Source organism: Burkholderia sp. Bp8992 (assembly GCF_003853705.1).
Lineage (GTDB): Bacteria > Pseudomonadota > Gammaproteobacteria > Burkholderiales > Burkholderiaceae > Burkholderia.
This window is the reverse complement of record NZ_QTQI01000014.1, coordinates 1-112,000: the sequence shown is the minus strand read 5'-3', so window position 1 is coordinate 112,000 and position 112,000 is coordinate 1. Positions and strand designations below refer to the sequence as shown.

General features: G+C 68.2%; 104 protein-coding genes and 1 riboswitch (1 of these 105 cut by a window edge). Of the genes, 48 read left to right on the top strand and 56 right to left on the bottom strand.

The window, feature by feature from the left end; translation table 11 throughout:
- Positions 1–193: the final stretch of a DEAD/DEAH box helicase gene (locus DIE03_RS21135; RefSeq protein ID WP_124453688.1), read on the top strand. It extends 1,265 nt beyond the left edge of the window; 193 of the gene's 1,458 nt are visible here — the last part of the coding sequence; its start codon lies beyond the left edge, outside the window; the stop codon is at positions 191–193.
- Here DIE03_RS21135 and DIE03_RS21130 read toward each other — a convergent pair.
- The 3 genes from DIE03_RS21130 to DIE03_RS21120 all read right to left on the bottom strand — a co-directional run bounded on the left by DIE03_RS21130 (position 187) and on the right by DIE03_RS21120 (position 3,558).
- Positions 187–693 (bottom strand): hypothetical protein, encoded by a 507-nt coding sequence (locus tag DIE03_RS21130; protein ID WP_124453686.1) that lies wholly within the window; start codon positions 691–693, stop codon positions 187–189. The genes DIE03_RS21135 and DIE03_RS21130 overlap by 7 nt on opposite strands.
- Positions 694–763: 70 nt before the next feature.
- A complete protein-coding gene (locus tag DIE03_RS21125; RefSeq protein ID WP_034189104.1) occupies positions 764–1,591 on the bottom strand; it encodes a ferritin-like domain-containing protein in 828 nt (275 codons plus the stop codon).
- A gap of 326 nt (positions 1,592–1,917) precedes the next feature.
- Positions 1,918–3,558, bottom strand: coding sequence for a gamma-glutamyltransferase family protein (locus DIE03_RS21120; RefSeq protein ID WP_124453684.1), 1,641 nt, complete (start codon positions 3,556–3,558; stop codon positions 1,918–1,920).
- A 211-nt stretch (positions 3,559–3,769) separates the two neighbouring features.
- Here DIE03_RS21120 and DIE03_RS21115 point away from each other — a divergent pair, with 211 nt between their 5' ends.
- Both DIE03_RS21115 and DIE03_RS21110 read left to right on the top strand, forming a co-directional pair.
- Positions 3,770–4,549 carry a DeoR/GlpR family DNA-binding transcription regulator gene (locus DIE03_RS21115; RefSeq protein WP_006493999.1) on the top strand — a complete coding sequence of 260 codons (780 nt, stop codon included), beginning with the start codon at positions 3,770–3,772 and terminating at the stop codon, positions 4,547–4,549.
- 301 nt (positions 4,550–4,850) lie between these two features.
- Positions 4,851–5,048, top strand: coding sequence for a hypothetical protein (locus DIE03_RS21110; RefSeq protein ID WP_166963486.1), 198 nt, complete (start codon positions 4,851–4,853; stop codon positions 5,046–5,048).
- 88 nt (positions 5,049–5,136) lie between these two features.
- On the opposite strand, the gene DIE03_RS21105 is transcribed toward DIE03_RS21110, so the two are convergent.
- Entirely contained in the window at positions 5,137–5,505 is a 369-nt protein-coding gene (locus tag DIE03_RS21105; protein WP_124453680.1) for a hypothetical protein, read from the bottom strand.
- A gap of 162 nt (positions 5,506–5,667) precedes the next feature.
- On the opposite strand from DIE03_RS21105, the gene glpD reads away from it, so the two are divergent.
- The 3 genes from glpD to DIE03_RS21090 all read left to right on the top strand — a co-directional run bounded on the left by glpD (position 5,668) and on the right by DIE03_RS21090 (position 9,596).
- Positions 5,668–7,191: a glycerol-3-phosphate dehydrogenase gene (glpD, locus tag DIE03_RS21100; protein ID WP_124453678.1), complete on the top strand. Its 1,524-nt coding sequence runs from the start codon at positions 5,668–5,670 to the stop codon at positions 7,189–7,191.
- Positions 7,192–7,296: 105 nt separating this feature from the next.
- Complete coding sequence (glpK, locus tag DIE03_RS21095; RefSeq protein ID WP_124453676.1) at positions 7,297–8,799, top strand: glycerol kinase GlpK; 1,503 nt, start codon at positions 7,297–7,299, stop codon at positions 8,797–8,799.
- Between the two features lie 80 nt (positions 8,800–8,879).
- Positions 8,880–9,596, top strand: a complete 717-nt coding sequence (locus DIE03_RS21090; protein ID WP_124453674.1) for an MIP/aquaporin family protein — start codon at positions 8,880–8,882, stop codon at positions 9,594–9,596.
- 69 nt (positions 9,597–9,665) lie between these two features.
- Here DIE03_RS21090 and DIE03_RS21085 read toward each other — a convergent pair whose 3' ends face one another.
- From DIE03_RS21085 to DIE03_RS21075, 3 genes are read right to left on the bottom strand one after another with little or no spacing between them, the layout of a single operon-like run.
- Complete coding sequence (locus DIE03_RS21085) at positions 9,666–10,916, bottom strand: NAD(P)/FAD-dependent oxidoreductase (protein ID WP_124453672.1); 1,251 nt, start codon at positions 10,914–10,916, stop codon at positions 9,666–9,668.
- Positions 10,917–10,920: 4 nt separating this feature from the next.
- Complete coding sequence (locus tag DIE03_RS21080) at positions 10,921–11,229, bottom strand: non-heme iron oxygenase ferredoxin subunit (protein WP_124453670.1); 309 nt, start codon at positions 11,227–11,229, stop codon at positions 10,921–10,923.
- Between the two features lie 36 nt (positions 11,230–11,265).
- The gene (locus tag DIE03_RS21075; RefSeq protein ID WP_124453668.1) at positions 11,266–12,348 is read right to left on the bottom strand and encodes a fatty acid desaturase family protein; all 1,083 of its coding nucleotides are present in this window, start codon (positions 12,346–12,348) and stop codon (positions 11,266–11,268) included.
- A 174-nt stretch (positions 12,349–12,522) separates the two neighbouring features.
- Between DIE03_RS21075 and DIE03_RS21070 the strand changes: the two genes are divergently transcribed.
- The 5 genes from DIE03_RS21070 (at position 12,523) to DIE03_RS21050 (ending at position 17,527) form a co-directional block, all read left to right on the top strand.
- The gene (locus tag DIE03_RS21070; protein WP_124453666.1) at positions 12,523–13,587 is read left to right on the top strand and encodes a LacI family DNA-binding transcriptional regulator; all 1,065 of its coding nucleotides are present in this window, start codon (positions 12,523–12,525) and stop codon (positions 13,585–13,587) included.
- A gap of 144 nt (positions 13,588–13,731) precedes the next feature.
- Positions 13,732–14,733, top strand: coding sequence for a xylose isomerase (locus DIE03_RS21065; RefSeq protein ID WP_124453664.1), 1,002 nt, complete (start codon positions 13,732–13,734; stop codon positions 14,731–14,733).
- 37 nt (positions 14,734–14,770) lie between these two features.
- Positions 14,771–15,598 carry a TIM barrel protein gene (locus DIE03_RS21060; RefSeq protein ID WP_124453662.1) on the top strand — a complete coding sequence of 276 codons (828 nt, stop codon included), beginning with the start codon at positions 14,771–14,773 and terminating at the stop codon, positions 15,596–15,598.
- A gap of 67 nt (positions 15,599–15,665) precedes the next feature.
- Complete coding sequence (gene iolG, locus DIE03_RS21055) at positions 15,666–16,652, top strand: inositol 2-dehydrogenase (protein ID WP_124453660.1); 987 nt, start codon at positions 15,666–15,668, stop codon at positions 16,650–16,652.
- A 188-nt stretch (positions 16,653–16,840) separates the two neighbouring features.
- On the top strand, positions 16,841–17,527 hold the full coding sequence (locus DIE03_RS21050; protein WP_124453658.1) for an HAD family hydrolase: 687 nt from the start codon (positions 16,841–16,843) through the stop codon (positions 17,525–17,527).
- A gap of 70 nt (positions 17,528–17,597) precedes the next feature.
- On the opposite strand, the gene ribB is transcribed toward DIE03_RS21050, so the two are convergent.
- The 3 genes from ribB to DIE03_RS21035 all read right to left on the bottom strand — a co-directional run bounded on the left by ribB (position 17,598) and on the right by DIE03_RS21035 (position 20,841).
- Entirely contained in the window at positions 17,598–18,308 is a 711-nt protein-coding gene (ribB, locus tag DIE03_RS21045; protein WP_124453656.1) for a 3,4-dihydroxy-2-butanone-4-phosphate synthase, read from the bottom strand.
- 118 nt (positions 18,309–18,426) lie between these two features.
- Positions 18,427–18,575, bottom strand: a riboswitch (FMN riboswitch).
- A gap of 186 nt (positions 18,576–18,761) precedes the next feature.
- A complete protein-coding gene (locus DIE03_RS21040) occupies positions 18,762–19,448 on the bottom strand; it encodes a helix-turn-helix domain-containing protein (RefSeq protein ID WP_124453654.1) in 687 nt (228 codons plus the stop codon).
- Positions 19,449–19,665: 217 nt separating this feature from the next.
- Complete coding sequence (locus tag DIE03_RS21035) at positions 19,666–20,841, bottom strand: MFS transporter (protein ID WP_124453652.1); 1,176 nt, start codon at positions 20,839–20,841, stop codon at positions 19,666–19,668.
- Positions 20,842–20,988: 147 nt separating this feature from the next.
- Between DIE03_RS21035 and DIE03_RS21030 the strand changes: the two genes are divergently transcribed.
- The 8 genes from DIE03_RS21030 to lnt all read left to right on the top strand — a co-directional run bounded on the left by DIE03_RS21030 (position 20,989) and on the right by lnt (position 29,327).
- On the top strand, positions 20,989–21,921 hold the full coding sequence (locus DIE03_RS21030; RefSeq protein ID WP_124453650.1) for a LysR family transcriptional regulator: 933 nt from the start codon (positions 20,989–20,991) through the stop codon (positions 21,919–21,921).
- A gap of 213 nt (positions 21,922–22,134) precedes the next feature.
- The gene (miaB, locus tag DIE03_RS21025; RefSeq protein WP_124453648.1) at positions 22,135–23,508 is read left to right on the top strand and encodes a tRNA (N6-isopentenyl adenosine(37)-C2)-methylthiotransferase MiaB; all 1,374 of its coding nucleotides are present in this window, start codon (positions 22,135–22,137) and stop codon (positions 23,506–23,508) included.
- A 29-nt stretch (positions 23,509–23,537) separates the two neighbouring features.
- Complete coding sequence (locus DIE03_RS21020) at positions 23,538–24,584, top strand: PhoH family protein (protein WP_124453646.1); 1,047 nt, start codon at positions 23,538–23,540, stop codon at positions 24,582–24,584.
- A gap of 134 nt (positions 24,585–24,718) precedes the next feature.
- Positions 24,719–25,495: an rRNA maturation RNase YbeY gene (gene ybeY, locus DIE03_RS21015; protein WP_124453644.1), complete on the top strand. Its 777-nt coding sequence runs from the start codon at positions 24,719–24,721 to the stop codon at positions 25,493–25,495.
- Between the two features lie 12 nt (positions 25,496–25,507).
- Positions 25,508–26,140 (top strand): gamma-glutamylcyclotransferase, encoded by a 633-nt coding sequence (locus tag DIE03_RS21010; protein ID WP_124453642.1) that lies wholly within the window; start codon positions 25,508–25,510, stop codon positions 26,138–26,140.
- 79 nt (positions 26,141–26,219) lie between these two features.
- Complete coding sequence (locus tag DIE03_RS38350) at positions 26,220–26,369, top strand: hypothetical protein (RefSeq protein WP_185658189.1); 150 nt, start codon at positions 26,220–26,222, stop codon at positions 26,367–26,369.
- 317 nt (positions 26,370–26,686) lie between these two features.
- On the top strand, positions 26,687–27,574 hold the full coding sequence (locus DIE03_RS21005; RefSeq protein ID WP_124453640.1) for an HlyC/CorC family transporter: 888 nt from the start codon (positions 26,687–26,689) through the stop codon (positions 27,572–27,574).
- A gap of 52 nt (positions 27,575–27,626) precedes the next feature.
- The gene (gene lnt / locus DIE03_RS21000; protein WP_124453637.1) at positions 27,627–29,327 is read left to right on the top strand and encodes an apolipoprotein N-acyltransferase; all 1,701 of its coding nucleotides are present in this window, start codon (positions 27,627–27,629) and stop codon (positions 29,325–29,327) included.
- A gap of 65 nt (positions 29,328–29,392) precedes the next feature.
- Here the strand turns inward: lnt and DIE03_RS20995 are convergent, their stop codons facing one another.
- The gene (locus DIE03_RS20995) at positions 29,393–31,048 is read right to left on the bottom strand and encodes a hypothetical protein (protein WP_124453635.1); all 1,656 of its coding nucleotides are present in this window, start codon (positions 31,046–31,048) and stop codon (positions 29,393–29,395) included.
- A 321-nt stretch (positions 31,049–31,369) separates the two neighbouring features.
- Between DIE03_RS20995 and glyQ the strand changes: the two genes are divergently transcribed.
- From glyQ to DIE03_RS20970, 5 genes are read left to right on the top strand one after another with little or no spacing between them, the layout of a single operon-like run.
- Positions 31,370–32,374, top strand: coding sequence for a glycine--tRNA ligase subunit alpha (glyQ, locus tag DIE03_RS20990; protein WP_006477868.1), 1,005 nt, complete (start codon positions 31,370–31,372; stop codon positions 32,372–32,374).
- 22 nt (positions 32,375–32,396) lie between these two features.
- Positions 32,397–34,496 carry a glycine--tRNA ligase subunit beta gene (gene glyS, locus DIE03_RS20985; RefSeq protein ID WP_124453633.1) on the top strand — a complete coding sequence of 700 codons (2,100 nt, stop codon included), beginning with the start codon at positions 32,397–32,399 and terminating at the stop codon, positions 34,494–34,496.
- A 10-nt stretch (positions 34,497–34,506) separates the two neighbouring features.
- Positions 34,507–35,070 (top strand): D-glycero-beta-D-manno-heptose 1,7-bisphosphate 7-phosphatase, encoded by a 564-nt coding sequence (gene gmhB / locus DIE03_RS20980; RefSeq protein ID WP_124453631.1) that lies wholly within the window; start codon positions 34,507–34,509, stop codon positions 35,068–35,070.
- Between the two features lie 43 nt (positions 35,071–35,113).
- A complete protein-coding gene (locus tag DIE03_RS20975) occupies positions 35,114–35,878 on the top strand; it encodes a 1-acyl-sn-glycerol-3-phosphate acyltransferase (protein WP_124453629.1) in 765 nt (254 codons plus the stop codon).
- A 45-nt stretch (positions 35,879–35,923) separates the two neighbouring features.
- Complete coding sequence (locus DIE03_RS20970) at positions 35,924–36,811, top strand: M48 family metallopeptidase (RefSeq protein ID WP_124453627.1); 888 nt, start codon at positions 35,924–35,926, stop codon at positions 36,809–36,811.
- 108 nt (positions 36,812–36,919) lie between these two features.
- Here DIE03_RS20970 and gloA read toward each other — a convergent pair whose 3' ends face one another.
- Positions 36,920–37,303, bottom strand: a complete 384-nt coding sequence (gene gloA / locus DIE03_RS20965; RefSeq protein WP_124453625.1) for a lactoylglutathione lyase — start codon at positions 37,301–37,303, stop codon at positions 36,920–36,922.
- Positions 37,304–37,665: 362 nt separating this feature from the next.
- Between gloA and DIE03_RS20960 the strand changes: the two genes are divergently transcribed.
- Positions 37,666–38,601 carry a DMT family transporter gene (locus tag DIE03_RS20960; protein ID WP_124453623.1) on the top strand — a complete coding sequence of 312 codons (936 nt, stop codon included), beginning with the start codon at positions 37,666–37,668 and terminating at the stop codon, positions 38,599–38,601.
- Between the two features lie 91 nt (positions 38,602–38,692).
- On the opposite strand, the gene rsmA is transcribed toward DIE03_RS20960, so the two are convergent.
- The 4 genes from rsmA to DIE03_RS20940 are packed head-to-tail and all read right to left on the bottom strand — an operon-like array spanning position 38,693 to position 44,341.
- Positions 38,693–39,520, bottom strand: coding sequence for a 16S rRNA (adenine(1518)-N(6)/adenine(1519)-N(6))-dimethyltransferase RsmA (gene rsmA / locus DIE03_RS20955; RefSeq protein WP_124453622.1), 828 nt, complete (start codon positions 39,518–39,520; stop codon positions 38,693–38,695).
- Positions 39,521–39,569: 49 nt separating this feature from the next.
- Entirely contained in the window at positions 39,570–40,559 is a 990-nt protein-coding gene (pdxA, locus tag DIE03_RS20950; RefSeq protein ID WP_124453620.1) for a 4-hydroxythreonine-4-phosphate dehydrogenase PdxA, read from the bottom strand.
- Between the two features lie 11 nt (positions 40,560–40,570).
- Entirely contained in the window at positions 40,571–41,929 is a 1,359-nt protein-coding gene (locus tag DIE03_RS20945) for a peptidylprolyl isomerase (RefSeq protein WP_124453618.1), read from the bottom strand.
- Positions 41,930–41,980: 51 nt separating this feature from the next.
- Positions 41,981–44,341: an LPS-assembly protein LptD gene (locus DIE03_RS20940; protein WP_124453616.1), complete on the bottom strand. Its 2,361-nt coding sequence runs from the start codon at positions 44,339–44,341 to the stop codon at positions 41,981–41,983.
- A 223-nt stretch (positions 44,342–44,564) separates the two neighbouring features.
- Between DIE03_RS20940 and DIE03_RS20935 the strand changes: the two genes are divergently transcribed.
- Positions 44,565–45,614 carry an aminoglycoside phosphotransferase family protein gene (locus DIE03_RS20935; RefSeq protein WP_124453614.1) on the top strand — a complete coding sequence of 350 codons (1,050 nt, stop codon included), beginning with the start codon at positions 44,565–44,567 and terminating at the stop codon, positions 45,612–45,614.
- Between the two features lie 32 nt (positions 45,615–45,646).
- Complete coding sequence (gene murU, locus DIE03_RS20930) at positions 45,647–46,366, top strand: N-acetylmuramate alpha-1-phosphate uridylyltransferase MurU (RefSeq protein ID WP_124453613.1); 720 nt, start codon at positions 45,647–45,649, stop codon at positions 46,364–46,366.
- 172 nt (positions 46,367–46,538) lie between these two features.
- Here the strand turns inward: murU and DIE03_RS20925 are convergent, their stop codons facing one another.
- Positions 46,539–48,410 carry an ABC transporter ATP-binding protein/permease gene (locus DIE03_RS20925; RefSeq protein WP_124453612.1) on the bottom strand — a complete coding sequence of 624 codons (1,872 nt, stop codon included), beginning with the start codon at positions 48,408–48,410 and terminating at the stop codon, positions 46,539–46,541.
- A 174-nt stretch (positions 48,411–48,584) separates the two neighbouring features.
- Between DIE03_RS20925 and DIE03_RS20915 the strand changes: the two genes are divergently transcribed.
- Positions 48,585–48,980 (top strand): acyl-CoA thioesterase, encoded by a 396-nt coding sequence (locus tag DIE03_RS20915; protein WP_034208354.1) that lies wholly within the window; start codon positions 48,585–48,587, stop codon positions 48,978–48,980.
- Positions 48,981–49,023: 43 nt separating this feature from the next.
- Here the strand turns inward: DIE03_RS20915 and DIE03_RS20910 are convergent, their stop codons facing one another.
- Complete coding sequence (locus tag DIE03_RS20910; RefSeq protein ID WP_124453609.1) at positions 49,024–49,506, bottom strand: nitrate reductase associated protein; 483 nt, start codon at positions 49,504–49,506, stop codon at positions 49,024–49,026.
- A 114-nt stretch (positions 49,507–49,620) separates the two neighbouring features.
- Between DIE03_RS20910 and fdhD the strand changes: the two genes are divergently transcribed.
- Positions 49,621–50,475 (top strand): formate dehydrogenase accessory sulfurtransferase FdhD, encoded by an 855-nt coding sequence (gene fdhD, locus DIE03_RS20905; RefSeq protein ID WP_124453607.1) that lies wholly within the window; start codon positions 49,621–49,623, stop codon positions 50,473–50,475.
- A 51-nt stretch (positions 50,476–50,526) separates the two neighbouring features.
- Here fdhD and DIE03_RS20900 read toward each other — a convergent pair whose 3' ends face one another.
- From DIE03_RS20900 to DIE03_RS20815, 18 genes are all read right to left on the bottom strand, one after another.
- Positions 50,527–51,294 (bottom strand): enoyl-CoA hydratase, encoded by a 768-nt coding sequence (locus DIE03_RS20900; RefSeq protein WP_124453605.1) that lies wholly within the window; start codon positions 51,292–51,294, stop codon positions 50,527–50,529.
- A 92-nt stretch (positions 51,295–51,386) separates the two neighbouring features.
- Positions 51,387–52,586 carry an acetyl-CoA C-acyltransferase gene (locus DIE03_RS20895; RefSeq protein ID WP_124453603.1) on the bottom strand — a complete coding sequence of 400 codons (1,200 nt, stop codon included), beginning with the start codon at positions 52,584–52,586 and terminating at the stop codon, positions 51,387–51,389.
- Positions 52,587–52,613: 27 nt separating this feature from the next.
- Positions 52,614–55,049, bottom strand: coding sequence for a 3-hydroxyacyl-CoA dehydrogenase/enoyl-CoA hydratase family protein (locus tag DIE03_RS20890; protein WP_124453601.1), 2,436 nt, complete (start codon positions 55,047–55,049; stop codon positions 52,614–52,616).
- A 112-nt stretch (positions 55,050–55,161) separates the two neighbouring features.
- Positions 55,162–56,949, bottom strand: a complete 1,788-nt coding sequence (locus DIE03_RS20885; protein ID WP_124453599.1) for an acyl-CoA dehydrogenase C-terminal domain-containing protein — start codon at positions 56,947–56,949, stop codon at positions 55,162–55,164.
- A 58-nt stretch (positions 56,950–57,007) separates the two neighbouring features.
- The gene (locus DIE03_RS20880) at positions 57,008–57,607 is read right to left on the bottom strand and encodes a TetR/AcrR family transcriptional regulator (protein ID WP_006751498.1); all 600 of its coding nucleotides are present in this window, start codon (positions 57,605–57,607) and stop codon (positions 57,008–57,010) included.
- 200 nt (positions 57,608–57,807) lie between these two features.
- Entirely contained in the window at positions 57,808–59,082 is a 1,275-nt protein-coding gene (clsB, locus tag DIE03_RS20875) for a cardiolipin synthase ClsB (RefSeq protein ID WP_124453597.1), read from the bottom strand.
- Entirely contained in the window at positions 59,079–59,573 is a 495-nt protein-coding gene (nudB, locus tag DIE03_RS20870) for a dihydroneopterin triphosphate diphosphatase (protein ID WP_124453595.1), read from the bottom strand. The genes clsB and nudB overlap by 4 nt, the downstream gene beginning before the upstream one ends.
- A gap of 159 nt (positions 59,574–59,732) precedes the next feature.
- On the bottom strand, positions 59,733–61,535 hold the full coding sequence (gene aspS, locus DIE03_RS20865; protein ID WP_014896081.1) for an aspartate--tRNA ligase: 1,803 nt from the start codon (positions 61,533–61,535) through the stop codon (positions 59,733–59,735).
- A 67-nt stretch (positions 61,536–61,602) separates the two neighbouring features.
- The gene (locus tag DIE03_RS20860) at positions 61,603–62,253 is read right to left on the bottom strand and encodes a DUF502 domain-containing protein (RefSeq protein ID WP_059465763.1); all 651 of its coding nucleotides are present in this window, start codon (positions 62,251–62,253) and stop codon (positions 61,603–61,605) included.
- A 61-nt stretch (positions 62,254–62,314) separates the two neighbouring features.
- On the bottom strand, positions 62,315–62,662 hold the full coding sequence (locus DIE03_RS20855) for an FmdB family zinc ribbon protein (protein WP_124453591.1): 348 nt from the start codon (positions 62,660–62,662) through the stop codon (positions 62,315–62,317).
- 96 nt (positions 62,663–62,758) lie between these two features.
- Positions 62,759–63,385 (bottom strand): SAM-dependent methyltransferase, encoded by a 627-nt coding sequence (locus tag DIE03_RS20850; RefSeq protein ID WP_124453589.1) that lies wholly within the window; start codon positions 63,383–63,385, stop codon positions 62,759–62,761.
- Between the two features lie 16 nt (positions 63,386–63,401).
- Positions 63,402–64,979, bottom strand: a complete 1,578-nt coding sequence (ubiB, locus tag DIE03_RS20845) for a ubiquinone biosynthesis regulatory protein kinase UbiB (RefSeq protein WP_124453587.1) — start codon at positions 64,977–64,979, stop codon at positions 63,402–63,404.
- A 12-nt stretch (positions 64,980–64,991) separates the two neighbouring features.
- Positions 64,992–65,618 (bottom strand): SCP2 domain-containing protein, encoded by a 627-nt coding sequence (locus DIE03_RS20840; protein WP_124453585.1) that lies wholly within the window; start codon positions 65,616–65,618, stop codon positions 64,992–64,994.
- 163 nt (positions 65,619–65,781) lie between these two features.
- Positions 65,782–66,813: a Tim44 domain-containing protein gene (locus DIE03_RS20835; RefSeq protein WP_124453583.1), complete on the bottom strand. Its 1,032-nt coding sequence runs from the start codon at positions 66,811–66,813 to the stop codon at positions 65,782–65,784.
- A 41-nt stretch (positions 66,814–66,854) separates the two neighbouring features.
- Positions 66,855–67,586 carry a bifunctional demethylmenaquinone methyltransferase/2-methoxy-6-polyprenyl-1,4-benzoquinol methylase UbiE gene (gene ubiE, locus DIE03_RS20830; RefSeq protein ID WP_124453581.1) on the bottom strand — a complete coding sequence of 244 codons (732 nt, stop codon included), beginning with the start codon at positions 67,584–67,586 and terminating at the stop codon, positions 66,855–66,857.
- Between the two features lie 52 nt (positions 67,587–67,638).
- Positions 67,639–68,052 carry a gamma-butyrobetaine hydroxylase-like domain-containing protein gene (locus tag DIE03_RS20825; RefSeq protein WP_124453579.1) on the bottom strand — a complete coding sequence of 138 codons (414 nt, stop codon included), beginning with the start codon at positions 68,050–68,052 and terminating at the stop codon, positions 67,639–67,641.
- Entirely contained in the window at positions 68,049–68,492 is a 444-nt protein-coding gene (locus DIE03_RS20820; protein ID WP_124453577.1) for an HIT family protein, read from the bottom strand. Before DIE03_RS20820 ends, DIE03_RS20825 begins: the two co-directional genes overlap by 4 nt.
- An 85-nt stretch (positions 68,493–68,577) precedes the next feature.
- Positions 68,578–72,603 carry a DUF3683 domain-containing protein gene (locus tag DIE03_RS20815; protein WP_124453575.1) on the bottom strand — a complete coding sequence of 1,342 codons (4,026 nt, stop codon included), beginning with the start codon at positions 72,601–72,603 and terminating at the stop codon, positions 68,578–68,580.
- Between the two features lie 577 nt (positions 72,604–73,180).
- Here DIE03_RS20815 and ilvA point away from each other — a divergent pair.
- The gene (ilvA, locus tag DIE03_RS20805) at positions 73,181–74,704 is read left to right on the top strand and encodes a threonine ammonia-lyase, biosynthetic (protein WP_124453573.1); all 1,524 of its coding nucleotides are present in this window, start codon (positions 73,181–73,183) and stop codon (positions 74,702–74,704) included.
- Between the two features lie 12 nt (positions 74,705–74,716).
- Positions 74,717–75,547 carry an NADPH-dependent 7-cyano-7-deazaguanine reductase QueF gene (gene queF / locus DIE03_RS20800; RefSeq protein ID WP_124453568.1) on the top strand — a complete coding sequence of 277 codons (831 nt, stop codon included), beginning with the start codon at positions 74,717–74,719 and terminating at the stop codon, positions 75,545–75,547.
- Between the two features lie 63 nt (positions 75,548–75,610).
- Here queF and DIE03_RS20795 read toward each other — a convergent pair whose 3' ends face one another.
- The 5 genes from DIE03_RS20795 to DIE03_RS20775 all read right to left on the bottom strand — a co-directional run bounded on the left by DIE03_RS20795 (position 75,611) and on the right by DIE03_RS20775 (position 79,642).
- Entirely contained in the window at positions 75,611–76,048 is a 438-nt protein-coding gene (locus tag DIE03_RS20795; protein ID WP_124453566.1) for a hypothetical protein, read from the bottom strand.
- A 77-nt stretch (positions 76,049–76,125) separates the two neighbouring features.
- On the bottom strand, positions 76,126–76,479 hold the full coding sequence (locus DIE03_RS20790; RefSeq protein WP_124453564.1) for a DUF1493 family protein: 354 nt from the start codon (positions 76,477–76,479) through the stop codon (positions 76,126–76,128).
- 275 nt (positions 76,480–76,754) lie between these two features.
- Positions 76,755–77,141, bottom strand: a complete 387-nt coding sequence (locus DIE03_RS20785) for a RidA family protein (protein ID WP_124453562.1) — start codon at positions 77,139–77,141, stop codon at positions 76,755–76,757.
- Between the two features lie 78 nt (positions 77,142–77,219).
- A complete protein-coding gene (locus DIE03_RS20780) occupies positions 77,220–78,701 on the bottom strand; it encodes an amidohydrolase family protein (RefSeq protein ID WP_124453559.1) in 1,482 nt (493 codons plus the stop codon).
- A gap of 2 nt (positions 78,702–78,703) precedes the next feature.
- Positions 78,704–79,642 carry a MurR/RpiR family transcriptional regulator gene (locus DIE03_RS20775; RefSeq protein WP_124453557.1) on the bottom strand — a complete coding sequence of 313 codons (939 nt, stop codon included), beginning with the start codon at positions 79,640–79,642 and terminating at the stop codon, positions 78,704–78,706.
- A 119-nt stretch (positions 79,643–79,761) separates the two neighbouring features.
- Between DIE03_RS20775 and DIE03_RS20770 the strand changes: the two genes are divergently transcribed.
- A complete protein-coding gene (locus DIE03_RS20770; protein ID WP_124453555.1) occupies positions 79,762–81,042 on the top strand; it encodes an amino acid deaminase in 1,281 nt (426 codons plus the stop codon).
- Positions 81,043–81,196: 154 nt separating this feature from the next.
- A complete protein-coding gene (locus tag DIE03_RS20765) occupies positions 81,197–81,778 on the top strand; it encodes a DJ-1/PfpI family protein (protein WP_006487930.1) in 582 nt (193 codons plus the stop codon).
- A gap of 70 nt (positions 81,779–81,848) precedes the next feature.
- Here the strand turns inward: DIE03_RS20765 and DIE03_RS20760 are convergent, their stop codons facing one another.
- Positions 81,849–82,295: a MarR family winged helix-turn-helix transcriptional regulator gene (locus DIE03_RS20760; RefSeq protein WP_124453553.1), complete on the bottom strand. Its 447-nt coding sequence runs from the start codon at positions 82,293–82,295 to the stop codon at positions 81,849–81,851.
- Positions 82,296–82,346: 51 nt separating this feature from the next.
- Complete coding sequence (locus DIE03_RS20755) at positions 82,347–83,942, bottom strand: MDR family MFS transporter (protein WP_124453551.1); 1,596 nt, start codon at positions 83,940–83,942, stop codon at positions 82,347–82,349.
- Between the two features lie 106 nt (positions 83,943–84,048).
- On the opposite strand from DIE03_RS20755, the gene DIE03_RS20750 reads away from it, so the two are divergent.
- Positions 84,049–84,891, top strand: a complete 843-nt coding sequence (locus DIE03_RS20750) for an EcsC family protein (protein WP_124453549.1) — start codon at positions 84,049–84,051, stop codon at positions 84,889–84,891.
- Here DIE03_RS20750 and DIE03_RS20745 read toward each other — a convergent pair.
- The 5 genes from DIE03_RS20745 to DIE03_RS20725 all read right to left on the bottom strand — a co-directional run bounded on the left by DIE03_RS20745 (position 84,861) and on the right by DIE03_RS20725 (position 90,414).
- Entirely contained in the window at positions 84,861–85,823 is a 963-nt protein-coding gene (locus DIE03_RS20745; protein ID WP_124453547.1) for an alpha/beta hydrolase, read from the bottom strand. The genes DIE03_RS20750 and DIE03_RS20745 overlap by 31 nt on opposite strands.
- 89 nt (positions 85,824–85,912) lie before the next feature.
- Complete coding sequence (locus DIE03_RS20740) at positions 85,913–86,347, bottom strand: CHRD domain-containing protein (protein WP_124453545.1); 435 nt, start codon at positions 86,345–86,347, stop codon at positions 85,913–85,915.
- A 302-nt stretch (positions 86,348–86,649) separates the two neighbouring features.
- The gene (locus tag DIE03_RS20735) at positions 86,650–87,423 is read right to left on the bottom strand and encodes a class II aldolase/adducin family protein (RefSeq protein ID WP_124453543.1); all 774 of its coding nucleotides are present in this window, start codon (positions 87,421–87,423) and stop codon (positions 86,650–86,652) included.
- A gap of 437 nt (positions 87,424–87,860) precedes the next feature.
- Positions 87,861–89,483: a phospholipase D family protein gene (locus DIE03_RS20730; RefSeq protein ID WP_124453541.1), complete on the bottom strand. Its 1,623-nt coding sequence runs from the start codon at positions 89,481–89,483 to the stop codon at positions 87,861–87,863.
- A gap of 214 nt (positions 89,484–89,697) precedes the next feature.
- The gene (locus DIE03_RS20725; RefSeq protein ID WP_124453539.1) at positions 89,698–90,414 is read right to left on the bottom strand and encodes a FadR/GntR family transcriptional regulator; all 717 of its coding nucleotides are present in this window, start codon (positions 90,412–90,414) and stop codon (positions 89,698–89,700) included.
- Positions 90,415–90,541: 127 nt separating this feature from the next.
- Here DIE03_RS20725 and DIE03_RS20720 point away from each other — a divergent pair, with 127 nt between their 5' ends.
- The 4 genes from DIE03_RS20720 to DIE03_RS20705 are packed head-to-tail and all read left to right on the top strand — an operon-like array spanning position 90,542 to position 95,260.
- On the top strand, positions 90,542–91,342 hold the full coding sequence (locus DIE03_RS20720) for a (Fe-S)-binding protein (protein ID WP_124453536.1): 801 nt from the start codon (positions 90,542–90,544) through the stop codon (positions 91,340–91,342).
- Positions 91,339–92,067 carry an LUD domain-containing protein gene (locus DIE03_RS20715; protein ID WP_124453535.1) on the top strand — a complete coding sequence of 243 codons (729 nt, stop codon included), beginning with the start codon at positions 91,339–91,341 and terminating at the stop codon, positions 92,065–92,067. The genes DIE03_RS20720 and DIE03_RS20715 overlap by 4 nt, the downstream gene beginning before the upstream one ends.
- Positions 92,064–93,509 carry a LutB/LldF family L-lactate oxidation iron-sulfur protein gene (locus DIE03_RS20710; protein WP_124453533.1) on the top strand — a complete coding sequence of 482 codons (1,446 nt, stop codon included), beginning with the start codon at positions 92,064–92,066 and terminating at the stop codon, positions 93,507–93,509. Before DIE03_RS20715 ends, DIE03_RS20710 begins: the two co-directional genes overlap by 4 nt.
- A gap of 50 nt (positions 93,510–93,559) precedes the next feature.
- Positions 93,560–95,260, top strand: a complete 1,701-nt coding sequence (locus DIE03_RS20705; RefSeq protein WP_124453531.1) for a lactate permease LctP family transporter — start codon at positions 93,560–93,562, stop codon at positions 95,258–95,260.
- 115 nt (positions 95,261–95,375) lie between these two features.
- Here DIE03_RS20705 and DIE03_RS20700 read toward each other — a convergent pair whose 3' ends face one another.
- From DIE03_RS20700 to DIE03_RS20680, 5 genes are all read right to left on the bottom strand, one after another.
- On the bottom strand, positions 95,376–96,137 hold the full coding sequence (locus DIE03_RS20700; RefSeq protein ID WP_124453529.1) for a M48 family metalloprotease: 762 nt from the start codon (positions 96,135–96,137) through the stop codon (positions 95,376–95,378).
- A 202-nt stretch (positions 96,138–96,339) separates the two neighbouring features.
- Positions 96,340–97,122, bottom strand: a complete 783-nt coding sequence (locus DIE03_RS20695; protein WP_124453527.1) for a glycosyltransferase family 2 protein — start codon at positions 97,120–97,122, stop codon at positions 96,340–96,342.
- A 131-nt stretch (positions 97,123–97,253) separates the two neighbouring features.
- Positions 97,254–98,468, bottom strand: a complete 1,215-nt coding sequence (locus tag DIE03_RS20690; protein WP_124453525.1) for an endoribonuclease L-PSP — start codon at positions 98,466–98,468, stop codon at positions 97,254–97,256.
- Positions 98,469–98,554: 86 nt separating this feature from the next.
- Positions 98,555–99,271 (bottom strand): 3-oxoacyl-ACP reductase FabG, encoded by a 717-nt coding sequence (fabG, locus tag DIE03_RS20685; protein WP_124453523.1) that lies wholly within the window; start codon positions 99,269–99,271, stop codon positions 98,555–98,557.
- A gap of 95 nt (positions 99,272–99,366) precedes the next feature.
- Positions 99,367–99,651: a phosphopantetheine-binding protein gene (locus tag DIE03_RS20680; protein WP_124453521.1), complete on the bottom strand. Its 285-nt coding sequence runs from the start codon at positions 99,649–99,651 to the stop codon at positions 99,367–99,369.
- Between the two features lie 548 nt (positions 99,652–100,199).
- Here DIE03_RS20680 and DIE03_RS20670 point away from each other — a divergent pair.
- The 10 genes from DIE03_RS20670 to DIE03_RS20625 all read left to right on the top strand — a co-directional run bounded on the left by DIE03_RS20670 (position 100,200) and on the right by DIE03_RS20625 (position 110,542).
- Positions 100,200–100,853, top strand: coding sequence for a hypothetical protein (locus DIE03_RS20670; protein WP_124453517.1), 654 nt, complete (start codon positions 100,200–100,202; stop codon positions 100,851–100,853).
- A gap of 65 nt (positions 100,854–100,918) precedes the next feature.
- The gene (locus DIE03_RS20665; protein WP_124453515.1) at positions 100,919–102,661 is read left to right on the top strand and encodes an acyl-CoA synthetase family protein; all 1,743 of its coding nucleotides are present in this window, start codon (positions 100,919–100,921) and stop codon (positions 102,659–102,661) included.
- A complete protein-coding gene (locus DIE03_RS20660) occupies positions 102,658–103,635 on the top strand; it encodes an acyl-CoA synthetase (RefSeq protein ID WP_124453514.1) in 978 nt (325 codons plus the stop codon). Before DIE03_RS20665 ends, DIE03_RS20660 begins: the two co-directional genes overlap by 4 nt.
- The gene (locus DIE03_RS20655; protein ID WP_124453512.1) at positions 103,632–104,267 is read left to right on the top strand and encodes an outer membrane lipoprotein carrier protein LolA; all 636 of its coding nucleotides are present in this window, start codon (positions 103,632–103,634) and stop codon (positions 104,265–104,267) included. The genes DIE03_RS20660 and DIE03_RS20655 overlap by 4 nt, the downstream gene beginning before the upstream one ends.
- Positions 104,267–106,732, top strand: coding sequence for an MMPL family transporter (locus tag DIE03_RS20650; RefSeq protein ID WP_124453510.1), 2,466 nt, complete (start codon positions 104,267–104,269; stop codon positions 106,730–106,732). The genes DIE03_RS20655 and DIE03_RS20650 overlap by 1 nt, the downstream gene beginning before the upstream one ends.
- Positions 106,729–107,622 (top strand): polysaccharide deacetylase family protein, encoded by an 894-nt coding sequence (locus tag DIE03_RS20645; protein ID WP_124453508.1) that lies wholly within the window; start codon positions 106,729–106,731, stop codon positions 107,620–107,622. The genes DIE03_RS20650 and DIE03_RS20645 overlap by 4 nt, the downstream gene beginning before the upstream one ends.
- Positions 107,623–107,685: 63 nt before the next feature.
- Positions 107,686–108,897 (top strand): beta-ketoacyl-[acyl-carrier-protein] synthase family protein, encoded by a 1,212-nt coding sequence (locus DIE03_RS20640; RefSeq protein ID WP_124453506.1) that lies wholly within the window; start codon positions 107,686–107,688, stop codon positions 108,895–108,897.
- A gap of 8 nt (positions 108,898–108,905) precedes the next feature.
- Positions 108,906–109,721, top strand: coding sequence for a beta-ketoacyl synthase chain length factor (locus DIE03_RS20635; protein WP_124453504.1), 816 nt, complete (start codon positions 108,906–108,908; stop codon positions 109,719–109,721).
- Positions 109,718–110,224: a hotdog family protein gene (locus tag DIE03_RS20630; RefSeq protein ID WP_124453502.1), complete on the top strand. Its 507-nt coding sequence runs from the start codon at positions 109,718–109,720 to the stop codon at positions 110,222–110,224. Before DIE03_RS20635 ends, DIE03_RS20630 begins: the two co-directional genes overlap by 4 nt.
- 27 nt (positions 110,225–110,251) lie before the next feature.
- A complete protein-coding gene (locus tag DIE03_RS20625; protein ID WP_124453500.1) occupies positions 110,252–110,542 on the top strand; it encodes a hypothetical protein in 291 nt (96 codons plus the stop codon).
- 50 nt (positions 110,543–110,592) lie between these two features.
- Here the strand turns inward: DIE03_RS20625 and DIE03_RS20620 are convergent, their stop codons facing one another.
- The 3 genes from DIE03_RS20620 to DIE03_RS20610 all read right to left on the bottom strand — a co-directional run.
- Positions 110,593–110,826, bottom strand: coding sequence for a hypothetical protein (locus DIE03_RS20620; protein WP_124453498.1), 234 nt, complete (start codon positions 110,824–110,826; stop codon positions 110,593–110,595).
- Positions 110,827–110,935: 109 nt separating this feature from the next.
- Positions 110,936–111,679: an acetoacetyl-CoA reductase gene (gene phbB / locus DIE03_RS20615; protein ID WP_124453496.1), complete on the bottom strand. Its 744-nt coding sequence runs from the start codon at positions 111,677–111,679 to the stop codon at positions 110,936–110,938.
- 216 nt (positions 111,680–111,895) lie between these two features.
- Positions 111,896–112,000 (bottom strand): hypothetical protein (locus tag DIE03_RS20610; protein ID WP_148092904.1); only part of this gene is annotated, 105 nt, incomplete at its 5' end.

Here is a 112,000-nt window from a genome sequence, read left to right as displayed (position 1 = left end):
ACGCGAAGGCAACGCGCAACCGAAGGCCTCGCAGCAGAAGGCTGCGAAGCCGCGCACGCAAGGCGGTGCCGGTGCCGGCGGCAATGGCGGCGGACGTCCGGCGGGCGGCGGCAACAGCGCTCGCCCGGCGAACGGCAATGCCGCGCACCCGAACCGCAATCGTTCGTCGCGCAGCGGCCAGCGCGGTCACTGAAGCCGCGCGGCGGCGTGCCGCAGGTGCTCGACCTGGCGTTGCCAGCGTGCGAGCACCGCGGCGCGATCCCCTTCCAGCGTGAACGTGACACCCGTCGCGAGACGCGCATAGCCGACCCGCTGCGCATCGCCCTGCGCAATCGTCGCTGCGAATCCGGCGAGGCCGCCGAAGTCTCCTTCGAGCGGCGTCATCCGCAATTGCGCCTGAAGGAACGCGCCGTCCGCGACGAGCGTCAACGCGGCCGTGCGCCGTTGCGCGAGCGCGCGCGCCGCGCGCGACTGCGGCCATAGCGCGATCAGCAACGTATGCGCATCGCGCGCATAGATCTCGCCGACACCGAGCAGCGTCGTGCGCAGCTGGCCGTCGTCGGTCGCGACGATCAGCGAGGCGGCGATGTCGGCATGGCGCTCGAGCGCGGTGCCGTCGAACAGCGCGACGACGGCTGGCGGCCACGCGTCGAACGTCCATTGTTCGAGTGCGTGGCGATGGGTATCGGTCATGATGGCGTGGCCCTGGTGCGGATCGGATGAAGATGCACCAGCATACGCGCGACGGGCCGTGCCGACGCGATCAGCGCAGGAAAACGTGCCGCGTGATCTTCGTGAGCGGATAGTGGACGCCCGGCTGGATCTTCGCGGGCAGATCGAGCGGCTTGAGCAGCATCTTCACGCACATGTCGGCCGACAGGTTGCGCCGAACGAGCGAATTGATGCGCGCCGCGCGTTCGCGGTTGTATTGATTGTCGCCGACGCGATCGGGATAGCGGATCGCGAACACGTGGCGCAGCGCGATCTCGGAATCCTCGTTCTTGATTTCCATCACGCGGCGCGCCAGCGCGCCGAGCACCGCGAGCCGGCCGTTGCCTTCGACCTGGTTGTACTTCTTGAAGAACTTGAAGAAGTGCTTGTAGTGACGCACTTCGTCGGTGCGGATGTTGTCGGTGATTTCCTTCAGCACGGGCTCGTCCGAGCATTCGTTGATCGCGCGATACAGCGTGGCCGTGCCCGTCTCGACGACGCAGCGCGCGACCATCTCGAGCGCGCGCGTCTTCTCGAACGCCTCGACCGAGCAGGTCTTCGAATACTCGGCGAAGAAATTCGCGAACGCGGTATCCCAGTCGAACTCGGGCCACACGTGCGCGATGTATGCCTTCAGCGCGCGGCCGTGCTGCAATTCTTCGTGCTCCCATGCATTGTTGAGCCATGCGGAGACTTCCGGATCGTCATTGAAGAACGTGCTCAGATTGCTCGTATAGAGATCCGAGCCGCTTTCGATGAACGACGACGCGCACAGCAACAGCAACAGATCCTCGTTCGCGGCGGCACGCTGACGATCGATCCGGTTCAGGTCGATGTCCTCGATACGCCACGGCATGACATGCGTCGTTTTAGTGTCCATGGTGGTGCGCTCCCAGTCGTCGCGCGGGGGCCGGCTCATGCCTTCGGCACGGGCGCCAGTCTTCCCGCAGGCGGCGTTTTACGTCGTTTATAGTGAATTGGTCCGGCCGAACCATCCAGCCATCTTAGCCGGACTTTGGTGTTCGTGCTCCAGAGCACTGACCATACCCGACAGGCGCAGTTCCACGGCGTCTGTTGCCGTTCGTTAGACGAGTCCTTCAAACCGCCTGCACCGGCTCGACGGCAAGTATCGCGCCAAACGAAACGGGCGGCCGAACGGCCGCCCGTGAAACGCACGAACTGCAAGCGAAAGCCGGAAGCGATCCGTCAGAAACCGGCCGCCAGGCCATCGCGCCGGCTGTCGCTCGCGGCCACGTAGCCGCGCTCGCGATCGTCGCGGTCGAGACGCCAGATGAACTGCCCCGAGCCGAAATCCATGTAAGGATCGTCGATCGACTTGATCGTATGGCCGCGTGCGGCCAGCGCGTCGACGGTCGCGCGATTCATCGTCGATTCGACGTCGAGCGTGAAGTCGCGGTTGACCTTCCAGCGCGGCGCATCGCATGCGGCCTGCGGCTGCTGTCCATGGCCGAGCATCCGCACGACGGTCTGCAGATGGCCTTGCGGCTGCATGTCGCCGCCCATCACGCCGAAGCTCATCACGGCCTCGGTGCGGCCGTCGACCTCTTCGGTGACGAACGCCGGGATGATCGTGTGGAACGGCCGCTTGCCGCCCGCGACGACGTTCGGCGACGCCGGATCCATCGAGAAGCCGTGCCCGCGGTTCTGCAGCGCAATGCCGGTACCCGGCACGACGAGCCCCGAGCCGAAGCCCATGTAGTTCGACTGGATAAAGCTCACCATCATGCCGCGCTCGTCGGCGGCCGACAGGTAGATCGTGCCGCCCGAGTGCGGCCGGCCCGCGCCGAAGTGCGTCGCGCGCGCGCGATCGATCAGCTTCGCGCGTTCGGCGAGATACGCATCGTCGAGCATCTGCTCGGGCGTGACGTCCATCGCGCGCGGATCGGCGACGTAACGATAGACATCGGCGAACGCGAGCTTCATCGCCTCGATCTGCAGATGCTGCGAGTCGGCCGAATCGAGCGGCCAGTCGGTCACGCCCGCATGCTCGGCGATCCCGAGCGCGATCAGCGCGGCGATGCCCTGCCCGTTCGGCGGGATCTCGTGAATCGTGTGGCGGCCGAAGCGCTTGCCGATCGGCTCGACCCATTCCGGCCGGTACGCACGCAGGTCGGCTTCGGTCAGCGCGCCGCCGCCTTCGCGCGAGAACGCAGCGACGCGCTCGGCGAGCGCGCCTTCGTAGAACGCACGCGCACCGTCCTTCGCGAGCGTGCGCAGCGTCTGCGCATGACCGGGCAGGCACACGCGCTCGCCGACGAGCGGCGCACGGCCGCGCGGCATGAAGGTGTCCGCGAAGCCCGGCAGGCCCTGCAGTTCGGGCACGGCCGCCGCCCACTTGTGCGCGACGATCGGCGGCACCGCATAGCCGCGCTCCGCGATCTCGATCGCCGGCTCGAGCAGATCCGCGAACGGCAGCGAACCGAACTTCGCGTGCAGCGCCTCCCAGCCCGCGATCACGCCCGGCACGGTCACGGTATCCCAGCCGCGCGTCGGCTTGTTCGCGATGCCGTGCGCGTTCTCGCCGTGACGCTTGCGGAAATAGTCGACGTTCCATGCGGCCGGCGCAACGCCCGACGCATTCAGCCCGGACAGCCGCTCGCCGTCCCACACGAGCGCGAACGCATCGCCGCCGAGCCCGCACGACACGGGTTCGACGACGGTGATCGCAGCGGCGGCAGCCAGCGCCGCGTCGACCGCGTTGCCGCCTTTCCACAGCATCCGCAGCCCGGCCTGCGCGGCCAGCGGGTGCGACGTCGATACGACGTTGCGCGCGAACACCGGAATGCGGGTCGTCGGATACGGGTTGTGCCAGTTGAAGCCAGTCATCGATGCCACCTCGTCGAAAGCCGAATGAACGCGCCCGCGAGCGCGGGCAATCCGCCATTGCAGCGCGATCGGCGGAATCGCACAAATTCATTTGTCACATGAATCCATGCACTTTCTACATGAATCGTACGCCGCCGTGCCGGCGAGGCCCGCCGAATGGCGTTGCCGCCCTTACAATACCCGCTCCGTCTCACGACCCGACCATCGAGCCATGACCCGAGATCCCCGCCTCACCCTCAACGCGCGCCAGCAGGAATTGCTCGAATGGGTGCAGCGCGACGGCTTCGTGACCGTCGACGATCTCGCCGCGCACTTCGCGGTGACGCCACAGACGATCCGCCGCGACGTGAACTGGCTCGCCGATCTGAACCTGCTGCGCCGCTACCACGGCGGCGCGAGCCTGCCGACCAGCTCGGAGAACGTGTCGTATACCGCGCGCCAGCGGATGTTCCACGACGAGAAGCGGCGGATCGCGGCGCTCGCGGCGTCGCACATCCCCGACCAGGCGTCGCTGTTCATCAACCTCGGCACGACGACAGAGGAAGTTGCACGCGCGCTGAACCGCCATCACGGGCTGCACGTGATCACGAACAACCTGAACGTCGCGTCGATGATGAGCGGCTACCCCGACTGCGAGGTGCTGATCACGGGCGGCATCGTGCGGCCGTGGGACAAGGGCATCGTCGGCGAGCTCGCGATCGACTTCATCCGCCAGTTCAAGGTCGACTACGCGATCATCGGCACGTCGGCGATCGAGGCCGACGGCACGCTGCGCGACTTCGACACGCGCGAGGTGCGCGTGGCCGAGGCGATCATGCAGCACGCGCGCACGGTCTATCTCGTCACCGACCATTCGAAGGTCGGCCGCCCCGCGCTGGTGCGCCAGGGCCACCTGAGCCAGGTACACGCGCTCTTCACCGACAAGCCGCTGCCGCCCGAGATGGCCGACACGGTGGCCGCCGCCGGCACCCAGGTGTACGTCGCGGAATAACGGTTGCCATGCTGCACCGCACCTGAAACTTCAAGTGAAATCAAGAAGTTGGCGCCGCGCGCGGACCGCTTGCGGTGCATGTTCCTGTCAAACGGAAAATTAACGGGGCACGATTTGTCGTTGCCGGCGCGCTCGACTAGACTCCAGTTCCCCGGCCCGTTCGCCCGATCCGCCTGTGCCAGGGCGTGTGCGAACCGCAGGGCCGGCGAAGACAGCTTCCCCCCAAGCCATACCCCGCGGGGTATCGCGCGCCGGCGTCCGCGCCGGCCGCGCGGGCAGTCCGATTGCCATGGAGAGAACGATGCTGAGTCCGCATGAATTCGCCACGCTATTGCTTGTGAAGGACGCGCCTGATCAGCGCGACATGGATCGGGATGAACTGGACATCCTGCTCGAACAACAGCTCGTTCGCCTGGAAGGGCTCGGCTCGGGGCGCAAGTACTGCGTGACCGAGAGCGGCGACGCCGCGCTGCGATCCATCAAGTACCGCTATTCGTGAAATTCCGCCGTTCCTGACCTGACCGCGCGGCCGGATGCCCGGCCACGCGGTCGCTTCTGCTTGTCCCGCCCGTTCACCGCAGCCGGCGTCAACCGCCGCGCAGCGTCGGATCGACCGCCGCCCGCCAGCTGATGGCCTGCGCGCGCGCCCCGTTGAAATACGCAATCCAGCCGGCGCGCGCCGCCGCGTCAGGCGCCACATAGTGGGTCGAAAGTTCGTTTACGAACGCACAATAGTTCGCTTCGGTCAGCCCGCGATACCGTTTCGCCACATAGGCGTCGTACAGCGTCGAGTAGACCGGCTGCGCGTCCGCGCCCCAGTCGCGCGCCGTGCCGCCGCACGACGTCTGCAGGTCGACGAACGACGGCGCCCGCCAGTTGCCGGCGAGCGGCGGCATGCCCGCGCTGCACCCCGCCAGAAGGACGGCACCCACGCCGGCCCACATCCCAATACGCATGATTCACCTCGCGAAACGGTCGATTCCGCCAGTATCGTCCGGGATCGCGCCGCACGCTACTGGCCCCGCTTTTTCGAACTTTACTTTTTCGATTTCGTTCGTTAAATTTCGAATTCGAACATTTCGTGTTCACCCCATTTCAACAGACGATAAGGACAGCAGGTGACCCAACCGAATCGCTACGATCTGCTCGTCGTCGGCGGCGGCATCAACGGCGCGGGCATCGCGCGCGATGCGGCCGGCCGCGGCCTGTCGGTCATGCTCTGCGAGCAGGACGACCTCGCGTCGCACACGTCGTCGTCCAGCACGAAGCTGATTCACGGCGGCCTGCGTTACCTCGAGTACAACGAGTTCGGACTGGTGCGCAAGGCGCTGCAGGAGCGCGAGACGCTGCTGCGCGCGGCACCGCACATCATGTGGCCGCTGCGCTTCGTGATGCCGCACATGCCGAACCTCCGTCCGGCCTGGCTGATCCGCATCGGCCTGTTCCTCTACGATCACCTCGCGAAACGCGAACTGCTGCCCGGCTCGCGCGGCATCGACATGCGCCGCCATGCGGCCGGCGCACCGCTGATCGACTCGATCAAGCGCGGCTTCGTCTATTCGGACGGCTGGGTCGACGACGCGCGCCTCGTCGTGCTGAACGCGATGGATGCGAAGGAGCGCGGCGCCGAGATCCTGACGCGCACGAAGCTCGTCTCCGCCGAACGCCGCGGCGACGAATGGGAAGCGCGGCTGCAGCAGGCCGACGGTTCGATCCGCGTCGTGCACGCGCGCGCGATCGCGAACGCGGCCGGCCCGTGGGTCGGCGAAGTCCTGCACGGTGCGCTCGGCCGCGGCGCGCAGCACAGCGTGCGGCTCGTGAAGGGCAGCCACATCATCACGCGCCGCCTGTTCGATCACGATCACGCGTACATCTTCCAGAACCCGGACAAGCGGATCATCTTCGCGATTCCGTACGAACACGACTTCACGCTGATCGGCACGACCGACGTCGAATACACGAACGATCCCGCGAAAGTCGCGATCGATCGCGACGAGACGCAGTACCTGTGCGATTCGATCAACCGCTATTTCAAGCGCAAGATCTCGCCGGCCGACGTGCACTGGACCTACTCGGGCGTGCGCCCGCTGCTCGAAGACGAGAACGCGGCGAACGCGTCGGCCGTCACGCGCGACTACCGCCTCGAGCTCGACGACGGCGCGGGCGCCCCGCTGCTGTCGGTGTTCGGCGGCAAGATCACGACGTTCCGCAAGCTCGCGGAAGAAGCCGGCGACATGCTGTGCCGCGCGCTCGGCCGCGACGCGAAGACCTGGACGGCCGGCGTCGCGCTGCCGGGCGGCGACATCGCGAACGCGAAGTTCGACGTGTTCGCCAGCGCGTTCGCGCAACGCCACCCGTGGCTGCCCGCCGCGCTCGCGCGCCGCTATGCACGTGCGTACGGCACGCGCGCGGAGCGCGTGGTCGACGGCGCCGCGTCGCTCGCCGACCTCGGCACCGAAATCGCGCCGGGCATCTACGACGCCGAACTGCGCTACCTGCGCGACGCCGAATGGGCGACCTGCGCGCAGGACGTGCTGTGGCGCCGCTCGAAGCTCGGCCTGCACGTCACGCCGGGCACGCTCGATGCGGTGACGGCCGCGGTCGACGCATGGTTCGCCGCCGCGCACGCGCCGCACGCATGACCCGAATGCAGTTGCAGTTGCCTGACCGACGTTGATTCACCGACGCGCCGCCCCACATGCGGCGCGCATCACAACTACGCCAATTCACGGATGGAGATGAGAGACATGCAGGACCAGTACATCCTCGCGCTTGACCAGGGCACCACGAGTTCCCGCGCGATGCTGTTCGATCGCCAGGGCAATATCGTATCGATCGCCCAGAAGGAATTCGAACAGATCTACCCGCAACCCGGCTGGGTCGAGCACGACCCTCAGGAAATCTGGTCGACGCAAGCCGGCGTCGCCGCCGAAGCCGTCACGCGCACGGGCCTGAACGGCACGTCGATCGCCGCGATCGGCATCACGAACCAGCGCGAGACGACCATCGTCTGGGATCGCGAGACGGGCCAGCCCGTCTACAACGCGATCGTCTGGCAGGATCGCCGCACGGCCGACTTCTGCGACTCGCTGAAGAAGCAGGGTCTCGAAGCGAAGGTACGCGCGAAGACTGGCCTGCCGATCGACTCGTACTTCTCCGGGACCAAGATCCGCTGGATCCTCGACAACGTGCCGGGCGCACGCGAGAAGGCCAGGCAGGGCAAGCTCGCGTTCGGCACCGTCGACAGCTGGCTCGTGTGGAACTTCACGAAGCACGAACTGCACGTGACCGACGTGACGAACGCATCGCGCACGATGCTGTTCAACATCCACACGCGCGAATGGGACAACGAGCTGCTCGAACTGCTCGACATCCCGCGCAGCATGCTGCCGGAAGTGAAGGCCTCGTCGGAAATCTACGGCCACACGAAGACCACCGTGTTCGCGTCGAAGATCCCGCTCGCGGGCATCGCCGGCGACCAGCACGCGGCGCTGTTCGGCCAGATGTGCACGACGTCGGGCATGGTGAAGAACACCTACGGCACCGGCTGCTTTCTGATGATGAACACCGGCGACAAGCCGATCGAGTCGAAGAACAACCTCGTCACGACGATCGCCTGGCAGATCGGCGACGACGTGCAGTACGCGCTCGAAGGCAGCATCTTCATCGCGGGCGCGGTCGTGCAATGGCTGCGTGACGGCGTCGGCATCATCAAGACGGCCGCCGAGATCGAAGCGCTCGCCGCGACCGTGCCGCACACCGACGGCGTCTACCTCGTGCCCGCGTTCGCCGGCCTCGGCGCACCGCACTGGAACGCACGGGCGCGCGGCTCGGTGTTCGGCGTCACGCGCGGCACGACCTCCGCGCACCTCGCACGCGCGGCGCTCGATGCGATCGCGTACCAGTCGCTCGACGTGCTGGCCGCGATGGAAGCCGATTCGGGCATCAGCATCGGCGAGCTGCGCGTGGACGGCGGCGCGAGCGCGAACAACCTGCTGATGCAGTTCCAGGCCGACCTGCTCGGCGTCGACGCGGTGCGTCCGCAGATCACCGAGACGACCGCGCTCGGCGCGGCCTACCTCGCGGGCCTCGCGATCGGCTACTGGAAGAACCTCGACGAAGTGCGCGACCAGTGGCAGCTCGATCGCCGCTTCGCACCGTCGATGCCGAAGGAGCAGGTCGAGCAGCGCATGGCCGGCTGGCAGCGTGCGGTGCGCGCGGCGAAGGCGTGGGCCGACGACGCCCAGTAATCCTCAGGCATCCCAACGAAATACAACAACACCGGCGGACCGCGCAACGCGCGAGTCCGCCGCGACCTACGAGAGACAACATGTCACCTTATATTGCAGAATTCATCGGCACGGCGATCCTCGTGCTGCTCGGCAACGGCGCGGTCGCAAACGTGCTGCTTGCAAAGACCAAGGGCAAAGGCGCGGACCTGATCGTGATCGTGATGGGCTGGGCGATGGCCGTGTTCGTCGCCGTGTACGTGACCGCGTCGTTCAGCGGCGCGCACCTGAACCCGATCGTCACGATCAGTCTCGCGCTCGCGGGCAAGTTCGCGTGGTCGAAAGTCGGCGGCTACGTCCTTGCGCAGATGCTCGGCGGGATGGCGGGCGCGCTGCTCGTGTGGCTCGCGTATCGCCAGCATTTCGCGAAGGAAGCCGACGCCGACCTGAAGCTCGCCGTGTTCTGCACGGCGCCGGCGATCCGCAGCGTCACGCACAACGTGCTGACCGAAGCGATCTGCACGTTCGTGCTGATCCTCGGCGTGCTGTACCTCGCGTCGCCGCAGGTCGGCCTCGGCGCACTCGACGCGCTGCCTGTCGGCCTGCTCGTGCTCGGCATCGGCATCTCGCTCGGCGGCCCGACCGGCTATGCGATGAGCCCCGCGCGCGACCTGTCGCCGCGCATCATGCACGCGCTGCTGCCGATCCCCGGCAAGCGCGACAGCGACTGGCGCTATGCATGGGTGCCCGTCGTCGGCCCGCTGCTCGGCGGCGCCGCCGCAGCCGGCCTCTATCTGCACTTGCATTCCACGATCTGATCGCGGTTTGAACGACGCGCGCGGCGTCCGGCGCCGCGCGCTTCATTTCCCCTCCTCGCTTCCCTTCCGCTATCGGCCGCTCTCAGCCGCCACCAGCGATTTCAGCTTCACGTCGACGTCCGCGACAGCAGCCGGCGTCACGTCGATCCCGCGCTCGACCAGCATTCTCGCCACGCGCATTTCCTTGACGAATCCCGATGTACGGCCGAAGCCGCTTGCAGCGACGAGCCGCGCGCCTGCATCGAAATGGAAATGGATTTCCGCATCGTCGTCGAGCACGCGCGCAACCGACCGCTCGCCGAGCGCCGGCTCCCCGGCCACCTGCAACTGCGCGTCGTATTGATCGGACCAGAACCACGGCGTGTCGCGATACGGTTCGCCGGCGCCGAGCATGTTGCGGGCGGCGACGCGTGCCTGCGTCTCGGCGCCGTGCCACGTCTCCTGCCGAACCGGCCGCCCCGACAAGACGCTCGGAAACACCGCGACATCGCCGGCCGCGTAAATGCCTTCCGCCGACGTCTCGAGCTGCGCGTTCACGATGATCCCGCGCTCGACTGCGAGGCCTGCAGCGCGCGCCAGTTCGTCGGCCGGTTCGATGCCGACGCCGGCGACGACCGCATCGGCGATCAGCGTGTCGCCGTCGTCGAGCACGACAGCCAGCGCACCGCCTGACGTCCGCTCGATCGCAACGGGTTTCCGGTTCATGCGGATCGTCACGCCCTGTGCTTCGTGCAACGCGCGCACGCGTGTCGCGATCGCCTCCGGCACCGCGCGGCCGAGCAGCCGCGGCGCCGCGTCGAGCACCGTCACGCGGCACCCAAGCATGCGCGCCGACGCCGCCACTTCGAGACCGATGAAGCCGCCGCCGATCAGCACGATCCGCGCGTCGGGCACGAGCCGCGCGCCGAGTGCCGCCGCATCGTCGAGCGTGCGCAATGCGAATACGCCGTCGAGCATCGCGCCCGGAATCGCAAGACGGCGCGCGCGGCCGCCGGTCGCGAGCAGCAGCGCGTCCCAGGCGAACACCCGCCCGCCGGATACGCTCACTTCGCGTGCATGCGGATCGATGCGCTCGACGGTTCCGACGACCGGCTCGATGCCGTCCGCCATCCACGCGTCAGGATCGCGCAATCGGCATTGCGCCGCACTGCGCTTGCCCGTCAGCACGCCCTTCGACAACGGCGGCCGTTCGTACGGCAGGTGTGCCTCCGCGCCGATCAGCACGATGCGCCCGCGCCAGCCGGACGCGCGCAGCGCCTGCGCCGCGCGGCCGCCCGCATGGCCGGCACCGACAATCGCCATCACCCGGTCGTTGGTCATCGCGTCACACCTCGATCAGGATGCGACCGTCTTCGATCTTCGCGCGGTACGTGCGCAGCTTCTCGCACGCGGGCGGCGACAGCGGCCGGCCGTCGCGCACGTCGAAGCGCCCGTTGTGCTTCGGGCACTCGATCACGTGATCCATCACGAACCCGTCCGCGAGATGCACCTGCTCGTGCGTGCACAGGCCGTCGCTCGCATAGACCTCGCCGTCGATCCGGTAGATCGCGAACGTGCGGCCGTCGTGGTCGAAGCGTGCGACGTCTTCATCGTCGATGTCGTCGAGCGCGCCGGTGTCGATCCATTGCGTCATGTTGCGTGTCTCCTTGGTTGGCGGATTCGATGGCGGTCATGCCCGCGCCGCATCCGGCACGGGCCGCACGACGTAGTCGGACGGGTCGCGCGTCTGCCGGACCAGCGCCGGCACGATCTCCGCGTAGGCGGCGAGCGTGCTGCGGTACGGCGGCGGCATGTCGGCCTTCACGGCGTCGTGCAATTTGGGCAACGCATGGAACGGCACCATCGGGAACATGTGGTGCTCGACGTGATAGTTCATGTTCCAGTACAGGAAGCGGAACACCGGATTCATCATCACGGTGCGGCAGTTGCGCCGGTGATCGAGCACGTTCTCAGGCATGCCCGCATGCTGCGTCAGGCCGAAGTACAGGTACAGCCACGCGCCGTAGAGGCTCGGCAGCCCGATGTAGAGCAGCGGCAGGATCGTGCGCCAGTAAAGCGACGCCCCGATCACGAGCGCGTACATCGCGAGATGGATGCGCGACTCGCGCACGACCTTCCGCCACTCCGATTCGGGCACGTAGGTACGCTCCTCGTCGTCGAGCCGGCCGGTGATCGACACCGCGATCATCTTGCGCAGCTCGCCGGCCACATGCTTCAGCGCGACGACGTTCAGCGCGAGCGCAAGCCAGTCGGTCGGCTTCGGCGCGGCGATTTCCGGATCGCGCCCGACGACCAGCGTATCGGTGTGATGACGTGCATGGCTCCAGCGCCATGCGGTCGCGCGGCGGAACACCTGGAACGACGCGACCTGGTACAGCACGTCGTTCATCCAGCGTGTACGGAACGCGGTGCCGTGCCCGCATTCGTGCCAGCGCGAGTCGGCCGGGCTGCAGTAAAGCGTGCCGTACACGAAGAACGCGGGGATCGCCCACGCCGAATGCGCACGCCACGCCAGCCACGCGAGCCCGCCGCTGATCGCGATCGCCGCGTACCAGATCAGCGTGTCGCGGATCGCACGCGCATCGCCGCGCTGCATCAGCTGCTTCATCAGCGGCCGCGGCACCGCGCACCGGTACCACGCGGCGTTGACGAGCCCGGCCGCTTGCGCGCGCTCGCCGGCACCGCCGGTCATTCTGTATTCCTGACGGCGTGCCGCCGTGCGGTCACGCACCGGGTGGTCGGGTTGAGCCACGTCTGTCTCCCTGGATTCTTGTGCGAGGAAAGCGCAACGAGCGCTTCGCCATGGAATCAAAATTAGGCCCGCGGCCTCCGCTGCTCAATCGAAACGTTGACGAAATTTCGCCATCGCTTTAGCGTGTCCGGCAACGCCACGCGATCGATGGCGACCTCAACGATGGAGACGACCATGGCAGGTGAATCCGGGCCGCGCTGGCGCAAGCGCACTGCGCGCTTCGACGAGATCGCGGCGCTCGCGGGCGTCAGCACGACCACCGTCGACCGCGTGCTGAACGAGCGCGGCAGCGTGTCCGCGCAGGCGCGCGAGCGCGTGGTGGCGGCCGCACGGCAGCTCGGCGTGCCGCGGCAACTGCCCGACACGCGACACGGGCTGATCCACGTCGACGTGCTGCTGCCGGACACCGACGCGCCGTTCTTCCGGCGGCTCCAGCAGGCGCTGCAGCGCTCGCTGCAAATGCTCGACCGGCGCGTGGTCGTGCACCGGACGATCCTGCCCGCCGCGGATGACGAACGCGCCGCCGCGCAGATCGAACGGCCCGCGTACCGGCGCGCGGCGCTGATCGTCACCGCGCGCGACACGGCCCGCGTGCGCGACGCACTGGCCGGCGCGATCGCGCGCGGCGAGACCGTCGTCACGATGGTCACCGACATCGGCGGCATCGATCGCGCGCACTTCGCCGGCATCGACAACTACCGCGCCGGACGCACGGCCGGCTACTACATCGGCCGCCTCGCGGCGCGCCCCGGCCGCGCGCTGCTGCTCGGCGGGCGCATGGGCTACCGCGCACACGCCGACCGGATGGCCGGCTGCCGCGACCAGCTCGCCGACGCGTTCGCCGCGATCCGCTGCGACGACGAGCCGGTCGAAACACTCGACCAGGACGACCGCTGCTACCGCGCGGTGACGAAGGCGCTGCAGGCGCACGACGACGTGGTCGCGATCTACAACAGCGGCGCAGGCTCGGCCGGCATCGAAGCGGCGCTGCGCAAGGCCGGCGCCATCGGGCGCGTCGTGTGGATCGGCCATGAGATGATCGACCAGCACCGCACCTTCATCGAAGCCGGCGCGATGGATCTCGCAATCGACCAGGACCCGGACGGCCAGGCGATTTCCGCGCTGCAGCACGTGCTGCATGCGTGCGGGATCGTCGAACAGCCGCCGCCGGGCGACCCGGTCGAGTTCCGCGTGTTCTGCCCGGCGAACGTGAGAACGAGCACGTACCTGCAGCCCTGAATCCCGCCGTGTAACGCGCGGCGTGCGCCTGGCGAAAAAATCGACCGCCGCATGGGCGATTTTTCGCCAACGCCGGGCATGCAGCCTGTGCCGCTCATCCGTACATTGGACAGCCATCCGCAGGACATCCATGGACAGGAGACGATGGCTGAACCGATCCTCATCGGCGTGAACCTCGACGGCGTGCTCGAACACGAAGGCCTGCCGCCGCCCACGCCCGCCGAACGCTTTCGGATGATCGCCGGCGCCGGCGTGTTCGACTACGTCGAACAGAACCCGGTGCGCGGCGAAGACCTGTCGCCGTACTTCGCGCTGGTCGAACGCCACGCGCTGCCGATTCGCGTGATCGGCGGCATCTGGTGCGCGGGTCGCGACGAAGCGCACGTCGCCGAGATCGTCGACGCGGGCGCGCGCTTCGGCAGCACGGTGCTCAACTGCCAGTTGTTCGCGCATCACGCGGACGGCCACCCGCTGTCGGACCGCGAAGTCGCCGATTTCTACCTGCGTACCTATGAACGCGGCGAGCCGGTCGGATGCCTGCCGAGCCTCGAAGTGCACGTCGACATGTGGAGCGAGGATTTCGCGCGCGTGGCGCGCGTCGCGCAGCACGTCGAGCAGGCCGGCGCACCGTTCCGGATCACGCTCGATCATTCGCACCTGCTGTTCAAGATCAGCAATCGCACCGAACTCGACGCATCGGGCCTGCGCGAACCAGCCGACGGCGGACGCGCGCTGCTCGACCCGGCTTCGCCCGCTGCCTTCTACACCGACTGGATCGCGCGCGGCTGGGTCCGGCATGCGCATGCGCGCAGCGTCGCGCCGAACAATCCCGACAATCGCTGGATGCGCCGCGCGGACGGCCGGCCCGGGCGCGGCATCCAGTACCCGTTCGTCGCGCCTGCGCCGGGCGCCTATCACGGCGAATGGCACGCGGCATCGCTCGACACGTGGAAAGCCGCACTGCGCCAGTTGCTGCATGCGCAGGTTCACACGCAGCCGACGCCGCTCGAACAGATCAGTTGCGAGTTCATCCCGTTTCCCGACTACGGCGGTGGCGCCCGCTATTCGATCTTCGACAACAACGTCGCGTGTGCGCACTGGCTGCGCGACACATGGCAGGCACTCGCCGCGCGCACCGGCACCTGATTCGAACCCACCCCACTCGAGCCCCAAGGACAGAACGATGACGCAAGCCTTCCACTTTTCGCTGAACCGGATCAGCGCGCCGCGCTTGCCGCTCGACCGCTACGTCGCGATGTGCCGGCGCCTCGGCGTCGACACGATCGAGATCCGCAACGATCTCGACGGCGTCGAGATCGCCGACGGTACGCCGGCCACCGCCGTACGCGCGACGGCCGAAGCCGGTGACGTGACGATCCTGACGATCAACGCGCTGCAGCGCTTCGAGCAATGGAACGCCGAGCGCGCGGACGAGGCGACCGCGCTGGCCGACTACGCGGCGCAGTGCGGCGCGCGTGCGCTGGTGCTGTGCCCGACCAACAGCCGCGGCGACACACGCAACGCGGACGCGCGCCACACGGATCTCGTAAAGGCATTGAAGGCGCTGAAGCCGATCCTCGAAGCACGCAACCTGCTCGGCTTCATCGAGCCGCTCGGCTTCGAGGAATGCGCGCTGCGCCGCAAGTCGGATGCGGTGAAAGGCATCTACGACGCAGCGGGCGAACAGGTCTTCCGGCTCGTGCACGACACGTTCCACCACCACCTGTCCGGCGAGGACATCTTCTTCCCGAACCTGACGGGCCTCGTGCACATCTCGGGCGTCGAGGAACACGACCTGCCGGTCGACCGGATGCGCGACGGCCACCGCGTGCTGGTCGGCCGCGCCGACCGCCTCGGCAACCTCCGGCAACTGCGCGAACTGCTTGCACGCGGCTACCGCGGCGCGTTTTCGTTCGAACCGTTCGCGAGCGAGATCGCCGAGGCCAGCGACATCGAAGACCGGCTGCGGGCGAGCATCGACTACGTGCGCGGTGAACTGGCGGATCACTGATACATCACCAGGACACGCTGCCGGCACACGCGGCGTGCCGACAAAACCCAATCAACAGGAGAACGGAATGATCGAATTCGCCTTGTTCGGCGCGGGCAGGATCGGCAAGATCCACGCGGCGAATCTCGCGCGCCATCCGGGCGCGAAGCTCAGGTACGTGATCGACCGGCATGCGCCGTCGGCCGAGGCGCTCGCGCACGCGCACGGCGCGCAGGTCGCCGACCTCGAGCGCGCACTCGGCGACGCGTCGGTGCAGGCCGTCGTGATCGCGTCGAGCACCGACACGCACGCGGACCTGATCGTCGCGGCCGCGAACGCGGGCAAGGCCGTGTTCTGCGAGAAGCCGGTCGACCTGACCGTCGAACGCGCGCGCGCATGCGCGGACGTCGTGCGGCGCACCGGCGTGACCTGCATGATCGGCTTCCAGCGCCGCTTCGACCCGACGTTCGCGGCGCTGAAGGCACGCGTCGAGCGCGGCGAAATCGGTGCGCCGGAAATGCTGGTCGTCACGAGCCGCGACCCGGGCGCGCCGCCGGCCGACTATCTCCGCAGCTCGGGCGGCATCTTCAAGGACATGCTGATCCACGACTTCGACGTGTTCCGCTGGATCCTCGGCGACGAGGCGCAGACGCTGCACGCGACCGGCAGTTGCCTGACCGACCCGGCCGTGCACGAAGCGGGCGACATCGATTCGACCGCCGTGACGATCCGCACGCAGCGCGGGATGCTGTGCCAGATCAACACGTCGCGACGCGCGGCCTACGGCTACGACCAGCGCTTCGAGCTGCTCGGCAGCCACGGGATGCTGCAGGCCGGCAACGTGCGGCCTACCGAGGTGAGCGCATGGCTCGCCGGCGGCATCGCGACCGACGTGCCGGAGCCGTTCTTCCTCGAGCGCTACCGGCATGCATACGCGGCCGAGATCGCGCACTTCGTCGACGCGCTGCGCGACGGCACGCCGGTCAGGACGACGATCGACGACGGGCTCGCCGCGCTCGAGCTGGCCGAAGCCGCGATGACGTCGTGGAAAACGGGGCGCGTGATCGCGCTGTGACGCGACAAACGGCGGCGGCCCGGTCACCCGGGCGGCCGCCATCGGGCGATCGGTGCCTCGGCGGCACGACATGTGGCACCCGCACGCCCGTATCGGGCAAATTTGCCGAAACGCCACGCGGCGCGCGCGCGAAAGCACGTATGATGGCGAATTGATCGGCGTCGCCGGTCTACCGCATTTTCATCACCATGCTCGATCACCTCATCTGCGACTGCGACGGCGTGCTCGTCGACAGCGAAGTCATTGCCGACCGCGTGCTGCTTGAAACGCTGTCCGCCACGTTCCCGAACCTCGATTTCGAAGCCGCCGCGAAGTCGGCATTCGGCCAGCAGACGTCGCGCTTCCTCACCGGCATCGAATCCCGCTTCGGGATCGAGATGCCCGCGAACTTCATCGAGACCATCGAGCACAACATCGAGGTCGCGCTCGCGCAATCGCTCGCGCCGATCTCCGGCGTGCGCGACGCGCTGCTGAAGGTCACGCTGCCGGCGGCCGTGGTGTCGAACAGCCGGCTCATGCGCGTGCGCAATTCGCTGAAGCGCGCGTCGCTCACGGAGATTTTCGGCGAGCGCGTGTTCAGTTCCGAGCAGGTGGCGCGGCCGAAACCCTACCCCGACGTCTACCTGCACGCGGCGCAGACGCTCGGTGTCGTGCCGGAGCGCTGCATCGTCGTCGAGGACAGCGTATCGGGGTTGAATGCCGCACGGGCGGCCGGGATGAAGACGATCGCGTTCGTCGGCGCGAGCCACATCCCCGACAACTACGCGGACGCGCTGCGCGCGATGGGCATCACGCGGATCATGCGCAAGATGGACGAACTGCCGGCGCTCGTCGAAGCCGGCATGCGCGGCGAATTCGGCGACGTGCAGTCCTGATGTTCATGCCGGCCGGATCGGGTCGATCCGGCCCGCGACGGGTGCACGAACGCACCCGCCTTCCCGTCGCTCAGGCCGGTTCGCAGCAGCGTTCGCGCGCGGCCGCCAGCGCCTCGCGGAATTCGACGAGCTCCGCGATCGTCAGCATCGGCAGCCCGTGGCGTTGCGCGAAACGCTCGACGTCGTCGCCGCGCGTCATCGTGCCGTCCGGATTCATCAGCTCGCACAGCACGCCGGCCGGCTTCAGGCCCGCGAGGATCGACAGGTCGACCGTCCCTTCGGTGTGACCGCGGCGCGCGAGCACGCCGCCCGGTTGCGCACGCAGCGGAAACACGTGGCCGGGGCGCACGATGTCGTGCGGCTTCGCACCTTCCGCGATCGCTGCCCGGATCGTCGTCACGCGATCGGCCGCCGACACACCGGTATGCACGCCTTCGCGCGCTTCGATCGACACCGTGAACGCGGTGCCGTTGCGGCTTTCGTTGGTCTGTACCATCGGCGGCAGTTCGAGCGCGCGCACGGTGTCGTCGGTCAGGCACAGGCATACGATGCCGCTGCACTCGCGGATCAGCAGCGCCATCGTCTCGGGCGTGATGCGCTCGGCGGCGACGATCAGGTCGGCTTCGTTCTCGCGGTCGTGGTCATCCTGCAGCACGACCGCACGGCCTGCGCGCATGGCGTCGAGCGCAGCGGCGATGCGCGGCGGCACCGGTTCGGAATCCAGCAGCGGGAGATCGGCAAAGGCGTCGGCGGGCACCGACGAAACGGACATCAAGGACATGTGAAACGCTCCTCGCAAATTCGATTTGGGCGAAAAACGTTTCAGGGCATTGCAAACAGACAGAACGGCAACCCGCTTCGCGTGCATCGCGAAGCGGCCCTGACGGACATGACTATCTACACATCTTCTCTCATCCGGACTATGACCGTCGGCTCTGGCATTCGACCAGATCTGCTGACCCCGCGCGGATGCGCGGGCGCTCGCGGGCTCGCCGGCTTACGCCGACCTACCGCCGGTGGGGAATTTCACCCCGCCCTGAAGACGCACTGATTGCCGGACGGGAACACCCCGTCAGCGGCGGGCCAAGCATACAACAGCTGTGCACGAAGCGCAGCGCACCACACCTGAAACCTTACTGACGACTCGGTCAAACGGCATCGTCCGAACGGCCGACCGCCCGACGGCGCTTCCACGCGACAACGGGAAGGCGGCCGTTCGGTCGCGCCGGCACGGTCAATGAGCCGCGTGCGCCGCGTCGGGCACGAGCCAGCGCGGCGGCACCTCGGGGCTCACCGTCACGCGGAACGCGCGCGCTTCGCTGTCGCCGGGGTTGCGCAGGCTGTACGGCTGGTCGGCATCGAACACGATCGCGTCGCCGGTCGCGAGCAACTGGCGGCGGTCGTGCACGCTGACTTCGAGCGTGCCTTCGCTGACGACGAGGTTGATCGTCGTGCCGGGCGCACGGCGCGCGCCGGGCTCCGTATGCAGCGGCGCGATCCGCAGTTCGTGGAATTCGGCCGCGGCCGGCTCGCCTTCCGGATACAGCGCGCGCGCCGAGAAACGGCCGTTCGAGCTGACGACGCGCGATGCGCGTTCGGCCGCCAGGTGCTCGAAGCCGTTCACCGCATGGCGGCGCAGGAACGCAGCGACCGACACCTTCAGCGCGGCGGCGATCTTGCAGAGCACCTTGATCGACGGCACGCTGCGCGCCGATTCGATCTGCGCGAGCATCGCGCGCGACACGCCGGACAGCCGCGCGAGCGCATCGAGCGACAGCTGCCGCTCGGCGCGCAAGCGCGCGAGGTTCACGCCGACGACCTGCTCGAGGACGTCGAGCGATGCGGACGCGCCGCGCAGGTCGGCCGCATTGCCGGACTCGAAGGAAGACACGTCGCGCACGAGCGCCAGGGATGAAGACATAGCATTGCCTCCGGGCCGCCGCGCGGCCCTGCATAGGGGGTAAGCCGGGATCGGAATCGCGTTGCGCCAGCCTTGGCGCGTATCGAGACGCTATCACCCGGTCTTGCAAGGGCAAACGAAGTTATCTTCACACCGTTATCAGCATCGCGGAGGAATACGTTTCTCGCGAACCTTTTCCTGCCGCTATGGCGTCGCCGTCAGCGCGCCGCGGCGACGCTCACTGCGCCGCCGGTGCCGCGCCGCGTGCCGGGCCGCGCGCGTCGAGCCGCATCGCGAGCCACGTGACGACGAGCGCCGCGAACGTCACCGCGACGGCGACCCAGGGCAGCGCGTCGAGCGCGAAGCCGTGTTCCAGCGCAAGGCCGCCGAGCCACGCGCCGCCCGCGTTGCCGACGTTGAACGCGCCGATGTTCAGCGTCGACGCGAGATGCGGCGCGCTCGCGGCCTTCTCGACCACGCGCGCCTGCAGCGGCGGCACCGTCGCGAACGCGGCGATCCCCCACACGAAAACGGTGACGGCGGCCGCGACCGGCAGGTGGCTCGTCTTCGCGAACACGGCCATCACGGCCATCAGCGCGACGAGGATCGCGATCAGCGACGGCATCAGCGCACGGTCGGCGAGCTTGCCGCCGAGCGTGTTGCCGATCGTCAGCCCCGCGCCGAACAGCACGAGGATCAGCGCGACCGCACGCGGCGAGTAGCCCGACACGGTCTCCAGAATCGGTGCGATGTACGTGAACACGACGAACACGCCGCCGAAGCCGAGCACCGTCATCAGCAACGCGAGCCACACCTGCGGCTCCTTCAGCACGCGCACTTCGTGGCCGAGGCCCACCGGCCCGCTGTCGTGGCGGTTCGGCACCAGCGCGGCCACGCCGCCGAGCGCCAGCACGCCGAGCGCGGCGACGATCCAGAACGACGCGCGCCAGCCGAGCAGCTGGCCGACGAACGTGCCGAACGGCACGCCGAGCACGTTCGACAGCGTGAGCCCGGTGAACATCAGCGCGATCGCGCTCGCGCGCTTGTCGGCCGGCACGAGCGACGCGGCGACCACCGCGCCGATCCCGAAGAATGAACCGTGCGCGAACGACGTGACGACGCGCGCGACCATCAGCATCGCGTAGCCGGACGCGGTCGCGCACAGCACGTTGCCGACGATGAAGATCGCCATCAGCAGCTGCAGCGCGGCCTTGCGCGGCATGCGGCTCGTCAGCACCGCGAGCAGCGGCGCGCCGACCGCGACGCCGAGCGCATAGCCGGTGACGAGCAGGCCGGCCGACGGCAGCGACACGGCGAGGTCGTGCGCGACTTCGGGCAACAGGCCCATGATGATGAATTCGGTGGTGCCGATGGCGAAGGCGCTGATCGCGAGCGCCAGTAACGGAATGGGCATGACGTTCTCCGGAAGGCGGCGGCCGCGGCGCCCGGTCGGTGCCGCACCGCACAAGAAAGCGGGATGTGCGCGCATTGTCCCGAAGACGCCTATATTTGATAATTGGCGTGGCATTTGAACCATTTTCAAATATTTCTGGAAAATCGCATGGACCGACTGGGCGATATCCGGCTGTTCGTCGAAGCCGCGGAGCTGGGCAGCCTGACGGCCGCCGGGCGCAAGCTGAACCTCACGCCGGCCGCCGCGAGCGCGCGCCTCGCGAAGCTCGAGGCGAAGATCGCGACGCGGCTGTTCGAACGCTCGACGCGGCAGTTGCGGCTCACCGACGAGGGCAAGCTGTACCTGAACTGCTGCCGCCAGGCGCTGCAGGCGCTCGACGACGCGGATGCGATGCTGCAGGAAGGCCGCAATGTCGTGAGCGGCAAGGTGCGGCTGTCGTCGACGTCCGATTTCGGCCGCCACCAGTTGCTCGACTGGCTCCACGAATTCACGACGCTGCATCCGGGCGTCACGTTCTCGCTGACGGCGTCCGATTCGTCGTCGAACCTGTGGCAGGACGAGATCGACCTCGCGATCCGCTTCGCCGCGCCGCCCGACGGCGCGCTGATCGCGCGCCGGCTCGCGACCAACCGGCGTGTGCTGTGCGCGGCGCCGTCGTTCGTCGAGCGCCACGGCACGCCGGCCGATCCGTATGATCTGGCCCGCTTTCCATGCAACGTGATCACGATCGCGTCCGGCCCGATGAACACGTGGCATTTCACGCGCGGCGACGAGGTGCAGATCCACACGGTGCCGGTGTCGACCGCGTTCGAGACCAACGATGGCGGCCTCACGCGCGAATGGACGCTGCGCGGCCACGGCATCGCGCTGAAGTCGCTGTGGGACATTGCCGACGACGTCCGCGCGGGCCGGCTGCGCGTGCTGCTGCCCGACTGGCGGCACCAGGACGCGCCGCTGCACGCGATCTATCACAGCAAGCGCTACATGGCGCCGCGCGTACGCGTGCTGCTCGACTTTCTCGCCGAACGCTTCGCGCACGAGGAAGCCGCGCTCGACGACCTGCTGAACGCGTGCCGCTGACCGTGGGCACACTGCCATCGAGGGGTCGGAACCCGTCACCCGGCGTCGCGCGGCCGCAACCGGCCGCCCGTCCGGCGCGGCGCGAAAAGCTATAATGGAAGGCTTTCCCGACGGCCTTTCTGCTCGCTGCGCGCCTTTCGCGTGCAGCGCACGGCCGTCCCGATTCACCCTTGACGACGCCCCCAGGTCAACCACTGCGAACGGCGAATCCCCATGACCAAGAAAGTTTACGTAAAGACCTTCGGCTGCCAGATGAACGAGTACGACTCGGACAAGATGGTGGACGTGCTCAATGCCTCCGAAGGCCTCGAAAAGACCGACACGCCGGAAGACGCGGACATCATCCTGTTCAACACGTGCTCGGTGCGTGAAAAGGCGCAGGAGAAGGTGTTCTCCGATCTCGGCCGCGTGCGCGAGCTGAAGGAAGCGAAGCCCGGCCTGCTGATCGGCGTCGGCGGCTGCGTCGCGAGCCAGGAAGGCGCGTCGATCGTGTCGCGAGCCCCGTACGTCGACCTCGTGTTCGGCCCGCAAACCCTGCACCGCCTGCCGCAGATGATCGACGCCCGCCGCGAGAGCGGCCGCGCGCAGGTCGACATCTCGTTCCCGGAAATCGAGAAGTTCGACCACCTGCCGCCCGCGCGCGTCGAGGGGCCGAGCGCGTTCGTGTCGATCATGGAAGGCTGCTCGAAGTACTGCAGCTACTGCGTGGTGCCGTACACGCGCGGCGATGAAGTGTCGCGCCCGCTCGACGACGTGCTGACCGAAGTGGCCGGCCTCGCCGACCAGGGCGTGCGCGAAGTCACGCTGCTCGGCCAGAACGTGAACGCCTACCGCGGCGCGCTGGCGGCCGGCTCGTCCGAGATCGCCGATTTCGCGACGCTGATCGAATATGTCGCCGACATCCCCGGCATCGAGCGGATCCGCTATACGACCTCGCACCCGAAGGAATTCACGCAGCGCCTGATCGACACCTACGCGAAGGTGCCGAAGCTCGTGAGCCACCTGCACCTGCCGGTCCAGCACGGCTCCGACCGCATCCTGATGGCGATGAAGCGCGGCTACACGGTGCTCGAGTACAAGTCGGTGATCCGCAAGCTGCGCGCGATCCGCCCGGACCTGTCGCTGTCGACCGACATGATCGTCGGCTTCCCCGGCGAGACCGAGGAGGATTTCGACAAGATGATGGCGCTGGTGCACGAGATGGGCTACGACACGAGCTTCTCGTTCATCTACAGCCCGCGCCCCGGCACGCCGGCCGCGAACCTGCACGACGACACGCCGCGTGAGGTGAAGCTCAAACGCCTGCAACATCTGCAGGCGACCATCGAGGAGAACGTCGCGCGCATCAGCCAGTCGATGGTCGGGAAGGTCGAGCGGATCCTCGTCGAGGGCCCGTCGCGCAAGGACCCGAACGAACTCGCGGGCCGCACCGAGAACAACCGGGTCGTGAATTTCCCGGCGCCGCTCGCGTCGCACCCGCGCCTGATCGGCCAGATGATCGACGTGAAGATCAACCATGCGTACCCGCATTCGCTGCGCGGCGAGCTCGTGCTCGTCAGCGACGACGCGAGCGCGGCCACCCACTGATTGACGCTCAACAGGAGCCCGACGCTACTTTGAAGACCGTCCAAGCACTGGAATTCACCGCCCCGCGCGACGACAACGCGCGCCTCGCCAACCTCTGCGGCCCGCTCGACGAGAACCTGCGGCAGATCGAACAGGCACTCGACGTCACGCTCGCGCGGCGCGGCCACCGGATCACGATTCGCGGGCGCGGCGCCAAGCTCGCGCTCGCCGCGCTCGAAAACTTCTACAACCGTGCGCGCGATCCGCTGTCGGTCGACGACATCCAGCTCGCGCTGGTCGAGGTGCGCCACACGACCGGCAACGGCCGCCAGGACACGATCGACGTGCGCTTTCGCGGCGACCCCGACCATCCGTTCGACGAGCCCGTCGTGCAGCTCGACGCCAGCGAGCCGGATGAAGAACCCGCGCCGAAGCTGTACACGCGGCGCGCCGACCTGCGCGGCCGCACGCCCGCGCAGCGCGAGTACCTGAAGCAGATCCTGCAGCACGACGTGACGTTCGGCATCGGGCCGGCCGGCACCGGCAAGACCTATCTCGCGGTCGCGTGCGCAGTCGACGCGCTCGAGCGCGACCAGGTCAAGCGGATCGTGCTGACGCGCCCGGCCGTCGAGGCCGGCGAGCGGCTCGGCTTCCTGCCGGGCGATCTCGCGCAGAAGGTCGACCCGTACCTGCGCCCGCTGTACGACGCGCTGTACGACCTGCTCGGCTTCGACAAGACCGCGAAGATGTTCGAGCGCCAGATGATCGAGATCGCGCCGCTCGCGTACATGCGCGGCCGCACGCTGAACCATGCGTTCATCATCCTCGACGAGGCGCAGAACACGACGCCCGAGCAGATGAAGATGTTCCTCACGCGGATCGGCTTCGGCTCGAAGGCCGTCGTGACCGGCGACACGAGCCAGGTCGACCTGCCGCGCGGCCACAAGAGCGGCCTTGTCGAGGCGCAGCAGGTGCTCGGCGGCGTGCGCGGCATCGCGCTCACGCGCTTCACGAGCGCGGACGTCGTGCGCCACCCGCTCGTCGCGCGCATCGTCGAGGCGTACGACGAGTTCCACGCGCAGCATCAGGACGGCTGACGGCGGCGCCTGCGCGCCCAGGGCTGCCGGCCCGGCCCGCCACACGGCGCGCCGGGCTTTTTTTCGCCCGTTCGAATTCGGGTGGGATCGGCCGTTTGGTGTATCCTCAACGCGTCCCAATCGCCGTACGCGTCATGAAATCCTCCCGCTCCCGCAAGTCCGGTCGCGCCCCGTCCGCCGCGCCCGAATCCCCCCGCCTTTCGCTGTTCGACGCGAAGGGCAAGGCCCGGACCGTCAACGCACAAGGGCTGCGGATCGACTTTCCGGACGGCCGCAGCCTGATGTTCGACCTGTCGGGCAGCTCCGGTGACGCGGCCGTCGCGATCGTCGCGCAGCACAACGACCCGGCGATGCGCGCGAAGCTCGCGCTGCAGCCCGAGCACTACGACAGCGTGACGCTGCACGTGGGCGCGGAACTCGCGCCGCGCGAAGACGACGTCGACGACGAACCGCGCGCGCTGGAGCTCGACCTGTCCGTGCAGTACGGCGACGAGATCACGAGCGACATCCGCAAGACGCTGCCCAAGCGCAAGCTGATCGCCGAATGGATCGAGCCGGCGCTGTTCGCGAGCGCGCAGCTCACCGTGCGCTTCGTCGGCGAAGACGAAGGCCGCACGCTGAACGCCGGCTACCGCCACAAGGACTACCCGACCAACGTGCTGACCTTCGCGTACGACGCGGCGCCCGACGGCACCGTGATCGGCGACCTCGTGCTGTGCTGCCCGGTCGTCGAGAAGGAAGCGCACGAACAGGGCAAGCCGCTCACGGCCCACTACGCGCACCTGCTGGTGCACGGCGCGCTGCACGCGCAGGGCTACGACCATGAGACGAGCGACGAGGACGCGGCCGAAATGGAAGCGCTCGAAGTCGACATCCTCGCGAAGCTGGGCTTCCCGAACCCGTACCAGTAAGCGTTCAGTACGATGCGCAACGCCGCGATGCTCCCGCCCGCCTACCCGCCCGCGATCGGCGACGGGCGACTGCTGACGGAAGACGAGCTCGCGGCCTCGCTCGCGCACACGATGCGCGACTGGGACGGCCGGCAGGACCTCTGGCTGTTCGGCTATGGCTCGCTGATCTGGAACCCCGGCCTGCCGACCGTCGCCGCCGTGCGCGGCAAGGTGCATGGCTACCACCGCGGCCTCTACCTGTGGTCGCGCGTGAACCGCGGCACGCCCGAACGCCCGGGCCTCGTGCTCGCGCTCGATCGCGGCGGCTCGTGCTCCGGCATCGCGTTCCGGCTGTCGGGCCCGACCGCTCAGCCGCACCTCGAGACGCTGTGGAAGCGCGAGATGCCGATGGGGTCGTACCGGCCCGCCTGGCTGCCGTGCACGCTCGAGACCGGCGAACGCGTGAACGCGCTCGCTTTCGTGATGCGCCGCGACGTACCGACCTATACGGGCAAGCTGTCCGACCCGGTCGTGAAGGAAGTGTTCAGCTGTGCGGCCGGCCGCTACGGCACGACGCTCGACTACGTGAGCCGCACCGTCGATGCGCTGCGTGCGAGCGGCATTCCCGATCGCGCGCTCGAAGGGCTGCTCGCGCGATGCAAGTGACGCGACCCGACGCCCGGCTTGCCGCCACGCGGTCCCGCGCGGCCAGCGCCGCCCGCGCTTTCGAACGAGGTTCCCGCCGATGAACCCGGCATGCCGGTCGCGTTGCAGGATTGCCGCGCTGCTCGTCGCCGCGAGCGTCGCGCTGTCCGGCTGCGGCATCCTCGGCTGCGGCGGCGCCGCGACCAACGGTGCGGCCGCCGGCGGCTGCTCGGCCGGCATGCGCTTCTGAGCCCCTTCCAGGCCCGGGTTCACACGCAATCGCGTGCGGCAGATTGCCGCCGACACCGACCGGCCGGCCGGTCGTTTCCCCGTGTCGCGCCGTCCCGCGCCGCCCGCAGCCGATTTTTGCCGCTGCTGCGCCATCGCCCTTTTCTGGGATAGGATGGACCCGAGGACGAAGTCGCGCCCGGCGCGGCCGTCCACGAGCGGGGCCCGCGTGCCGCCCGCCCCGGCCAGACGGCCGGGGTGACACGGTCGCGTCGTGCCCTTGGTGTATCCTTGCCTACTCCGTGACAGCGCGCTCCGGCATGACCCGGGCGCACCACCATGAACGATTCGTATCCCAGTCGTAAGCCAACCGACAAACCGCAAGAAAAGCGCTCGCTGCTCGAGCGCCTGACCGACTTCATCTCGCCCGAGCCCGAATCCCGCGGCGAGCTGCTGGAAATCCTCCAGGACGCCCACGAACGCAACCTGATCGACGCCGACTCGCTGTCGATGATCGAAGGCGTGTTCCAGGTATCCGATCTGTGTGCGCGCGACATCATGGTGCCGCGCGCGCAGATGGACGCGATCAACATCGCCGACAAGCCCGAGGATTTCATCCCGTTCGTCCTCGAGAAGGCGCACTCGCGCTACCCCGTGTACGAGGAGAACCGCGACAACGTCATCGGCGTGCTGCTCGCGAAGGATCTGCTGCGTTTTTACGCCGAGGAAGAATTCGACGTGCGCGGGATGCTGCGCCCGGCCGTATTCATCCCGGAATCGAAGCGCCTGAACGTGCTGCTGCACGACTTCCGCGTGAACCGCAACCACCTGGCGATCGTCGTCGACGAATACGGCGGCGTGGCGGGCCTGATCACGATCGAGGACGTGCTCGAACAGATCGTCGGCGACATCGAGGACGAATACGACTTCGACGAGGAAGCCGGCAACATCATCTCGGGGCCCGACGGCCGCTTCCGCGTGCGCGCGCTCACCGAGATCGAACAGTTCAACGACGCGTTCGGCACCGATTTCCCCGACGACGAAGTCGACACGATCGGCGGCCTGATCACCCATCATTTCGGACGCGTGCCGCACCGCGGCGAGAAGCTGCAGCTCGGCAACCTCGTGTTCGAGATCCAGCGCGGCGATGCGCGCCAGGTGCATGTGCTGCTGGTGCGCCGCAACCCGCTCGCCAGCCGTCGCGCCGAAACCTCGCACGAAGACTGACCGCTCCGCGCCAGCCGCGTTTCCTTCAACCGCTCGCCCACTTCCGCTTCACATGGACGATCCGATCCCGTCCCGCCCGGCTGGCGGCCTCCTCGCGCCGGCGCCCGGCCGCGCGCTGCCGCGCTGGCACTACCCGGCCGCGCTGCTCGCCGGCGCGGCCAATACGCTCAGCTTCGCACCGACGCCGCACGGCGGCTGGCTGCAACTCGTCGTATTCGTCTGGTTTTTCGCGCAGCTGACGCGCACGTCGAGCTGGCGCGGCGCCGCGCTCACCGGCGGCGCATTCGGCTTCGGCAATTTCATCAGCGGCGTCTGGTGGCTCTACATCAGCATGCACGTGTACGGCGAGATGGCCGCGCCGCTCGCGGGCGGCGCGCTCGTGCTGTTCTCGCTGTACCTGTCGCTGTACCCGGCGTTCTCGGCCGGGCTGTGGTCGTTCTGCGCGGGCCATGCGTGGCATCGCCGCACGCCCGATCCGCGCCCGTTCGCGCCGACCTGGCACGGCGCGTTCGCGTTCGCGAGCGCGTGGGCCCTCGGCGAATGGCTGCGCGGCACGCTGTTCACCGGCTTTCCATGGCTCGCGAGCGGCTATCCGCAGGTCGACGGCCCGTTCGCGGGCTTCGCGCCGGTGGTCGGCGTGTACGGGATCGCATGGGTGCTCGCGCTGTTCGCCGCGCTGGTCGTGCAGGCGCTCGTCGCCGCGCGCCCGTCGCCCGCGCGCGACAACGGCGCCGGCAATCCCGGCGGCAACGCACGCGTGCGCATCGCCGCGCCGGCCGGCGTGGCGGTCGCGCTGATCGCGGCCGGCCTCGGGCTGTCGCAGGTCACGTGGACCGTGCCCGCGAACGCACCGCTCACCGTGCGGCTGCTGCAGGGCAACGTGAAGCAGGACATCAAGTTCGAGCAGGAAGGCATCGACGCGGCGATCAAGATGTACCAGCAGATGATCGTCGAGAAGCCGGCCGACCTGATCGTCACGCCGGAGACCGCGATCGCGGTGATGATCCAGGAGCTGCCCGAGCCGTTCGCCGTCGCGATCCGCAAGTTCAGCGACACGACGGGGTCGGCCGTGCTGTTCGGCGCGGTCGGCGCATCGGTGACCGAGGACGGCCACTACGTCGACTATACGAACAGCCTGTACGGCGTGACGCCGAACTCGCGCGACATCTATCACTACGACAAGCACCACCTCGTGCCCTTCGGCGAATTCATCCCGTGGGGCTTCCGCTGGTTCGTCGACCTGATGAAGATGCCGCTCGGCGACTTCGCGCGCGGCGCGCCCGTGCAGAAGCCGTTCCTCGTGCACAACCAGCCGGTGATGGCCGATATCTGCTACGAGGACTTGTTCGGCGAGGAAATCGCCGCGACGATCCGCGACAACCCGCAGCCGCCCGGCGTGCTCGTCAACGTGACGAACCTCGCGTGGTTCGGCGACACGATCGCGCTCGACCAGCACCTGCAGATCGCGCGGATGCGCTCGCTCGAGACGGGCCGGCCGATGCTGCGCTCGACCAACACGGGGATGACGGCCGCGATCGATGCGCACGGGCGCGTGCTCGGCCAGCTGAAGCCGTTCACGATCGGCTCGCTCGACGTACGGATCGAAGGCACGAGCGGCTTCACGCCTTACGTGACGAGCGGCAACAACATCGTGCTCGCGGTGTCGCTGGTGCTGCTCGCGTTCGGCTTCACGTTCGGGCCGGGGCTGCGCCGGCGCAACGGCCGGAACAACGGCGACGACCGGCCCGAATGACGCAAACGGCCGCCGCTGCGCGCGGTGGCCGCGCGGTGGCCGATGACCGCGAACCGGCCGGCCGCTCAGGCCTGCCGGGCCGGTTGATCCAGTCGATCCGGCTGCGCGGCGAGGTTCCGCAGGTCGCGACTCACCGCCTCCATCACGGGCTCCCACATGCCGAACGTCGGCTGCCGGTACAGCGTCGCGGTCGGATACCACGGGCTGTCCGTGCGTTCGAGCATCCACGGCCAATGCGGATTCACGTCGAGCAGCACCCAGGTGCGCGCGCCGAGCGCGCCCGCCAGGTGCGCGACCGACGTGCATACGGTAATCACGAGATCCAGCGCGCCGATGAAGGCGGCCGTATCGTCGAAGCTCGTCAGTTCCGCCGTGAAATCCTCGACCGCGAACCCGGCCGCGCGCGCCGCGGCGACGTCCGCCTGCGCGCCCGGCTGCAGCGAATGGAACGCGACGCCGTCGATCCCGCGGAACGCGTCGGCATAGCGCTCGAGCCCGACGCGCCGGAACGGGTTGCGCTGATGGCCCGCGCTGCCCGTCCACACGAGCCCGACCTTCAGCCGGCGATCGCCCGCGAGCCGCGCGCGCCACGCATCGCGTGCACCGGCGTCGGCCTGCAGGTACGGCACCGACGACGCGAGCGTCGACGCTTCCATGCCGAGCATCAGCGGCAGGCCGATCAGCGGCACCTCGTAATCGAAGGCCGGCAGCACGTCGACACCGCCGCCCGCGCTGAAGGCGTCCGCGTGCGCGCCGAGGCTGCGCTGCATCAGCGTGCCGACCTGCGGGAACGTATTCCACGCGAGCCGGCCGCCTTCGCGATGCACGCGCTCGGCGAGCGGCGCGACGAAGCGGCAGAACTGCAGCACGTCGCCGAGCCCCTGCTCGCCCCACACCAGCAGCGTCTTGCCGGCGAGCGGCTCGCCCTGCCAGCGCGGGCCCGGCAGCGCCGGCCGGCGGCCGCGCAGTTCGCCGGCGCCATCCCAGCGTGCCTCGTGGCCGCGCCAGCCGGCCGCATGGTTGCCGCGCACGAGCTGGATGATCGCGAGGTTGAACCGGAACGACGCGTCGTCGGGCGCCAGCTCGCACGCGCGCGTCGCGTAGCGTTCGGCATCGTCCCAGCGCTGCGCCTCCTTCATCGCCATCGCGACGTTGTTCATCGCGAGCGCGTTGTCGGGTGCGAGGTCGGCGAGCCGCGCGGCGCACGCGAGCGCGTCGTCGAGATCGTGTGTCGCGATCCGCGCGACCACGAGGTTGATCCACGCCTGCACGTCCCGCGGATCGTGCTTCACGGCCGCTTCGAGCAGCGCGATCTCCTCCGCGCGGTCGCCGCCCGACAGCCGCAGCGCGATCGCGAGGTTGTTGCGCAGCGACGGCCGGCCGGCATCGATCGCCAGCGCCGCGCAATACGGCGCGACGGCATCCGCGTGGCGATCGGCCATCTGCAGCACATAGCCGTGATTGAAGTACGTGCCCGCGCCCGGCTGCGCCCGCGCCGCGCATTCGGCCAGCGCGAGCGCGTCGGCCATGCGCTGCCGCGCGACGAGTGTCGTCGTGAGCTGCGCGAGCGCATCGGCATCGACCGCGTGCAGATGGGCGGCGGCGGCGAGCCACAGATCGTGCGCGGCATGCTCGCCGCGCGCCCGCGCGTCGGCGGCCTGCCCGAGCAACGCGAGGAACGGCGGGAGCAGCGGAATGAGGAGGTCGGTCGGGTCGTCCATGCAGTCGGCGTCGGCGAGTGGTGACGCGGCACGCGTGACGCGCGCCGCAATATGCGCATCTTAACGCCCGCGCGCAGCGGCATGGCACGCGCGTCGCGAGCGGCCCATGGACGGGCCGACGGGCCGCGCCGGCCGCTCATGCGCGCCTTTCGGAAGCGGGCCGGCGGCGCCTTCGCCCGCGTTCCGGCCGCATCCGGTCGCCGATCCGGTAAAATTACGCGTTTCAGCACACTAACAAGCCGCGCCGCCGCGCGAGCCGACCCTCCGGGCCCCGCCCGGAGCGCCGCCCGCAACGGAGCGCCAGCGCCACGAAGGCTCTTCATGCTTACGTTTCAGCAAATCATCCTGACGCTGCAGTCCTACTGGGACAAGCAGGGTTGCGCCCTGCTCCAGCCCATCGACATGGAAGTCGGCGCGGGCACGTCGCACGTTCACACGTTCCTGCGCGCGGTCGGCCCCGAGCCGTGGCGCGCCGCGTACGTGCAGCCGTCGCGCCGTCCGAAGGACGGCCGCTACGGCGAGAACCCGAACCGCCTGCAGCACTACTACCAGTACCAGGTCGTGCTCAAGCCGGCACCGGAAAACATCCTCGACCTGTACCTCGGCTCGCTCGAGGCGCTCGGCTTCGACCTGAAGCAGAACGACGTGCGTTTCGTCGAGGACGACTGGGAAAACCCGACGCTCGGCGCGTGGGGCCTCGGCTGGGAAGTGTGGCTGAACGGGATGGAAGTCACGCAGTTCACGTATTTCCAGGAAGTCGGCGGCCTCGAATGCAAGCCGGTGCTCGGCGAGATCACGTACGGCCTCGAGCGCCTCGCGATGTACCTGCAGAAGGTCGAGAACGTGTACGACCTCGTGTGGACCGAGTGGGAAGAGCAAGGCCCGAACGGCCCCGAGCTGCGCCGCCTGTCGTATGGCGACGTGTACCACCAGAACGAGGTCGAGCAGTCGACCTACAACTTCGAGCACGCGAACGTCGACCTGCTGTTCACGTTCTTCAACAGCTACGAAGCGGAAGCGAAGAAGATGATCGACGCGCAGCTCGCACTGCCCGCGTACGAACTCGTGCTGAAGGCCGGCCACACGTTCAACCTGCTCGACGCGCGCGGCGCGATCTCGGTCACCGAGCGTGCGGCGTACATCGGCCGCATCCGCGCGCTGTCGCGTCTCGTCGCGCAGGCTTACTACGACTCGCGCGAGAAGCTCGGCTTCCCGATGCTCGGCAACCCGCCGGGCGTGCCGGGCCTCACCACCGACGCCCAGGACGCCGCGCAGCCGGCATGGGCGCCGCCGCTCAAGGTCGAACGCAAGATCGATCAGGACTGACGAGACGAGATTCAATCCAACCATGACGCACAATCATCCCGCCCCCCTGCTCGTCGAACTGCTGACCGAAGAGCTGCCGCCGAAGGCCCTCGCGCGCCTCGGCGACGCATTCGCCGAAGGTCTCGCGCAACGCCTCGCCGCGCGCGACCTCGTCGAAGGCGAACTCGTGTTCGAACGCTACGCGACGCCGCGCCGCCTCGCCGTCGTCGTGCAGAACGTGCGCGCCGTCGCGCCTGAAAAGCAGGTTCGCGAAAAGGTCCTGCCGGTGTCGGTCGCCCTCGACGCCGAAGGCAAGCCGACGGCCCCGCTTGCGAAAAAGCTCGCGGCGCTCGGCCACCCGAACCTGTCGATCGCCGATCTCGAGCGCGCGCAGGACGGCAAGGCCGAAGCCTTCTTCATCAACTACTCGGCGGCCGGCGCCACGCTCGCCGACGGCCTGCAGGCCGCGCTCGACGAAGCGCTCGCGAAACTGCCGATCCCGAAGTTCATGACGTACCAGCGCCCGGACGGCTCCGACGTGAAGTTCGTGCGCCCGGTGCACCGCCTGACGGTGCTGCACGACGACCGCGTCGTGCCCGTCACCGCGTTCGGCGTCGATGCCGGCGACACCACGCTCGGCCACCGCTTCCTGTCCGACGGCCTGGTCGCGATCCAGCATGCGCGCGCGTACGCCGACACGCTGCGCGACAAGGGCCGCGTGATCGCGCACTTCGCCGATCGCCGCGAGACGATCCGCACGCAACTGAACGAACACGCGAACGGCGACACGGTCGTGATGCCCGAATCGCTGCTCGACGAAGTGACGTCGCTGGTCGAATGGCCGGTCGTCTACCCGTGCCGCTTCGAGGACGAATTCCTGCAGGTTCCGCAGGAATGCCTGATCCTCACGATGCAGACGAACCAGAAGTATTTCGCGCTGACCGACGTCGCCGGCAAGCTGCGCTCGCGCTTCCTGATCGTGTCGAACATCGAGACGAAGACGCCGGGCGAGATCATCGAGGGCAACGAGCGCGTCGTGCGTCCGCGCCTCGCCGATGCGAAGTTCTTCTTCGAGCAGGACAAGAAGAAGCCGCTCGCCGACCGCGTGCCGCAGCTGGCGAACGTCGTCTATCACAACAAGCTGGGTTCGGCGCTCGCCCGCGTCGAGCGCCTCGAGGCGCTGGCCGGCGAGATCGCCCCGGCGATCGGCGCCGACACCGCGCACGCGAAGCGCGCCGCGCGCCTCGCGAAGGCCGACCTGCTGACCGACATGGTCGGCGAGTTCCCGGAACTGCAGGGCACGATGGGCACGTACTACGCGCGCCACGACGGCGAAGCCGACGATGTCGCGCTCGCATGCGCCGAGCACTACCAGCCGCGCTTCTCCGGCGATGCGCTGCCGACCACGCCCGTGTCGACCGCCGTCGCGCTGGCCGACAAGCTCGAGACGATCGTCGGCATCTGGGGCATCGGCCTCGCGCCGACCGGCGAGAAGGATCCGTTCGCGCTGCGCCGCCACGCGCTCGGCGTGTTGCGCCTGCTGCTCGAGAAGCAGTTGCCGCTCGATCTCGTGTCGCTGCTGCGCACGGCCTACGCGCGCTTCGAAGGCGTGCCGGGCGTCGCCGAGTCGACCGATGCGATCTTCGCGTTCTTCATGGATCGCCTGCGCGGCCTGCTGCGCGAGCGCGGCTATTCGGCCGGTGAAATCGACGCGGTGCTGAGCCTGAACCCGACGCGCGTCGACGATCTCGTCGCGCGCCTCGACGCGGTGCGCGAATTCACGCGCCTCGCGGAAGCCGAAGCGCTCGCGGCCGCGAACAAGCGGATCTCGAACATCCTGAAGAAGTCGGAAGGCGGCGCGAACGGCGCGGTGCAGCCGACGCTGCTCGTCGAGGCCGCCGAGAAGGCGCTGCACGAACAGCTCGCGGCCGTGACGCCGCACGTGCAGTCGCAGCTCGAGGCGCGTGCGTACACGGGCGCGCTGTCGGCGCTCGCCGCGCTGCGCGCGCCGGTCGACACGTTCTTCAACGACGTAATGGTCAACGCGGAAGATCCGGCGCTGCGCGCCAACCGTCTTGCACTGCTGTCCGCGCTGCACCAGCAGATGAACTGCGTCGCCGACATCTCGAAGCTCGCCGCATAAGGGCCGCACGATGCCGATCAGCCCCAACCGAAAGCTCGTCGTCCTCGACCGGGACGGCGTGATCAACGTCGATTCGGATGCGTTCATCAAGACGCCCGACGAATGGATCGCGCTGCCCGGCGCCCTCGAGGCGATCGCCCGGCTCAACCACGCGGGTTATCGCGTGGTCGTCGCGACCAACCAGTCCGGCATCGGTCGCGGGCTGTTCGACATGGCCACGTTGAACGAGATGCACCTGAAGATGCATCGCGCGGCGGCCGCCGTCGGCGCACGTATCGACGCGGTGTTCTTCTGCCCGCACACGGCCGAGGATCACTGCGACTGCCGCAAGCCGAAACCCGGCATGATGCAGATGATCGCCGAGCGCTTCGAGATCGATCCCGATCACACGCCGGTCGTCGGCGATTCGCTGCGCGACCTGCAGGCCGGCGTCGCGGTCGGCTTCCAGCCGCACCTCGTGCTGACCGGCAAGGGCAAGAAGACGCTCGCCGCGGGCAATCTGCCGCCCGGCACGAAAGTCCACGACGACCTGCGCGCGTTTGCGCTCGACTTCCTTTCACACGAACACGAGTGATGCGGCTGCCGCGCGCATCCTCCCTAACGCCAGACTCACGCCGATGCGCTTCGTCCGCTCCCTGCTGCTGCTGATCTACTTCATCCTGTACACGGTGCCGTACGCCACCGCGTGCTTCATCGCGTTCCCGTTCATGCGCCCCGACGCGCGCTACTGGATGGCGGCCGGCTGGTGCAAGTCGACCCTGTGGGTCGTGCGCTGGCTGAACGGAATCCGCTACCGGATCGAAGGGATGGAAAACCTGCCCGACGGCCCGGCCGTGCTGCTGTCGAAGCACCAGTCGGCATGGGAGACGCTCGCGTTCCCGGCGCTGATGCCGAAGCCGCTCTGCTACGTGTTCAAGCGCGAACTGCTGTACGTGCCGTTCTTCGGCTGGGCGCTCGGGCTGCTGCATATGGTCAACATCAACCGCAAGGAAGGCAAGAACGCGTTCAATTCGGTGATCCGCCAGGGCAAGAAGCGCCTGTCGGAAGGCGCGTGGATGATCATGTTCCCCGAAGGCACGCGCACGCCGGTCGGCAAGCAGGGCAAGTACAAGACGGGCGGCGCGCGCTTCGCGATCGAAACCGGCACGCCGGTCGTGCCGATCGCGCACAATGCAGGTCGGGTGTGGCCGCGCAACTCGTTCACGAAATTCCCCGGCGTCGTCACCGTGTCGATCGGCAAGCCGATCCCCAGCGACGGGCTGACGCCCGATGTATTGAACTCGCAGGTCGAAGCATGGATCGAAGCGGAAATGCGCCGCATCGATCCCGATTCCTATCGCCAGGCGGGCAATGCCGGCACGCGCGATGCCGCGCGAGCCTGAGCCCCCGGATTGCAGCCGTTGCGTACGACAAAAAGAAGCGAACTGATGAAACAGCGTCCGCGGCCACGGCCTGCCGTCGTGGCCCTCGATCATCGCCAGATGGATCTGCCGCTCTTCGACGGGCCGGCCGCCGCACCGTCGGCGCCCGCCACGCCGCCGGCGCCGCCTGAAGCCTCGCCCACCATTCCGCCCGTTCCGGGCCCGGCACCCGACCGCTCACGCGTGCGCACGTTCGCGCTCGACAGCCGCGTGCTCGAATACCGGCTGAAACGTTCGGCACGCCGTACGATCGGCTTCACGATCGACGGCAGCGGGCTGTCGATCACCGCGCCGCGCTGGGTCACGCTCGCCGACATCGAAGCGGCGATCTCCGAGAAGCAACGCTGGATCTTCGCGAAGCTCGCGGAGTGGAAGACGCGCACCGAGCAGCGCGCGCTGCCGCAGATCGACTGGCGCGACGGCGCGCAGCTGCCGTATCTCGGCAAGACGGTGACGATCGCGCTCGGCGCGGGTGCCGTCGCGTTCGACGCCGATGCGCTGCGGCTGTCGCTGCCGCTGCCCGTGCAGGCCGACATGCAGCAGATCAAGGATCGCGTGCAGGGCTGGCTGCAGGGCGAAGCGAAGCGCATCTTCGGCGAGCGCCTGCCGGTCTACGCGGAAAAGCTCGGCGTCACGTATTCGATGTATGCGCTGTCGTCGGCCGCGACACGCTGGGGCAGCTGCTCGAGCGACGGCAAGATCCGCCTGAACTGGCGGCTGATCCATTTCCCGATGTCGATCATCGACTACGTCGTCGCGCACGAGTTGTCGCACCTGCGCGAGATGAATCACAGCCCGGCCTTCTGGCAGACCGTCGAATCGATCTTCCCCGAGTTCCGCGAAGCGCGGCACACGCTCAAGCATCACCCGCCCGAGCTGCTGCCGTCGCTTTGACACCGCCCACGCGGCGGCGCTGCCCATCAAAAAGGGCGATGCGGGTCACCCCGCATCGCCCTTTTTGCCGCCGCGCGCCTCGCGCTCCGCGGCCCGTTCATCCGGCGCTTACTTCTTCTGGATGAACTCGATCTTGTAGCCGTCCGGATCCTCGACGAAGGCGATCACGGTCGTGCCGTGCTTCATCGGGCCCGCTTCGCGCGTGACCTTGCCGCCTTGCGCCTTGATCTTCTCGCAGGCCGCGTACGCATCCTCGACCGCCACGGCCAGATGGCCGAAGCCGTTGCCGAGATCGTAGGACGGCGTATCCCAGTTATGGGTCAGCTCGATCACGGTGCCGGTGCTCTCGTCTTCGTAGCCGACGAACGCGAGCGTGAACTTGCCTTCCGGATAATCCTCGCGACGCAGCAGCTTCATGCCGAGCAATTCGGTGTAGAACTTGATCGAGCGGTCGAGATCGCCGACTCGCAGCATCGTATGCAGCAAACGCATGTGTTGTACTCCTGTGGGGACTTTCCTGAACCGGAAACTCTACCAGAGTCAGGTGAAACTCGCCGGGGGCGCCCAGCCGGGGCGCTTGGCCGGGGGCGCGGCCGATACCGCGCATCGGGGTGACCGGTGCGAACACGCTCGCAGCGGCGGAAAACAGCACGATCCGGGCCGCCCGGCTACCGCGCCGATCGGGTAACATCCTTCGATCTCGCACCAAAAACGGGCATGCGCCGCACCGCCCGAATGCGACCGCCCACCCTTCCCTGAAGCCACACTGCCGTGCGAAACCGCCGATTCGAGCGCGCCGGACACGCTGTCCGCCCAACCCTGCCGCCGCCGTACCGATCAAGCGAGGTGCGCCGATGACCACGCTCGCCGCCGCCCCCATGCGCCGCGCGCTCGACCTGCGCGCCGCCGGCCTGATGCTGCTGCTGTGCGCGATCTGGGGCTTCCAGCAAGTCGCGATCAAGAGCACGAACGCCGCGATCGCGCCGATGTTCCAGGCCGGGCTGCGCTCGGTGATCGCCGCGGGGTTGCTGTGGGGCTGGGCCCGCACGCGCGGCACGCCGCTGTTCCAGGCCGACGGCACGTTCGGCGCGGGCCTCGCGGCCGGTGCGCTGTTCGCCGGCGAATTCATCTGCGTGTTCTTCGGGCTCACGCTGACGAGCGCGTCGCACATGGCGATCTTCCTGTACACGGCGCCCTGCTTCACCGCGCTCGGCCTGCACCTGTTCGCACCGGGCGAGCGGCTGCAGCGCACGCAGTGGGCCGGCGTCGGTCTCGCCTTCGCCGGCATCGCGCTCGCGTTCGCGGACGGCTTCCTGAAGCCGCGTGCACCCGGCGCATCGGTACTGGCCGGGCTGGCCGGCGACGCGCTCGGGATTCTCGGCGGCGCGATGTGGGCCGCGACGACGGTCGTCGTGCGCTCGACGGCGCTCGCGCGGGCGAGCGCGAGCAAGACGCTGTTCTATCAGCTCGCGGTGTCGGCGGTCGTGCTGGTCGCGCTCGCCGCGCTGTTCGGGCAAGTGTCGTTCGCGCAGGTGACACCGATCGCCGTGGCGAGTCTCGCGTATCAATCGGTGATCGTCGCGTTCGTCAGCTACCTGTCGTGGTTCTGGCTGCTGACGCGCTACAGCGCGTCGCGATTGTCGGTCTTCACGTTCCTGTCGCCGCTGTTCGGCGTTGCGTTCGGCGTACTGCTGCTCGGCGAATCCGTCGGCTGGCGCTTCATGTCCGCGGCTGCGCTCGTGCTGACCGGCATCGCACTCGTCAACGCGCCGCCGCGCAGGCGGGCGTAAGCGGCCACCGGCAAGAAACACGCGTGCAACAAAAAAGCTGCCCGTCGGGCAGCCCTTTCACCACATCCGGTCCGGCTTCGCGTGCCGCGCGTTACCCGGCCTTGCGTACCGCCGCAAGCGCCTGCGCGACGCCGACGTATTCCGCCACGCTCACGTCCTCGGCACGGCGCGCGAGATCGAAGCCGAGCCCGTCGAAATCGATCGTCTCGCGATAGTCGCCGAGCGTGTTGCGCAGCATCTTGCGGCGCTGCGAGAACGCGGCGGTGACGATTTCGCCGAGCAGCACGGGATCGACGTCCGGCAGTTCGTGCGGCTCGTACGGAATCATCCGGACGATCGCCGAATCGACCTTCGGCGGCGGCTGGAACGATTCCGGCGGCACGTCGAGCATCTTTTCCATCACGTAGCGGTACTGCAGCATCACCGACAGCCGCGAGAACGCCTTCGTGCCGGGCTCCGCGACCATCCGTTCGACGACTTCGTTCTGCAGCATGAAATGCTGGTCGATCACCGCATCGGCGAACGTCATCAGGTGAAACAGCAGCGGGCTGGAAATGTTGTACGGCAGGTTGCCGACGATCCGCAGCGACGGCTTGTCGCCGGGCGCCGCGAGCGAACGGAAGTCGAACGCGAGCGCGTCGCCGGCGTGCAATTCGAGCAGCGCGCCGAAGCGCTGCTGCAGGCGGCCGATCAGGTCGCGGTCGAGCTCGACCGCGTGCAGCGGCGCCTCGGGCGTCGCGAGGCGCTCGATCAGCGGCCCGGTCAGCGCGCCGAGCCCGGGGCCGATCTCGACCATGCGCTGGCCGCGCGCCGGGCCGATCGTCGACACGATCGAATCGATCACGCCGTGATCGACGAGGAAGTTCTGCCCGAAGCGCTTGCGCGCGAAGTGGCCTTGGTGCTGTCTGCTGTTCGACATCGACTGTGTAAAACGAAAAATACGACGAAAGAGGTGAGACCGCGCGGCGTCAGGCCGCGCGGCGATGGCGCGCCATCGTGACGGCCGTGTCGAGCGCGGCAATCATGCTGCCCGGATCGGCACGGCCCGTGCCGGCCAGGTCGAGCGCGGTGCCGTGGTCGACCGACGTGCGGATGATCGGCAGCCCGAGCGTCACGTTGATGCCCTCGCCGAAGGTCGCATACTTCAGCACGGGCAGGCCCTGGTCATGGAACATCGCGAGCACGCAATCGGCATCGGCCAGATGGCGCGGCTGGAACAGCGTGTCGGCCGGATACGGGCCGCGCGCGTCGATGCGCTGCGCGTTCGCCCGGGCCAGCGCCGGCGAGATCACGTCGATCTCCTCGCGGCCGAGATAACCGTTCTCGCCCGCGTGCGGATTCAGGCCCGTCACGAGGATCCGCGGCGCCGCAAGGCCGAAGTCGCGCCGCAGGTCGCGATCGATGATCGCGAGCGTCTCGACGAGACCGTCGATCGTCAGCGCGGCGGAGACATCCTTCAGCGGCAGGTGCGTCGTCGCGAGCGCGACGCGCAGCGGCCTGTCGCCGGTGCCCGCCAGCATCATCACGACGCGCGGCGTATGCGTGCGCTCCGCCAGGTATTCGGTATGGCCGGTAAACGGCACGCCCGCATCGTTGATCGTGCTCTTCTGCAGCGGCGCGGTCACGATCGCGTCGTACCGGCCGGCCAGCGCGCCGTCGATCGCCGTGTCGAGCAGCCCGAGCACGTACCGGCCGTTCGCCGCGTCCAGCTTGCCCGCCAGCACGGGAACGGCCAGCGCGTGGTGCGCGACCGACACGTGCGCACCGCCGGCCAGCACGGTGCGGTCGGCGCCGACGGCTGCGGCCCGCGCGTCGAGCAGCGCCGCATCGCCGAGCACGGTGAAATGCGCGTCGGGCCAGCGCTGCGCGGCGTCACGCAGCGCCTGCACGGTCAGCTCCGGGCCGACCCCCGCCGGTTCGCCTGTCGTGATCGCGATCTGCAGCGCGGGCGTGGTCATGCGGGGCTCGCTCAGTTCGCCGGGGCGACGCCGCCGATCTTGTACTGAACGTACGACGAATCGCGCAGCTCGCGCAGCCAGTCGGCGTAGGCCTGCTCGGCCTTGCGCTGGCCGATCGCCTGGCGGGCGATGTCCATCTGCTGCTGCACCGACCCTTCCGCTTCGCGGCGGTTCAGCACCTGGATCAGGTGATAGCCGTACTCGGTACGGATCGGCTGGCTGATCTGGCCGTCCTGCAGGTTGTTCATCGCACGCTCGAATTCCGGCACGGTCTCGCCCGGGCTGATCCAGCCGAGATCGCCGCCCTGCGACGCCGACCCGTCCTGCGAGTAGGTGCGCGCGAACTTCGCGAAATCGCCGCCGGCCTGGACCTGGTTGCGGATGTCGACCAGTTGCTGGCGCGCCTGGCCTTCCGACTTGCCTTCGCCGACGCGCAGCAGGATGTGGCGCACGTGCGTCTGCACGATCTTCGGCGCGGCGGCCGTGGCGCCCTGGCTCTGGCGGCGGTCGACGAGGCGCACGATCTCGAAGCCGTCCGGCACGCGGATCAGCGTCGGGTTGACCTGGCCCGGGCGCAGCTTCGATGCGGCGTCGACGACCTCGGCCGGCAGCGCGCTCGGCGCCTTGAAACCGAGGTCGCCGCCCTTCTTCGCGTCGTTCGCTTCCGAGTTGTTCTTCGCGAGGCGCTCGAAATCGGCGCCCGACTTCGCCTGCTGCAGCAGCGCGTCGGCCTTCTTCTGCGCGGCCTCGATGTCGGCCTGCGGCGCGTTGGTCGGCGCCTTGATGAAGATGTGCTGGAAGCGCAGGTCCTGCTGCTGCGACGCGTTCGGCCCGCGCTGGCTCGCGATGTAGTTCGCGACTTCGGCATCCGACACGGTGATCTTGCCGTCGACCTCGCGCTCACGCAGCTTCGACAGCGTCAGCTCGGTCCGCGCATCGCTCGTGAAGATGCTCCAGGGCACGCCTTGCGCCTCGAGACGCGCGCGGTACTGCTCGAGCGTCATCCCGTTCGCCTGCGCGAGGCGCTGCAGCGTGGACTGCACGGTCGCGTCGTCGACGCGGATCCCGTCGTCCTTCGCCTTCTGCACCTGGATACGCTCGAGCACCATCTGGTTCAGCACCTGCGCGCGCAGCTGGTCGGTCGGCGGCACGGGTGCGTTCTGCTGCTGCAGCCGGCGCGCGATCAGGCCGGCGCGCTGGTCGAGTTCGCGGCCCGTGATCACGTCGTTGTTGACGACCGCGACGACTTCGTCGGCGAGCTGCGCACCTTGCGAACCGAGCGCCTGCGCCGCGGCCGGCGCGGCGGCGAGCAGCGCGGCGGACGCGGCGAGGCTGGACACGACTGCCGCGAAACGAAGGTTTTTCTTCATTGCCACTGAAACTCCATTGAAATCGTGCTGACCGGTGCAGACAAGCCTGCGTTACTCGTAGTTGCTGAAGCGGGACATCGGCGGCGGCGGCGGCGGCAGCGGCGTGTAGCCCGGTACCCCGGCGCGGAATGCGGACACGAGGCCGTTGTCGACGGTCGACAGGCCCTTGAGCGTCAGCTGCATCATGAATCGCGTCGACGAGTTCTGCTGTCCCGACGAATTGATGCCGTTCGCGGCCCGCTGCACCCCGACCCCGAGCGCCCAGCAATCCGCGTCGTATTGTAAGCCGACCAGACCGTCGACCACGCGATCTCCGGCGAGGTCGTAGTTGAAACGGCCGATCGCATACAGGCGGCGCGTGAGCGGCCATTGCGCGGACACCAGGAACTGGTTGATCGGCTGGTTGTCGAGCGTGGTGTTCGAGCGCGTGTAGCGATAGCCGACGTTGATCACGCGGCGCTCGCCCGGGCTGTAGCCGAAACCGATGCTCGACTTCACGAGCTGGTTGTTGTTCTGGTTGTACTGGAACGCCGTCTCAGACATGAAGCCCGAGCCGAGCTTCAGCGCGGCGCCGACGATCAGGTCCGAGTGGCGCGCCAGCACGGCGGCCTGCCCGGGGTTCAGCGTCACGCGCTGATCGGCGAAGTAGTACTGCTGCGCGATCACGAAGCGCGCGCGCTCGTCGCCGGTGCGCGGGTCGATGAAGCGCGACGTCAGGCCGGCCGTGATCCGGTTCGCGTCGGCGATCCGGTCGTTGCCGACGAACGTGTTCGGCTGGTAGATCTCCGCGAGGCCGAAGTCCGATTCCGCGGTGTCGAACAGCGGCGCGTTCGACTGGTTGCGATACGGCGTGTACACGTAGTACAGGCGCGGCTCGAGGGTCTGGATGAAGTCCTGGCCGAACAGGCGCACCGAGCGGTCGAAGATCAGGCCCGTGTCGAAGCTCACGGTCGGGATCGACTCGGTGAAGCGCTTCGGGTTGTTCGGCGTGGTCGACGACAGGTAGTTCAGGTCGTACGACGCGAAGTGGTACTGGACCTTCGGCACGACGAAGTAGCCGGGGCCGTACACGCCGTACGCGATGTACGGGTTGAAGACGATCCGGTCGCCTTCGGTTGCGTCGGCCGTCGTGATGCGGAACCGCGAATAGTCGGCTTCCGCGCCGAAGTCGAAGCCGCCGACGTTGTACTTCGTGTACTTCACGTTCAACTGCGGCTCGCGGCTGTACGGCGCGATCGACGGCGGCAGCGTCTGCCAGTGCTGGTAGCGCGCGAGCACCGACCACGGGCCGTTGTTGTACGTGAGGCCGGCTTCCTGCTGGTACAGCGTCTGCGTCCCGTTGATGAACTGGTTCATCGAACCCAGTTGTTCGGGATACAGGTTGTCCGAGACCTTGTTGTAGTAGACGTAGCCGCCGAAACCGCCGCCGAAGTTCTGCTGGTGCTGCCAGTAGATCGCGTAGCGGTTGCGGTGCTCGAGCCGGTCACTCGGCAGGTAATTGGCCGTAAACGTGCCCGAATACGACGGCGACAGGTAGCGGAACGTCGCCTCGGTCATCACGCCGCGCCGCGAGATGATGCGCGGCGTGAGCGTCAGGTCGCGGTTCGGTGCGATGTTGAAGTAGTACGGCAGCGTCAGCTCGAAGCCGTTGCTCGAGTTCACCGAGAACGTCGGCGGCAGCAGGCCGCTGCGCCGCTCGCCCGACAGCGGGAACGTCATCCACGGGCTCGCGAAGATCGGCACGCCCTGGAAGAACAGCACGCCGTTGCGCGCGGTGCCTTCGTCGGCGCCCGTATCGAAGTCGAAGCGGCTGCCCTTGATGTACCACGCGGGGTTCGTCGAGCACTGGCACGCCGTGTAGGTGCCGTTGACGAACACCGAGCGCTCGTTGTCGACCATGTCGACGCGCTCGGCGCTGCCCGACCCGCCCGTCATGTTGAAGTGGTACTTCGGCGCCGTCATGAAGCCCTGGTTCGCCTCGATCTTCAGGTGCGCCTCGGGACCTGCGAACGACGTACCGCCATTGACCACCTTGACCTGGCCGTACGCATCGGCCATGTCGGTATCCTGATCGTAGTGGAGCGCGTCGGCCTTCACGACGGCGTCGCCGCGCCGCAGCTCGGCGGAGCCCTTGGCGGCGAGATCCTGCTCGGCCGTGCCGCTCGTGTGGTCGGCGATCACGAAGGCGGCCGGCTTCGCGCCGTCCTTCAGCGGATGATCCTCGAGCTGGGGCGCGAGACGCAGATCCCACGGCGAGTCGAGCGGCTGCGGCTGCGCGGCCGCGCCCGACAGCTGCGCGTACGACACGGCCGGCACGAGGCCGGGCACGGCCAGGAGCGCGAGCGCGAGCCGCCGTTTGCGCGGCGCCCCGTCACCGGGGAAAACATTCGGGAATAGCGGTTTGGGCGGCATCTATCGTTTGGCGAATCGCCCCTTGTCAACCGCGCCTTCACTGCACATGCGCGCACGGCGGGCCGCGCCGTCGCACCGCGACTGCGGCTGAGCGCAAACCGGGGAGGCGATCGGGCGGGCGGCGCGACAGGCAGCGGGCCTGCACGGCGGAAGCTGACGCGGGGCGCGTCAAAAAAGTCGTGGGGTATTATATGGCAAGACGTTCCCCCCTCCTCCGAGTTTCATGACGCCCCCATCCGCCGCATCCCAGCCCGACGCCCGCCTCGACGCCCTGACCGCGTGGCTGCAACCGCTCGCCGAGCGCTATGCCCTCGACCTGTCGACCCTCGCGCCCGCGTCGTCGGACGCCAGTTTCCGCCGCTATTTCCGTGTCGCATCGGCCACGAGCGCCGGCGGCACGCTGATCGCCGTCGACGCGCCGCCGCCCGAGAAGTGCCGTGAATTCGTCCAGGTCGCGCAGCTGCTCGCCGCGGCCGGCGACCACGTGCCGGACGTGCTGGCCCACGATTTCGACGCGGGCTTCATGCTCGTGACCGATCTCGGCCGCACGTCGTACATCTCGGTGCTCGACCCGGCCGACCCGGTCGCCGCGCGGCCGCTGATGCGCGACGCGCTCGATGCGCTGATCCGCTTCCAGCTCAGGTCGTTGCCCGACGTGCTGCCGCCGTTCGACGAAGCGTTCCTGCGCCGCGAAATGGAGCTGCTGCCCGAATGGTTCGTCGGCCGCCACCTCGGCAAGCCCGTCACCGACGCGATGCGCGGCACGCTCGACCGCACGTTCGCGCTGCTGGTCGCGAGCGCCCATGCGCAGCCGCAGGGTTTCATGCTGCGCGACTTCATGCCGCGCAACCTGATGGTCTGCGAGCCGAACCCGGGCGTGCTCGACTTCCAGGACGCCGTCTACGGGCCGCTGACGTACGACGTCGTGTCGCTGCTGCGCGACGCGTTCGTCAGCTGGGACGAGGAGTTCGAGCTCGACTGCTTCGCGTACTACTGGGAAAAGGCGAAAAAGGCCGGCGTGCCGGTCGATCCCGATTTCGGCGAGTTCTACCGCCAGCTCGAATGGATGGGGCTGCAGCGCCATATCAAGATCCTCGGCCTGTTCGCGCGCATCAATTACCGCGACGGCAAGCCGCATTACCTGAACGACCTGCCGCGCTTCATCGCGTATGCACGCAAGGTTGCGCTGCGCTACCGCCCGCTCGTCCCGTTCGCGAAGCTGCTCGACGAGCTCGAGGGCAACGCGCCGGCCGACGTCGGCTATACGTTCTGACCGCCCCCCAGAGTCCTGATACCCGGCCGAACATGAGCACTACCCTGACCACGGCGATGATCTTCGCCGCCGGGCGCGGCGAACGGATGCGCCCGCTGACCGACACCCGCCCGAAACCGCTGCTCGAAGCCGGCGGCAAGCCGCTGATCGTGTGGCAGATCGAGGCGCTCGCGCGCGCGGGCATCGAGACGATCGTGATCAACCACGCGTGGCTCGGCGAGCAGATCGAGGCCGCGCTCGGCGACGGTTCGCGCTGGGGCGTGCGGCTCGCGTATTCGGCCGAAGGCGAAGCGCTGGAAACGGCGGGCGGCATCGCGCAGGCGCTGCCGCTCATCGAGCGCGACGGGCAGCCGGCCGTGTTCGCGGCGATCGCGGGCGACGTGTTCTGCGCATTCGACTACCGGACGCTCGCGGCCCGCGCGGCACGGATGGCCGCGCTCGACGCGCCCGCGATGCACCTCGTCATGGTGCCGAACCCGCCGTTCCATCCGGCCGGCGACTTCGTGCTCCGCGACGACGGGCAGTTGTCGCTCACCGGTGCGCCGCGCGTCACGTTCGGCAGCATCGGCCTGTACGACACGCGGATGTTCCGCGACATCGAGCCCGGCGCGCACCGCGCACTGTCGCCGTACTTCAAGGCGACGATCGAAGCCGGCCGCGCGAGCGGCGAATTGTACGAAGGTATCTGGGAGAACGTCGGCACGCCGGCGCAGCTGGGCGAACTCGACGCACGGCTGCGCGCCGCGAAGTGATCGGCTGACGGAACGCCGTGCTTGATTGATCGCCTCGCCGGTTGGCCGGCCGGTTGACTGACCGGCCAACCGGCGGGGTCGGCCTGGCTGATCAACAGGTCCGGCGCCGGCCGGCTCCCGGCCATCAGGCACGCCCCCTTTCCGCTGCGCGCCCCGCGTGCAGCGCCGCCGCTCACGCGGCCTCGGCCTCTTCGCCGCCTGCCGCCGCGCGCTGCTGCTGCAGCGCCCACATCTGCGCATACAACCCGTCCGCGCGCACGAGCTCGTCGTGCGTGCCGCGCTCGACGATCCGGCCGTGGTCCATCACGAGGATCTGCTGCGCGTGCACGACCGTCGACAGCCGGTGCGCGATCACGAGCGTCGTGCGGTGTCGCGCGATCTGGTCGAGCTCGTGCTGGATCGCGCGCTCCGAGCGCGAATCGAGCGCCGACGTCGCCTCGTCGAACAGCAGTACCGGCGGATCCTTCAACAGCGTGCGCGCGATCGCGACGCGCTGCTTCTCGCCGCCCGACAGCTTCAGCCCGCGCTCGCCGACCGGCGTGTCATAGCCCTTCGGCAAGCTCTCGATGAAATCGTGGATGTGCGCGGCGCGCGCGGCCGCGACCACCTCGTCGCGCGTCGCGGTCGGCCGGCCGTACGCGATGTTGTAATAGATCGAGTCGTTGAACAGCACGGTGTCCTGCGGCACGATCCCGATCGACGCGCGCAACGAATCCTGCGTGACGTCGCGGATGTCCTGGCCGTCGATCCGGATCGCACCGCCCGCCTCGCGGTCGAGATCGTAGAAACGGAACAGCAGGCGCGACAGCGTCGATTTCCCCGAACCGCTGTGGCCGACCACCGCGGTCGTCGTGCCCGCATCGATCGTGAACGTCACGTCGTGCAGGATCTGCCGCGCCGGCTCGTACGCGAAGTTCACGTGCTCGAAGCGCACCTGCGCGCCGGCCACCGCGAGCGGCTGCGCATCGGGACGGTCGGCCACTTCCTTCGCGGCCGACAGCAGCCCGAACATCCGGTCCATGTCGGTCAGGCTCTGTTTCAGCTCGCGATACACGACGCCGAGGAAATTCAGCGGAATGTAGAGCTGCAGCATGAACGTGTTGATCAGCACGAGATCGCCGAGCGTCAGCTTGCCTGCGAGCACGCCCTGCGTCGCGCGCCACAGGATGAACACGAGCCCCGTGCCGATGATCGCCTGCTGGCCGAAGTTCAGCACCGACAGCGAGTTCTGCGAGCGGATCGCGGCCTTCCGGTAGCGCTTCAGGTTCTCGTCGTAGCGCTGCGCCTCCCACTCCTCGTTGCCGAAGTACTTCACCGTCTCGTAGTTGATCAGCGAATCGATCGCCCGCGAGTTCGCGCGCGAATCGAGTTCGTTCATCGTGCGGCGGAAGTGCGTGCGCCAGTTGGTGACCTTCACGGTGAACACGATGTACGTGACCAGCGCCGCGAACGTCACGTACGCGTAATAGGCCTCGTACTTGACGACGAAGAAGCCGAGCACGAGCCCGACCTCGACGAGCGTCGGCAGGATGCTGTACAGCGAATACGAAATGAGTTGCTGGATGCCGCGCGTGCCGCGCTCGATGTCGCGCGACATGCCGCCCGTCTGGCGTTCGAGATGGAACCGCAGCGACAGCCCGTGCAGGTGCCGGAACACCTGCAGCGCGAGCTGGCGCACCGCGCTCTCGGTGACCTTCGAGAACAGGATCTCGCGCAGCTCGGTGAACAGCGACGTCGACAGCCGCACGAGCGCATACGCGACGACCAGCAGCCCGACGCCGCCCGCGAGCACGATGCCGGCCGACTGCTCGGCACGACCGAGCGCGGTGATCTGCTGCACGTAGGACAGGTGGTCGACGATGCGCTTCATCACGACCGGCACGCCGAGGTTCGCGACCTTCGCGCCGATCAGGCAGGCGAGCGCGAGCGCGACGCGCCATTTGTAGGTGGTCAGGTACGGCAGCAGCGACCGGATGGTCTGCCAGTCGTTGCGGGGCCCGGTCGAAGCCGGCGCGGGCTCGCCGGAAGCAGGGAATCGGCGCATGGGGGAAGTCTCGGTGGCGGTGCACGACGCGTGTATCGACGGCCGGCTCGCGCGCTTTCTCGTACAATTTGCGAACGTTGTATTGTCGCAGAAGCCGCTTCGCGCCGCTGCCGGCGGCCTCGCCGGCCCGCCTGCGCGCGGCGGCCCATTTATTACAGGATGAAAGCCCCCGCCATGACCGATTCGACCCTCGAACTCCCGCAGAAGCAGCCCGCATTGCGCGTCGTCCCGCAACCGCACGACGCGAATGTCCACGGCGACGTGTTCGGCGGCTGGATCATGTCGCAGGTCGACATCGCCGGCTCGATCCCCGCGAGCCAGCGCGCGAACGGCCGTGTCGCGACGGTCGCGGTCAACTCGTTCGTGTTCAAGCAGCCGGTGTTCGTCGGCGACCTGCTGAGCTTCTACGCGACCATCACGCGTACCGGCAACACGTCGATCACGGTCGACGTCGAGGTGTACGCGCAGCGCATGCGCCTGATGGGCGAAATCGTGAAGGTCACCGAAGCGACGCTCACGTACGTCGCGACCGGCCCGGACCGCAAGCCGCGCCAACTGCCGCCGCTCTGACCGGCACGCGCCGCGACCGCGCGGCGCACCGTGTACGGCCGCGTCAGTGCGTGGCCGTCAGCCCGAACTCCCGCATCGCGGGCAGGAAATCGTGATTCAGCTTCGGCTTGCGCGACAGCTTGACCAGCACGTAGCGCTGGAACGGCGCGAGCTGCTGCCACTGCGCGAGCGCCGGCGCCGTCAGTCCGGCCAGCGCGCTCTGCTGCACGAGCGACTCCGGCACCGCGTCGACGGCGCGCCAGGTCGGCTGCTCGTCCGGCTGGAACCATGACGGTTCCAGATCCGCATGCGTGCGCAGCATTTCGAACAGCGCGTGATCGAAGTTGGGCTCGATCGCGGTGTCGTCGTCGGCCGGAAAGCGCGCGAGCAGCTTGCGGTCCTCGAGCGGCAGCAACTGCCACTGTTCGAGCGAGATCCGCAAACCGAAGCGGTCGAGATTGAAACGCACGATCATCGGGATGTACGTGAAGTTTTCCGACGAATCGTGTTCGAAGTTGAAGAGCAACGGAGCGTCGCTGAGTCCCATGGTCGTTACCTGACGTGGCGGATGCCGGCGCGGCCGGCCTGCCTGAGGTATTTTAGAACCTCTGCGCGCGGGCGGCGGCACGATTGTCGCCGGCCGTGCCTCGAATCAACGGGAGTGCTCGTGAATCCGACCCAATCCGATGGACTGCGCGACGACCTGCGCGACGAACCGCGCGGCGTGATCGAACTGTCCGTGCGGCGCACGCGCGGCGGCGCCGTCGAGACCGCGCACGACTACGTGGGCCAGGAATGGCCGGTCGCGCTCGTGTTCAACGGCATTTCGCACGCGGTGATGATGTGTACGCCGTGCGACCTCGAAGCGTTCGCGGTCGGCTTCGCGATCTCGGAAGGGATCGTCGCGCGCGGCAGCGACATCAAGGACATCGAGGTAATCCTGCACGCCGATGCGCCGCTGCCGCATGCGGAAGTGCACCTGGAGGTCGTCCAGCAGGCATTCGCCGCGCTGAAGGACCGGCGCCGCGCGCTCGCGGGGCGCACGGGCTGCGGCGTGTGCGGGATCGAAAGCATCGACCTGCTCGACCTCGCGCCCGAACGCGTGCCCGACACGGGCTTTCTCGCGCGCCTCGCTCCCGACGCGCTCGCGCACGCGGCGCACGGGCTGCCGGCGCACCAGGCGCTCACGAAGCTGACCGGCGGCCTGCACGCGGCCGCGTGGTGCGACGCAACAGGCGCGATCCGGACGGCATTCGAGGATGTCGGCCGCCACAACGCGCTCGACAAGCTGATCGGCTCGCTCGTGCTGGCGCGCGCCGACACGACCGACGGCTTCGTGTTCCTGTCGAGCCGCGCGAGCTACGAGCTCGTGCGCAAGGCCGCGCGCGTCGGCATCCCGCTGGTCGCGACCATCTCCGCGCCGTCGTCGCTCGCGATCGAGATCGCGAAGGCGGCCGGCTTGCGGCTCGTCAGCTTCTGCCGCGAAACCGGCCACGTCGACTACGGCACGGCCTGACCGCCATCGCGGGATCGCGCCGGCGGTCACACGTCGGCGCACCCTGCTCCGTCAGTCGAACTGACGGAAATCCGGCTTGCGCTTCTCGAAGAACGCCGTCATCGCCTCGCGCGCTTCCGGCGCACGCAGCATCGCGGAGAAATGGCCGGCTTCCTCGGCCATCCGCGCGGACGTCGCGACACCGCCCGAGTCCTTCAGCAGCGCCTTCGTCACGCGCAGCGACGACGCCGGCAGCGCCGCGAGCTTGGCCGCCTGCTTCGCCGCGAACGCGTCGAGTTCGGCAGCCGGCAGCACGCGGTTGACGATGCCGATCCGGTGCGCTTCCAGCGCGTCGAACGCTTCGCCGAGCAACAGCTTCTCGGCGGCGACCTGATGGCCGGCCAGGCGCGGCAGCAGCACGCTCGACGCGGCTTCCGGGCACAGCCCGAGCTGCGCGAACGGCAGCGAGAACGTCGCGGTGTCCGCCGCGTAGACCAGATCGCAGTGCAGCAGCATCGTCACGCCGACGCCGACCGCAATGCCCGGCACCGCGGCCACGATCGGCTTGCTCGCGCTGCTGATCCGCGCGAGAAACTGGAATACCGGCGCGGTGTCGTCCTTCGGCGGCGCCTTCAGGAAATCCTCGAGATCGTTCCCTGCGCTGAAATTGCCGTCGCTGCCGCGCAGCAGGATCACGCGGATCGCCTTGTCTTCCTGCGCGTCGGCGAGCGCGTCGGCCATCGTCTGGTACATCGCCGCCGTCAGCGCGTTCTTCTTCGCCGGGCGCGCGATCGTGATCGTCATCACGCCTTCGGCGCGTTCCACTTGAATTTCGGCCACAACCGTCTCCTTTGACTTTCCTCTATCGGAATGAAAAAACGGTGCGCGAGCTCGTGGCCCGCGCACCGTCGTCGTCTTTCGTCGCGTCCCGCTTACAGGCGTTCGATGATGCCCGCGGCGCCCATGCCGGTGCCGACGCACATCGTGACCATCCCGTACTTCAGGTTGCGGCGGCGCAGGCCGTGCACGACAGTCGCCGCGCGGATCGCGCCGGTCGCGCCGAGCGGGTGGCCGAGTGCGATCGCGCCGCCCAGCGGGTTGACCTTCGACGGATCGAGGCCGAGATCGCGCATCACAGCCAGCGACTGCGCGGCGAACGCCTCGTTCAGTTCGATCCAGTCGAGATCGTCCTGCTTCAGGCCGGCAGCCTTCAGCGCGGCCGGAATCGCTTCCTTCGGGCCGATGCCCATGATTTCCGGCGGCACGCCGCGCACCGCGAAGCTCACGAAGCGCGCGAGCGGCGTCAGGTTGAATTCCTTCAGCACCTTCTCCGACACGACGAGCAGCGCGCCCGCGCCGTCCGACGTCTGCGAGCTGTTGCCGGCCGTGACCGAGCCCTTGTTCGCGAACACCGTGCGCAGCTTCGCGAGGCCTTCGATCGACGTATCCGCGCGCGGACCCTCGTCGAGCTTGATCTCGCGCGTCTTCACGTCGACTTCGCCGGTCGCGAGGTTCGGGAAACGCTCGCTGATCGTGTACGCGGCGATCTCGTCGTTGAATTCGCCGGCCTGCTGCGCCGCGAGTGCCTTGCGGTGCGACTCGACCGAGAACGCGTCCTGGTCTTCGCGGCTCACCTTCCACTGCTCGGCGACGCGCTCGGCGGTCAGGCCCATCCCGTACGCGATGCCGAAGTCTTCATTGCGGTCGAAGATGTGCGGCGACATCGACGGCTTGTTGCCCATCATCGGCACCATGCTCATCGATTCGCAGCCGCCCGCGAAGATCGCGTCCGATTCGCCGACACGAATCCGGTCGGCCGCCATCGCGAGCGCGGTGATGCCCGACGCGCAGAAGCGGTTGACCGTCACGCCGCCGACCGTCTGCGGCAGGCCCGCGAGCAGCGCGCCCATGCGCGCGACGTTCAGGCCCTGCTCGGCTTCCGGAATCGCGCAGCCGATGATCGCGTCCTCGATCAGCTTCGTGTCGAAGCCGGGCACCTGCGCGACCGCCGACTTGATCGCGTGGACCAGCAGCTCGTCCGGGCGCGTGTTCTTGAAGACACCGCGCGGGGCCTTGCCGATCGGCGTGCGGCTGGCGGCGACGATGTATGCGTCTTGCAATTGTTTGCTCATTTGAGACTCCTTGCCTTATCCGCTCGCTCAGTTACGCACCGGCTTGCCGGTCTGCAACATGCCCATGATCCGTTCCTGCGTCTTCTGCGTGCCGAGCAGCTCGACGAACGCGCGGCGCTCCAGCGCGAGCAGCCACTGCTCGTCGACGAGGCTGCCGGCTTCGACGTCGCCGCCGCACACGGCTTCGGCGATGCGGCTCGCGATCAGGTAGTCGTGGTCGCTGATGAAGCGGCCGTCACGCATGTTGACGAGCGATGCCTTGATCGTCGCGATCGCCGAACGGCCTGCCACCGGCACGTCCTTCGCGCGCAGCGGTGCGCGATAGCCGGTGGCGGCCAGCGCACGCGCTTCCTTCTTCGCGGTGTCGAGCAGTTCGAACACGTTGAAGATGATCGTGTCGGACGGCTTCACGTAGCCCATCGCACGCGCATCGTGCGCGGACGCCGAGACCTTCGCCATCGCCGCGTTCTCGAACGACTTCGTGACGAACTTCAGGATGTCGGTGGTCGCGTTCGCGGCCGTTGCGGCATCCGCCGCGCGCAGCGCCGCTTCCTTCAGGCCGCCGCCTGCCGGCACGAGGCCGACGCCCACTTCGACGAGACCGATGTAGCTCTCGACGTGCACGACACGCTTCGCGCTGTGCAGCATCAGCTCGCACCCGCCGCCGAGCGCGATGCCCGACACGGCCGCGACGACCGGCACGTTCGCGTACTTCACGCGCAGCATGCCTTCCTGAAACTTCTTCACGAACGGCTCGATGCCCTTCGCGCCGCCCATCATGAACGCGGGCATCGCCTCCTCGAGGTTCGCGCCGGCCGAGAACGGGCCGCCCGGCGTGCCGAGCTTCAGCGACGTCGGCTGCCAGATCACCACGCCCTTGTAGTCCTTCTCCGCGAGTTCGATCGCCTGCACGAGGCCGTCGATCACGCTCGGTCCGATCGTGTTCATCTTCGACTTGAACGACACGATCACGACGTCGTCCTCGCCGGCACGGTCGTCGACCCATGCGCGCACGGCATCGGTCTCGAACAGCGTCTTGCCGTACGTCTTCGGATCGGCACCGGCTTCGCCGAGCAGCGGCGCGCGGAATACCTGCTTGTCGTAGACCGCGAGGTCCGAACGCGGCACGAAGCGCTTCGCAGCCGGCGCCCACGAGCCTTCGGCGGTGTGCACGCCGCCCTTCTCGGCGACCGGGCCTTCGAGCACCCACGACGGCAGCGGCACGTTTGCCAGCGCCTTGCCGGCCGCGATGTCTTCCTGCACCCACTCGGCGACCTGCTTCCAGCCGGCGGCCTGCCAGCCTTCGAACGGGCCTTCGTTCCAGCCGAAGCCCCAGCGGATCGCGAGGTCGACGTCGCGCGCGTTGTCGGCGATCGACTCGAGATGCACGCCGATGTAGTGGAACACGTCGCGGAAGATCGACCACAGGAACTGCGCGTGCGGATGGTCCGTCTCGCGCAGCAGCTTCAGGCGCTCCGCCGGCGGACGCTTCAGGATGCGGCCGACCGTCTCGTCAGCCTTCGCGCCCGAATCGACGTAGGTGCCCGTCTTCGCGTCGAGCACCTTGATCGCCTTGCCTTCCTTCTTGTAGAAACCGCCGCCCGTCTTCTGGCCGAGCGCGCCCTGCTTCACCAGTTCGGCGAGCACGGCAGGCGTCTGGTAGACCGGGAAGAACGGATCGTCGGCGAGGTTGTCCTGCATCGTCTTGATCACGTGCGCCATCGTGTCGAGGCCGACCACGTCCGCGGTGCGGAACGTCGCCGACTTCGCGCGGCCGAGGCGGCTGCCGGTCAGGTCGTCGACTTCGTCGAAGCGCAGGCCGAACTTCGCGGCCTCGGTGATCACCGCGAGGATCGAGAAGATGCCGACGCGGTTCGCGATGAAGTTCGGCGTGTCCTTCGCGCGCACGACGCCCTTGCCGACGATGCTCGTCAGGAACGTCTCGAGCTGGTCGAGGATCTCCGGACGCGTATGCGCGGTCGGGATCAGTTCGACGAGGTGCATGTAGCGCGGCGGGTTGAAGAAGTGCACGCCGCAGAAGCGCGACTTCAGCTCGTCCGAGAAACCTTCGGACAGCTTCGTGATCGACAGGCCCGACGTGTTGGTCGCGAAAATCGCGTTCGGCGCGATGTGCGGCGCGACCTTCTTGTACAGGTCGTGCTTCCAGTCCATCCGCTCGGCGATCGCCTCGATCACGACGTCGCATTCGGCCAGCTTCGCGATGTCGTCTTCGTAGTTCGCTGCCTCGAGGTACTTCGCGTCGTCCTTCACGCCGAACGGCGCGGGCGACAGCTTCTTCAGGTTCTCGATCGCCTTCAGCGCGATCGCGTTTTTCGGGCCTTCCTTGGCCGGCAGGTCGAACAGCAGCACCGGCACGCGCGCGTTGATGAGGTGCGCGGCGATCTGCGCGCCCATCACGCCGGCGCCCAGCACGGCGACCTTGCGAATCAGGAAATTGCTCACGGGATGTCTCCGGATAGTGTCGTGCAGCGCGGGTGTGGGGGCTGCACGGCGAAGTGAGTACCAGGAACCGTTGCGTTCGGGCGGCGCGCGGCGCGCACCGCCCGGACTCGCGTCAGAACAGCGATTCGTCGACTTCCATCAGCGTCTTCGAACCGGCGCGCGCGGCGCGGATCGTCGACGCCGTTTCGGGCAGCAGGCGCGCGAAGTAGAAGCGAGCGGTGGCGAGCTTCGACTTGTAGAACGGGTCGCCCGACGCTTCGTTGTCGAGGGCGAGGCGTGCCATGCGCGCCCAGAAGTACGAGAACACCAGGTGGCCGACGGTACGCAGGTACGGCACGGCGGCAGCACCGACTTCGTCGGGGTTCTGCATCGCCTTCATGCCGATTTCCATCGTCAGCTTCTGCACCTTTTCACCGATGTCGGCGAGCGGGTTGATGAACTCGGCCATTTCCGGCTTCACGCCTTCGGCTTCCGCGAATTCCGTCACGAGCTTGCCGAACTTCTTCAGCTTCGCGCCCATGTCGCCGAGCACCTTGCGGCCCAGCAGGTCGAGCGACTGGATCGAGTTCGTGCCTTCGTAGATCATGTTGATCCGCGCGTCGCGCACGTACTGCTCCATGCCCCACTCGGAGATGAAGCCGTGGCCGCCGTAGATCTGCATCGCGTGGTTCGTGCACTCGAACGCGTTGTCGGTCAGGAACGCCTTGATGATCGGCGTGAGCAGCGCGACGAGGTCGGCCGCTTCCTTGCGCACGGCTTCGTCGGCATGCGACAGCTCCTTGTCGATCTGCAGCGCGGACCAGTACGTGAACGCACGCGCACCTTCCGCGTAGGCCTTCTGCGTGAGCAGCATGCGGCGCACGTCCGGATGCACGATGATCGGGTCGGCCGGCTTGTCCGGTGCCTTCGGGCCCGTCAGCGAGCGCATCTGCAGGCGATCCTTCGCATACGCGAGCGAGTTCTGGTACGCGACTTCCGTGAGGCCGAGACCTTGCGCGCCCACGCCGAGACGTGCCGCGTTCATCATCACGAACATCGCGTTCAAGCCCTTGTTCGGCTCGCCGACCATCCAGCCCTTCGCGTTGTCGAGGTTCATCACGCACGTCGAGTTGCCGTGGATGCCCATCTTGTGCTCGATCGAGCCGCACTTGATGCCGTTGCGCTCGCCCGGCGCGCCCGCTGCGTCGGGAATGAACTTCGGCACGATGAACAGCGAGATCCCCTTCGTGCCCTGCGGCGCGTCCGGCAGGCGCGCGAGCACGAGGTGGATGATGTTCTCGGCCATGTCGTGCTCGCCGCTCGAGATGAAGATCTTCGTGCCGCTGATCGAGTACGAGCCGTCGCCGTTCGGTTCTGCCTTGGTGCGCAGGATGCCGAGGTCGGTGCCGCAATGCGGCTCGGTCAGGCACATCGTGCCGGTCCATTCGCCGGTCACGAGCTTCGGCAGGTAGGCCTTCTGCAGTTCCGGCGCGCCGTGCGCGTGCAGGCATTCGTACGCGCCGTGCGACAGGCCCGGATACATCGTCCAGGCCTGGTTCGCCGAGTTCATCATTTCGTAGAGCGCGTTGTTCACGAACGCGGGCAGGCCCTGGCCGCCGTAGTCCGGATCGCAGCCGAGCGCCGGCCAGCCGGCCTCGACGTATTGCTGGTAGGCCTCCTTGAAGCCGGTCGGGGTCTTCACGACGCCGTCGCCTTCATACGTGCAGCCTTCGCGGTCGCCGACCTGGTTCAGCGGGAACAGTACCTCGGAGCAGAACTTGCCCGCTTCCTCGAGGACCTGGTTGATCGTGTCGGCGTCGAGGTCCGCATGCTTGGGCATTTGCTTGACTTCGGCTTCGACGTTCAGAAGCTCGTGCAACACGAATTGCATGTCGCGCAGCGGCGCGGCGTACTGTCCCATGACTCTCTCCAAAGGTGGGCAAAACGGCTCGAGCTCCTGGCGGGCGGGTCACGCGCCGCTAACGGCTCTCGCTCTGATACGAAACAATCGTCTTTTCCAGCGCGGCCCACGTGAGGCGCACGGCGTCCGGCGAATGCAGGAAGCGTGCGTCGTGATGCAGGCCGAGCGTGAAGCTGTACAACTCGAAGAGCATCAGGTCCGGATCGGTATCCGCACGCAGATGGCCTTCTTCCTTCGCCTGCGAAATGGCACGCAGCATCGCGGCACGCCAGGCCGTCACGCTCGCGATCAACTGCTCGCGCACGGGGCTGTCAGGCCGATCGTCGTACTCGACCGCACCGCTGATGTAGATGCATCCCGTCGTCACCTCCTGGATGCGCTTCTCCGTCCAGCGGGCCAGCATCGCCCGAAGGCGCGGCAAGCCTCGCGGTTCGCGCAGGCTCGGAAAGAACACCTCGTTTTCGAAACGATGGTGATACTCGCGGACGACCTCGACCTGCAGGTCTTCACGCGATCCGAAGTGCGCGAACACACCGCTCTTGCTCATCTGCATGCGCTCGGCCAGCAGGCCGATCGTCAGCCCCTCCAGCCCGTCACGGCTGGCGAGGTCCAAAGCAGCTTCAAGTATCGCGGCACGCGTCTGTTCGCCTTTTCGCATAGCTATTTCTGTAACCGTTCGGGGGTTCGAATAAAATCGAACGGCCGTACTATTATTGAGTGCGGCCGCTCGCGAAACAAGGAAATTATTAGAAACCGGTGTCTAACCGAGCCGCTATTTTGCGCGATTCCGGCGGGACCGGAGCGGCTTTTCCGCACGAACGTGCGGACAGATATTTTGAAGCGAATGCTTAGTCTGCGTCAGTCGTAACCGCCGACCGTCAGCGCCTTCATCACGAGACGATACGTGGTGTACGCAAGCCAGTTCAGCAGCCGCTCGACGCGCGGGCGCGCGGCGAAGCGCGCGGGGTCGATCTCCCGGCCATCGGCGAACGCGGCCGCGATCGCGTCGCGCAGTTCGTTCGTGACTGCATCGTAGCGCACCAGCACGACGTTCGCTTCATTGTTCAGCATCAGGCTCAGCGCGTCCAGGTTCGACGAGCCGACCGTCGCCCAGTTGTCGTCGATCACCGCGACCTTGCCGTGCAGCATCGTCTTGTCGTATTCGGCAACGCGCACGCCCGCGCGCAGCAGCGCGTGATAGAGGAACGGCACGGCCGTATCGAGCGCCGCGAACTCCTTGCGGCCGATCAGGATCCGCACGTCGACGCCGCGCCGTGCCGCGCCCGTCAGCGCACGGCGCAGCTTGCGGCCCGGCATGAAGTACGGATTCGCAAGCAGGATCCGCTGGCGCGCCTGGCCGATCGCGGCGAGATAGGCCTTCTCGATCGCGCGGCGGTTCACGACGTTGTCGCGCGCGACGAACGCGACGCTCGGCTCCGTCACGACCCTGAGCGCACCGGCCTTGATCCACCGGTGGCTGCGCATCCAGCGCCGGAACATGTCGGGGAACGCTTCGCCGCCGTGCAGCCCGGCCGCGTACTGCGCGTACGGCTTGTGGCCGAACTGGATCCGGTGCCACTGCAGTTCGAACGCGGCGCGCACGTCGGACACCGCGGGCCCCGCCATCTCGACCGCGAAATCCCAGCGCGGAAACGGCAGCGTCGTGCCGTTCTGCGCATAGTCGTCGACGATGTTGATGCCGCCGCAGAACGCGGCCGCATGATCGATCACCGCGAGCTTGCGGTGCGTGCGCGAGAAGCCGAAGCGGCCGAACAGGAAGCGGTTGTAGATGCAATGCTCGACGCCGGCCTCGGCCCAGGTGTCGAACAGCGGCAGGCGCGCGGTGCCGATGCCGTCGGTGATCACGCGCACGCGCACGCCGCGCCGCGCCGCACGGATCAGCGCGTCCGACACCGGCCGCCCCGCCGCGTCGTCGCAGAAGATGTAGGTTTCGAGCATCACCTGCTCGCGGGCGGCGTCGATCCGCTCGATCAGCGCCCGGAAGAATTCGCCGCCGGTTTCGCACAGCCGCACCGTATTGCCGGCCGTGAACGCGAGCCGCGATGCGGAACCGCGTTCCTGCAGGAACATCTGCCGCAATTGCGCGAAGCGCTTGCGGGCCTCCGCCGTCATGCGGACGAGCCGTGCGGCGCGCGCGACAGGGCCACGCGCGCGGGCAGTTGCAGGATCGCCTCCGCATTCGACGGCGAGAAGCAGCGCGCGGCCGCCTCGCGGAACGGCAGCCACGCATGGTCGACGTGCTCGCGCGGCGACAGTGTCACGTCGACGCGACGCGGCACGCACAGGCCGAACCAGTGCTCGACGTTGCGCGTGACGCCCGGTGCATAGCGATGCAGGTATTGCGGATAGATCGTGTATTCGATCCGGTGGCGCCAGTCGACGAGCGCGCTGGCCGGCACGTCGGGCGTGCCGACGGCGATGCCGGTTTCCTCGGCCACTTCGCGCGCGGCCGTCACGGCGAGCGGCTCGTCGAGCGCGTCTTTCGAGCCGGTGACCGATTGCCAGAAATCGGGCTGGTCGGCACGCTTGATCACGAGTACATCGAGGTCGGGCGTGTAGATCACGACAAGAACGGATTCGGGGATTTTCGGCGGCTTCGTCATCGTTGTTTCATGCGGCACAGGGCCGTGCGTCGGGCATGTGCCCCGAACGTGCGGCAAGTGCTGCGACTGTACCGCAAAAAATGAAAAAGGCGCATCGCTGCGCCTTTTTCGTAGGTGTCGTGTGCGCGCGACCGCACACACGACCGGGTACCGAACGCGTTACGCCTTCGGCTGCTCCGGCTGACGCAGACGGATGTGCAGTTCGCGCAGCTGGCGCTCGTCGACCGGGCTCGGCGCTTGCGTGAGCAGATCCTGCGCACGCTGCGTCTTCGGGAACGCGATCACGTCGCGGATCGAATCGGCGCCGGCCATCATCGTGACGATGCGGTCGAGACCGAATGCGATACCGCCGTGCGGCGGCGCGCCGTACTGCAGCGCGTCCAGCAGGAAGCCGAACTTCAGCTGCGCTTCTTCCGCGCCGATCTTCAGCGCACGGAACACCTTGCTCTGCACTTCCTCGCGGTGGATACGCACCGAGCCGCCGCCGATTTCCCAGCCGTTCAGCACCATGTCGTAGGCCTTCGCGAGGCAGCGGCCCGGGTCGGTCTCGAGGTACTCGAGGTGCTCGTCCTTCGGGCTCGTGAACGGGTGGTGCGCAGCCACGTAGCGCGCATCTTCGTCGTCGTATTCGAACATCGGGAAGTCGACGACCCACAGCGGCTTCCAGCCGGCCTGGACGAGGCCGTTCGCCTTGCCGAATTCCGAATGGCCGATCTTCAGGCGCAGTGCGCCGAGGCTGTCGTTGACGACCTTCGCGCGGTCGGCCGCGAAGAAGATGATGTCGCCGTCTTCAGCGCCGGTGCGCTCGAGGATCGCCGCGATCGACGCGTCGTGCAGGTTCTTGACGATCGGGCTTTGCAGGCCGTCGCGGCCCTTCGCCTTCTCGTTGACCTTGATCCAGGCGAGGCCCTTCGCGCCGTAGATGCGCACGAATTCCGTGTAGCCGTCGATGTCGCCGCGCGACAGTTCGCTGCCCTTCGGCACGCGCAGCGCCGCGACACGGCCGTCCTTCGCGTTGGCCGGCGTGCTGAACACCTTGAAGTCGACGTCCTTCATCGCGTCGGTCAGCTCGGTGAATTCGAGCTGCACGCGCAGGTCCGGCTTGTCCGAACCGAAACGCGCCATCGCTTCCGAGTACGGCATCACCGGGAATTTGGCGTCGAGCTCGACGTCGATCGTCGTCTTGAAGATGTGACGGATCATGTCTTCGAACAGGTCACGGATTTCCTGCTCGCCGAGGAACGACGTTTCGCAGTCGATCTGCGTGAATTCCGGCTGGCGGTCGGCGCGGAGGTCCTCGTCGCGGAAGCACTTGGTGATCTGGTAGTAACGGTCGAAGTTCGCGACCATCAGCAGCTGCTTGAACAGCTGCGGCGACTGCGGCAGCGCGAAGAACTGGCCCGCGTTCACGCGCGACGGCACGAGGTAGTCGCGCGCGCCTTCCGGCGTGCTCTTCGTCAGCATCGGCGTTTCGATGTCGATGAAGCCCTGCTCGTCGAGGTACTTGCGTGCCTCGATCGCGACGCGGTAGCGCAGGCGCAGGTTGTGCTGCATCTGCGGGCGGCGCAGGTCGAGCACGCGGTGCGTGAGGCGCGTCGTTTCCGACAGGTTGTCGTCGTCGAGCTGGAACGGCGGCGTGACCGACGCGTTCAGCACGTTCAGTTCGTGGCACAGCACTTCGATCTTGCCGCTCTTCAGGCCGGCGTTGACCGTGCCTTCCGGACGGTTGCGCACGAGGCCCTTGATCTGCACGCAGAACTCGTTGCGCACGCCTTCGGCGGTCGCGAACATCTCCGCGCGATCCGGGTCGCATACCACCTGCACGAGGCCTTCACGATCGCGCAGGTCGATGAAGATCACACCGCCGTGATCGCGGCGGCGCTGCACCCAGCCGCACAGCGACACGGTTTGGCCCAGCAGGTGTTCGGTCACGAGACCGCAGTATTCAGTACGCATCGACATGATGTTTGCTTTCGTTCGGTTTGATCAACGGGTGCCGCAACGCGCGGCCCGGGCGATGATTCTTTACTTACAGCGGCGGCTCGACGGGGCGGCGGGCGGGCGCCGGAGCCGGCGCCGGAGGCGCCACGACGCCCATCGAGACGATGTACTTGAGCGCGGCATCGACCGACATGTCGAGTTCGATGACTTCGCTCTTTGGCAGCATCAGGAAGAAGCCCGACGTCGGGTTCGGCGTCGTGGGCACGTACACGCTCACGTACTCTTCCGTCAGATGGTTGACCACGTCGCCGCCGGGCGTGCCGGTCAGAAACGCGATCGTATACGAGCCGCGGCGCGGGTATTCGATCAGCAGCGCCTTGCGGAACGCGTTGCCGCTGCTCGACAGCAGCGTGTCCGACACCTGCTTGACGCTCGTGTAGATCGGCCCGACGACCGGGATGTGACGCACGACCGCGTTCCACCACGTGACGAGCTTCTGGCCGATGAAGTTCTGCGTGGCCAGCCCGACGACGAAGATGAACGCGAGCGTCAGCACCGCGCCGATCCCCGGCAGATGGAAGCCGAGCATCCGCTCGGGCTGCCACGATTCGGGCAGCAGGAGCAGCGTCTGGTCCATCGTGCCGATGATGAGGCCGAGCACCCACAGCGTGATCGCGAGCGGGACGAGAACCAGCAAGCCGGTCAGGAACACCGTTTTCAGGGTCGTCTTTTTCATCATCTGCCGTCAATGAACCGCGCTGGAAGCGCGGGTTGGTCGCGGCCCGGCCGGGCCGCGACGGTCAACTGCTGGCGGCGGGCGTGGCGGCCGGTGCCGGCGCTGCGCTCGTCGTCGTGCTGGCGGAAGGGCTTGCCGCCGCCGGTGCGGCTGCAGCGGGCGCGGCTTCCGCCGCTGCGGCCGGCGCCGCGTCGCCCGACGCCGTCGCCGGTGCGCTGGTGCCGCCCGAGCCGCCGCGGAAATCGGTGACATACCACCCCGAGCCCTTCAGCTGGAAACCGGCGGCGGTGACCTGCTTGCGAAAAGCATCCTTCCCGCATTCAGGGCATTGCGACAGCGGCGCGTCGCTCATCTTCTGGAGCACGTCCTTCGCGAAACCGCACGCTTCGCATCGATAGGCGTAGATCGGCATGATATTTTTTCCCGCAGAAACTGGAAACGGCTTGCAAAACCTTGAATTATATCCGAAACCCCGGCGCGCTCCGGCAATCGCCGCGATGCCCGGGCCTCAGCGGCGGCGCCACGTGAGCCAGCGCTCGTGTCCTTCGAACACGGCCAGCGAATCGGTCACGGGCAAATCCTCGATCAATTCGAAGTGCGGCGCGAGCAGCGCATCGAGTTCCGCACGCTCGATTCCGAACGGCGGCCCCTTCGGTTTCGCCGTCACGAAGAAATAGCCGGCCAGCAATCCGTCCGCGGGCAGCAGTTCGGCCATCCGTGCCGCGTAGCCTGCGCGCATGGCCGGCGGCAGCGCGCACAGGAACGCGCGCTCGTACACCCACTGCACGTCGAACGGCGGCCGGTACGTAAAGAAATCGGCCTGCTCGACGACGTCAGCATGCGCACCGAGCTGCGCCTTCGCGGCAGCCACCGCCTGCGCGGCGAAATCGATCGCGCGCACGGGCCAGCCGGCCTGCGCGAGCCACCCGGCCTCCTGCGCACTGCCGCAGCCGGGAATCAGCACCGTGCACGGCTCGAGCCGGTGCGCGAACCCGCGAAAGCCGTCGGGCACGCCGCCGAATTCCCACGGCGTCATGCCGCGCTCGAAGCGCTCGTCCCAGAACGACGCGTTGCCGGGGTCGCGCGTCGCGAAATCGGCGGCCGTCGGTGCGGCCGGGTGCTTCGGATCGGACATCGCCATGCTCCTTCGGTCAGGCGCCGTACGCGAGCGCGAGCAGCACGCGCGCCACGAGCGCCCCGACACCGACCGACAGGCCGAAGATCAGCAGCGCCTGCATCAGCCGGTTCGTACGTTTCTGCTCGACGAGAATCTGGCGCATCAGGTCCTCGCTCGCGGCGCGCGGCGCGTCATGGCGCGCGGCCATCGCGTGATGGATCAGGCGCGGCAGTTGCGGCAGCGTCTTGCTCCATTGCGGCGCTTCGACCTTGAAGCGCTCGTACCAGCCGCGCAGGCCGATCTGCTCGGTCATCCAGCGCTCGAGGTACGGCTTCGCGGTCTTCCACAGGTCGAGTTCGGGGTCGAGCGAACGGCCAAGCCCCTCGACGTTCAGCATCGTTTTCTGCAGCAGCACGAGCTGCGGCTGGATCTCGACGTTGAAGCGGCGCGACGTCGAGAACAGGCGCATCAGCACCTGGCCGAGCGAGATGTCCTTCAGCGCGCGGTCGAAATATGGCTCGCACACCGCGCGAATCGCGCTTTCGAGTTCCTCGACGCGCGTCTCGGGCGGCACCCAGCCCGATTCGAGGTGCAGCGTCGCGACGCGGTGATAGTCGCGCTTGAAGAACGCGAGGAAGTTCTGCGCGAGGTAGTTCTTGTCGAAATCGGACAGCGCGCCGACGATCCCGAAATCGAGCGCGATATAGCGCCCGAACGTGCTGGGGTCGAGGCTCACCTGGATGTTGCCGGGGTGCATGTCCGCATGGAAGAAACCATCGCGGAACACCTGCGTGAAGAAGATCTCGACACCCTCGCGCGCGAGCTTCTTGATGTCGACGCCGGCCGAGCGCAGCGTCTCGACCTGGCTGATCGGCACGCCCGTCATGCGCTCCATCACGAGCACCTGCGACGTCGAGAAATCCCAGAACATCTCGGGCACGAGCAGCAGGTCGAGGCCCGCGAAGTTGCGGCGCAGCTGGCTGCCGTTCGCGGCCTCGCGCATCAGGTCGAGCTCGTCGTGCAGGTACTTGTCGAACTCGGCGACGACCTCGCGCGGCTTCAGGCGGCGGCCGTCGGCCCACATGCGCTCCGTCCAGATGGCGATGTCGCGCATCAGCGCGAGATCCGAATCGATCACGGACAGCATGTTCGGGCGCAGCACCTTCACCGCGACGGCCTTGCCCGCGTGTACGCCCTGCTTCAGCTTCGCGAAATGCACCTGTGCGATCGACGCGCTCGCGATCGGCTCTCGCTCGAATTCGTCGAACAGCTCGTCGACCGGCGCCCCGAGCGACTTCTCGATGATCGAGATCGCGACGGCCGAATCGAACGGCGGCACCTGGTCCTGCAGCTTCGCGAGTTCGTTTGCGAAATCGACCGACAGCAGGTCGCGGCGCGTCGACAGCACCTGGCCGAACTTCACGAATATCGGGCCGAGGCTTTCGAGCGCGTGACGCAGCCGCACGGCGGGCGGATCGGAATAGCGGCGGCCGATCGTCGTGATCCGCAACAGCAGCTTCACGCGCCGGTCGTCGATCCGGGACAGCATCACTTCGTCGAGACCAAAGCGGATGACGGTGTAGACAATCTTGATGAAACGGAAAATGCGCATGCCCTGCGGCCCTCAGTGCGCGCCGCGCGGGCCTGGGCCCGTGCGCGCGCCGATTTTTTGTTCGAGTCGCTCGACCCGCTTTTCGACCCGCGCGAGCGCATCGCGTGCGCGCGCCAGTTCGGCGTCGAAGCCGCCGAGCGACGCGCGCCGGACGACTTGCGGGTTCTCGTCGAGCCAGTATTCGGCGACGGAATCGAGCACGTTGCGGCCGGTGCGTCGCGCGCGGGCACCGGCGTCGCGCACGACCGTCGCGATCCGGTATGCCGCAGCGTCGCCGACCAGCTTCGCGAGATCTTCTTCAGGTTCCCAGCGCAGATGCTCGGCCAGCTTCGCGATCTGCGTCGCGAACTCCGCGTCGCCCTCGATCTTCACATGCTTCATCACGGCCGCCTGGCCGCCCTGCAGGAACGCGGCGACGGTATCGCCCGCGAGCGCGATCGACACGTCGACCTGCTGCGCATCGTGCGCGTCGACGGCCGACAGATAGCCGTCGGGCTGCACCAGCAGCGTGAGCGTGACGGGGGGCACGTCGATCCGGGCAGTCTTGCCCGCATAGGGAATCAGGCGGTCGCGCGCCCATGATTCGCGCGCGAGCAGGTGATTGACGGCAGCGGCAAAAGGCTTGGCGGCAAAGGTCATCGGGCTGGGAAAGAAAAAACCCGCGCAGGCCGGGCGCCCACGCGGGTTTCTATTGTAACGTCGGATCGTCGGCAGACCGTGCCTGACCGTACACCCGGGCGGCAAGCGGTCGCAGTGCGGCGGCCGTCGCCCGGGTGCCGGCGGCGCGGGCCGCCGGTCACGCTCAGTGCGTGTTGATCTGCTGGATACCCGCGAGCAACCAGCCCTGGCTGCCCGACTTCGACAGGTTCCACACCTCGTCGAACGGTGCGGCCGACGCGCTCGCCGATTCGCGGATCAGGCCATGGAAGCGCACGCTCGCCGACTGCTCGATGCCGCGATCCTCGATGGCGACCAGTTCCGCGTCGAGCTGCACGACATCGGTCTGGTTCGCCTCGTTGCCGCGCGAATCGAGGTCGATCTTGATCTCGGCGAACATTTCGGGCGTCGTGAACTCGCGGATGTCGGCCAGGTTGCCCTGGTCCCACGCCGCCTGCAGGCGCACGAAGTAGACCTTCGCGCTGCGCAGGAACGCCTCGGTGTCGAAGCCGGCCGGCACCTGGAGCGGTGCCGCCGCAGCCGCTGCCGCGCCGGCTGCCGCCGCGCCGCCGCCGAACACGCCCTGCGCTTCGTTCGCATAGCTGCTGCCGCTGCCGGCGTAGTTGCTGCCGGCATTGCCTTGCTGGAACGACGGGCTTTGCGAGTAGCCGCCCGACGACGATGCCGAACCACCGACCGAGTACGCCGGCTCCTGCGGGCGACGGCGGTTCATGAACTTGCGGACCAGCCAGATGCCGACCATCGCGAGGAGTGCGATCACGATGACGTTCGCCATCATGCTCGCGAACGCGCCGCCGAGGCCGAAGTGCGACAGCAGCGCCGCGATGCCGAGACCGGCCGCGAGGCCGGCGATCGGCCCGAGCCAGCGCGAGCGGTTGGGCTGCGCGGCCGGCGCGGGCGCGGCCGGGTTCGCACGCTGCGCCTGCGACGGCGCGGCCTGCTGCATCGGCTGCTGCGCGGGCGGCGTGGCCTGGCGCTGCGTGACGGTGGAATTCTGCCGGCCGATGCTGCGCCCGCCGCCCATGCGCTTGGCTTCAGCGTCGAGCGATGCGAACGTGCCGGCCGTGAGCAGGCCGACCATCAGCAGCGTGCCGACCCGTCGAGCCCACGGCTTCGACGGCTTGCTACGGTTGAACAACGAACGCGTTTCGGACATCAGCTTCTCCGGATGTAAGGCAAATGCATGGAAAGAGCCCCTTAGTACTTGGTGCCCATGTGTAAAGCTACCACGCCACCTGACAAATTGTAATATTTGACGGCATCGAGGCCCGCTTGTTCCATCATCGTCTTCAGCGTGTCCTGGTCGGGGTGCATCCGGATAGATTCAGCAAGATACCTGTAACTTTCAGCATCTTTCGCGAACTTGTCGCCAAGCCACGGTAATACTTTGAAAGAATACAGATCGTACGCTTTTTTCAGCGGATCCCAGACTTTCGAGAATTCCAGCACCATCACGCGGCCGCCGGGTTTGGTCACGCGGCGCATCTCGGCCAGCGCGACGTCCTTGTGCGTCATGTTGCGCAGGCCGAACGCGACCGTGACCACATCGAAGTAGTTGTCCGGGAACGGGATTTTCTCGGCGTCGCACAAGAGTGACGGCGTCACGATCCCCTTGTCGAGCAGCCGGTCGCGGCCGACGCGCAGCATCGATTCGTTGATGTCCGTATGCCAGACCTCGCCCGTCGGGCCGGCCGCCTTCTTGAACGACTTCGTCAGGTCGCCGGTGCCGGCCGCGATATCGAGCACCTTGAAACCGGGGCGCACGTTCGCCTGCGCGATCGTGAACGCCTTCCACGCGCGGTGCATGCCCGCCGACATCAGGTCGTTCATCAGATCGTAGTTGCTCGCGACCGAATGGAACACTCCCGCCACTTTCTTCGCTTTTTCGTTTTCCTCGACGCTTTCGAAGCCGAAGTGGGTTTTGCTCATCGCGTTGATCCTCAGTAAATGGCAAGACGGCGCCGAGCGGGCGCCGTCGATTTCAGTGGCAGTGGCCGTGCGACGCGGAGGCCGCCTGCATCGGGGCGTCGCGCTCGACGCCCGCCGCCTTCAGTTTGTCGAAATAGTCGCGCCACAGCGCGTCCTGCTGCGTCGCCAGCTCGTACAGGAAATCCCACGAGTAGATGCCGGTCGAATGGCCGTCGGAGAACGTCGGCTGCAGCGCATAGTTGCCGACGCCCTCGAGCGCCGTGATCGTCACTTCGCGCTTGCCGGTCTGCAGCGTTTCCTGGCCGGGGCCGTGGCCGCGCACCTCGGCCGACGGCGAATAGACGCGCATCAGCTCGAACGGAATCCGGTAGCTGTCGCCGTTCGGGTACTGCAATTCGAGCACGCGCGACACCGCGTGCACGACGACGCCGGACGGAATCGGCGTCGTGGAAGTCAAACCGCTCATGCTTGCCTCGAATCGGTCATGCGTTGAATTTCCTCGCGCACCGCATTGTGCAGCAGCGAGGCCTGCGCGGCGCGCGTGCGCAACAGCGCCTCGGACACGCTGCGCTGGCGCGGCGCCCAGACGGGCTGCGGGAAGTGGGCGTCGTTGGAAAAGCGCGGGATCACGTGCCAGTGCACGTGCGGCACCATGTTGCCGAGGCTCGCGAGATTCACCTTGTTCGGCTGCATCACGCGGCGCACGGCCCGCTCGACCGCGTAGACCACGCGCATCAGGTGTGCCCGCTCGGGTTCGCCGAGATCGGAGAACTCGGCGACGTGCGCGCCCCAGATCACCCGGCAGAAGCCCGGGTAGTCGTGCTCGCCCGTCGCGAGGACGACGCGCAGCGCATCGTCCTGCCAGAGCAGCTCGCCGCCGTCTTCACGGCAAAACACGCATTCCATCGTCGCTCCCATGTGGACGGGCGCCGGCCTGGCTGCGCCGGCGCCCGCTCATTCCTGGCCCGGTCGGGCGGTCGTCATGCCCGCATTAGACCAGCACGCGCTCGATCCCGCCATTGTTCGCGCGTGCGACATAATCGGCCATCCAGTTCTCGCCGAGCACCTGGCGCGCAATTTCGACCACGATGTAGTCGGCTTCGAGGTTCGCGTCCTCGCTGTAGCGCGACAGGCCCTGCAGGCACGACGGGCAGCTCGTCAGGATCTTCACGTCCGGGCCGTTCGCCGCGGCGGCGGCCGGCGCCGGCGCGTCGCCCGCCACCACGGGAATCGCGCGCAGCTTCGCGGCGCCCTTGCGGATCTCCTCTTCCTTGCGGAAGCGGACCTGCGTCGAGATGTCCGGGCGCGTGACCGCGAGCGTGCCCGATTCGCCGCAGCAGCGCTCGTTCTTCTCGATCTTGTAGCCGTCCTTTTCCGAGCCCATCAGCTCGTTGACGAGCTTCACCGGGTCGATCGTCTTGATCGGCGTGTGGCACGGGTCGTGATACATGTAGCGCGTGCCCGACACGCCGTCGAGCTTCATGCCCTTCTCGAGCAGGAACTCGTGGATGTCGATGATCCGGCAGCCCGGGAAGATCTTGTCGAATTCGTAGCCCGCGAGCTGGTCGTAGCAGGTGCCGCACGACACCACGACCGTCTTGATGTCGAGGTAGTTCAGCGTGTTCGCCACGCGGTGGAACAGCACGCGGTTGTCGGTGACGATCTTCTCGGCCTTGTCGTACTGGCCCGAGCCGCGCTGCGGATAGCCGCAGCACAGGTAGCCCGGCGGCAGCACCGTCTGCACGCCCGCTTCCCACAGCATCGCCTGCGTCGCGAGGCCGACCTGCGAGAACAGGCGCTCGGAGCCGCAGCCCGGGAAGTAGAACACCGCTTCCGAATCGACAGTCGTCGACTTCGGGTTGCGGATGATCGGCACGATCTTGTTGTCCTCGATGTCGAGCAGCGCGCGCGCCGTCTTCTTCGGCAGGTTGCCCGGCATCTTCTTGTTGACGAAGTGGATCACCTGCTCGACGACGGGCGGCTTGCCGGTCGTCGCGGGCGGGTGCTGCGTCTGCTTCGTCACGACCTTCTTCAGCATGTCGTTCGCGAAGCGCTGCACCTTGTAGCCGACGCCCATCATCACCGTGCGCGCGGCGTTGATCGTCTGCGGGTTGGTCGCGTTCAGGAAGAACATGCCCGCCGCATTGCCGGCGTTGAACTTCTTCTTGCCCATCTTGCGCAACAGGTTGCGCATGTTCATCGTGACGTCGCCGAAGTCGATCTTCACCGGGCACGGCGTCGCGCACTTGTGGCACACCGTGCAGTGGTCGGCCACGTCGTTGAACTCGTCCCAGTGCTTGATCGACACGCCGCGGCGCGTCTGCTCCTCGTACAGGAACGCCTCGACCAGCAGCGACGTCGCGAGGATCTTGTTGCGCGGGCTGTACAGCAGGTTCGCGCGCGGCACGTGCGTCGCGCACACCGGCTTGCACTTGCCGCAGCGCAGGCAGTCCTTCACCGAATCGGCGATCGCGCCGATGTCGGACTGCTGCATGATCAGCGATTCGTAGCCCATCAGCCCGAAGCTGGGCGTATAGGCATTGCGCAGATCGGCGCCGTCGAGCAGCTTGCCCTTGTTGAAGCGGCCGTTCGGGTCGACGCGCTGCTTGTACGCGCGGAATTCGGCGATCTCGTCCTCGGTCAGGAACTCGAGCTTCGTGATGCCGATCCCGTGTTCGCCGGAAATCACGCCGTCGAGCGAACGCGCGAGCGTCATGATGCGTGCGACCGACGCGTGCGCGTCCTGCAGCATCTCGTAGTTGTCGGAGTTGACCGGGATGTTCGTGTGGACGTTGCCGTCGCCCGCGTGCATGTGCAGCGCGACGAACACGCGGCCGCGCAGCACGCGCTTGTGGATCGCCTGCGCCTCGTCGAGGATCTGCTTGAACGCGCCGCCGTTGAAGATCGCGCGCAGCTCCGCACGGATCTCCTGCTTCCACGAGATGCGGACCGTGCGGTCCTGCGTGACGTGGAACACGGTCGCGCCCGGCTGCTCGTCCGCGCGATCCGCGAACTTCTCGGCGAGCGCCTCGTAGCCGAGCTGCACCAGGTAATGCTGCGCCTCGCGCAGCGGCTGGTCGAGCCGGTCGCGCACGAATTCCCAGCGTGCGCGCACGCGCTTGAGCAACTCCAGCGCCTGCTGCACGCGGTCTTCCAGCAGCTCCGCGCTCGGGATCTCGTTCGCGTCGTCGGTCTTGCCGAGCGGCAGGTTGCCGGCGCGGAAGAACGCCTCGAGCGCGTCGACGAGCTGCAGCTTGTTCTTCAGCGACAGCTCGATGTTGATCCGCTCGATGCCGTCGGTGTACTCGCCCATCCGGTTCAGCGGGATCACGACGTCTTCGTTGATCTTGAACGCGTTCGTGTGCTTCGCGATCGCGGCCGTGCGGCTGCGGTCGAGCCAGAAGCGCTTGCGCGCCTCCGCGCTGATCGCGACGAAGCCTTCGCCGCTCTTGCCGTTCGCCATCCGGATCACTTCGGAGGTCGCGTGTGCCACCGCGTCGGCGTCGTCGCCGACGATGTCGCCGATCAGCACCATCTTCGGGAACGCGTTGCGCTTGCTCTTGGTCGCGTAGCCGACCGCGCGCAGGTAGCGCTCGTCGAGGTGCTCGAGACCCGCGAGGATCGCGCCGCCCTGCTTCGACGTTTCGAACAGGTAGTCCTTGATCTCGACGATGCTCGGGATCGCCTCGCGCGCCTGGCCGAAGAATTCGAGGCAGACGGTGCGCGTGTGCGCGGGCATCTTGTGCAGCACCCAGCGCGCGGACGTGATGAGCCCGTCGCAGCCTTCCTTCTGCACGCCCGGCAGGCCGGCGAGGAACTTGTCGGTTACGTCCTTGCCGAGCCCTTCCTTGCGGAACCGGCGGCCTTCGATCTCGAGCATCTCGGTCTTGAGCAGCTTCTCGCCCGGCGCATACGCGCCGTCGAACCACTTCAGCTCGAAGCGCGCGACCGCGATGTCGTGGATCTTGCCCTGGTTGTGCTCGTGGCGCGTGACTTCGAGCCAGTTGCCGTCCGGGTCGACCATCCGCCACCAGGCCAGGTTGTCGAGCGCGGTGCCCCACAGCACGGCCTTCTTGCCGCCCGCGTTCATCGCGACGTTGCCGCCGATGCACGACGCGTCGAGCGACGTCGGATCGACCGCGAACACGTAGCCGGCCGCTTCGGCCGCTTCCGTCACGCGACGCGTGACGACGCCCGCGCCGGAGAAGATCGTCGGCACCTTGTGCGCGACCCCGGGCAGCTCGGTCAGCTCGACCGCGCCGAGCTGTTCGAGCTTTTCGGTGTTGATGACGGCGGAGAACGGCGTGAGCGGCACCGCGCCGCCCGTATAGCCGGTGCCGCCGCCGCGCGGGATCACGGTCAGGCCGAGTTCGAAGCACGCCTTGATCAGCGCCGCGATCTCGGCTTCGGTGTCGGGCGTCAGCACGACGAACGGGTATTCGACGCGCCAGTCGGTCGCGTCGGTCACGTGCGACACGCGCGACAGCCCGTCGAAGCGGATGTTGTCCTTCTCCGTGCAGCGGCCGAGCGCCTTGGTCGCGCGGCGGCGCAAGTCGGCCATCTTCTCGAATTCGTCGGCGAACTCGTCGACCGCGCGCTGCGCGGCGGTTTCGAGCATCTCGACGCGCGACGCGCGCTCGCGGCCCGCATCGTCGCGGTGCTCGGTGAGATCCGCGCTGCGGCGCTTGCCGATCTCGGTCAGGCGGTGGTTCAGCGCCTCGATCAGCAGCGCGCGGCGCTTCGGGTTGTCGAGCAGGTCGTCCTGCAGGTACGGGTTGCGGCGAACGACCCAGATGTCGCCGAGCACTTCGTACAGCATCCGTGCCGAGCGGCCGGTGCGGCGTTCGGCACGCAGTTCGTCGAGCACCGACCACGCCTCTTCGCCGAGCAGGCGGATCACGATCTCGCGATCCGAGAAGGACGTGTAGTTATAGGGAATCTCGCGCAAGCGGGGCGCGGGGTCGGCGGCGACGGCGGCGGCCGCGCCATGCGGATCGAAAACTTGTGGTGCGTTCATGTTCGGACGACTCGGAGGGCCGATACACCGTGCACGGGCGTCGGCAAGCGCGTGGGCGCAATCTTGGGGAAATCTGTTCTGTTACCAGGCGCGCGACTGTCCTTCATGGGGCCGGAGCGGGCGACTCGCCCCTCCTGGCCGGCGACAGGGCCTGGCGGCACTCGGAACGATCAGCACGATCGCGCGCGGCGCGCATGCCGTTCGGCCGCGGGGCTGGCTGCGCGCGGCGTCGGCTTCAACGGTGCGATCCGAGGGTGCCTCTGCATCTTCCGAATCCTTGATTCAAAACGGAATTCTAACCCATGATCGCGCCGCCCGTGACACGCCGGACAGGTCGTGGGGCTATCGCCGCCAGCCGCGCCGGGCGGGGTTCGGCACGGTTTCGTGCGATCATTCGCCGCCCGTCCGGTCGGTAACCATACGGTTAAGCCGGTAAAAAATGGAGCGTCCCGCGCCGCGAACGCCCGATCCATGCGCCTTCGCGCGCGTTCGCCCGGCATGCCGCTTGCATGCGGGCAGACCCTTGGCGCTATCATTGCTCCTTTACCGTCTGCTTCCGCACTGCACGCGAGCGCCCATGGCATCCCACGATTACCTGAAAAAAATCCTCACCGCGCGCGTCTACGACGTCGCGATCGAGACGGAACTCGAACCCGCCCGCAACCTGTCGGCCCGGCTGCGCAATGCCGTTTACCTGAAGCGCGAGGACAACCAGCCGGTGTTCTCGTTCAAGCTGCGCGGCGCGTACAACAAGATGGCGCACATTCCGACGGATGCGCTCGCGCGCGGCGTGATCACGGCATCGGCCGGCAATCACGCGCAGGGTGTCGCGTTCTCGGCGGCCCGGATGGGCGTGAAGGCCGTGATCGTCGTGCCGGTCACGACGCCGCAGGTGAAGGTCGATGCGGTGCGTGCGCACGGCGGCCCGAGCGTCGAGGTGATCCAGGCGGGCGAATCGTACAGCGACGCGTATGCGCACGCGGTCAAGGTGCAGCAGGAGCGCGACCTGACGTTCGTCCACCCGTTCGACGATCCGTACGTGATCGCCGGCCAGGGCACGATCGCAATGGAAATCCTGCGCCAGCACCAGGGCCCGATCCACGCGATCTTCGTGCCGATCGGCGGCGGCGGGCTCGCGTCCGGCGTCGCCGCGTACGTGAAGGCCGTGCGCCCGGAGATCAAGGTCATTGGCGTGCAGGCCGAGGATTCGTGCGCGATGGCGCAGTCGCTGGACGCCGGCGAACGCATCGAACTGAGCGAAGTCGGCCTGTTCGCGGACGGCACGGCCGTGAAGCTCGTCGGCGAGGAGACCTTCCGGCTGTGCCGCGAATTCCTCGACGGCGTCGTGACGGTCAACACCGACGCGCTGTGCGCGGCGATCAAGGACGTATTCCAGGACACGCGCAGCGTGCTCGAGCCGTCCGGCGCGCTCGCGGTCGCCGGTGCGAAGCTGTATGCGGAACGCGAAGGCATCGAAAACCAGACGCTCGTCGCGGTCACGTCCGGCGCGAACATGAACTTCGACCGGATGCGCTTCGTGGCCGAGCGCGCGGAGGTCGGCGAGGCGCGCGAAGCCGTGTTCGCGGTCACGATCCCCGAGGAACGCGGCAGCTTCAAGCGCTTCTGCTCGCTCGTCGGCGATCGCAACGTCACCGAGTTCAACTACCGGATCGCCGATGCGCAGTCCGCGCACATCTTCGTCGGCGTGCAGATCAAGCGTCGCGGCGAATCGGCGGAGATCGCCGCGAACTTCGAGTCGCACGGCTTCAAAAGCGTCGACCTGACGCACGACGAGCTGTCGAAGGAACACATCCGCTACATGGTCGGCGGCCGCTCGCCGCTCGCGCTCGACGAACGCCTGTTCCGCTTCGAATTCCCCGAACGGCCGGGCGCGCTGATGAAGTTCCTGTCGTCGATGGCGCCGGACTGGAACATCAGCCTGTTCCACTACCGCAACCAGGGCGCGGACTACAGCTCGATCCTCGTTGGGCTGCAGGTGCCGCAGGCCGATCGCGCCGAATTCGAACGCTTCCTCGCGGCACTCGGCTATCCGTATGTCGAAGAGAGCGCCAACCCGGCTTACCGCCTCTTCCTGTCGTAAAGGCGTCACACGATGAATCCCGAACAATCCCCGCTCGGCAAGGCCACCGTCTACGCGGCGCAGTACGACGCGTCGCTGCTGTTCCCGATTCCGCGCGCCGGCGCGCGCGAGCAGCTCGGCATCACGTCGGCGCTGCCGTTCTTCGGCACCGACATCTGGAACGCATACGAACTGTCGTGGCTCAATGCGCGCGGCAAGCCGCAGGTCGCGGTCGCGACGTTCTACGTGCCGGCCGAATCGCCGAACATCGTCGAATCGAAGTCGTTCAAGCTGTATCTCGGCTCGTTCGCGCAGTCGAAGTTCGACTCGATCGACGCGGTGCGCGACGTGCTGAAGCGCGACGTGTCGGCCGCGTGCGGCTCGAGCGTGTCGGTGCAGCTCGTGTCGGCGCACGATTTCGGCAAGCTCGAGATGGACGAGCTCGACGGGCTGTCGCTCGACCGCCTCGACCTCGACACCGACATCTACGAACCCGATCCGTCGCTGCTGTCGGCCGCCGACGGCGAGAACGAAGCACCGGTCGAGGAAACGCTCGTGTCGGACCTGCTGCGCTCGAACTGCCCGGTCACGGGCCAGCCCGACTGGGGCAGCGTGCAGATCCACTACGTCGGGCCGCAGATCGACCACGCGGGCCTGCTGCGCTACATCATCTCGTTCCGCAATCACACGGGCTTTCACGAGCAGTGCGTCGAGCGGATCTTCCTCGACATCCTGCATGCGTGCAAACCGGTGAAGCTCGCGGTGTATGCGCGCTATACACGCCGCGGCGGGCTCGACATCAACCCGTTCCGCACCAACTACAACCAGCCGATGCCGGATAACGCGCGGACGGCGCGGCAGTAAATGCGTGTGTTGGCGGGCATTTTGCGGTCCGCCAACATTGCCTGCTTGCGACGGCGCGTTTCTCTAATTCGGCGCGAACACGTCGGCCCGGCACTTCGGGCAGTACAAGTAGATTGCCCGACCATCCGGCATGGTAATGATGCCTCGCCTTGCCTGGTCTATCCTCCATTTCGCCACGCCACCGCCCGCCAGACGCGCGTCGCCTTCGGCATAGCAACGCGCCGCGCCCAAGTCATGGCTGTATGCCCGTTCCGTTACGCGGCTCGCACGCTTGAAAAATGCGCTGACATCCGCACGCCGAAAAACGAACGTGCGACACATATCCGCCGTTTCGTCCCCGTTGATGTCAGCCGACCATGCGCCGTTCCTGACGATTTCGACTGACTCCGGGACGACAATGGGTACCGCACCGCCAGGCGATAACTTATTGGACAGCGTGCCCGCGACCGCACTGTGGCTGAGCGCGAGCGCCAACATCAAAATTGCGATCCGACTCACCATTGCACCCTCGCCGCCTCCGTCCGGTTCTTCCGCGATACTGTCGGATAGCGGAAGTCCCCACGCCCTCGTCTCGGCTCTCACGCCAACTTAGCCAGGTGCTCGGCATCCCATTTCCGTTCAACCGCCGCGCGGTACAGCATCGCCAGCGTGATCGGTTCCCGTTCGAGAACGTGCGGTTTTCGGAGCACCCATCGGCGTAGCAACGAATAAAGGCCTCCCTCACCCTCCATCAGGAAATACCGGTGAAAATCGAAGTCGCCGGTTTCGACGGAAAAACGCTCGAAAAAGCGGCCCATGAAATCGTCTGCCTCGTCGCCGGTCTGGCCAAGATCCTCCCAAAGCCTCGTGGCGGCGAACAACGGTGTCGATTTGCCAAGCCCTACCTCTGCCCTGACGAAGACCTCGATCTCATCCCAACGCACGTTTTCCATCAAAGTACCTTGCCGCGTGGCTAGAAAAGACCGTTGTACCGAGCGAATCGCACCATGCATCCGCGGCTTGCCGTCGCAGCCCGCTCAGACAGGCGTATCACGTTGAGGCCCGTCGGAAAACTTCGTCACACAATGCAAAGTTCCGGTGGCGCTCATACCTGCTTCAACCGAGTTGTATTTGAACGCCCTCGCCCTCGCATCGATTGCCTCAAATGCAACAAGGCCGGTGCACGTCAATGCACCGGCCTTGTTGTACAGCTTCCGCCCTCGCCGCGTTACTTCACCGGCGCCTTGTAGGCGATACAGTCGACCTCGACCTTGCAGTCGATGACCATGCTCGACTGCACGCACGCGCGTGCCGGCGGGTTTTCGCCGAAGTACGACACGAACACCTTGTTGAACGACGCGAAATCGCGCGCGTCGTCGAGCCACACGCCGCACCGAACGACGTGCTCCAGGCCGTAACCGGCTTCCTTCAGGATCGCGATCACGTTCTCGATCGTCTGCTTCGACTGCGTGACGATCCCGCCCTCGACGACCTCGCCGTTCACCATCGGCGTCTGGCCCGACACGTACAGCCAGCCGTCGGCCTCGACCGCACGCGCGAACGGCATCACCTGGCCGCCGGTACCCTTCGCTTCGCCTACGCCATATCGCTTCATCGTTTCACTCCTCACATTTCGGTTACGGATGCGCGCGCCGGCTGCGGCGCACGCGGAAGATCGGAACAACGGCCACGGTCAGAACGCGGCGTCGGCACTCGCCGCCACACGCTCTCCGCGCGCAACGAACCCGCCGGCCCGTTCGCCGGTCGGCTGGCCGTTTTCATACGTCAGCACGCCGTTCACCCACACCGCGTCGATCCCGTGTGCAGGCTGTTGCGGCTTCTCGAACGTCGCGGCGTCGATCACGCTCGCCGGATCGAACAGCACGAGATCGGCGTGGTAGCCGACATGCACCTCGCCGCGCTTCGCGATCCCGTAGCGGCGCGCGGACAGCGACGTCATCTTGCGGATCGCCTCCTCGAGCGGCAGCAGGTTCGTGTCGCGCACGTAATGGCCGAGCACGCGCGGGAACGCGCCCCACAGCCGCGGATGCGGCAGCGGATCGTTCGGCAGCCCGTCGGAGCCGACCATCGTCGCGGGGTGCGACAGAATCCGGCGCACGTCGTCCTCGGACATGTTGTGGTACACGGCGCCGGCCGGACGGATGCGCTGCGCGGCTTCCTGCTCGGTCACGCCCCAGTCGGCCGCGATCGCCTTCAGCAGCTTGCCCGCGACTTCCGGATGCGGCTCCGACCACGTGATCGTGATGTCGATGTCGCCGGTCACCTGCTTCAGGTCGAGCGTCGACGAGCTGCGGCTGTACGGATAGCAGTCGCAGCCGACCGGCTGGTAGCGGCGCGCGCCTTCGAGCGACGCGAGCACTTCGGTGCTGCGCCCCCAGTTCGACGGGCCCGCGCATTTCAGGTGCGAGATCACGACCGGCACCTGCGCATGGCGGCCCACGCGATACGCCTCGTCCATCGCATCGAGGATCGCGTCGAATTCGGTGCGCATGTGCGTCGTATACAGCGCGCCGGCCTTTGCGAGCGGTTCGGCGAGCGCCATCACTTCCTCGGCCGGCGCCGCGAACGCGGAGCCGTATGCGAGGCCCGACGACAGGCCGAGCGCACCGTTCGCGAGCGCCTCCTCGAGCTGCGCGCGCATCCCGGCGATTTCGCCGTCGGTCGCCGCGCGGTCGAGGCGGTCCATCTGGTTGTTGCGCAGTGCCGTATGGCCGACGAGCGCCGCGACGTTCACGGCCGGGCGCGCACGGTTCACGGCCGCGACGTAGTCGGCGAAGGTCGGATACTGGAACGCGCCGCGCTCGCCCAACAAGTTCATCGGGTCGGGCGGGTCGCCCGCGAGCGTCACCGGCGACGCGCTGATCCCGCAGTTGCCGACGATCACGGTCGTCACGCCCTGCGAGATCTTCGGGATCATCTCCGGCGCGCGGATCACGTGCGTGTCGTCGTGCGTGTGCACGTCGACGAAGCCCGGCGCAAGCGCGCGGCCGTTCGCATCGACGACGTTCTCGGCCAGCCAGTTCGACAGGTTGCCGATCGCCGCGATCAGGCCGTTGCGGATCGCGACGTCGCGCGTGACGGGCGGTGCGCCGGTGCCGTCGTACAGCTGCGCGCCGACGATCAGCGTATCGGCGGCTTCGGGATGCGAATGCATGGTCAGTCTCCTACCGGTTGACGGTCTCCGCCGCCGCGGTGCGCATCGAGCGCGTGCTTGATGCGGCGCAGCGATTCTCGGCCCGCATCGCCGAGCCGCAATGCGACTCCGGTGACGAGCACGTCGATCGCCATCATCATCGCGTAACGCGATGTCGAAGGCTTGTAAATGAAATCGGTTTCGAATGCGACGACCGGGATCAGGTGGTCGGCGAGCTTCGCGAGCGGCGACGCCGGTGCGGTGATCGCGATCAGCTTCGCGCCGTAGCGCTTCGCGAGCCGGCAGCTCTCGAGCAGCTCGGGCACGCGCCCGCTCACCGACAGCGCGACGACGACGCTGTCGCGCGACAGCGTCGCGGCCACCATCCGCTGCAGCACGCTGTCCTGGTAGCTCGCGACCGGCCGGCCGAAGCGCACGAGCCGGAACCGCAGCTCGTCGGCGAGCGCGGTCGAGCCGCCGCCCTGCCCGTACACGTAGGTCATCTTCGCGCCGGCGAGCAGGTCGGCCGCTGCGTCGAACGACGTGTTGCGCAGCAGCTGGTGGTTGTGCGCGAGCGCCACGCGGATCTCGTCGTAGACCATCGATGCGGGACTCGCGTCGTCGGCCGGCGCGTCGTCGGACGGTACCAGGAAGCGCTGGCCGACGGCCGCCGCCTGCGCGACGAGCACCTTCAGTTCGCGTACGTCGCGGCAGCCGACGGCCTTCGCGAAGCGCGTGACCGTCGCGACGCTGACCTCCGCGTCGCGCGCCAGCGCGCCGATGCTCGCATGCGCGGCGCGCGCGAGATCGGCCAGGATGAACGCGGCGACCTTGCGCTCGGCTTCGCGCAGCTCGGGCGCGCATTCTGCGATCCGCGCGACGATGTCGAGGACCGGCGGGGCGGCCTGGGCCGGATGAGGCTCGGCCGCGAGCGGAGCGGACGGGGAGGCGGGCGTATTCATCTGCGGATAAGGGTGCGGAGCTTGATGTTACTAAATAACATCACCGCGCCGATGCTACTTTCTGTACCATCTGCGTGTCAACTTCAGTGCAATGCATAGTGATGATGGAGCGGGATGACATGAAAGTTACAAACTATCAGGAAGCGACGATCGACCCGTTCGGCAAGGGTCTGGGCAATCTGCCGAGCGCGAGCGTGCCGCTCGGCGACGCAGGCCGGCTCGAATGGAACCTGCTCGCGGAAGACGTCAGCCTGCCGGCCGCCGTGCTTTACGAAGACCGCGTCGAGCACAACCTGAACTGGATGCAGGCATTCGTCCAGAAATACGGCGTCAAGTTCGCGCCGCACGGCAAGACGACGATGGCGCCGCAACTGTTCCGCCGCCAGCTCGACGCCGGCGCGTGGGGCATCACGCTCGCGACCGCGCACCAGACGCAGGCCGCGTATCACGGCGGCGTGCGGCGCGTGCTGCTCGCGAACCAGCTGGTCGGCCGCCAGAACATGACCATCATCGCCGGACTGCTGTCGGATCCCGATTTCGAATTCTTCTGTCTCGTCGATTCGGCGGAAAGCGTCGACCAGCTCGGCCGCTTCTTCGGCGCCGCGAAGAGATCGCTGAACGTGCTGATCGAGCTCGGCGTGCCGGGCGGCCGTGCGGGCGTACGCGACGCCGCGCAGCGCGAGGCCGTGCTGGCCGCGCTCGCGCGCTACCCCGACACGCTGAAGCTGGCCGGCATCGAACTCTATGAAGGCGTGCTGAAAGAGGAAGGCGAGATCCGCACGTTCCTGCAGGAAGCCGTCGCGCTCACGCGCGAACTCGCAGAAGCGGGCCGCTTCGCGCGCACGCCGGCGATCCTGTCCGGCGCCGGTTCGGCGTGGTACGACGTGGTCGCGGAAGAATTCAGGAAGGCATCCGACGCCGGCTTCGCGGAAGTCGTGCTGCGTCCGGGCTGCTACCTGACGCACGACGTCGGCATCTACAAGAAGGCGCAGACCGACGTGTTCGCGCGCAACCCGATCGCGCGATCGATGGGCGAAGGGCTGCTGCCGGCACTGCAGCTGTGGGCCTACGTGCAGTCGGTGCCGGAAGCCGATCGTGCGATCGTCGCGCTCGGCAAGCGCGACGCGGCATTCGACGCGGGCCTGCCCGAGCCGGCGCGCCACTTCCGCCCGGGCCGCGACACCGCGCCGCGCGACGTCGCCGCGACCGAAGGCTGGGCCGTGACCGGGATGATGGATCAGCACGCGTACCTGCAGATCCCGCCGGGTGCGGACGTGAAGGTCGGCGACATGGTCGCGTTCGACATCTCGCACCCGTGCCTGACGTTCGACAAGTGGCGCCAGGTGCTCGTGCTCGATCCGCAGTTCCGCGTGAAGGAAGTCGTCGAAACGTTCTTCTGACGCACCCCGCGCGCCCCGCCCCGCCGCTCGCGCGGGGCGGCCGTCACGCGCGCTTCAATCTGCCGGAGTACACTGCGCTTTCGTCCTCGGGGCCCCTCGCGGCCGTTGCGTACGGCGCGAGCGGGCCTTCAACGCTGCTTCACTGGAGAAAGCCATGGCCGCGAAGAAGATCCTGTTCCTGACCGGCGATTTCGCCGAAGACTACGAAACGATGGTGCCGTTCCAGGCGCTGCAGGCCGTCGGCCATCACGTCGATGCAGTCTGCCCGGGCAAGCGCGCGGGCGACAAGATCAAGACCGCCATCCACGATTTCGAAGGCGACCAGACCTACACCGAGAAGCCCGGCCACCAGTTCACGCTGAATGCCGCGTTCGACGACGTCGACGCCGCGCGCTACGACGCGCTCGCGATCGCGGGCGGCCGTGCCCCCGAATACCTGCGACTCGATCCGAAGGTGATCTCGCTCGTGCGCGAGTTCGCCGAAGCCGGCAAGCCGATCGCCGCGATCTGCCATGCGGCGCAGCTGCTCGCGGCCGCCGATGTGATCCGCGGCAAGCGCATTTCGGCCTACCCGGCCTGCGCCCCCGAAGTGAAGCTCGCGGGCGGCGAATATGCCGATATCCCGGTCGACGCGGCCGTGACCGACGCGCCGTTCGTCACCGCGCCCGCGTGGCCCGCGCATCCGGCCTGGCTCGCGCAGTTCCTCGCGCTGCTGGGCACGCGCATCGAGTTGTAAGCCTGAATCGAATCGTGACGGAGTGAGACAAGGCGGCCGGTGGCACACACGTGCCGCCCCGCTCCCCGCTTCAGCGCGCGACCGGCGCCGAACCGACGTCCGCGATCCGCGTTTCCAACATCGCGAGCGCACCCGACAGCGCATTCAGCACGTCGTCCGGCAACTGCGCCATCGTCTGTTCGATGAACGCCTTGCGGCGCGGCAGGCACGCGTCGAATGCCGCGCGGCCTTCGTCCGTCAGCGTCACGTTGGTCACGCGGTTGTCGCGTGCATCGGATTCGCGCTGGATCCAGCCGAGCGCGTCGAGCGACTTCAACTGGCGCGTGAGCGCGCCCGGATCGATGCGCAGCACTTCGACGAGCTTCTTCTGCGACGAATGCCCGCCCATCGTGTGCAGCGCGACCATGATGCGCCAGCGCGGCATCGGCTGCCCGACATGCGCTTCGAACGCGGTCATGAACGCGCGATACGTGCGTCCGAATTGCTGCAAGATCGCGACGCGGTCCTGTTCTTCCATGCGCTGAGTTCGTTTCCGGTAAATCGTTGAATCGTTGAATCGCCCGAGCGGTCAGTCGGCCGCGACGTGCGGCTCGATCTTGCGCCGCAGCGCGATCGGCGGCACGCGACGACACTGCCACACCGACACCACGGCGATGAGCGCCGCCATCGCGACGCCCAGGTGGATCGCGCCGACGAGCGATTCGCGGGCCGCTTCCAGCAGCAGCGCGCCATTATGCCCGGCACGCGTCAGCTCCGCGACGAGACCGCCCTGCGCCGCGCGATCGATCAGGATCTGCGGATCGGCGAGCTGCGCATGCCACTGCATCGCGTGATCGGCCGTCAGCGCGTTGCGCACGCCGCCCGAGTACATCTGGTTGACGAGCGTGCCCGTCAGCGCCGTACCGAGCATCCCGCCGACCATCCGCAGCGACTGCAGCAGCGCCGTCGCGATGCCGAGATGCTCGCGGCCGGCGGCCTGCTGCGCGAACACGGTGAGGTTCGGCAGCACGAAGCCGAGCCCGATGCCGCCCGCGACCATCAGCGCCATCAGCATCCAGGCCGGCGTCGTGTGGGTCGACACGACGATGCCCGCGCACGCGATCGCGAACAGCACGAAGCCGACGTGCAGCATCGCGTTCGGATTGCGGATGCGCGTGACGACGCGGCCGTTCATGATGCTGCCGATCGTGATGAACACGACGAGCGGCGTGATCACGAGCCCGGCTTCCTTCGGCGACATCCCGAAGCCGCCCTGGAACAGCAGCGGCGCGTAGAACAGCAGCGAGAACATCGAGAAACCGGCGAGGATCGCGAGCACGAACAGCGCCGACAGCGCGCGGTTGCCGAACATGTCGAACGGCAGAATCGGCTGCGCGCAACGCTTCTCCCAGTGCCACAGGCCGACGCCGGCCGCGACCGCGACGACGAGCAGCAGCGACGCCCAGCTCGCGACGCCGTACTTCGGCAGCCATTCGACGAACAGCTGCAGCGCGCCGAGCGACAGCGCGATCAGCAGCGCGCCCGGCCAGTCGAGCCGCATCTTGCGGTCGTGCTCGACGTGGCGCAGGTGCGGCAGGTAGCGCCACACGAAGAACAGCGACAGCAGGCCGACCGGCAGATTCACGTAGAACACCGAGCGCCAGCCGAACGACTGGGTCAGGAAGCCGCCGAGCGACGGGCCGACCGCGTTCGCGATGCCGAACGCGGAGCTCATCAGCACCTGCCAGCGCAGCCGCACGACGGAATCGGGGAACAGGTCGGGAATGCACGCGAATGCGGTGCCGACCAGCATCCCGCCGCCGATCCCCTGCAGCCCGCGCGCGAGCACGAGGGTCAGCATGTCGTTGGCCATCCCGCACAGCACGGATGCGGCGGTGAACACGACGATCGACGCGATGACGAACGGCTTGCGGCCGTAATAGTCGCCGAGGCGGCCGAAGATCGGCACCGTGATCACGGAACTGAGCAGGTACGAGGTCGCGACCCACGCATACAGGTCGAATCCGCGAAGCTCGGCGACGATGGTCGGCAACGCCGTGCCGACGACGGTCTGGTCGAGCGCGACGAGCATGGTGACGAACGAGATCCCGATCATCGCCAGCAGCGATTCACGGAACGGCAGGACTTGCCCGCTCGAATGGTGGGCGGCAGTGTGAACGGCCATTTTTTGTTGATGCAACTTTTGACGAGTCAAACAATCTCAAAATTCTAGCATGCCGGAGTAATCTAGGCGGGCGACGGTTGAGGGCCTGTTCAGGTCAAGGAGAGAGATGGAACCGATTTCAATCACCCCCGCGACGACGCTTTCGCAGGAGGATCGGGACGCGCTGTGGCGCGCGAAGCAGGTGCTGGAAAGCCCGTCGCTGACGATGAAGCTGACCGGCATGCTCGGCGCGCCGGTCGAGAAAATGATCGCGCGGCTGCCGGATTTCGCGACCGGCAAGATCAACGACGCGACGCAGCTCGCGCTGCGCAAGTGCCTGAACATCGCGCTGCGCACGCTCGGCAAGCCGCCGGCGCCGGACGCCGAGCCCGACAAGCCGAGCAACCTGCTGCACAAGCTCGCGGTCGCGACGACCGGCGCGGCCGGCGGCGCGTTCGGCTTTCTCGCGCTGCCGGTCGAGTTGCCGGTGACGACCACGCTGATCTTCCGCTCGGTGTGCGACATCGCGCGCAGCGAGGGCGAGGACCTGACGTCGGTCGATACGCAGCTGCAATGCCTGGCCGTGCTCGGCATGGGCGGCCACCCGGACAAGCAGGAAGAGGACGCCGATCTCGGCTATTTCGTGCTGCGCGGCGCGCTTGCGCAGGCGATCTCGAAGGCGTCGTCGGACATCACGACGAAGGGCATCGCCGCGCACAGCTCGGCGGCCGTGTTCAAGCTCGTGCAGACGGTGGCGTCGCGCTTCTCGGTGCAGGTGACCGAGCAGATGGCCGCGAAGTCGATCCCGGCGATTGGCGCCGTGCTCGGCGCGACCGTCAACACGCTGTTCATCGACCACTTCCAGCAGATGGCGCACGGTCACTTCACCGTGCGCCGGCTCGAGCGCAAGTATGGCTCGGCGGCCGTCAAGGCCGCCTATCAGGCAATCGACGCCTCGCCGACGCGCTGAACCGCGCGTTCGACCGCGACGCGGCGCAGGAACGCGGCCGCGCGGTCGAGCGCGTCGCGCGCTTCCGGCACCATCGGCGCGTACAGCTGCCACACGTGCGGCATGTCCGGCCACACCTCGATCTCCACCGCCACGCCGGCCGCCTTCGCCTTCTCGGCGACGCGGCGCGAATCGTCGAGCAGCACTTCGGTGCTGCCGACCTGGATATACAGCGGCGGCAGGCCCGTGAAATCCGCATAGAGCGGCGACGCGTACGGATGCGTTGCCGGCGTGTCGCCGAGATACAGTTTCGCGGCCTTCGGCAGCGCCGCACCGGCGAACATGGGATCGGCGCCGTCGTTGGTGCGCAGCGTCTCGCCGGTTGCCGCGAGATCGGTCCACGGCGAGAACAGGATCGCACCGGCCGGCAGCGGCTCGCCGCGGTCGCGCAGGGCGACGAGCGTCGCGAGGGCGAGGCCGCCGCCCGCCGAATCGCCGCCGAGCACGATCGACTCGGGCGGCGTGCCCAATGCCAGCAGTTGCCGGTAGGCGGCGAGCGCATCGTCGAGCGCGGCCGGGAAGCGGTTTTCGGGCGCGAGCCGGTAGTCGAGCGAGAAGGAACGCACGCCCGCGCGCTTCGTCAGGCCGAACACGAGCGGCCGGTGGGTCTTCGTCGAACAGAAGTAGTAACCGCCGCCGTGGATATACAGCAGCGTGCGGCCGGGCCCGCGACCCGCGCTCGAATCGGTGCGCTCGAGCCATTCGCCGCGCAGCGGCGCGTCGCCCGCGCCATGGCACTGGCGCAGCCGATAACCCGACGGCGCGCGGCGCGGCACGACCATCCGCAGGTCGGTAAAGCGCCGCGCACGCGCAGGGTCGAGCACCTCGCGCGTGGTCTCGGGACGAAACTGCCAGCGCAGCAGCCAGCAGGCGAACTTGCTTTGCCAACTCATCGGACGCACTCCGTATTCGCAGTGTGACGATGGTACGTGCGAACGTTCCCGCACCGCTCGACAGGTGCCTCTATATCAAACGCCGGCGCTCAGTTCGCCGGCATCACCTGGCCGCGGATCTCGCCGGCCGGGTGCTCCTTCGTGTGGACGTTGAAGTACCACTTGCCGCCCATCAGGTCGGTGACCTGCGCGTCGGTGAGCGCCTTCGCCCCCTTGATCGGGCTCGCCAGCTCGTCCTTCGGAATCGGCACCTGCACGCCCGCGTTCTGGCCGACCGGCGCGGGCCCGTGGAAGTGCGCGGCGGTGGCCGGCCCCGTGAGGTGCTCGTAAGTTGCCGTCCACTGCAGCGTATGGGTGGCCGTGTCGTACGTGGCGTCGACAGTACCCGAACCCTTGGTCGCCGTCGGCGGCACTTCGCTCGACGGCTGGAGATTGGCAGACAGGCGCACCGATTCGGCGGCAGCGCTGCCGGCGGCCAGCACGCCCGCGAGTAACGCGACCTGGAGCAAACGCAGCTTGAGCATGGACTCTCCTTGTACGACGTTGTACGCCGCCCGGAACGGGGGCGCCAGACAGGATGGTAGTCGATCGCCGCCGTTGCGGGAGTCCGCCGAACGGCCATGCAGCGAATCGTCGCAGCGTCGCGTCAGTCTGCGTCAACCTGGAACGGACTTTTGCAACCTGACGGCTGAATCCGCGCGCGGCCTTTCGCTACACTTCGTTTCACAGTTGCTTGTTTCCTTCGTCCGAAGGAGTCTGCGAGTATTCACGCGGCCACCCGGCCGCGTTTTTTTGCGTGTGCCGCCGGCACGCGCGGCACGTCAGGTCATGCGCGATAGCCGGGATCGATGCGATCGACGATACGCTGCAGCGCGTCGAACGCGTCCTGCCCCGCGCCATGCTTCGGATCGAAATTCAGCGAATCGCGCACGCATCCCTCGAGCACCGGCGGCGCGATCGGCAGCGGGCCGCCGATCGCATGCGTCGCGACCTGCACCTCGCATGCACGGTTGAGCAGCCACATCAGCGAGAACGTCTGCGCGAGCGTCGCGCCGATCGTCACCGGGCCGTGGTTGCGCAGCAGCAGCACGGGCCGCCCGCCCGCGCTCTCGACGATGCGCCTGCCCTCCTCGAGATGCACGGTGATGCCCTCGAAGTCGTGATACGCGATCTTCCCGTACAGCTGCGCCGAATAGAAGTTGGAAAACGACAGCCCGTCGCGCGAACAGCACACGGCCATCGTGGGCGTCGTGTGCACGTGCATCACGCAATGCGCGTCGGGCAGCGCCGCATGGATCGCGCTGTGAAACGTGAAGCCCGCCGGATTGATCGGCCAGTCGGAATGCCCGATCACGTTGCCGTCGATGTCGATCTTCACGAGGTTCGACGCGCACACCTCGCGGTAATGGAGCCCGAACGGGTTGATCAGGAAATGCCCGTCCTCGCCCGGCACGCGCAGCGAAATGTGGTTGTAGATCAGCTCGGTCCAGCCGAGGGTGTCGAAGATGCGGTAGGCGGCCGCAAGCTGCACGCGCGCCTGCCATTCGGCTTCGGAGAAGCGGGAAGGACGCGCGAACGGCTGGTTCGGTACACGTTGCATGGGGAACTCCGGTTGCGGGTGGGCGCAGCACACGTGGCGCGGGCCGCCGGGGCGCATCGCCACACCGCCATGATGGTTGCGGACACAACCATATCACCTTCCCCGAGCCGCGTTAACGCGGGTTTAGCCGGAGCGCTTCCGTCCCCTTAGGGCCTGTTCACGCTAATAACGGGCTTGCGAACGTGCCTTGCCGGTCGCAATGCAAGGAGGGAGGAGCGCCGTTTGGCCGCGCCAAACAAGCGACGATCGACGCCGCAGTGCGGCCGGCAAGGCACGTTCCCCTGTTTTTTGGAAAATTCATTCGTGGGGCTGGCCCCCAGAAGGGCCGATCGCCGCGTCATGCTCCTTGCGAATACGTCGAGTATTCGCTGCGTCGCATTCCTTGCGCTCGGCCCTTCTGGGGGCCAGCGCAAGCCCGTTATTAGCGTGAACAGGCCCTAAAGCTGGTCGTCGACCGGCAGCAGCATGAAGATGCCCGTCATCAGGTTGCGCAGCAGCCCCGCGTGCGGATCGACGTGATAGGTCGTCGGCTTGCCGTCGTCGATGCCCGTCCACTCGAGTCCGGGCGACCCGCCGCCCGCCGGCGTGACGAGGCTCACGCGATAGCTTTCGTCCGGCTGCGTCGCGCGCGCGAAGATCTTCGCGGCCTGCTCCGCGAGCGCCGGGCTGTGGATCACCAGTGCCAGTTCGGTATTCAGGTGCACGGAACGCGGGTCGAGGTTCATCGAGCCGATCACGAGGATCTTCCGGTCGATCACGTACGCCTTCGCGTGCAGGCTCGCACGCGAGCGCGACCCGAACAGGCGCGGGCGCGGGCTGCCCGGCTGCGCCTTGAACTCGTACAGCTCGACGCCGCGCTGCAGCAACGGCACGCGGTACGGCCCGTAGCCAGCCTGCACGGCGACCGCGTCGGTCGCGGCAAGCGAATTCGTCAGGATCGCGACGCGCACGCCGCGCGCGGTCGTGTCGCCGAGAATCTTCACGCCCGCGTCGTGCGGCACGAAGTACGGCGAGAACGCGAGGAATTCCTGCTGCGCGCCACGCGTCAGCTCGGCGAGCCGCTGCATCGGCGGGCTCACGTATGCGTCGGTCGGCCGCGCGACCTTGTCGGGCGCGTCGACCTTGAATTCGGCCGGCGCCCACACGAGCTCGAGCGCGTCGCGCGCGATCTGCTGCGCGAGCGGCGTCGCATTCAGCGGCTTCGCGTTGTACGGCTCGGCGTTCTGGCGCCAATGAGCGCGCAGCTCGTCGCGCATCGCATCGAGATCCTTCGGATCGAACGTCTGATGATTCAGCGCACGCAACGGATAGCTGCTCGCGCTCGACCAGTACGTGTCGAAGCTCGCCGAGACGTCGTTCGTCACCGGGCCGGCGGCGAGCACGTCGAGATCGCGGAACTGCAGCGTCGGGCTCGCGCTGAAGTATTCGTCGCCGAGATTGCGGCCGCCGACGATCGCGATCTGGTTGTCCGCGATCATCGCCTTGTTGTGCATCCGGCGCGTGAAGCTGTCGATGCGCGTGAAGAAGTCGGTCGTGCGCTCGACCATGCCCTGCGACGCGCCGAACGGGTTGAACACGCGGATCTCGATGTTCGGGTGCGTGTTCAGCGCGGCCATCACGCGGTCGATGTCGCGGAAGTTCAGGTCGTCGACCAGCATCCGCACGCGCACGCCGCGGTCGGCCGCGTAGAGCGCCGCGGCGAGCAGCAGCTTGCCCGTCGTGTCCTCGGTCGCGATGTAGTACTGCATGTCGAGCGTCTTCGTCGCAGCGCGGGCGAGCGCGATGCGCATCTGCAGCGCTTCGGCGCCTTCCGGCAGCAGCCGGAAACCCGACTGGCCCGGATGCGCGGCTTCGGGTGCGGCCAGCGCGTCGCGCAGCGGCGTCGCGGTATCGGGCGGCAACGCGTGGGACACCGGGCGATCGAGCGTGGTGGCGGGCGGATGCGTCGCGCACGCGGCGACGAGCGACAGCAGTGCGCAGACGGCCAGCGCACGGACCGGGCGGCATGCGGCACGCCACGACGGCGCGGCCGGCGCGCGCCGGATGAAAGACGTGAGCACGGGAGTTTCCTCGACTGGCGGAACGACGGTCCGCATTCGCCGCGGCGCGCGGCTGGCGCGCGGTTCCGGCCGATTCTAGTGGGCGGCCGGCGAACCGGTCAATCGCGCAGGCGGCACCTGGCGCCCCGCGCGCGGCCCGCTGCCGGCACGCGATGCCCGGGCGCGCCCGATTCGCCCGTCGGACGGGCGTCGAATGGAAGCGGTCCGACCAATCTCACGGCGCACCGTCATTGCGCTCGAAATGACTGCGCACGTAGTCGATATGCGTCTGCATCGCGGTGCGCGCCTCTTCTGGCCGCTGCGCGCAGATCGCGTCGCACACGACGCGATGCTGCAGCAACAGCAGCTCGGACGCCTGCTCGTCTACTGTCGTCATCCCGGCCACGTTGATCGAGATGTGCTCGCGCAGCATCCCGATCACGCTCGTATGCAGGTGCAGGAACATCGTGTTGTGGGACGCGAGCGCGATCGCCTCGTGCAGCTTCGCGTCGGTCGCGGCTTCGACGGCCGCGTCGTCGTTCGCGTGCGCGGCTTCGAGTTCGCGCAGCAGCGCGCGGATCCGGCGCCGGTCGTTTGCATCGGCCCGCATCGCGGCGAAATACGCGGTCGCGCCTTCGAGCACGCGGCGGAATTCGAGGATGTCGTCGCGCAGCGCCGGATGATCGGCGACCAGTTGCCCCCACGGCGACGCAATGCCCGCGCGCAACTGGTCCGTCACGTAAACGCCCGCGCCGCGCCGGCTCTGCAGCAGCCCGCGCGCGACGAGCCGCTGGGTCGCCTCGCGCACGGTATTGCGCGCGACACCGTACTGCTGCGCGAGCACGCGCTCGGCCGGCAGCCGCGCGCCGGCCGGCCAGGTGCCGTCGAGCAGCGCCGTCTCGATCTTGCGCATCACCACTTCGGTCCGGCCCCGTGCCGTCATCGCTGCCATCGTCGCGTCTCCCTGCGGAATGCCTGTTGCACCGATTGGCCCAACCAATTTGAGCTGCGGCGCCGTCGCGGGAATTATGCAGCGAAATCGTCGACCCGCATGCGGGCCGTCGCCCCTGGAGCGAGACATGAACGAAAGGCAGTACCCCGCCGCCGTCCCCGCGCACGTCTATCTGTTCGCGACCTGCCTGGTCGACCTGTTCGTCCCCGAAGCGGGGCTCGACGCGGTCCGCCTGCTGGAACGCGAAGGGTTGACCGTCCACTATCCGCGCGGCCAGAGCTGCTGCGGGCAGCCGGCCTACAGCAGCGGCAATCCCGACGAAGCGCGCCGCGTCGCGGCCGCGCAGCTCGACCTGTTCGCCGAGCCGTGGCCCGTGATCGTGCCGTCCGGCTCGTGCGCGGGCATGATCCGGCACCATTGGCCGGCGCTGTTCGCCGATGATCCCGTCAACGGTCCGAAGGCGCGTGCGATTGCCGACCGGACCTACGAACTCGCGGAATTCCTCGTTCATGTGCTCGACGTGCAACTCGACGCGGCCACGGCCACCGCCGGGCCCGACGAGCGCGTCGTACTGCACACGTCGTGCGCGGCACGCCGCGAGATGGGCACGCGCGTGCACGGTGTCGCGCTCGTCGACGCACTGCCGGGCGTCACGCGCATCGAACACGCACGCGAATCCGAATGCTGCGGCTTCGGCGGCACGTTCTCGCTGAAACATCCGGACATCTCCGGCGCGATGGTGCGCGACAAGGTCGCATCGGCCTGCGCGACCGGCTGCGACCGGCTCGTGTCCGCAGACTGCGGCTGCCTGCTGAACATCGGCCACGCGGCGGCCAAGGCCGGCGCGCCGCTGCCGGTCGAGCATCTCGCGAGCTTCCTGTGGCGCCGCACGGCCGGCGCCGCATCGTTGCGCGGAGACAAGCAATGAGCGCGCGCGCCGCCATCCTCGCGCGTCTGCGCACGGCCGCCCCGGGCGTCGCCGCGACGGCCGCCCCCGCGCTCGACGCGCGCATCGACACGCATTACGCCATGCACCGCGCGTCGGCCGAACGCGACCCGCAGGCGCTCGCGCAGGCCATGCAGGCCGCACTGACCGCGTCGCACGCGGACGTGTGGTGCGCAAGCGCCGACGCATGGCCCGCGCAGCTTGCCGCGCGCCTTGCCGACGCCCGCGTGCGCCGCTTGCTGCTCGACCCGGCCCGCGCGGAAGCCGCGGCGCTCGCCCGCGCACTGCCCGATACGGTCGCGCTCGTGCCGTTCGACCGGCCGATCGACGCATGGAAGGCCGAACTGTTCGACACGATCGACGCGGGCTTCACCGTCGCGCGCTCGGGCATCGCGGCGACCGGCACCGTCGTCCTCGCACCCGATGCCGGCACGCCGCGCACGGTGTCGCTGGTGCCGCCGCTGCACATCGCGCTCGTCCACGCGAACACGCTGCATGCGGACCTGCACGCGGCCGTGCACGCGGAGCGCTGGCACGCCGGCATGCCGACCAACCTCGTGCTGGTGTCGGGGCCGTCGAAGACCTCCGACATCCAGCAGACGCTCGCCTATGGCGCACACGGCCCGCGCCGCCTGTGGGTCGTGATCGTCACCGATTCGGCGGCCGCCCCGTCGGCCGCACCCGCCAGCGAGGAGCAGCCGCGATGAGCGAACAGACACTGCAATTCGTCGCCCCCGGCGACTTCAAGGCCCGCGCACGCGCCGCACTCGACGATCCCGCGTTGCGCCAGAGCTTCCGCGGCGCGATGGACTTCCTGCAGGGCAAGCGCGCGACGCAGTTTCCCGACGACACCGAACTGCAGCAGCTGCGCGATCTCGGCGAAGCCGTCCGCCAACATGCGCTCGCGCAACTGCCCGCGCTGCTCGAACGGCTGGAGACGAAGCTCACCGAAGCCGGCGTGCACGTGCACTGGGCCGAGACGGCCGCCGACGCGAACGCGATCGTGCTCGGCATCGCGCAGGCGAAGAAGGCGCGCCGCGTGATCAAGGGCAAGTCGATGGCGAGCGAGGAAATCGAGCTGAATCATTACCTCGCGGAGCACGGCGTCGACTGCATCGAATCCGACATGGGCGAGTTCATCGTGCAGCTCGCGGGCGAGAAGCCGTCGCATATCGTGATGCCGGCGATCCACAAGACGCGCGGCGACATTGCCGAGTTGTTCGAGGCACACATCCCCGGCACGCGCTATACGGAAGATGTCGACGAACTGATCCAGACCGGCCGGCACGCGCTGCGCCGCGCGTTCGCCGAAGCGGACATCGGCCTGTCCGGCGTCAATTTCGCGGCGGCCGACACGGGCACGCTGTGGCTCGTCGAGAACGAAGGCAACGGCCGCCTGTCGACGACGGTGCCCGATACGCACATCGCGATCATGGGGATCGAGAAGGTCGTCGAGAAGCTCGAGCACATCGTGCCGCTGTCGAGCCTGCTCACGCGCTCGGCCACCGGCCAGGCGATCACGACCTACTTCAACCTGATCTCGGGCCCGCGCCGCGACGGCGAACGCGACGGCCCGCGCGAGCTGCATCTCGTGCTGCTCGACAACGGCCGCACGCAGGCGTACGCGGACGAACAGCTGCGCGCGACGCTGCAGTGCATCCGCTGCGGCGCGTGCATGAACCACTGCCCCGTCTACACGCGCATCGGCGGCCACGCGTACGGCACGACCTACCCGGGCCCGATCGGCAAGATCATCTCGCCGCACCTGCTCGGCCTCGACGCGACGGCCGACCTGCCGACCGCATCGACGCTGTGCGGCGCATGCGGCGAGGTCTGCCCGGTGCGGATCCCGATCCCGCAACTGCTCGTGCGGCTGCGCACCGAGGCGAACCGCAAGCCCGACGAACCCGTCGCGCACCCGCTGCGCGGCCAGGGCGCGAACTACAACCGCGCGGAAGACCTCGTGTGGCGCTTCTGGTCGGGCGCGTTCGCGCACCCGCGCGCGTACCGTGCGTTCCGCTGGACCGCGACGCGCCTGCATGCGCTGACGCCCGCGAGACAGATGGGCTGGACACAGCACCGCACGCCGCTCGAACCGGCGCCGCGCAGCCTGTCCGACCTGCTGCGCGCACGCGGCCAGCCCGAATAGCGCAGCCGCTTTCAAAGCCGTACCCCTAACAATCCATGGAGGAGACACCCATGCAGGTTTGGCATCAGATCTACACACCGCTCGGCAGCCTCGGGCTGTCGGCATTCGTCGCCGCGATTCCGATCATCTTCTTTTTCATCGCGCTCGCCGCGCTGCGGATGAAAGGCCATGTCGCGGCCGCGATCACGCTGCTGCTGGCGCTCGGCGTCGCGATCCTCGCGTACGGAATGCCCGTGCCGCAGGCGCTTGCCGCAGCCGGCTTCGGCTTCGCCTACGGCCTGTGGCCGATCGCGTGGATCATCGTCGCGGCCGTGTTCCTGTACAAGATCGTCGTGAAGACCGGCCAGTTCGAGATCATCCGCGCGTCCGTGCTGTCGATCACCGACGACCAGCGCCTGCAGATGCTGCTGATCGGTTTCTCGTTCGGCGCGTTCCTCGAAGGCGCCGCCGGCTTCGGCGCGCCCGTCGCGATCACGGCCGCGCTGCTCGTCGGCCTCGGCTTCAAGCCGCTGCATGCGGCCGGACTGTGTCTGATTGCAAACACCGCGCCGGTCGCGTTCGGCGCGATGGGCATTCCGATCATCGTCGCCGGCCAGGTGACGGGCATCGACGCGTTCCACATCGGCGCGATGGCCGGCCGCCAGTTGCCGCTGCTGTCGCTCGCGGTGCCGTTCTGGCTCGTGTTCATGATGGACGGGCTGCGCGGCGTGCGGCAGACCTGGCCGGCCGCGCTCGTCGCGGGCGGCAGCTTCGCGCTCACGCAGTACTTCACGTCGAACCACATCGGGCCCGAGCTGCCGGACATCACGTCGTCGCTCGTCAGCCTCGTCGCGCTCGCGGCGTTCCTGAAGGTGTGGCAGCCGCGCACCGCGAAACAGCCGGCCGGCGGCCTCGTCGCGTCCGGCGGCGGTGCGGCGCTGGCCTGGTCCGGTGCGGGCGGCAGCGGCTTCGGCGCGAGCCGGCAGGCGTCGCCGTACACGCTCGCGCAGACGGTGCGCGCGTGGTCGCCGTTCCTGATCCTGACGGCCGTGGTCACCGTCTGGAGCATCGCGCCGTTCAAGGCGCTGTTCGCCGCGCACGGCGCGCTCGCGTCGACTGTGCTGAAGTTCCATGTGGCCGGGCTCGACCAGCTCGTCGTGAAGACCGCGCCGATCGCCGCGACGCCGAAGGCGCTCGAAGCGGTGCTGAAGATCGATCTGCTCTCGGCGGTCGGCAGCGCGATCCTCGTGACCGCGCTGATCTCGATGGCGCTGTTGCGGATGAAGCCGCGCGACGCCCTCGGCACGTTCGGCGAAACACTGAAGGAACTGACGCGCCCGATCCTGTCGATCGGCCTCGTGCTCGCGTTCGCGTTCGTCGCGAACTACTCGGGGATGTCGTCGACACTCGCGCTGATGCTGGCCGCGACGGGCGCCGCCTTCCCGTTCTTCTCGCCGTTCCTCGGCTGGCTCGGCGTGTTCCTGACGGGCTCGGATACGTCGTCGAACGCGCTGTTCTGCTCGCTGCAGCAGGCCACCGCCCATCAGCTCGGCCTGCCCGAAACGCTCGCGGTCGCCGCGAACACGACGGGCGGCGTGACCGCGAAGATGATCTCGCCGCAGTCGATCGCGGTCGCATGCGCGGCGACGGGCCTCGTCGGCAAGGAGTCCGAGCTGTTCCGCTTCACGGTGCGCCACAGCCTGCTGTTCGCGGTGATCGTCGGGTTGATCACGCTCGTGCAGGCGTATGTGCTGCCGGGAATGGTGCCGTAAGCGGCGCGCAGGCAGGCCTCAAAAACAAAACCCCACGCCCGGACGAGCGTGGGGTTTTTCCTGTCGCGCAGCGATCGCCGGCACGGGCAGGCGATGCGTGATGCGCGTGGCGCGATCAGCTGCCCTTCGCGATGCGATCCTGGATGTGCTGCGCACGGCTCGACGACGACGGGTGCGAGCTCATCATCGAGCTCTTGCCGCCGTCCAGCTGCGCGAGCTTCTGGAACGCGGTGACGAGGCCCTTCTGGTTCATGCTCTTCTGCTTCATCAGGTCGAACGAGTAGTCGTCCGCCGCGCTTTCCTGCGTCTGCGAGAATTGCGCGTTGATGAACTTCTCGGTGATGTCGCCGAGCTGCGAGCTCGACAGGGCCGCCACGCCCGGCGATGCCGCGCCGGCCGCGGTGCGCGCCGCGCTCACCGCGTACGCCGTCTGCATCGCCTTCTTCGAGTGACCCAGTGCAACGTGGCCCATTTCATGACCGATCACGCCGCGCAGCTCGTCGTCGTTCATCATGTCCATCAGGCCGCTGTACACGCGCACGCAGCCGTTGCCCATCGCCCACGCGTTGACGTCCTTGGTCATGTAGACCTTGTAGTTGATCTTCTGGCCGTTCAGCGTCATGTCGCCGAAGCCCTTCATCACCTTCGTCAGGCGCTTCGCGTACGCGCTGTTCGCCGGTGCGATCTTCGACTCGGCGTCGCTGGACTTGCACGATTCGTTCGACAGTGCGGCGATGTCGCTGTCCGACAGCGTCGCCGCCTTGTACAGGTTGGTCCCCGCCGACGCCAGGCTGTTCGCGTCAAGGCTCTGTACCCCGCCGCATGCGCTCAACAGGAACGCCACGCCACACGCTGCCACCGCTTTCTTGAGTTGCATCCCGGAATCCCTCGATAGTTGTATTTGGGAGCGGCGATTTTGCATAATCCGGCAGAAAATTACCAGATGTTTACATCAGATGACACACTCATTACTCGACGAATCGAAACGATGCGGCGCTTGGCTGCCGAATTGACGACGGAAAATGCAGCAATCGCCGCGCTCGGGCGGCGATCGGGCAGGAAAACGGGCGGGCTACCGCTCAGGCGGTCTGGTCGCGGCGCCGCGTCAGCCGCCGTGCAACCAGCATCGGCAGCCGCACCGCGAAGCCGGTGAACAGGCGCAGGTGCATCCACGCGAGCAGCGCGTTGTCACGGCCATAGTGAAAGTGCGAGACGCCGCCCTCGTGCCGGCCGAAATAGCGTACCGGCGCGTCGATGCGGATCGGGCGCACGCCGGCCCAGCACAGCCGCACGGCCGCTTCGGGATCGAAGTCGAAACCGCGCATCCACGGCTGGCGCCGCATGATCGCCGCGAGCGGCGCGACCGGATACACGCGAAACCCGTAAAGCGAATCGCCGATGCCGGCCCACAGCGTCTCGAGGTCGGCCCAGGCGTTCGACAGCCGGCGGCCCTGCACGCGCAACTGCGGCGCGCTCGCGTCGAACTTCGGCACGCCGAGCACCATCGCGTCGGGCGCGGCCTGCGAGGCGGCCATGAAGGCGGGAATCAGGTCGGCCGGATGCTGGCCGTCGGAATCCATCGTCAGCACGTGCGTGAAGCCGCTCGCGGCCGCCGCGTCGAGCCCCGCGAGCACCGCGGCGCCCTTGCCGCGATTCTCCGGCAGCACGATCACGCGCAGGCCGGGATCGCGCTCGGCCATCGCCTGCAGCCGTTCGGCGCTGCCGTCGGTGCTGCCGTCGACGACGACCCACACCGGGTTCCACTGCGCGCGCGCAGCGCGCACGGTCGTGTCGACCTTGACGCCCGGGTTGTAGCTCGGGATCAGCACGAGATGGGTGGACGAGGCGTGCAGCTTGGACATGGAAACAGCCGATTGCGAAGTCGGAGATCCTGACAAAAGTTTATGACTTGCCGGCGAACGGCGGCAGGTTTCGTCGACCAGGACATCGTCGACGCCGTGCGCCGATTGCCGGATCGTGAGGTTCTCGCGTTTCATGACAGCCACTCCATTGCATGCCCGGCGCTGGCCTCGATCTCGACCAGCAGGTCGTCGCGGCACACGTCCGCGTGAACGAACAGCGGCCGCACGTGAGGGCCGGCCGCGTCGCGCAGCACCCGCCCGATCGCGGCCAGCGCCGCAGCATCGCCGGCGTCGCGCACGTAGACGCGATAGCCCAGGTCGGCGAGCGAGAACGGGCCATGCCCCTGCCGCGCGGCCTGCTCGAGCACGGCAGCGAGGTTGGCGACCGTCTCGTGCGTCTGCGCGACGACGTCGTCGTGATGCACGGTGCGGTGCCCGACGATGCTCGCGGTGCCCGATACGAACAGCACCGGCGCCGCGTCGCCATCGGCCCATGCGGCAGCGCGCGCGAACGTCGGCGCACGCGGGCCATACTGCGCCGGGTAGTGGTACGCGCTGACCTGGCGCGGATTCTCGACCGGATCGGCCGGCGTGCGGCTCGCGAGGAAATGGATCGCGAGCGGCGCGGCCGGCGGCGCATCGCCGGCGACCGGCACGACCGAGCCGAGCGCGCACGCGGCCGGCACGCCGCCCGTCAACGCACGACGGCACGCGTCGAACGCATGCTGGCGGCCGATATTGAACTGACGATAGCGCTCGACGCCGAACTGCACCGCGTTGATCGCCGGCACCGTATTCCAGATACGCAGCGGATGCGGCATGCCGAGCGCATCGAGCAGGTCGAACAGCATGCGGTAGGCATCGAACGTCGCGCGCTCGAGCGGCGTACCGCCGTCGTGCCGGGCGTCGTGCGTGGCGTGCGCCTCGTTCAGGACGATGCTGCCGAACACGAGGCCTGCCGTTTCGCTGTAGCGGTAGTGCAGCGCGCCGTGCCGTTCGCTGCGCAGGTCGTGCGCATCGCATTGCCAGATCTCGCAGACGGCATCGTCCGGCGCGGCATCGGCGCCGAGCAGCGCCATCTGCACCGGTGCGACCGGCAGGTGGGGCACGCGATCGGCGAGCAACCGTTGCGCCGCATCGGCATGCGAGCCGGCCGCGCCGATGCACACCGCACCCAGCGCGCCCGGCACGACGTGCTCGAGTCGTGCATCGTCCAGCAACGCGACGAGCCGCGCATGGCTCATCTGGACGAGTCGCAGTGCACGGTCGCCGCCGCGCGCGAACGGCGCGGTGGCGGACGGCAGCGAACACGGGCGCCGTTCGGCGTCGACTGGATGCACGGACACTTCGATTTCCTCACTATGCGGCGCAGGCCGCGCGGCAACGCGGCCCTGTGCCGCGTTGCGTTACTCGACGGATGCGGTGCGCGTCGTCACGCGAGCCCGCCGTTGACGGACAGCACCTGCCCCGTCACGTAGGCCGCGGCGTCGGACACGAGATACGCGACCATCGCCGCGACTTCGTCGGGCCGGCCCGCGCGTTGCGCGGGCACGAGCTGCTTGATGCGTTCGGCGGGGAACGCCTGTTCGGCCATCGGCGATTCGATGATGCCGGGCGCCACCGCGTTCACGGTTATGCCGCGCGACGCGAGCTCCAGCGACAGCGACTTCGTCGCGCCGATCAGCCCCGCCTTCGCGGCCGCGTAGTTGACCTGCCCGCGGTTGCCGGTCACGCCGGCCACCGACGCGATGTTGACGATCCGCCCGCGCCGCGTGCGGATCATCGGCAACAGCAGCGGCTGCGTGACGTTGAAAAAGCCGTTGAGCGTCACGTCGATCACGCTGTGCCACTGCCCGCGCGACATGCCGGCCATCGGCGCGTCGTCGTGAATGCCCGCGTTGTTGACGAGGATCTGCACCGGCGACTCGTCGATGAACGGCTTCAACGCGGCGAGCGTCGCATCGGCGTCGGTCACGTCGAACGCGATCGCGTGCGCGGTGCCGCCGGCCGCCACGATCTGCTGCGCGACGGCCTCCGCCTGCGCGAGATGGCGGTTCGCATGCACCCACACTTCATGGCCGGCCTGCGCGAGCGCCGCGCAGATCGCCTGCCCGAGTGCGCCGCTGCCGCCCGTCACGAGCGCCCGCATCGAATTGCTCCGTTCATCGCGTTTCACCTCGATCGACGCGGCGTCGATTCGTCCTTCGCTCGCCGCCGCGTACCGTCATTCACTGCGCGCCGCCGTCACTTCGTGCGATGCGCGGCGACGTACGCAGCCAGCGCGCCGAGCGTCGCAAAGATCTTCTGGTTGTCCGGATTGTCCGAGCGCAGCTCGAAGCCGTATTTCTTCGAGATCAGCAGCGCGATTTCCAGGATGTCGATGGAGTCGAGCCCGAAACCTTCGCCATACAGCGGGGTGTCGGCCGTCACTGTATCGAGCGGGACGTCTTCGAGATTCAGTTCGCCGATGATCAGCGTGGCGAGCTCTTGTTCCAGTGCGTTCATCATGCGTGCGGGCAGGCGGCCCATGGCAGCGGGAGGCGCCCGGAAACGGCAACCGTCGTGCACGCCCGGCGCGTGCAAATCTCCGTCCCTCCGGCGTCTGCCGGCTTCCCCGCCTGCGTTATCTGGGGATTGTTTGTAAAAGTTACGCGGATTCTAGACGAAGGGTATCGGGCCGTATACCGCGAATGGTTACAGACTGGCGAGCCGGCGTCGCGGCCCGTTTCGGCACACGAATGCACGAGACGCTTGAGCCGCTTTGGATGGAAATGGACCGACCCCGCGAAACCGTTCGCCCGGTGCCATACAATCGGTTACAAAACCCGGTCGCACCGGCTCCGAACACGCCGTGCCGCGGCCCTAAAATGAGCGTGCCCGACCACCGGCCCGGACCCGCGTCCCGGCCGCCATTCATATGATGTTTGACGGCCCGACACGACGTGTCCGGCCACGATCCGCCCGATGTCTCCAGTCATGCCGCGTCCTCCGTTCCGCTCCGTTCCGGTTCGCCCGCCCGTCCGCCGCCGTGCCGCAGCTGCCGGCCCGTGCCCGCGCCATGCGCACGGGGGTAGCCGATGAGCAGGCTGCTGTCCGTCCTGCGCGGCACCGCGGCAGTCGGCGCCGTGGCGGCCTACCAGGTGGGCGCGCACTACGCGACCGCGACGCCGGGCGCGCACGGCTTCGGCCTCGCGATGGCGCTCGTGCCGCCGCTGCTGCTCGCGCTCGGCGCGGCGCTGCGTTCGCCGCGGCGCGCATGGCTCGCGCCGGCTTGGCTGCTGGCGGCCGCCGCGCTGTGGGCCGCGCGCGCGCCGCTCGCGCAGCACTTCGAATGGGGCCTGTATCTGGAACACGCGAGCTTCAACCTCGCGATGGCGCTGCTGTTCGGCCGCACGCTCGCCGCCGGCCAGGTGCCGCTGTGCACGCGCTTCGCGGCGATGATCCACGGCACGGTCACGCCGGCCGTCGCACGTTATACGCGGCAGATCACGCTCGCGTGGACGCTGTTCTTCGTCGCGACCGCCGCCGTGTCGACGCTGCTGTTCGCGACCGCGCCGATCGTCACGTGGTCGACGTTCGCGAACTACCTGTCGCTGCCGCTCGTCGCCGTGATGTTCGCCGCCGAGCATGCGTGCCGGCGTTTCGCACTGCCGCACGAACCGCGGCCGCGGATGGCCGACGCGGTGCGCGCCTATCGCGCGACGACACACGCGTCGCAGGCGTCACGATGAATTCATGACCGGTGTGCCGCCGCGCACGCGGCCGCACCGGCCTTCGCTCCCGTTTTGACCGATTTATGCCGACTCACCCGCTGGTATTTCATTCCTCGCCGGACCAGACGATCGCCTGGCGCGACGGCACGCCCGTCACCGTGCGCACGTTCGTCGCCGACGTCGCGCGCGTGGCCGCCGGGCTGCCCGCCGGCGGCCACGTGTTCAACGTGTGCCGCGACCGCTACCGTTTCGCGGTCAGCCTGTGCGCGGCGCTCGTCGCCGGCAAAGTCAGCCTGCTGCCGTCGACGCACACGCCGGAAATGGTCCGCCAGCTCGCCTCGTTTGCCCCCGACGCGTTCTGCCTGCACGACGCATCCGACTGCGCGATCGACCTGCCGCGCTTCGCGTATCCCGACGCCGCGCCCGGCGAGCTGGAAAGCGATGCGCCGTTCGCCGTCCCGCAGATCGATGCGGCGCGGATCATGGCCTACGTGTTCACGTCCGGCTCGACCGGCGCGCCGGTGCCGCACCGCAAGACCTGGGGTTTCCTGGTCGGCTGCGTGCGCGCGGCGGCCGACCGCCTCGGGCTGCTCGACGGCCGCGCGGCCGCGCTGATCGGCACGGTGCCCGCGCAGCACATGTACGGCTTCGAATCGACGGTGCTGCTCGCGCTGATCGGCGGGCTCGCGTTCAGCAACCGCCAGCCGTTCTACCCGGTCGACATCCGCGACGAACTCGACGCGATCCCGCAACCGCGCGTGCTCGTCACGTCGCCGATCCACCTGCGCGCGCTGCTGTCCGCCGGCCATGCGCTGCCGCCGGCGGCACTCGTGCTGTCGGCCACCGCGCCGCTGTCGGAAAAGCTCGCATGCGAAGCCGAGGCCGCGCTCGACGCGCCGCTCGTCGAGATCTACGGCAGCACCGAGACCGGCCAGATCGCGACCCGCCGCACGTCGCGGGGCGCAGCATGGGAGCTGTTCCCGGACATCCGCCTCGACGCGCGCGACGAACCGGACGGCGACGACAGCGGACCGACCGTATGGGTGTCGGGCGGACACGTGGAAGCGCCCGTGCCGATGGGCGATGCGCTCGAACTGCTCGGCGACGGCCGGTTCCTGCTGCACGGCCGCAAGGCCGACCTCGTCAACATCGCCGGCAAGCGCACGTCGCTCGCGTACCTGAACCACCAGCTCAACGCGATTGCCCAGGTGGTCGACGGCGTGTTCTTCATGCCCGACGAAGCCGCACCGGCGCACGGCGACACGCACCTCGAGCCGGTCACGCGCCTCGTCGCGCTCGTCGTCGCGCCGACGCTCACGGTCGCCGATCTGCAGCGTGCGCTGCGCGAGCGCATCGACTCCGCGTTCATGCCGCGCCCGCTCGTGTTCGTCGACGCGCTGCCGCGCAACGAAACGGGCAAGCTGCCGCGCGACGTGCTGGCCGCGCTCGTCGCGCAGCATGCGCGCGCCGCGGCCGCGCCGATGCCCGAACGCGACACGGCCGCCGCGCCCGCACTCGCGTTCACGGTTCCCGCCGACCATCCGGCGCTGCCCGGCCACTTCCCCGGCCATCCGGTCGTGCCGGGCGTCGTGCTGCTCGATCACGCGATCCACGCGATCGGCACGGCGCTGAACCGCCCGCTGCACGCGTGGCGGCTCGGTTCCGCGAAATTCCTGAGCCCGGTCGCGCCGGGCGAACCGCTCGATCTCGCGTACGACGCCGCGGCCAGCGGCGCGATCCGCTTCACGCTGCGCGCCGGGTCGCGCGAGGTCGCGACCGGCGTGCTGTCCGCGCCGCCGGCCGCGCAGGATGGCACGCAGCCATGAAGCGCACCGCGTGGGCCGAACGCCAGGAGCGCAGCAACGCCGGTTTGCTGCGCACGATGACGTGGATTTCGCTGCGCTTTGGCCGGTCGCGCGCGCGCATCGTGCTGCACCTGATCGCGACGTACTTCGTGCTGTTCTCGCCGGTCGCGTGCGCCGCGTCGCGCGACTACCTGCGCCGCGTGCTCGGCCGCCCCGCGCGCTGGCGCGACGTGTACCGGCACGTGTTCACGTTCGCGGCGACGATCCACGACCGCGTCTACCTGATGAACGGGTGCTTCGACCTGTTCGACATCCGGCTGCACGGCGAGACGCTCGTCGACGATGCGCTCGCGGGCGGCCGAGGCGCGTTCCTGATGGGCGCGCATCTCGGCAGCTTCGAGGTCGTGCGCGCGATCGGCCGCACGCACCCGGACCTGCGCGTCGTCGTCACGATGTACGAGAAGAACGCACGCAAGATCAACGCGACGCTCGCCGCGGTGAACCCGGCCGCCAAGCCGGAAGTGATTCCGCTCGGGCAGGTCGACTCGATGCTGAAGGTGCGTGAACGCCTCGACGCGAACTGCATGGTCGGCATGCTCGCCGACCGCACGCTGCTCGACGACGCGGCCGCGTCGCTACGGCGGCTACCGCTGCTCGGCGCGCCGGCCGCGTTCCCGCTCGGGCCGCTGTACATGGCCGCGATGCTGAAGCGCCCGGTGATCTTCATGACGGGCCTCTATCGCGACGGCAACCGCTACGACGTGCACTTCGAGACACTCGCCGACTTCTCCGAGGTGCGGCGCGACACGCGCGCCGCGGCCGTCGACGCGGCACTCGCGCGCTACGTCGCGCTGCTCGACAAGTACTGCCGCGCGGCGCCGTACAACTGGTTCAACTATTTCGATTTCTGGCAAGGCGGCGATGCCGCGGCCGCGCGCCGCGACACGGCGCACGCCGGTGCCGACCTGGCCGCCACGAGGGATTCCGACGCATGACCGCCGCTCGCCGCCTTCCGCTTCCATTCGCGCTGCACCGCGCCGCCCGCCTGCTCGCCGCCACCGCCGCCGCGATCGCGCTGGCCGTGCCCGCGCACGCGGCCGATACGGCACCGGCATGGAACCTCGACCGGCTGATGTCGACGCTCGCGCAGCACAAGTCGGGACGCGCGACGTTCACCGAGACGAAATACCTGTCGATCGCCACGCAGCCGGTCGAATCGTCCGGCGAGCTCGTGTTCGTCGCGCCCGATCATCTCGAAAAGCACACGCTGAGCCCGAAGCCCGAACACCTCGTCGTCGACGGCGACATGCTCACGGTCGAGCGCAACAACCGCAAGTTCACGCTCGCGCTCGCGCGCTATCCGGAACTCGGCGCGTTCATCGACAGCATCCGCGCGACGCTCGCCGGCAACCGGTTCGCGCTCGAGCAGGTGTACAAGGTCGCGCTGTCCGGGCGCGGCGACGACTGGACGCTGACGCTCACGCCGCTCGACTCGCGGATGCTGAAGGTCGTCAGCACGATCACGCTCGACGGCACGCGCGACGTATTGCGCAGCGTCGCGATCCGGCAGGCCGACGGCGATCATTCGGTGATGCGCCTGCAACCCGTCGCCGCGAGCCCGAACTGATGGACGAACGCACGCGCCCCTCCCCCGTCGCTCGCCGCCTGCACGCATGGCGGCAGCGTGCGGTGCTCGTGTGGCTGCTCGCGCTCGTCGCGTGCGGCGTCGCGATCGGGCGCGCGCACTTCACGGCCGACCTGTCCGCATTCCTGCCGGGTTCGCCGAGCGCCGGGCAGCGCGTGCTCGTCGACCAGTTGCGCGACGGCATCGTGTCGCGGCTGATCCTCGTCGCGATCGACGGCGGCGATGCGGCCACCCGCGCCGCCCTGTCGCGGCGCGTCGCCGGCGCACTTCGCACCGATCCGCAATTCGCGGCCGTGCACAACGGCGAAGCCGCGAACGACGCGCGCGACCGGCAATTCGTGTTCGATCACCGCTACCTGCTGAGCCCGGCCGTCACGCCGCAGCGCTTCAGCGCCGACGGCCTGCACCAGGCGCTCGGCGACAGCCTCGACCTGCTGAGTTCGTCGGCCGGCCTCGTCGCCAAGGCGATGCTGCCGCACGACCCGACCGGCGAAGTCAGCGCGCTCGTCGACCAGCTCGACAGCGCGGCCCAGCCGGCGAGCCGCGACGGCGTGTGGGCATCGCGCGACGGCGCGCGCGCGGTGCTCGTCGTGCAGACGGCCGCCGCCGGCTCCGATACCGACGCGCAGGCACGCGCGATCGACACGGTGCGCCGCGCGTTCGCCGCAGCGCAGCAGGCCACGCCGAATGCGGCCGCGACGGCGCTCGCGATGACCGGCCCAGGCGTGTTCTCGGTCGACACGCGCGACACGATCCGGCACGACGTCGAGCGCCTGTCGACGGCGAGCGTCGTACTGATCGTCGCGCTGCTGCTGACGCTGTACCGTTCGCCGCGCACGCTCGCGCTCGGGCTGCTGCCGGTGCTGACGGGCATCGCGGCCGGGATCGCGGCGGTCGGCATCGCGTTCGGCACGGTCCACGGGCTCACGCTCGGCTTCGGCACGACGCTGATCGGCGAAGCCGTCGACTATTCGATCTACCTGTTCGTGCAGTCGGCGCAGGCCGGCACGCGCGGCACCACGCGCCCGGGCGATGCGACGCGCGCCTGGGTCGCCGCGTACTGGCCGACGATCCGGCTCGGCGTGCTGACGTCCGTGTGCGGTTTCGCGTCGATGCTGTTCTCCGGATTCCCGGGCCTCGTGCAGCTCGGACTGTATTCGATCGTCGGGCTGACGGCCGCCGCGCTCGTCACGCGCTTCGTGCTGCCGCACCTGCGCGGCGAGCAGGTCGCGATCCGCGATGTGTCGCGCATCGGCGCGGTGCTTGCACGCGCGGCCGATGCCGCGCCGCGGCTGCGCTGGCCGCTTGCCGTGCTCGTGGTCGCCGCGATCGTGACGCTCGTCCTGCATCGCGACGCGCTGTGGAGCCGCGAGCTCGCCGCGCTCAGCCCCGTGCCGGCGCAGGCGCAGGCACTCGACGCGCGGCTGCGCGCCGACGTCGGCGCGCCCGACGTGCGCTACCTCGTCGTGATTGCCGCGCCGACCGAACAAGCCGCGCTCGAAGGCGCGGAGAAAGTGGCCGCGCAGTTGCAGCCGCTCGTCGACCAGGGTGCGCTCGCCGGTTTCGAAAGCCCCGCGCGCTACCTGCCGAGCGACGCCGCGCAGCGCACGCGCATCGCGAGCCTGCCGGATGCGAACGTGCTCGCCGCCCGGATGCGCGACGCCGTCGCGAACCAGCCGATCGCGGTGAAGCCCGACCTGTTCGCGCCGTTCGTCGCCGACGTCGATGCCGCGCGCCACGCCCCGCTGCTGACGCGCGCGGACCTGCGCGGCACGTCGATGGCGCTCGCCGTCGATGCGCTGCTGACCGAACGCGACGGCCGCTGGAGCGCGATGCTGTCGCTGCGCGCGCCGGATGCCGCGCGCACCGCACCGCCGGCGTCCGGCCTCGATGCCACGCCGATTCGCGCGGCCGTCGAGCGCGCGGGCGTGCCCGATGCGCTGTTCGTCGACATGAAGGCCGAAGCCGATCGCCTGTACGTGAGCTACGTGCACGAGGACATCCGGCTGTCGCTCGCAGGGTTTGCCGCGATCGCCGTGCTGATGCTGGTCGCGCTGCGTTCACCGCGCCTGGCCGTGCGTGCGCTCGCGCCGCTCGTCGCGGCCGTGCTGGTGGTGACGGCCGGCTTCGCGCTGGCCGGCGTGCAGCTGACGATCCTGCACCTCGTCGGGATGCTGCTGATCGTCGCGGTCGGCTCGAACTACGCGCTGTTCTTCTGCAAGCGCGACGACGCGCAGCCCGTGACGCCCTGCACGCTCGTGTCGCTGCTGATCGCGAACCTCGCGACCGTCGCCGGCTTCGGGCTGCTCGCGCTGTCGCGCGTGCCGCTGCTCGAAACCTTCGGGCTGACCGTCGGCCCCGGCGCGATGCTCGCGCTCGCATTCGCGGCGATTCTCGCGCCGCGTGCGGCGGCGCCCGGCGAGCGTCATCGACGGAGTCCGGCATGAACGCGCCGTCGTCCATTCCATCGCATCCGGCCGGCGAGATGCGCCGCTGGAAACCGACGCCGCTGATCGCGGGGACGGCCGTGCTGCATGCGGGTGCGGCGGCCGCCGTCGTCGCGCAACCGGCCACGTGGCCGTGGGCCGTCGGCGGCGTGGTCGCGTCGCATCTCGCGCTGACGGCCGCCGGGCTGTGGCCGCGCAGCGTGCTGCTCGGCCCGAACTGGACGCGCCTGCCGGCGGGCACCGGCCGCAAGATCGCACTGACGATCGACGACGGCCCCGACCCGGACGTCACGCCGCGCGTGCTCGACCTGCTCGACCGTCACGACGCGCGTGCGACGTTCTTCTGCATCGGCGATCTCGCGCGCCGTCATCCGCAGTGGATCGAGGCGATCGTCGCGCGCGGCCATGCGATCGAGAATCACAGCCAGCGACACCGGCATACGTTCTCGCTGTCGGGGCCCGCCGCGCTGCGGCGCGAGATCGCGACCGCGCAGCAGACGCTGACCGAGATCGCCGGCACGCGCCCGCTGTTCTTCCGTGCGCCGGCCGGACTGCGCAATCCGTTTCTCGAACCGGTGCTGTGCGAACTCGGCCTGCAGCTCGCCAGCTGGACGCGGCGCGGCTTCGACACGCGCGCGCGCGATGCCGCGACCGTCACGCGCCGCCTGCTGCACGGACTCGACGCGCGCGACATCCTGCTGGTGCACGACGGTCACGCGGCACGCGATGCGCGCGGCGAACCGGTCGTGCTCGACGTGCTGCAGGCGGTGTTGCGTGCAGCCGCCGATGCGCAGCTGCACTGGACCACGCTGCGCGCGGCGCTCGCGCCCGAACCGCCCGGCCAGCCGGGCCAGTCGGGCGGTTCGGCACCCCCGTTTGATAAAATCTGACCTCGAACGGCGCGCTCGCCAGCCCTGCTGCGGCGCCCGTTCCGGCCACCGGATGCGACCCTCGTGAAACCTCTCCTGCTCTCGCACTTCACCGCCACCAGCTGCATCGGCCGCGGCCTCGACGCGACCCGCGACGCGCTGCGCCACGCTCGCGGCGGGCTGACGCCGTGCAACTTCGAGCGCGCGGACCTCGACACGTGGATCGGCGCGGTGGACGGCGTCGACGCGCAACCCGTGCGCAACGATCTCGCCGACTTCGAATGCCGCAACAACCGCCTCGCGCAGCTCGGCCTGACGCAGGACGGCTTCGACACCGCCGTCGCCGCGGCCGTCGCGCGCTACGGCGCGGCACGCGTCGGCGTGTTCATCGGCACGAGCACGGCCGGCATCCTTGAAACCGAGCACGCGTACCAGCGGCGCGATCCGGCCAGCGGCGCGCTGCCGGCCGGCTTCCGCTATGCGCAGACGCACAACCCGTATTCGCCGGCTGCGTTCGTGCGTGCGTATTTCGCGTTGCGCGGGCCGGCGATGGCGGTCTCGTCCGCGTGTTCGTCCGGCGCGAAGGTGTTCGGCTCCGCACGGCGCATGATCGAGGCCGGGCTGATCGATGCGGCGGTCGTTGGCGGCGTCGATTCGCTGTGCCTGACGACGCTGTACGGCTTCAATTCGCTCGAACTGCTGTCGCGCCGGCCGTGCCGGCCGTTCGACGTCGCACGCGACGGCATCTCGATCGGCGAGGCCGCCGCGTTCGCGCTCGTCGAGCGCCTGCCCGAGCCGCCCGCCGCGCTCGACGACGACGCGATCCTGCTGCTCGGCATCGGCGAATCGAGCGACGCACATCACATGTCGTCGCCGCATCCGGAAGGGCTCGGCGCGCGCACGGCGATCGAGCAGGCGCTCGCGTCCGCCGGCCTCGGCGCGCACGACATCGACTACGTGAACCTGCACGGCACCGCGACGCCGAGCAACGACGCAGCCGAAAGCCGTGCAATCGGCGCGCTGTTCGCCAGCACGCCGTGCAGCTCGACGAAGGGCGCGACCGGCCATACGCTCGGCGCGGCCGGCGCGCTCGAAGCCGTCGTCGCCGCGCTCGCGCTGCGCGACCAGTTCGTGCCGGCCGGCGTCAACACGACGCAACCCGACCCGGCACTCGTCGCCGACTACGTGCTCGCGAGCCGCGACACGCGCGTGCGCGCCGTCCTGTCCAATTCGTTCGGCTTCGGCGGCACGAATTGCAGCCTGATCCTCGGCCGCGCCGATCACGCCAGCCGCTGAGGCCCGTCATGACACTTACCGCCTTCATCGAAAGCATCGGCCTCGTCGGGCCCGGATTGAACGACTGGCCGCATGCGGCCGACGTGCTCGCGGGCCGCGTGCCCTATGCCCCTGCCCGCACCGAGCTGCCGCCGCCGGCCGGGCTGCCGTCGGCCGAGCGGCGCCGCACGGGGCCCGTCGTGCGCACGGCGCTCGCGGTTGGCCACCAGGCGGTGGCCGCGAGCGGTCGCGATGCCGCGACGCTCGCGACCGTGTTCAGCGCATCCGGCGGCGACGGCCAGAATTGCCACGCGATCTGCGAAACGCTGGCCGGCGACGATCGCCAGCTGTCGCCGACCCGTTTCCACAACTCCGTGCACAACGCGCCGGCCGGCTACTGGAGCATCGCGACCCGCGCGATGGCGACGTCGAACGTGCTGTGCGCGCACGACGGCAGCTTCGCCGCGGGCCTGCTCGAGAGCCTGTGCCAGGTCGTCGTCGACCGCGTGCCGACGCTGCTGGTCGCGTACGACACCGACTATCCGGAACCGCTGCGCGCGGTGCGGCCGATCGACGATGCATTCGGCGTCGCACTCGTGCTCGCGCCCGATGCGAGCGAACGCACGCTCGCCCGCATCGACGTACAGCTCACCGACGCCCCCGCGACGACACTCGCGAATGCGGAACTCGACGCGCTGCGCGCCGGCAATCCGGCCGCGCGCGTGCTGCCGTTGCTCGACGCACTCGCGACGCGGCATTCGACGCGCATCGTGCTCGATTACCTGGACGATGCGCGCGTGCAGGTCGACGTCGCGATGCCTGCACCCGTCGCGGAGCGCGCATGACGACCACCACGCGCCCGCTTGCGCCGCCGCTCGACCACGCATGGATCGCCGCGCACATTCCGCACGGCGGCGCGATGTGCCTGCTCGATACGGTCGATGCATGGGATACCGAACGGATCCGCTGCACGGCGACGAGTCATCGCGATCCGCACAACCCGCTGCGCGCGCACGGCCGGCTCGCGTCGGTCTGCGGCATCGAATATGCGGCGCAGGCGATGGCCGTACACGGTGCGCTGCTCGGTGCGCACGAGGAGCGTCCGCGCGCCGGTTATCTCGCGAGCGTGCGCAACGTCGACGCGTTCGTCGAGCGGCTCGACACGTTCGAGCCGCCGCTCGTCGTCGACGCGGAACGCATGAGCGGCGACGGCCGCTCCGTGCTGTACGGCTTCACGCTGCGCTGCGGCGATCGTCTGTTGCTGTCCGGCCGCGCCGCGGTGATGCTCGACGCATCGGCCGCCGGCGCGTTTCAACCGGCGCCTGCCGGCACCACGAATCCTCGCTGAAGAGGCCAACCCCAAGGAAACCAGGTCGTGAAAGTTCGTCAGTTCATTGGCACCGCGCTCGTTCTGGCGCTGATCAGCCCGATCGCGCACGCGGACATGTCGGAAGTGAAGCAGGACATCAAGCGCGATTCGAAGGAAGCCGCGCACAAGACGGGTGAAGCGGCACGCAGCTTCGGCCACGCGACCGCGAGCGCCGCGAAGGCGGTCGGGCACGGCGTCGCGCATGCGTCGCGCGAAGGCTGGGATGCCACCAAGCGCACGACAAAGCGGATCTTCCACAAGAACGACTCGGGCGAGTCGGCCGGCAAGAGCGATTGATCACGCCTCCCGCGCGCATCGCCTGAGGCATGCGCGCAGGGCGTGATGAATCATCGGCCGCGACGCGCCGGACCTGCGTCAACGCGCCCCGCGCATGCGGCGTGCCTGCCTGCCGGCCTGCGCGCGAAGCACCGGCCGTACGCGACGAGCCAGCAATCGCGGTGATCGAAGTTCCGCAGCAGCCGCGCGCGGCGCCGCTCGAGCCAGTAGAGCGAGACCGCCATCGTCAGCGCGACGGCCAGTGCCGTGCCGCCGATCGCGAGTCCCATCCAGGTGTCGCCCATGCGTTCTCCGGAATGCGAGGCCGAAGCGGCGCGCCTGCCGCCGCCCCGGCACGGGATAGTGGGGAACGCGGCCCGGCACGTGCGCGAGCGCCATGCGGGCCGCCGCGCGTCAGTGCATGTGCTGGCCGCCGTTGATCGCGATGTTGGAGCCCGTCACGAAGCCGGCCTCCTCCGAGCACAGGTACGCGACCAGCGCCGCGACTTCCTCGGGCTTGCCGAGCCGGCCCGCCGGAATCTGCGGGAGGATCTTCGAGTCGAGGATGTCCTGCGGGATCGCCGTCACCATCTTCGTCGCGAGATAGCCCGGCGACACGGTGTTCACCGTCACGCCCTTGCGCGCGACCTCGAGCGCGAGCGATTTCGTGAAACCGTGCATGCCGGCTTTCGCGGCCGCATAGTTGGTCTGGCCGACCGAACCCTTCGAGCCGTTCACCGACGAGATGTTGACGATACGGCCCCAGCCGCGCTCGACCATGCTTTCGCAGACGGGCTTCGTCATGTTGAAAACCGAGTCGAGGTTCGTGCGGATCACCGCATCCCAGTTGACCTTGTCGAGCTTGCGCAGCGTCATGTCGCGCGTGATGCCGGCATTGTTCACGAGAATGTCGACCGGGCCGATGTCCCGCACGATCTTCTCGATGCATTGCTGGCACGAATCGTGATCGGCCACGTCCACCGGGTACGCATGGAACTCGCGGCCGGCCGCATGCATCTCGGTCAGCCAGCGGTCCGCGCCGGCGTTGTTCGGCGAATACGTGACGACTACCCGGTGGCCCGCGTCGTTCAACCTGATGCTGACCGCTTCGCCAAGACCGCCCATTCCACCTGTCACAACTGCAATTCGCTTAGTCATCCTATAAATTACCGACAAAAAAGTAATCGATGAATGCGGGGCGGCGGCATCGTACCGGCTGCCGCCCCACCGCTTCGATGCGCAGCCGCCCGCGTCGCGGGCGCGGCACGCACCGGAACCTCGCGCTTGTTATTGACTGCCTGTCGTGCGCGAAACCTGCCTGGTTCGCCCGCGACGCCGGCCGGCGCCGCGGCGAACCGCGTCGTCAGATCCTGCTCAGGCGCGCTCGACCGCGAGCGCGACACCCATCCCGCCGCCGATGCACAGCGACGCCAGCCCGCGCTTCGCATCGCGCTTGACCATCTCGTGCAGCAGCGTCAC

What these genes read in the sequence shown, in the direction of transcription:
- DIE03_RS20680 (WP_124453521.1), bottom strand. Translation starts at nt 99,651, where the DNA reads ATGGGCCGCCTGCCCGCACGCATGATGAACGCACTGGAACAAGAGCTC.
- phbB (WP_124453496.1), bottom strand. Translation starts at nt 111,679, where the DNA reads ATGACTAAGCGAATTGCAGTTGTGACAGGTGGAATGGGCGGTCTTGGC.
- iolG (WP_124453660.1), top strand. Translation starts at nt 15,666, where the DNA reads ATGATCGAATTCGCCTTGTTCGGCGCGGGCAGGATCGGCAAGATCCAC.
- nudB (WP_124453595.1), bottom strand. Translation starts at nt 59,573, where the DNA reads ATGACGAAGCCGCCGAAAATCCCCGAATCCGTTCTTGTCGTGATCTAC.
- DIE03_RS20645 (WP_124453508.1), top strand. Translation starts at nt 106,729, where the DNA reads ATGAACGCGCCGTCGTCCATTCCATCGCATCCGGCCGGCGAGATGCGC.
- DIE03_RS21130 (WP_124453686.1), bottom strand. Translation starts at nt 693, where the DNA reads ATGACCGATACCCATCGCCACGCACTCGAACAATGGACGTTCGACGCG.
- rsmA (WP_124453622.1), bottom strand. Translation starts at nt 39,520, where the DNA reads ATGTCGAACAGCAGACAGCACCAAGGCCACTTCGCGCGCAAGCGCTTC.
- DIE03_RS20695 (WP_124453527.1), bottom strand. Translation starts at nt 97,122, where the DNA reads ATGTCCAAGCTGCACGCCTCGTCCACCCATCTCGTGCTGATCCCGAGC.
- DIE03_RS20705 (WP_124453531.1), top strand. Translation starts at nt 93,560, where the DNA reads ATGCAGGTTTGGCATCAGATCTACACACCGCTCGGCAGCCTCGGGCTG.
- glyS (WP_124453633.1), top strand. Translation starts at nt 32,397, where the DNA reads ATGACGCACAATCATCCCGCCCCCCTGCTCGTCGAACTGCTGACCGAA.
- ubiE (WP_124453581.1), bottom strand. Translation starts at nt 67,586, where the DNA reads ATGAGCAAAACCCACTTCGGCTTCGAAAGCGTCGAGGAAAACGAAAAA.
- DIE03_RS21120 (WP_124453684.1), bottom strand. Translation starts at nt 3,558, where the DNA reads ATGACTGGCTTCAACTGGCACAACCCGTATCCGACGACCCGCATTCCG.
- DIE03_RS20785 (WP_124453562.1), bottom strand. Translation starts at nt 77,141, where the DNA reads ATGAAGCGATATGGCGTAGGCGAAGCGAAGGGTACCGGCGGCCAGGTG.
- DIE03_RS20945 (WP_124453618.1), bottom strand. Translation starts at nt 41,929, where the DNA reads ATGAAGAAAAACCTTCGTTTCGCGGCAGTCGTGTCCAGCCTCGCCGCG.
- DIE03_RS21050 (WP_124453658.1), top strand. Translation starts at nt 16,841, where the DNA reads ATGCTCGATCACCTCATCTGCGACTGCGACGGCGTGCTCGTCGACAGC.
- DIE03_RS20715 (WP_124453535.1), top strand. Translation starts at nt 91,339, where the DNA reads ATGAGCGCGCGCGCCGCCATCCTCGCGCGTCTGCGCACGGCCGCCCCG.
- DIE03_RS20750 (WP_124453549.1), top strand. Translation starts at nt 84,049, where the DNA reads ATGGAACCGATTTCAATCACCCCCGCGACGACGCTTTCGCAGGAGGAT.
- DIE03_RS20630 (WP_124453502.1), top strand. Translation starts at nt 109,718, where the DNA reads ATGACGACCACCACGCGCCCGCTTGCGCCGCCGCTCGACCACGCATGG.
- DIE03_RS20700 (WP_124453529.1), bottom strand. Translation starts at nt 96,137, where the DNA reads ATGCAACTCAAGAAAGCGGTGGCAGCGTGTGGCGTGGCGTTCCTGTTG.
- DIE03_RS20860 (WP_059465763.1), bottom strand. Translation starts at nt 62,253, where the DNA reads ATGATGAAAAAGACGACCCTGAAAACGGTGTTCCTGACCGGCTTGCTG.
- DIE03_RS20885 (WP_124453599.1), bottom strand. Translation starts at nt 56,949, where the DNA reads ATGGGACAGTACGCCGCGCCGCTGCGCGACATGCAATTCGTGTTGCAC.
- DIE03_RS21115 (WP_006493999.1), top strand. Translation starts at nt 3,770, where the DNA reads ATGACCCGAGATCCCCGCCTCACCCTCAACGCGCGCCAGCAGGAATTG.
- DIE03_RS21085 (WP_124453672.1), bottom strand. Translation starts at nt 10,916, where the DNA reads ATGACCAACGACCGGGTGATGGCGATTGTCGGTGCCGGCCATGCGGGC.
- DIE03_RS20670 (WP_124453517.1), top strand. Translation starts at nt 100,200, where the DNA reads ATGAGCAGGCTGCTGTCCGTCCTGCGCGGCACCGCGGCAGTCGGCGCC.
- DIE03_RS20795 (WP_124453566.1), bottom strand. Translation starts at nt 76,048, where the DNA reads ATGGTGAGTCGGATCGCAATTTTGATGTTGGCGCTCGCGCTCAGCCAC.
- glpK (WP_124453676.1), top strand. Translation starts at nt 7,297, where the DNA reads ATGCAGGACCAGTACATCCTCGCGCTTGACCAGGGCACCACGAGTTCC.
- DIE03_RS20975 (WP_124453629.1), top strand. Translation starts at nt 35,114, where the DNA reads ATGCGCTTCGTCCGCTCCCTGCTGCTGCTGATCTACTTCATCCTGTAC.
- DIE03_RS21005 (WP_124453640.1), top strand. Translation starts at nt 26,687, where the DNA reads ATGAACGATTCGTATCCCAGTCGTAAGCCAACCGACAAACCGCAAGAA.
- DIE03_RS20880 (WP_006751498.1), bottom strand. Translation starts at nt 57,607, where the DNA reads ATGCGAAAAGGCGAACAGACGCGTGCCGCGATACTTGAAGCTGCTTTG.
- DIE03_RS20940 (WP_124453616.1), bottom strand. Translation starts at nt 44,341, where the DNA reads ATGCCGCCCAAACCGCTATTCCCGAATGTTTTCCCCGGTGACGGGGCG.
- DIE03_RS38350 (WP_185658189.1), top strand. Translation starts at nt 26,220, where the DNA reads ATGAACCCGGCATGCCGGTCGCGTTGCAGGATTGCCGCGCTGCTCGTC.
- DIE03_RS20720 (WP_124453536.1), top strand. Translation starts at nt 90,542, where the DNA reads ATGAACGAAAGGCAGTACCCCGCCGCCGTCCCCGCGCACGTCTATCTG.
- gmhB (WP_124453631.1), top strand. Translation starts at nt 34,507, where the DNA reads ATGCCGATCAGCCCCAACCGAAAGCTCGTCGTCCTCGACCGGGACGGC.
- DIE03_RS20770 (WP_124453555.1), top strand. Translation starts at nt 79,762, where the DNA reads ATGAAAGTTACAAACTATCAGGAAGCGACGATCGACCCGTTCGGCAAG.
- DIE03_RS20825 (WP_124453579.1), bottom strand. Translation starts at nt 68,052, where the DNA reads ATGAGCGGTTTGACTTCCACGACGCCGATTCCGTCCGGCGTCGTCGTG.
- queF (WP_124453568.1), top strand. Translation starts at nt 74,717, where the DNA reads ATGAATCCCGAACAATCCCCGCTCGGCAAGGCCACCGTCTACGCGGCG.
- DIE03_RS20650 (WP_124453510.1), top strand. Translation starts at nt 104,267, where the DNA reads ATGGACGAACGCACGCGCCCCTCCCCCGTCGCTCGCCGCCTGCACGCA.
- glyQ (WP_006477868.1), top strand. Translation starts at nt 31,370, where the DNA reads ATGCTTACGTTTCAGCAAATCATCCTGACGCTGCAGTCCTACTGGGAC.
- clsB (WP_124453597.1), bottom strand. Translation starts at nt 59,082, where the DNA reads ATGACGGCGGAGGCCCGCAAGCGCTTCGCGCAATTGCGGCAGATGTTC.
- DIE03_RS21030 (WP_124453650.1), top strand. Translation starts at nt 20,989, where the DNA reads ATGGACCGACTGGGCGATATCCGGCTGTTCGTCGAAGCCGCGGAGCTG.
- DIE03_RS20735 (WP_124453543.1), bottom strand. Translation starts at nt 87,423, where the DNA reads ATGCAACGTGTACCGAACCAGCCGTTCGCGCGTCCTTCCCGCTTCTCC.
- DIE03_RS20960 (WP_124453623.1), top strand. Translation starts at nt 37,666, where the DNA reads ATGACCACGCTCGCCGCCGCCCCCATGCGCCGCGCGCTCGACCTGCGC.
- pdxA (WP_124453620.1), bottom strand. Translation starts at nt 40,559, where the DNA reads ATGACCACGCCCGCGCTGCAGATCGCGATCACGACAGGCGAACCGGCG.
- aspS (WP_014896081.1), bottom strand. Translation starts at nt 61,535, where the DNA reads ATGTCGATGCGTACTGAATACTGCGGTCTCGTGACCGAACACCTGCTG.
- ybeY (WP_124453644.1), top strand. Translation starts at nt 24,719, where the DNA reads ATGAAATCCTCCCGCTCCCGCAAGTCCGGTCGCGCCCCGTCCGCCGCG.
- DIE03_RS20925 (WP_124453612.1), bottom strand. Translation starts at nt 48,410, where the DNA reads ATGCGCCGATTCCCTGCTTCCGGCGAGCCCGCGCCGGCTTCGACCGGG.
- DIE03_RS20635 (WP_124453504.1), top strand. Translation starts at nt 108,906, where the DNA reads ATGACACTTACCGCCTTCATCGAAAGCATCGGCCTCGTCGGGCCCGGA.
- DIE03_RS20760 (WP_124453553.1), bottom strand. Translation starts at nt 82,295, where the DNA reads ATGGAAGAACAGGACCGCGTCGCGATCTTGCAGCAATTCGGACGCACG.
- DIE03_RS20765 (WP_006487930.1), top strand. Translation starts at nt 81,197, where the DNA reads ATGGCCGCGAAGAAGATCCTGTTCCTGACCGGCGATTTCGCCGAAGAC.
- DIE03_RS20725 (WP_124453539.1), bottom strand. Translation starts at nt 90,414, where the DNA reads ATGGCAGCGATGACGGCACGGGGCCGGACCGAAGTGGTGATGCGCAAG.
- DIE03_RS21110 (WP_166963486.1), top strand. Translation starts at nt 4,851, where the DNA reads ATGCTGAGTCCGCATGAATTCGCCACGCTATTGCTTGTGAAGGACGCG.
- DIE03_RS20745 (WP_124453547.1), bottom strand. Translation starts at nt 85,823, where the DNA reads ATGAGTTGGCAAAGCAAGTTCGCCTGCTGGCTGCTGCGCTGGCAGTTT.
- lnt (WP_124453637.1), top strand. Translation starts at nt 27,627, where the DNA reads ATGGACGATCCGATCCCGTCCCGCCCGGCTGGCGGCCTCCTCGCGCCG.
- DIE03_RS21040 (WP_124453654.1), bottom strand. Translation starts at nt 19,448, where the DNA reads ATGTCTTCATCCCTGGCGCTCGTGCGCGACGTGTCTTCCTTCGAGTCC.
- DIE03_RS20840 (WP_124453585.1), bottom strand. Translation starts at nt 65,618, where the DNA reads ATGACCTTTGCCGCCAAGCCTTTTGCCGCTGCCGTCAATCACCTGCTC.
- DIE03_RS20790 (WP_124453564.1), bottom strand. Translation starts at nt 76,479, where the DNA reads ATGGAAAACGTGCGTTGGGATGAGATCGAGGTCTTCGTCAGGGCAGAG.
- DIE03_RS20775 (WP_124453557.1), bottom strand. Translation starts at nt 79,642, where the DNA reads ATGAATACGCCCGCCTCCCCGTCCGCTCCGCTCGCGGCCGAGCCTCAT.
- miaB (WP_124453648.1), top strand. Translation starts at nt 22,135, where the DNA reads ATGACCAAGAAAGTTTACGTAAAGACCTTCGGCTGCCAGATGAACGAG.
- DIE03_RS20850 (WP_124453589.1), bottom strand. Translation starts at nt 63,385, where the DNA reads ATGTCCGATCCGAAGCACCCGGCCGCACCGACGGCCGCCGATTTCGCG.
- DIE03_RS20970 (WP_124453627.1), top strand. Translation starts at nt 35,924, where the DNA reads ATGAAACAGCGTCCGCGGCCACGGCCTGCCGTCGTGGCCCTCGATCAT.
- DIE03_RS20755 (WP_124453551.1), bottom strand. Translation starts at nt 83,942, where the DNA reads ATGGCCGTTCACACTGCCGCCCACCATTCGAGCGGGCAAGTCCTGCCG.
- DIE03_RS21125 (WP_034189104.1), bottom strand. Translation starts at nt 1,591, where the DNA reads ATGGACACTAAAACGACGCATGTCATGCCGTGGCGTATCGAGGACATC.
- DIE03_RS21080 (WP_124453670.1), bottom strand. Translation starts at nt 11,229, where the DNA reads ATGACGCAATGGATCGACACCGGCGCGCTCGACGACATCGACGATGAA.
- DIE03_RS20915 (WP_034208354.1), top strand. Translation starts at nt 48,585, where the DNA reads ATGACCGATTCGACCCTCGAACTCCCGCAGAAGCAGCCCGCATTGCGC.
- DIE03_RS20740 (WP_124453545.1), bottom strand. Translation starts at nt 86,347, where the DNA reads ATGCTCAAGCTGCGTTTGCTCCAGGTCGCGTTACTCGCGGGCGTGCTG.
- DIE03_RS20935 (WP_124453614.1), top strand. Translation starts at nt 44,565, where the DNA reads ATGACGCCCCCATCCGCCGCATCCCAGCCCGACGCCCGCCTCGACGCC.
- DIE03_RS20995 (WP_124453635.1), bottom strand. Translation starts at nt 31,048, where the DNA reads ATGGACGACCCGACCGACCTCCTCATTCCGCTGCTCCCGCCGTTCCTC.
- gloA (WP_124453625.1), bottom strand. Translation starts at nt 37,303, where the DNA reads ATGCGTTTGCTGCATACGATGCTGCGAGTCGGCGATCTCGACCGCTCG.
- DIE03_RS21070 (WP_124453666.1), top strand. Translation starts at nt 12,523, where the DNA reads ATGGCAGGTGAATCCGGGCCGCGCTGGCGCAAGCGCACTGCGCGCTTC.
- ribB (WP_124453656.1), bottom strand. Translation starts at nt 18,308, where the DNA reads ATGTCCTTGATGTCCGTTTCGTCGGTGCCCGCCGACGCCTTTGCCGAT.
- ilvA (WP_124453573.1), top strand. Translation starts at nt 73,181, where the DNA reads ATGGCATCCCACGATTACCTGAAAAAAATCCTCACCGCGCGCGTCTAC.
- DIE03_RS21060 (WP_124453662.1), top strand. Translation starts at nt 14,771, where the DNA reads ATGACGCAAGCCTTCCACTTTTCGCTGAACCGGATCAGCGCGCCGCGC.
- DIE03_RS20895 (WP_124453603.1), bottom strand. Translation starts at nt 52,586, where the DNA reads ATGAGCAAACAATTGCAAGACGCATACATCGTCGCCGCCAGCCGCACG.
- DIE03_RS21035 (WP_124453652.1), bottom strand. Translation starts at nt 20,841, where the DNA reads ATGCCCATTCCGTTACTGGCGCTCGCGATCAGCGCCTTCGCCATCGGC.
- DIE03_RS20910 (WP_124453609.1), bottom strand. Translation starts at nt 49,506, where the DNA reads ATGGGACTCAGCGACGCTCCGTTGCTCTTCAACTTCGAACACGATTCG.
- DIE03_RS21090 (WP_124453674.1), top strand. Translation starts at nt 8,880, where the DNA reads ATGTCACCTTATATTGCAGAATTCATCGGCACGGCGATCCTCGTGCTG.
- fabG (WP_124453523.1), bottom strand. Translation starts at nt 99,271, where the DNA reads ATGCGGGCGCTCGTGACGGGCGGCAGCGGCGCACTCGGGCAGGCGATC.
- DIE03_RS20660 (WP_124453514.1), top strand. Translation starts at nt 102,658, where the DNA reads ATGAAGCGCACCGCGTGGGCCGAACGCCAGGAGCGCAGCAACGCCGGT.
- DIE03_RS21065 (WP_124453664.1), top strand. Translation starts at nt 13,732, where the DNA reads ATGGCTGAACCGATCCTCATCGGCGTGAACCTCGACGGCGTGCTCGAA.
- DIE03_RS20855 (WP_124453591.1), bottom strand. Translation starts at nt 62,662, where the DNA reads ATGCCGATCTACGCCTATCGATGCGAAGCGTGCGGTTTCGCGAAGGAC.
- DIE03_RS20655 (WP_124453512.1), top strand. Translation starts at nt 103,632, where the DNA reads ATGACCGCCGCTCGCCGCCTTCCGCTTCCATTCGCGCTGCACCGCGCC.
- DIE03_RS21105 (WP_124453680.1), bottom strand. Translation starts at nt 5,505, where the DNA reads ATGCGTATTGGGATGTGGGCCGGCGTGGGTGCCGTCCTTCTGGCGGGG.
- DIE03_RS20620 (WP_124453498.1), bottom strand. Translation starts at nt 110,826, where the DNA reads ATGGGCGACACCTGGATGGGACTCGCGATCGGCGGCACGGCACTGGCC.
- DIE03_RS20665 (WP_124453515.1), top strand. Translation starts at nt 100,919, where the DNA reads ATGCCGACTCACCCGCTGGTATTTCATTCCTCGCCGGACCAGACGATC.
- DIE03_RS20820 (WP_124453577.1), bottom strand. Translation starts at nt 68,492, where the DNA reads ATGGAATGCGTGTTTTGCCGTGAAGACGGCGGCGAGCTGCTCTGGCAG.
- DIE03_RS21010 (WP_124453642.1), top strand. Translation starts at nt 25,508, where the DNA reads ATGCGCAACGCCGCGATGCTCCCGCCCGCCTACCCGCCCGCGATCGGC.
- murU (WP_124453613.1), top strand. Translation starts at nt 45,647, where the DNA reads ATGAGCACTACCCTGACCACGGCGATGATCTTCGCCGCCGGGCGCGGC.
- DIE03_RS20710 (WP_124453533.1), top strand. Translation starts at nt 92,064, where the DNA reads ATGAGCGAACAGACACTGCAATTCGTCGCCCCCGGCGACTTCAAGGCC.
- DIE03_RS20780 (WP_124453559.1), bottom strand. Translation starts at nt 78,701, where the DNA reads ATGCATTCGCATCCCGAAGCCGCCGATACGCTGATCGTCGGCGCGCAG.
- DIE03_RS20815 (WP_124453575.1), bottom strand. Translation starts at nt 72,603, where the DNA reads ATGAACGCACCACAAGTTTTCGATCCGCATGGCGCGGCCGCCGCCGTC.
- ubiB (WP_124453587.1), bottom strand. Translation starts at nt 64,979, where the DNA reads ATGCGCATTTTCCGTTTCATCAAGATTGTCTACACCGTCATCCGCTTT.
- DIE03_RS20835 (WP_124453583.1), bottom strand. Translation starts at nt 66,813, where the DNA reads ATGTCCGAAACGCGTTCGTTGTTCAACCGTAGCAAGCCGTCGAAGCCG.